Origin of the sequence: Nakamurella sp. UYEF19, assembly GCF_040546275.1 — a bacterium.
In the GTDB taxonomy this organism is placed as follows: Bacteria; Actinomycetota; Actinomycetes; order Mycobacteriales; family Nakamurellaceae; genus Nakamurella.
The window spans coordinates 56,527-167,791 of record NZ_JBEPNO010000013.1 but is presented as its reverse complement, the minus strand read 5'-3'; the positions used below and the strand labels follow the sequence as shown (position 1 = coordinate 167,791).

The window sequence follows — 111,265 nt, the reverse complement described above, 5'->3', positions numbered from 1 at the left end:
CAGGCTGCACCGGTATGACGGCGCGCGGTACTACCGGTGCGGGCTGCGTCATACCGGTGCACGCGAGAGGTCGGCCAGGTCATACCGGTGGACGCGAGGGGTCGGCCAGGTCATACCGGTGGACGCGAGGGGTCGGCCAGGTCATACCGGTGCACGCGAGAGGTCGGCCAGGTCATACCGGTGGACGCGAGAGGTCGGCCAGGTCATACCGGTGGACGCGAGAGGTCAGCCAGGTCATACCGGTGGACGCGAGGGGTCAGCCAGGTCATACCGGTGGACGCGAGGGTCGACCAGGTCACACCGGCGGCCTCGCCCGGTCAGCTCGTCACACCGGTGGCGGCGTGAGACCGACGGCCACGCCCGGTCAGCCGCATCGTGCCACCAGCAGCGGAACCAGAAGGGGCGACCACACCAGGGCGCGCGGCGCAGGACTCAGTTGGTGCTGTACGGCGCGCGGGGCAGTTCGACCGCGGGTCGCATCGAGAACTGCTTGACCATGGCGACTTCACGGCGGAGGAACTCGAGTTCGAGGGTCAGGCGGGCGTCGGTGTCCTCGGCTGCGAGCAGGGCCTGCTTGTCGACGAGGTCCAGGATCATCCCGTCGGCGACGAAGAACGCCAGGTCTGACGGGTTGGCCGGCAGTTCGTCGCTCTCGTCGTCACTGCGAATCCCGCCCGCGTTGCGCAGATCGGACAGATACCGGGTGAACAGGCGTCCCACCTTCCCGGCCAGCGCGGGCGACAGGTCGGTCGACGGGTTCTTGAGCAGTTGCGCGGTACCGGTGAGCAGGTCGGACGAGGTGTCGACATCGCTGAGCCGGAAACGGCTCTCGCCGATCGCCAGGACGTCGTACCGACCGTCCTGATAGGCCTCGACCCGCTGCAGCACAGCGGTGCAACCGACGTCGTACAGGTCGGAGAATCCGTCGTCCCACGCTTCGCGTCCGGCCTTGATCGCGACGACCCCGAAACGTCGCCGCCCTTCGGACTGGTCGAGCAGTTCCGAGATCATCCGGCGGTAGCGGTGCTCGAAGATGTGCAGGGGTAGCAATCCACCCGGGTACAGCACCATCCCGAGCGGGAAGAGGCTCAGCGACAAAGGTTCCACTAGACCCAAGCTACTCGGGCATTCGGCGGTAGGTGTTTTGCCCGGGTCGCAGCAGCGGAGCCCGTCAGTCCACCGGAACGGGCCGAGGAGCGATCCGCGAACAGGGTCCGGCCGGCCGCTCGGAACGGCACGGAGGCAGGATGTCCCGGTGACCGACTCCAGAGAAATCCGTCCGCTGATCGACGCCGACGAACTCGCCCTGGCCGTCGGTTCGGCGGACCCGCCGATCGTGCTGGACATCCGCTGGGCCGCTGGCAAGGTGCAACGGGACGCGTATCTGGCTGGGCACATCCCCGGCGCGGTCTTCCTCGATCTCGATCGGGACCTGGCCGCACCACCCGGAGCCGGCGGGCGTCATCCGTTACCCGAACCGATTGCGCTGCAAACAGTATGGCGCCGGGTCGGAATTACCGGTGAGTCCGCCGTCGTGGTCTACGACAGCAAGGATTCCTCGGTCGCCGCACGCGCCTGGTGGCTCCTGCGCTGGTCCGGCCTGACCGATGTGCGAGTGCTCGACGGCGGTTTCGCGGGTTGGTCGCAGGATCCCGACCGGGCGATCGCACAGGGCGAGCGGCCCGATCCCGTGCCCGGCTCCGTCACGGTCACCCCGGGTGGCATGCCGGTCGTCGACGCCGATGGTGCCGCCGCGTTGGCGACCGGGACGGGCGTTCTCCTGGACGCCAGGGCCGCAGCCAGATATCGCGGCGAGATCGAGCCGCTGGACCCGATCGCCGGGCACATCCCGGGTGCAGCCAATCTTCCGCTCACCGATCTCCTCCACGACGACGGCACCTTCCTGGCGGCCGCCAGGATCAGCGACCGGATCGACGCCGCCGTCGGCTCGGACGGGACAGGTGACGTGGCCGCGTCCTGCGGATCCGGCGTCACCGCCTGCCATCTGATCCTTGCCGGGGCGCTCGTCGGCCGAAAGATCGCGCTGTACCCCGGTTCCTACTCCGGATGGCTCGCTCTCGGACGTCCCGTGGCGGTCGGCGCCGAACCGGGCGGCCACCGACACCTGACCTTCTGACGGGCGCGCAGGCCGGGCGGCTACTGTTGGTCCATGGCATCGCCGCTGGTCATCTGGGATCCGGCCATGCTCGGATACGACCTGGGCGGTGCCCACCCGCTGCATCCGCTGCGGTGGCAGCTGACCTGGGAGTTGTCCGAGCGGCTGGGAGTGCTCGAGGGAATCGACAGGTTCGCGCCCGGCGCTGCCGACGAGGATCTGCTCGGCACCGTCCACAGTCCTGCGTACATCGCTGCCGTGAAGGCGTCATCGGGGCCGCGCAACGGGTCTCGCCCCCCGCAGGCCTCCCGGCACGGTCTCGGTACGGACGACAATCCGATCTTCGAGCACATGCACGAAACGGCCTCCCTGATCGCCGGCGGTTCGGTCACGGCCGCCCGGGCGATCGCTCGTGGCGAGGTGGACCGGGCGGTCAACATCGCCGGCGGGCTGCATCACGCGATGGCGGACCATGCCTCCGGCTTCTGCGTCTACAACGACGCCGCGCTGGCCATCCGTGCGTTGCTCGACACCGGCGTCGGCAAGGTCGCGTACGTCGATGTGGACGTGCATCACGGTGATGGTGTGCAGGCTGCGTTCTACGACGACCCCCGGGTGCTCACCGTATCCATCCACGAGTCGCCACTGTCGCTGTGGCCGGGAACCGGGTGGCCGGCGGAGATGGGACGGGGCGCGGCGGCGGGCACCTCGGTGAACATCCCGATCCCGGCCGGTACCGGGGACGCGCTGTGGCTGAGGGCTTTTCATGCTGTCGTGCCAGGTGTGGTCAAGGCCTTCCGGCCGGATGTGCTCGTCACCCAGCACGGAGCCGACTCTCACGCCGACGATCCGTTGGCCGACCTCAACCTGTCCGTCGACGGGCAGCTCGCCTCCTATCGGGCGCTGCGGGAGCTGGCCGAGACGGCGGCCGGTGGTCGCTGGCTCGCGCTCGGTGGTGGCGGCTACTCCGTGGTCCGCGTGGTTCCCAGGGCGTGGACCCACCTGCTGGCCACGGTGGCCGACCGGGACATCGATCCGACGACGCCGCTGCCGCAGGGCTGGCTCGACCTGGCCGCGGCCGCCCGGCCCGGAATGGCCCTGCCCGGCAACATGTCCGACCACCGCCCGACGGCGTTCGAACCCTGGGAGACCGATGGCGGCACGGCCGTCGACCGGAACATCGCCGAGGTGCGCGGGTTGATCTACCCGCTCTACGGCCTCGACCCGTTCGATCCGCGTGACTGAGTCCCGCAGCTTGCCCGGGCCGGCCGACACCGAGACCGCCAACGCCAAGCCCGGCCATACCGGGCCCGGTCACGCCCAGCCCGCGACCGAGAACCCGGGGTACCCGCGGCACTGGGAGGCGGACGTCCTGCTGGCCGACGGCGGTGCCGTACACGTCCGGCCCTCGGCGGCCACCGACGGGCCGGCCATCGTGGCCATGCATACGCGGATGAGCGAGCGGACCCGTTACCTCCGGTATTTCCAGGCCGTCAACGAGCTGTCGCCTTCGCAGCTGGCCGTGTTCACCGCTGTGGACCACGTGAGCGCGGTCGGCCTGGTCGCGGAGTTGGGCGGCAGCATCATCGCGGCCGGCTCCTACCACCGTGACAAACGGAATCCGGACACCGCCGAGGTCGCGTTCGTGGTCGAGGATGCCCACCAGCGAAGGGGTCTCGGCTCGATCCTGCTGGAGCACCTCGCCGCAGCGGCACAGGAGCGCGGCGTCAAACGGTTCACCGCCGAGGTGCTGGGCGAGAATCAGTCGATGCTGCGTGTCTTCATCGATGCCGGCTATGCCGTGACGCGCGAGTTCTCCTCCGGTGTCGTCGATCTCGGGTTCGACATCATGCCGACCGATTCCTCGCTGGCGGTCATCACCTCTCGCGAGCAGCGAGCCGAGTCCCGTTCTATCGCCAGGTTTCTCGCGCCGCGATCGGTGGCCGTCATCGGGGCGTCGAACGAGACACGCAAACTCGGGCATGCGGTCCTGGTCAACCTGCTGCGCGCCGGGTTCACCGGGCCGGTCTATCCGGTCAATCCGGAAACCCTTTCGGTGCAGGGGGTTCGCGCATATCGATCGGTCCTGGAGATCCCCGATCCGGTGGACATCGCGGTGGTCACCGTTCCGGCCGCCTCCGTCGCCGAGGTGCTGGAGTCCTGCCGAGCCAAGGGTGTGCACGGACTCGTCGTGGTCACCGGCGGGTTCGCCGACGCGGATCCGCTGGGGGACAGCGGCGACGGGGCCGACGCGCAGCGCCGGATGGTCGCGATGGCCAGGGCCAACGGCATGCGGGTGCTGGGCCCGAACTGTCTCGGGGTGGTGAACACCGATCCGGCCATCCGGCTGAACGCCACCCTGGCCCCGGTGGTGCCACCTCCCGGCCGGGTCGGATTCTTCTGCCAGTCGGGTGCCCTTGGCATCGCGATCCTGGCCGACGCCGCCTCGCGCGGGCTCGGTCTGTCCTCGTTCGTCTCGGCCGGCAACCGCGCTGACGTCTCCGGCAACGACCTCCTGCAGTTCTGGCACGGCGATGACCGCACCGAGGTGGTCCTGCTGTACCTGGAGTCGTTCGGCAACCCGCGCAAGTTCGCGCGACTGGCCAGGACGCTCGCCCGCGCAAAACCGGTGATCGCCGTCAAATCCGGCCGTCACGCACTGGTGAGCCCTGGCTTGGCGGCCAGTTCGGCGGCGGTGTCCGACACGGCGGTCGCGACCTTGTTCGCGCAGTCGGGCGTGATCCGGACCGACACCCTCGGCGAGGCCTTCGACGCTGCGCAACTGCTGGCGCACCAGCCGATCCCGAGCGGTCCCCGGGTGGCAATCCTCGGCAATTCCACCGCTCTGGGCGTGCTTGCGCTCGACGCCTGCGTCGAGGCCGGCCTGACCGTCGTCGACGAGGTGCCGGTCGACTTCGGGGTCAGCGTCAGCCCGGAGGAACTCGGGAGCGCGGTGAAGATCGCCGTCGAACGCATCGACGTGGATGCGGTGGTGGTGGTCTACGTGCCACCCGTCGCCATCCCCGGGCAGGCCCACGCCGAGGCGTTGCGGACGGCCGCCGCCGGGTCACGAGTGCCGGTGGTCAGCACGTTCCTGGCCGTCGACGGTCTGTCCGACTCGCTCACCGTGCGGGCCGCGGACGGCGGGGCGGCCCGAGGATCGGTGCCGTCCTACCGCACTCCGGAACGCGCGGTTGCTGCGCTGGCCCACGCGGTGCGCTACGGCGCGTGGCTCGCCCGTCCACTCGGCAGCGTGCCGGTACTGGCGGGGGTCGATACCGCTGCAGCCCGCGAGCTGGTGGTGAATCTGCGACGCGACAACCCCGCCGACCGAGCCATGACGGACCCCGAGCTGGTCGAGCTGCTGGGTTGCTACGGCATCTCCATCGCCCTGTTCGACACCGCGGACAACCTCCCGGATGTCCTCGCCGCAGCGGACCGCATCGGATACCCGGTGGTGCTCAAGGCATTCGAGCAATCGGTCCGGCACCGGTTCGACCAAGTCGGTGTACGGCTGTCGCTGGGGGATGCGGAGCGCGTCCGCGGAGCGTACGAGGAGCTGGCGGCCTCGGGGATGACGCACGTCTACGTGCAGGCCATGGCCCCCCGCGACCGCGGCACGGTCCCGACCGTGCTGTCGATCACTTCGGACACGTCCTTCGGAGCACTGGTGTCGTTCGGCATCGGGGGCGTGGCCACCGAACTCCTCGACGACCTCGCCTACCAGGCCGTTCCACTGACCGACATCGATGCCGCCGATCTGATCAGTGGGCCCAAGGCCGCGCCGATGCTCACCGGATACCGGGGTGCGGAGGTGGTGGACCGGGGGGCGATGCTCGATCTGGCCCTGCGTCTGTCGGCCCTGGCCGATGACATCCCGGAGATCGGCGAACTGGTGTTGCAACCGGTCCTGGCCGGTCCCGCCGGCATCTGCGTCACCGGGGCGACCGGCCGGATCGGTCCGCCGGGCAGCCGACCTGACGTGCGTCGCCGATTGCGCTGAACAGCAACACTTCCCCGCACCGATCGCAGCACCTGCCACCCGGCACTCTGGGAACCCGCGCACTCTGGGAACCCGCGCACGTCGGGTAACCCCTGCACGGAGACTGCCGGACAGCGAGAGACCGGGCTCGCCTGGCGAGCCCGGTCTCTCCCGGTAGAACCTTTTCCGATGTACTGGCCCCAAAACGTCCACATCTCGACCCCGGCGCCCGGGTCGAAAACGTCAGCTGGCGTAGGCCCGCAGCGCATCCGACCGTTCGCCGACACGGAGCTTGGCCATCGAGTCGCGCTCGATCTGCCGAACCCTTTCCCGCGAGATCCCGAACACCCGGCCGATCTCGTCGAGCGTGTGGGGACGACCGTCGTCAAGTCCGTAGCGCAGTCGGACCACGGACTGCTCCCGCTCGTCGAGCGTGCGCAGCACCTTGTTGATGTCCTCGTGCATGAAACCGGCGACCACCTGAGCCTCGGCGGAAGTCGACTCCGAGTCCTCGATGAAGTCTCCGAGCGGTGCTTCCTCGTCGCTGCCCACCGGCATGTCCAGGCTGACCGGATCACGGGCGTGGTCGAGCAGATCGGCGATCTTCTCCTCGGGAATCCCGGACTCCTCCGCCAGTTCGGCCATCGTCGCGTCACGGCCGAGCTGCTGGTGCAGTTCACGCTTCAGCCGCGACAGCTTGTTGACCTGCTCGACGAGATGCACGGGCAGCCGGATGGTGCGGCCCTGGTCGGCCATCCCACGAGAGATGGCCTGACGGATCCACCACGTCGCGTAGGTGGAGAACTTGAAACCCTTCGTGTAATCGAACTTCTCGACCGCGCGAATGAGTCCGAGGTTGCCTTCCTGGATCAGGTCGAGCAGCGGCATGCCCCGCCCGGTGTATCGCTTTGCCAGGGAAACAACCAGCCGGAGATTGGCGACGAGCAAATGGTTGCGGGCCGAGGCGCCACCGCGGATGACGGCGCGGAGGTCCGCTTTGCGCTGGGCCGAAAGGCGGGTGGCGGTCTCCAGCTTGTGGGCAGCGAAGACGCCGGCCTCTATGCGCTTGGCCAGTTCCACCTCCTGCTCAGCCGTGAGGAGCGCGGTGCGCCCGATGCCGTTGAGGTACACGCGGACCAGATCGGCCGAGGGTCCCTGCGCGTCGAGATCTTCCGATTCACGCGACGTGGCAGCACTTCTCGGTGCCGAAACAGATGCAGCAACGGAACCGGCGGCCTTGGAGGCCGTCTGCGCCGAAACGCTTGCAGGCTTCAGCTCCACGACTGTCGTCGCCTCGGTTGGTTCGATGGCCATCTCGGATACCGGTGCGTCGATGACATCCGCGTGTACCGTAGGGGAGTCGGTCATGTTAATGCTCCCTTCATGACAGTTGTCGGGTCAAACCGCCCCGTGGGGCGCCGACATCAGTTCAAACGCCGTTGCGTTCCGTTTCGTTCCCAGTTCGTCACCGCAGACCTGACGGACGGCTTCTTCGGGCTGTGAATCCGTGTCGGCCGAACCGCTTCGACCCTGGAATACCCGTTCGTCGGGGTTCTGAACGTGCCCCGCGGCTCGGGGTGGTCCTGCGGTGTTGTCCTGAAGCCAACACCGGACGCCTCCGGTGGAGCCTGTGCCGGTGATGAGAACGGCATGAGAATGACCGCCGGCCGGTGAGACCGTCCTCTCAGAGGTCGACGACGACGGTGAATGGCCCGCCATTCACGCTGGCCAGAGCCATTTCTGCGCCGAAAACCCCGGTCGGGACGCGAGCCCCCAAACTACGCAATTCGGCGACGACGGCCTCGATCGACGGCTCGGCGACCGGTCGCGGGGCCGCCTCGATCCAGGTCGGCCGTCGTCCCTTCGCAGTATCGCCGTACAAAGTGAATTGGCTCACAATCAGAAGCGGAGCCCCGGTGCCCTGGCAGGACTGCTCCCCGCGGAGGATCCGGAGGCTGTGCAGCTTGTGGGCCATCTTGACGGCGACGTCGGCTGTGTCGGTGTGCGTCACCCCGACGAGGACCAGCAGACCCGGCTCCTCGATCGACCCGACAACCTCGCCGTCGACGGTCACCGATGCAGAAATCACCCGACTCGCGACCGCTCTCATGTTGAATCCTGGCCGATGGTGGAGGCGCTCACGCGTTGACCGGGTGCAGGAGTCCACGGGTGACGGCCACCCGGATGGTGGGCAGCACTGCCTCTGCAAGGGCAGCGAGATCGAGGCCGTGGGCGGTCGCCATCAGGTCGAGCAGCATCGCCAACGGCAGGTCCCCGGTACACCCCGCCAACAGCGCCTGACCCCACTCGTCCAGCTGGATGGTGGCGCCGGGTCCACCGGGTCGACGCAGCAACCGCAGCACCGTGCTCCATCCCTCGTGGCCTGCCAGCGAGCGTTGCTCGAGGATCACCGACGGCGCCAGCGCCAGCCGGGCCCCCAGCAGCTCGAGGTCCGAGGTCGACCGGAGCCAGTTCCGGCGGGACAAGAAGGCCGCCGCCTCGTCACCGGTGACCTCCTCGCCGGCGCCGGTGATCTCGTCGAGCACGACGTCCGGGTCGTCGGACCCGCTGTGCCGCAGAGTGATCATCCCCATGCCGATTCCGGCGACCTTCTCGGTCGCGAAGTAGTCGAGCCACGCCGACGCCGTCTCCGCTGCCTGACCGCCCGTCTCGCCCGCGTCCTTCAGCCACAGCGCGACGTACTCCGCCGGGTCTGCCATCTCCCGTTGCACCACCCAGGCGTCGCACCCGGTCGCGGCCACCCAACCACCGACCCGCTCCCGCCAATCGGCGTCCTCCCGGACGATCCAGTTGGCGAGCATCTGCGCGGTGCCGCCCGGCGTCAGGTGGTCGGGCATCCCGCGCACCATGGCCTCGCACATCCGGTCGCCGGCCATCCCCGAATCGCGGTAGACGTACTGCTGCACCCCGGTTCCGATGACGAACGGGGGATTGCTGATGATCAGGTCGAACCGTTGCCCGGCCACCGGTTGGAACAGGGAGCCGGGCCGCAGGTCCCAGCGCTGCCCGTTGAGCCGTGCGGTCGCTCCGGCCAACGCGAGGGCACGGGGGTTGGTGTCGGTGGCGACAACCGATCCCGAGTGCGAGAAGGCATGCAGTGCCTGGATTCCGCAGCCGGTCCCAAGATCCATCACCCGCTCGGCCCGCTCTCGGATGACAGCGTTCGCGAGGGTGATCGAGGCCTGGCCGATACCCAGCACGTGATCGTGACGCACCGGTCCCGGGCGGGTGTCCGAATCCAGGTCGGACACCACCAGGTACTCGTCGTCCTCGTCCGCGTGCGGCCGGATGTCGAGGCCGGCCCGGATGCCGTCGCCGTCACGCTCCAGAGCGCCGGCCGACACCGCCGCGTCGATGCCGAGCATCGGGAACGCCCGACCGACGGCCTTCTCGTCCTCGGTGGTGCCCAGCAGGAACAGCCGCACCAGGGTCGACAGCGCGGATCCGTCACGGGTGGCCCGGAACGCCGGCCACCGCTCGTCGCGGCCGAGCGCCCGGTGCGCGCTGGTGCCCAACAGCTCGGGCACACCGGTCGCACTGAAGCCGGCCGACCGCAGGTCGTCGCCGAGTCGGTCGACGAGCTCAGGATCCGTCAGCGGAAGTCGGGCAGCGGTCGGCTCTTTCGTCACAACGCCACAGGGTAGAGGGAAGGGGGACCGATCAGGCCACATGCACGGTCGGGCGCAACTCCCGGTCGGGTTCGGCCCGGCGCAGTACCTCCCGGGTGGTCGGGGCCACCTCGCCCTCCCCGGTGAACAGGAACCGGAACAGGTTCGCCACCGGGTTGCCCTCCGTCCATTCGAAATAGACGTTCGGCAGCACCCCGGTCAGGTCCCTGACGTGCAGCAGGAACGCGGCGATCGAGTTCGGCACCACCGGGCTCGTCATCAGGAGCACCTGGAATCCGTCCCGCTCGATGCCCCGGACGAGCAGATCGCTCTTGAACTCCGAGGCGTCGGAGACGGTGACCTCGAGGAAGATCACCGGTTCGCCGGCCGGGATGTAGTTGCTGGCCCGCTCCTCCCGCTCCTTGGCCAGCAGCGTGTGTTCCTCGTTCTCGTCCGGCTCGTGCGCGACGATGTGGATGGCGCCGTGGGACACCGCTGTCAGGTACCGGGTGGCCGCCTCGTCCAGCACGACCTGGTCCGTTCGGAGCTCGAACGCCCGACCCACCCGCGACCACAGCGAGACGACCAGGATGCCGAGGATGAACAGGCCGGCGATCCGCACACCGTCCGGCCGTTCGATGATGTTGAGCACCGTGGTGTAGACGAAGACCAGCGCGATGATGCCGAAGCCGATGGTCGACGGGGTCTTGCGCCGACGGTGGGCCGAGATCGTCACGGCGATGGCCGCCGACGTCATCAGCACGAGAACGCCGGTGGCGTAGGCGCCGCTCTGCTTGTCGACGTCGGCGTCGAAGACCCAGGTGACCAGGAAGGCGATCAGCGCGAACACCACGACCAGCGGCCGCACGGCCCGCGTCCACTCCGGCGCCATGCCGTAACGCGGCAGGTAGCGCGGCACCAGGTTGAGCAGGCCGGCCATCGCCGAGGCGCCGGCAAACCACAGGATGAGGATCGTGCTGACGTCGTAGAGCGATCCGAAGCCGTTCCCGAGGTACTCGTGGGCCAGGTAGGCCAGCGCCCGACCATTGGCCTGTCCGCCGGGTTGGAACTCCTTCTGCGGGATCAGCACCGTGGTGATGAAGCTCGTCAGCAGCAGGAAGACGCTCATGATGACGGCGGCGGTGGTCAGCAACCGGCGGGTGTTGCGGATCCGTCCGGCCGGATTGCTCTCGGTGTCGGACTTGTCGCCCTGCACCTGCGGCATGACGGCGACGCCGGTCTCGAAACCGGACAGGCCGAGCGCCAGCTTCGGGAAGACCAGGAGCGCCACGCCCACCATCGCCAGTGGGCTGCTGTGCGCCGTGGTGAGCGCGGAGCCCCAGTCCCCGATCAGCTCGCTCGACGTGAACAGGTGCGCCAAACCGACGACGGCGACGACGAGGTTGAGCGTCAGGTAGATGCCGACCAGGATGACGGCGATTCCGATCGCCTCGGCGAATCCGCGGAGGAACACCCCGCCCAGCAACGCAAGGAGCAGCAGGGTGATCAGCAGCTTGTGATCGCCCCAGCCGCTCGGTGCGTAGGGATTGCTCACCACGTGCTCGGTGGCGTCGGCGGCGGACAGCGTCATGGTGATGAGGAAGTCGGTGGCCGCGAACCCGAGCAGCACGAGCACGAAGAGCTTGCCGGCCCACCGGGGGAGAAGGCGCTCCAGCATGGCGATCGAACCCTCACCGCGAAAGCTCTCCTTGGCGACCCGGCGGTACACCGGGAGCGCCCCGAAGAGGGTCAGCAGGACGAGGACAAGGGTGGCGATGGGCGAGAGCACCCCGGCTGCCAGGGCCGCGATACCGGGTTGGTAGCCGAGGGTGGAGAAGTAGTCGACGCCCGTCAGGCACATCACCCGCCACCACGAGTTCTGATGGGTGGTACCGGCCTCCGTGCGGTGCGGTCCGGGGTGACCGGCCGCACGTTCGCTGAGCCCGGAGAAGAACCACGGGCGGAAGCCGGACCGGGGCGCAGGGCCGTCCTCCGGGCGGGGTGCCTTCTCTTGTCTGCTCTTCTCACCAGCGGCCATGCCGGGATGGTCGCACAGACTCATGACGGCCAAGGCCCGGAACGCGACAAGCCTGGGTGAAACCCTCGATGCGCTCGCCCGTTGCGACCCTGCGACACGGTCGCCTCTGTGGAACGCTGTCGAGATGACCGCCGAACGTCTGTACCTGACCGGCCGGACCGAGGCCGACGCGCTGTTGGCCCGCGACCCGAACGCGCTGCTGCTCGGCATGGTACTGGACCAGCAGATCCCGATGGAGAAGGCCTTCAGCGGTCCCGCGGTGCTGGCCGAGCGGATGGGCGGTCTCGACGTCCGCGCCATCGCCGATGCCGAGGCGGACACGTTCAAGGAGATCTGCTCGCGGCCGCCGGCCGTGCACCGCTTTCCCGGGTCGATGGCCGGCCGGGTGCAGAGCGTCTGCCAGGTGTTGGTCGACGAGTACCAGGGCGACGCCGCCAACATCTGGGCCTCCGTCGACACTGGCGCGGAACTGCTGCGCCGGATTGCCGCGCTCCCGGGCTTCGGCGCCCAGAAGGCAGGCATCTTCGTCGCGCTGCTCGGCAAGCAGTACGGCGTCACTCCGCCGGGCTGGCGGGAGGCCGCCGGGGCCTGGGGAGAGAAGAACAGTCGCCGCTCGGTGGCCGATGTGGTGGACCAGGAATCTCTCGGCGCGGTGCGGGCGACGAAGAAGGCAGCCAAGGCCGCAGCGAAGGCGGCCTCCTCGAACTCCGCAACCTGACCCCCCGTCCTGCATAGCTTGTCGGCCACGGATGGTCGAGGCGTTCGGAGTACCGTGAATTTCAGGTGAAGACACCAGCCCCGGCAGTCCGGGGTTGCCGGGACCACGTCGGAGAGCGATCCGGGCATCTGCAAGCACAGTGAGTCATTGTGAGAAATCGGAGCCAAGAACATGGCCAAATCCCCCCTGATGGACGGATCTCCGTCGCGGCGGGCGGAACCTGCGGTCATCACCCAGGCGGAGCCGTCCTACGACGAGCAGCTGGCCGCCCGGCGCAAGCGCTACCTGCTGACGATGAGCATGCGGTTCCCGCTGCTCATCCTCGCGACGGTGTTCTACCACCACCTCTGGCTCTCGATCCCGCTCCTGCTGATCTCGATCCCGCTGCCCTGGATGGCCGTCCTGCTGGCCAATGACCGTCCCGCCCGCCAGCGCGCCAAGAAGGTCGTGCCCGGTGTCATCAACTACGAACGTGCGCTGCCGCCGGGCCGCCGGGAGATCGTCGACAGCGAATAGCCGGGTCATCGGAAGATCTGGCCCCTGAAGATGTCTCGTTCCTCACGCGGGCATACGGTGTCGTGATGATCGACAGCGACGTCATCTCCAGGGCCAGCCGGTTGTTCCGGGCGACCAACTCGCTTCATTCCTGCGTCTACTTCTCACCTGAAGGCGATGAGGAGTACGTCGCGGTCGGGCTGCGGCCCGGGCGCATGGGCTACTTCGCCTCGCGGAGTGCGCCGATGGGCGAGGTGGGCCCCGAGGTGGTCGCTGCCACCTTCTACAACTTCAATCCCGAACTGGTCGCGAGGCACATCCCGCGCGCTTGGACTCTCGCGAGCCCAGCACAGATCCTGCAGGCCCGGTGGCGGGTGGCGGACCGCACGCTCCGCCGTCTGCTGGGGGACGAGGTCATCGAATCCGCCGAACTGGCGGCCGCCGCCGACGTGGCGCGACAGCTGGCCGCGGCGTGCACCTTCGAGGGCCGGCCGCTGGCCGCCGGACATGCCGGACTCGACTGGCCGACGGAGACCCACCTGGTCTTCTGGCACGCGATCACGTTGCTGCGCGAGCACCGCGGCGACGGCCACATCATCGCGTTGGTGCAGGCCGAGCTCTCCGGGATCGAGGCCTTGGTCACACATACCGCCACCGGCCGCGGTTTCCTGACGTCGGCGGCGAAGGCCCTTCGCTTGTGGTCGGACGAACAATGGGCGGAAGCGCAGGCGCGCCTGCGTGCGCGCGGTCTGCTGGACTCCGACGGCACGCTGACCGCCGCCGGTCTGAGACTCCGCGACGACATCGAGGCCGACACGGACCGACTCAGTGCGCAGCCGCTCCGCGCCGTCGACACCGAGCGGATCGACGGCCTCATCGCCTACGGCAAGACCCTGACCAGGCTCGCGGCCGGGGCGGGAGCCTTTCCCGCACAGGTCTTCGCACGTTGACGACGGACGTGGGTCCGGACCTCGGACGGGGCGGTACTCCTGGAAGTCGAGCAGCGAAAGCCGGCGCCAAGAGCGTCGAGACGCTGTCGCAGGTCGTCATCCGGTTCGCCGGCGATTCCGGCGACGGCATGCAGCTGACCGGTGACCGGTTCACCGTGGAGACGGCGGCCTTCGGCAACGGGTTGTCGACGCTGCCGGACTTCCCGGCCGAGATCCGGGCCCCTGCAGGCACTCTGCCGGGAGTCTCCGCCTTCCAGCTGCAGTTCGCCGACCACGCGGTGATGACGCCGGGCGACGCTCCGACCGTGCTGGTGGCGATGAACCCGGCCGCGCTCAAGGTCAACCTCGCCGATCTGCCCCGTGACGGCATGGTGATCCTGGACACCGACGAGTTCACCACGCGGAACCTGACCAAGGTCGGCTATGCCGCAGACCCGCGCCAGGACGGCACCCTCGACGGTTACCAGGTCCACGCCCTGGCTCTCACCTCGATGACGGTGGAGGCGGTGAAGGAGGTCGGGCTGCACCGCAAGGAGGCCGAGCGGGCCAAGAACATGTTCGCCCTCGGACTGTTGTCCTGGCTCTACCACCGGCCGTTGGAGGGAACCAGGCGGTTTCTGGAGGCGAAGTTCGCCCATCTGCCGGAGGTGTTGCGCGCCAACCTCATCGCGCTCGAGGCCGGCTGGTCCTACGGTGAGACCACCGAGGGTTTTGCTGTGCACTACGAGATCGCGCCCGCCCCGTTGCCCGCCGGTACCTACCGGACGATCCGCGGGAACCAGGCGCTGGCCTACGGTCTCGTCGCCGCCTCGCAGCGCTCCGGGCTCCCGCTGTTCCTCGGGACGTACCCGATCACGCCGGCCTCGGACATCCTGCACGAACTGTCGGCGCTGAAGAACTTCGGCGTCCGCACCTTCCAGGCCGAGGACGAGATCGCCGGTGTGTCAGCGGCCATCGGCGCGTCCTACGGCGGCGCGCTCGGTGTCACCAGTACCTCCGGGCCCGGTGTCGCGCTCAAGAGCGAGGCCGTTGGATTGGCTGTGGCGCTCGAGTTGCCGCTGGTGATCGTGGACGTCCAGCGCGGGGGACCGTCCACCGGGCTGCCCACCAAGACCGAGCAGGCCGACCTCATGCAGGTGATGTTCGGCCGCAACGGCGAAGCGCCGGTACCGGTCGTCGCGGCGTGTTCACCGTCGGACTGCTTCGACGCGGCGCTGGAGGCGGTGCGCATCGCCACCACCTACCGCACGCCGGTCTTCCTGCTCTCCGACGGGTACCTCGCCAACGGCAGCGAGCCGTGGCTCATCCCGGCGGTCACCGACCTACCCGACCTGACCGTGTCGTTCACCACGAAGCCCAACCACGGTGACGACTTCTGGCCCTACCAGAGGGATCCCGCGACCTTGGCCCGGCCGTGGGCGGTCCCGGGGACGAAAGGACTCGAGCACCGCATCGGCGGCATCGAGAAGGCCGACGGGACCGGCGCCATCAGCTACGACCCGGCGAATCACGACCACATGGTCAGGACCAGGGCGGCGAAGGTCGCCGGCATCGCGGCGAGTGTCGACCCGCTGGTCGTCGACGACCCGACCGGCGACGCCGAGATCCTGCTGCTGGGCTGGGGTTCCACCTTTGGGCCCATTGCCGGGGCAGTGGCTGCGCTGCGCTCGAAGGGGATCCGGGTGGCCCGCACCCACGTGCGGCACCTGAATCCGTTGCCCCGCAACATCGAAGACGTGCTGCGCGGCTACCGCCGGGTGGTGGTGCCGGAGATGAACCTCGGTCAACTGGCCCTGTTGCTCCGGGGGTTGTTCCTGGTCGACGTGATCAGCGTGAACCAGGTGCGCGGATTGCCGTTCCGGATCAAGGAGCTGGTCGGGGCCGTCGAATCCGTGCTGGACGGCACCTTCTCGCCCGCTCCGATCGGTACGGCCGGAGCCTTCGGCCGATCGACCATGATGGTGGGTGCGGAGACATCGACCGTGGGTGCGGAGACATCGACCGTGGGCGCGGAGACATCGACCGTGGGCGCGGAGACATCGACCGTGGGGACGGGGGAAACGAGATGACGGTCATCCCGACCGGGCCGATGGTCCCGCTGTCCTTGAGCGCGGTGCCGAGGGCGGAATCGAAGCAGACTGCGAAAGAATTCAAGTCCGACCAGGAGGTGCGCTGGTGCCCCGGCTGCGGGGACTACGCGATTCTGGCTGCGGTGCAGGGCTTCCTACCCGAACTCGGGTTGGCGCGGGAGAATATCGTCTTCATCTCCGGCATCGGCTGCGCCGCCCGGTTCCCCTACTACCTCAATACCTTCGGGATGCATTCGATCCACGGGCGGGCGCCGGCCATCGCCACCGGGCTGGCGGCGACCAGACCGGATCTGTCCGTCTGGGTGGTGACCGGCGACGGTGACGCCCTGTCCATCGGCGGCAACCACCTCATCCATGCCTTGCGCCGCAACGTCAATCTGAAGATCCTGCTGTTCAACAACCGCATCTACGGGCTCACCAAGGGTCAGTACTCACCGACCTCGGAGGTCGGGAAGAAGACCAAGTCCTCACCGATGGGGTCGGTGGACGCGCCGTTCAACCCACTGTCGCTCGCCATCGGCGCCGAAGCGAGTTTCGTCGCCCGCACCATCGACTCCGACCGCAAGCACCTCACCTCCGTCCTGCGGGCCGCCGCTGCACACCACGGGACCGCGTTGGTCGAGATCTACCAGAACTGCAACATCTTCAACGACGGCGCCTTCGACCCGCTGAAGGACTCGGCCACCCGGGACGACGTCACCATCCGGCTGGAGCACGGCCGGCCCATCACCTTCGGCGCTGACGGCGAGAAGGCCGTGATCGCCGACAGCACCGGGCGTCTCGCGGTGATCGACACCAACTCGCTGCCGCCGGGGGTCGAGCCGCTGGTGCACGACGCACACGCCGCGGACCCGACCCTGGCGTTCGCGCTGACCCGGCTCTCGCACCCGGAGACGTTGGCCGACACCCCGATCGGCGTCTTCCGGGACGTCGACCGGCCGACCTACGAGGACGGCATGTCGGCACAGATCGAAACGGCCATCACCAGGCAGGGCCATGGGGATCTCGCCGGCCTGCTGGCCGGGCGCGACACCTGGACGGTCGCACCGGCCAACCCGAAGATCACCGCAACCGAAGGGAACTGAAGATGCCTGAAGCCGTCATCGTCGCCGCCACCCGCTCTCCGATCGGCCGAGCGTTCAAAGGATCGTTGAAGGGCATGCGCCCGGACGACATGGCCGTGCAGATCGTCAGGGCCGCGCTCGACCAGGTTCCCGAGCTCGACCCGAACACCATCGACGACCTGCTTCTTGGCTGCGGATCACCCGGCGGTGAACAGGGTTTCAACATGGCCAGGGTGGTTGCCGTTGCGCTCGGACTGGACACCGTGCCCGGCGCGACCATCACCCGGTACTGCTCGTCCAGCGTGCAGACCACCCGGATGGCAATGCACGCCATCCGGGCGGGCGAGGGCCACGTGTTCGTCTCGGCCGGCGTCGAGGCCGTCAGCCGGGCCGTGTACGGCACCGCGGACAGCCCGCCGTACGACCCGATGGCTGACCCGAAGGCGCGAAACCCGTGGACCAACAAGACCTATGCCGATGCGCAGGGCCGTTCGGCGGCACGGTCGGCGGGCGGAGCCGACACCTGGCACGACCCGCGTGAGGACGGCGACGTGCCGGACATCTACATCGCCATGGGTCAGACGGCGGAGAACGTCGCCGGCCTGCGGTCCGTCAGCCGGGTCGAGCAGGACGAGTTCGCCTGCCGCTCGCAGAATCTCGCCGAAGCGGCTGGTGCGGAAGGGTTCTGGAAGCGGGAGATCACCCCGCTGACGCTTCCCGACGGCTCGGTGGTGGAGACCGACGACTGCCCGCGCGCCGGTACGACCCTCGAGGCGCTGTCCGGCCTGAAGCCGGTCTTCCGGCCGGATGGCACCATCACCGCCGGAAACGCGTGCCCGCTGAACGACGGCGCGGCCGCCCTGGTGATCATGAGCGACACCCGTGCCGCGGAACTGGGGATCACTCCGCTGGCCCGCGTGATCGCCACCGGTGTGTCCGGTCTGTCACCGGAGATCATGGGTCTCGGCCCGGTACAGGCCAGCAGGAAGGCGCTCGCCCTCGCCGGCATGACGATCGACGACATCGACCTGGTCGAGATCAACGAAGCCTTCGCCGCCCAGGTGATCCCGAGCTACCAGGAGCTCGGGATCGACCTCGACCGGCTGAACGTCAACGGCGGCAGCATCGCCGTCGGCCATCCGTTCGGCATGACGGGAGCGCGGATCACCAACACCCTGCTCAACGGTCTGCGGTCACGCGACAAGTCGATCGGGCTGGAGACCATGTGCGTGGGCGGCGGCCAGGGCATGGCGGTCATCTTCGAGCGTCTGAACTAGCAACCGGCGCTGCGCCGGGGCCTCTATTCGCGCGGACGCGCACCCACGTGGGCGGCGGCCGCGGTGCCGGCCGCAACACCGGCCTGGAGTGCCGTCAGCGGGTCGGCCCCGGCGAGCCAGGCTCCCAGCAGACCGGCGTTGAACGCATCGCCGGCGCCGGTGGAGTCGGTCTCGTGGATCTGCGGGGCGGGTGCGCTGACCCGGGCGTCCGCCGAGTACCAGGAGGCGCCGTGACGGCCGTGGGTGACGACGACCGCGTCGGCGACGCCGAGCACGGCCTCCACCCCGCCCAGCGCGCCGAGCTCGGAGTCGTTGGGCAGCAACAGGTCCACGCCGTCCACCCAGGACAGGAAGGTCTCGGCGCCGACGGACGGGATGTGGTTCGCCGCCTGCGGATCCACCGAGGTGGTCCACCCGGCCGCCCGCGCCAGGGCCAGGGCGGCCAGCCCGGCGGGTCGGGAACCGTTGTCCAGCAACACATATCCGGACAGGTGCAGGTGCGCGCGTCCGGCGACCTCGGGTAGCATCACGTCCTCCGGTGCGAAGGCGGCGTTCGCGCCGCGGTCGGCCAGCATGGTGCGGTCACCGTCGGGTGCCACCAGTACCACGACGCAGCAGGTCGGCAGGTGGGGGTCGACCGCGAACCGGCAGTCGACCCCGGCCGCCGTCAGTTCGGTGGCGGCGGTTCGGCCCGCCTCGTCCGCTCCGACCCTGGCGATCAGCGAGACGTCAACGTCCTGACGGGCCAACCAGGCGGCGGTGTTGCCGCCCGCGCCGCCCGGCGCCACGGCCACCGCGGCCCGGGTGTCCTGGCCGAAGACGACGGCCCCGGCGAGCTTGGCGACCACGTCGAGCCCGACATCACCGACCACCGTCACATGCGGGCGGGCAGCCGTGATACGCGCATCGGCCGAGCCGGCGTAGGGACGGGACGTCATGACGCGGAGGCTGCCTGTGCGAGGGTCAGGGAGAGAGCCACCGCGACCTGACCGGCCAGGGCCGCGTTGCCCAGGACCAGGTCGACGTTGACCCGCAGGCTCGCACCGTGCGTGGAACTGTGGAAGAACTCGAGCAGCCTCGGCGTGACGTCCTTGCCGGTCACGTGGTTCGCCTCCAGCAGGGCGAGCCCGGCGGCCAGCGTGCGGTCGTGCAGGTCGATGTCGAGCTGCTGATCGACCGGGATGGGGTTGGCCAGCACCACCCCGGCGCCGTCGGTGTGCAGCGCCCGGCGGGCGAGGACCACGTCTGCGGCCTGCTCCGGGGTCTCGACCCGCCACGGCACCCGGTAGCCCGAGTCCGACAGGTAGAAGCCGGGAAAGGCATCGGTCCGGTAGCCCAGGACCGGCACCGACAGCGTCTCGAGGTACTCCAGCGTGCCGGGGACATCGAGAATCGACTTCACTCCCGCGCACACGACGAGGACCGGGGTGGAGGCCAGCACGCCGAGGTCGGCCGAGATGTCGAAACTCTGGGCGGCTCCGCGGTGGACCCCACCGAGGCCGCCGGTGGCGAAGACGCCGATGCCGGCCCGGTGGGCGAGGGCCGAGGTGGAGGCCACGGTCGTCGCTCCGTCCCGATGCAGCGCCAGTGCGACGCCGAGGTCTCGGACCGAGAGCTTGGCGATGTCGTCGGATTCGCAGAGCCGGTCGAGGTCGGCGGGACCGAGGCCGATCCGCACCCGGCCGTCGAGCACGGCGATGGTGGCCGGCACGGCGCCCGAGGCCCTGACCTGCCCCTCGATCTGGTCGGCGATCCGCCGGTTGTCACCGCGAGGCAGGCCGTGGGCCAGGATGGTGGACTCGAGAGCGACGACGGGACCACCGCCGGCGAGCGCATCGGCTACTTCGGGCAGGATCTCGAGGTCCGCATTCACCCGACGATGGCATCATGGCAGGAGCCGCGGTGCCAAACCGGGTTCTTCGCCAGGCCGGGAAGGGTCGTGGTCGGCGGTGAGATGACCATCCGTCGGACCCACAGTTGAAGGACCAGCCATGACGTCGACCGAGGTACTCGAGAAGCCGGACGAGCTGACCACCGACAGCACCGGCAACGACATTCCCAAGATGTTCCACTACGTGCGCAAGGCAAAGATCGCCGAGAGCGCCGTGATGGGGAACATGGTGGTGGCGCTCTGCGGGGAGACCTTCCCGGTCACCAAGTCCCCCAAGCCCGGTTCGCCGGTCTGCCCGGACTGCAAGAAGATCTACGAGTCGATGCCCAAGGGCAAGGCCTGACCCACGCACCGAACTGCCGGCCCGCCCCGGATGGGGCAGGCCGGCAGCGAGGGAACCACGACGGGAGCGCGACAGCGCGCGATCAGTCGAAGCAGCCCTCGTTCAGGTTGAGGCTGATGGTGTGGATGGTGTCGTTGCGTAGCACCTGCCCGTCGCTACCGCGAGGTCCGCTCGAGGTCATCCAGTACTCGCGTGCCTGTGGGTACGGCTTGGTCGAGTCGGCCTGCGTGACGGCACTGATGACGTCGGGGTAGTCGGGACTGGTGCCGGTCCACGGGAACCGGTCGAGCACGCTGCCGACCGTTTGGCCGACCGCGATGCCGTCACCGGTCCGGATGTTGTGCTGCGGCGTGATGAAGGACAGTGCTGTGGTGCCCTTGTTGAAGGTGAAGCCGGCACCCTCGGTCGTGGCGAACCAGCAACCGCTCGGGTTGCCGCTGGCGTGCTGCACGTTGAGTTGCGGGTACACGGCCTTGGCCTGCGCCGCCGTCATGCCCATCGTGAAGGGACCGTAGCCGTTCGGGCCGAGGATGGTCGGTTCCGTGCCGCCGCCGATGAAATATCCGGCCACGTCGGCGATCTCGTCGGTGGATCCGGTCGAGTTGTTGCTCAGGCTGATCCAGCCGTATGAGTCGACCGGAACGATGACCAGGTTGGGCACGTTCTGCGCCGCCTTGAAGTTCAGGTTCGACGCGTAGGGCTTGGCGACACCCGTCGGGTAGGCGACCAGGTTGCCCGACGCCGAGGCGCCGGTGGCCGTCACGTTGACCACGACCGCGCTCACGCCGATGGCGGGTACCCCGCCACGGCCGTTCACGTGGATCCTGGTCTCGCCGCCGGCAGCGGCGCGATGGCTACCACCCTGACCGCTGCGGGTGTCCAGGATGCGTGACGGTGCGAGGGCGCGGAAGACACCGGTGGAGGGTGTGCTCCCGGCCAGGAAGTAACCCTGGACGTCGGCGATCAGGTGGGTCTGGCCGGCCGAACTGTTGATCAGCTCGATCTTTCCGCCGCTACCGACCGGAACGATGACCAGGTTCGGCACGGTCTGCCCAGCGACGAAGTTGAGGTTGGAGGCGAAAGGCCGCGAGGTCCCGGTCGGATAGGCCGTGATACTGCCCGACGCGGTCGGGGCGGTCACGGTGACGTTCAGGACGACCGCGCTGACACCGGAGGTCGGGACACCGCCGCGGCCGGTCGCCTGGACGCCGATGGTGCCCTGGGCGGCCACCTTGCCGGAGACGCCGATGTTGTTGCGGGTGTCCAGGACGCGGGCCGGTGCCAGGGAGTGGAACGTGCCGGGGGCGAAGACCTGGCCGGCTCGGAAGTAGCCCTGGACATCCCCGACGAGCTGGGCCTTCCCACTGGAGGTACTGGTCATCTGGATCTTCCCGTCCGAACCGACCGGGACCGTCACCAGATTCGAGACCGTCTGTCCTGCCACGTAATTGAGGTTCGACGCGAAGGGGCGGCCGTGGTGCGACGGGTAGACGGTGATGTACCCGCCGGCAGTGGGTGCGGTGACCGTGACGTTGATGACGACGGCGGCCACTCCGCTTCCCGGGACTCCGCCGTGCCCGGTGACCTGTAGGTCCACGGTCTGATTGGCCCCGACCTGACCATGGCCACCGAGGCCGGTGCGGGTGTCGAGGATGCGGCCGGGGGTGAGGGCGGCATAGGTCCCGCCGATCACCGGTGAGTACGTGGCCGGCGTCGATGCCGCTGTGACATCAGACGCTGTGACATCAGACGCTGTGACATCAGACGCTGCGACATGAGGGGCAGCGACATGAGGGGCTGACAGTACGGCCGACGCCTGGGCCGGGGTGGCAGCCAGGCTCGTCAGGCCGATCGCGCAGAGAACCGAACCGACAGCGGCGAGATACTTCCGCCGGGCCGGGAAATGCCGAGCATTCGTCATGTTTGATCCTTTCGGGAATACGTCGGCTGGCTTGCGGACCCGTACTGGTTATTGATTCGGCTCCGGAAGGACAGGCGCGCCAATGATCCGTCGGGCCGGCGAGGGAAATTTCGACGAATGGCGCCATTCATCGCCGGAGATCTACATCGCCGGAGTCATCTCGTGGAGGTCGAGCGGGGGTTCGCGCGGCAATCATGGCAGGAGCGGCCGTGTCGACGCCGGGTTTTGGGAGAATCTAGTTGCCTGCGCGAATCACCACGCGGCGAAGTCACCCGGATGGCCCAGTTCAGGCCTGGGGATCGACTGCCGCAGCAGCGTGCCTCTCAGGGTCGTATCGCTGCCAGCGCCGAATTTCTCGTTTCGTGCGGCGTGGCGGGTAGTACTCCAGCAGCGCATTGTTGAACTGCGCTCCGATGATGATCGCCATGGCCACGAAGTAGTAGAAGAGCAGGAAGGTGATCGGCACCGCAAGGGCGCCGTAGGTGAGTCCGTGCGTGTAGACGTAGGCCAGGTACAAACGGAGCCCGAAGCTGGCCACCAGGAATACCAGCGCAGCCAGCAGCGCGCCCGGTATCCCGCGTTTCCAGGCATGTCGATGTTTTGGGGCCAATTTGTACAACGTGGTCAGCAGCAGCACCAATCCGATGACCAGTCCGGGGTAGTAGGCGATCCCCACGATGGTTCGCACCTGCTCGCGCCAGTTCTCCGGGAACAACTGCGGTAGCGCGTCGGGACCGATGGCCAGCAGGGGCAGCAGGAACACCCCGGCGATCAGCGCGGCGAGGTACAGCCCGAGCGCGAAGAACCGTTCGGCCACGGGGTGGCGGACCTCGTGCTGGCCATAGGCGATGGTGATCGACTCGATGAAGGCGCTCATCGCCGAGGACCCGGCCCAGAGGCTGATCAGGAAGCCGACGGAGACGACGTCGGCCTGGCCGTTGTTCAGGATGGTGTCCACCGTCTTGCCGACCAGGTTCTGCGCCACCTCCTCGTTGAAGAGGCCCCGGAGGAACAGATCGATCTGCTCGCGCACCTTGATGATGGTGTCCGGTCCGAACCAGTTGGCCACGAAGCCCACCGACCCGAGCAGGGCGAGCAGCAGCGGCGCAGTCGACAGCGCCGACCAGAAGGCGGCCTGCGAGCTCATCCCGAAGAGCGAATCGGCCCAGGCCTTCGACAAGGTGCGGCCGGCGACCTTGCGCCAGCGATGCCGCACCCGGACGACGGTGCCCGGATCGACCGGGGTGACGCTCTCGCGAACCAATGGCCCGGTGGCGTGCCGATGCCAGGGAACGGTCAGGTTGTCGGCCGGCGAGGGGGCCTGGTGACCGGGATCGGGTTGCGCGAAGTGGATGGCCACGGTGGCGCTCGTCGACGAGCCGTTGACAGGCGCGCCGTTGGCGGGTTGATCGAACTGCTCGCGCTGATCGAACTGCTCACGGCGATCCTGCGCCGGACCGGCGACCTGGCCGGAGACGGCGTGCAAGGACTGCGCGGGCGGCCGGCGAGGGAGTTGTCTCCGCTCGTCCTCAGAGTGGCTGGCACTTCTCACCCCCCGAGCATGCCTGTTCGCCGCCCGGTTGCGGGAAAGGACATCCCAGAACGCGACGAAGTTGTGACACTTCTTGCGCCGTCGGCGTGCGGTGGCGGCGATTGTCGGGGGGCGCCGGTAGCCTCGACCGGACCGGTGTTCGACCCCGGCGCGGTGTTCGGATCGGTTCGAGAGCGACGGGTGGGGGAGCAGGTCATGGCCTTCGTCCCGATCGGCGTGGATCCCTCGCGTCTGCGTGCCTGGCAGCAGGAGGCGTTGGCCTCCTACGAGGCGGCCGGCACCAGGGATTTCCTGGTCACCGCCACCCCGGGCGCCGGCAAGACCACGTTCGCCCTCGCCGTCGCCGGTCGGCTGCTGATCAGCCGGGTGGTCGACCGCATCATCGTGGTGGCGCCGACCGACCATCTCCGGACGCAGTGGGCCGACGCCGCCGCGGCGGTCGGCCTGACCCTCGACCCGACGATGACGAACGCGCAGGGTCCGGTGCCGGACGGGGCGCACGGATACGTCACGACGTACGCGCAGGTGGCCGGCCGGCCGATCATCCACGCCGCCAGATCCGGCCGGAAGCGCTCGCTGGTGATCCTCGACGAGATTCACCACGCCGGTGACGGTCTCAGCTGGGGCGAGGCGATCGCCGAGGCCTTCGCCGACGTGCACCGGCGGCTGTCGCTGACGGGTACCCCGTTCCGGACCCGCGCCGACGAGCGCATCCCGTTCGTCGGATACGAGATGGACGGCGACCTGCTGCGCTCGATCGCCAATTACACCTACGGGTACCGGCAGGCGCTGGCCGACACCGTGGTCCGCCCGGTGGTGTTCGCCGCCTACACCGGTGTCTCCCGCTGGCGGAACAACGCCGGTGAGGTGGTCGCCGCCTCGCTGACCGACGCCGGTACCAAGTCGGTCGAGGCCGCGGCCTGGAAGACGGCCCTCGACCCGTCGGGTGGCTGGGTGCCGCACGTCATCGCCGCGATGGACGAGCGGATCACCCACCTGCGTGCCACCGGGATGCCCGACGCCGCCGGCCTGGTCCTGGCCAGCGACCAGGACGACGCCAGGGCGTACGCCGGGGTGGTCAAACGGCTGACCGGCGAGCAGCCGATGCTGATTTTGTCCGACGACCCCAAGGCCTCGAAGAAGATCGAGGAGTTCCGTACCTCCACGCGCCGGATCGCGGTCTGCGTGCGGATGATCTCCGAGGGCGTCGACGTCCCGCGGGCCGCCTGCCTGGCCTGGATGACGAGCTACCGGACGCCGCTGTTCTTCGCGCAGGCCGTCGGCCGCGTGGTTCGTGCGCGCGGCATCAACGAATCCGCCACCGTCTTCCTACCGGCCGTCCGGCCGCTCCTGACGTTGGCTGCCGAGATGGAGATCGACCGCAACTACGTGATGGCGCCGCCGCCCAAGGGCACAGATGACGACGAAATGGCCCTCGACATGCCTGCGCCGGAGCCGGCCGAGCGCGAGGTGTCCGAGTTCGAGATGCTCGACTCGCAGGCTGAATTCGCGCACGTGTTGCACTCCGGTCGTGCGGTGACCGCAGCGCCGCTCGTCGGCGGCCCCGTCAGCGAGGACGACGAGGCCTACCTCGGCCTCCCCGGACTGCTCACCGCCGAGCAGACCGCCGCGGTGCTCGCCCGCCGCGACTCGGACCTGCGACGCCGGGTCGACACCGCCGCGCGCAACCACCAGCTCGGCGGGCCGGACCTGTTCGGCATCGAGGGCGCCGTCGTCGTCCCGAACGCCGACGGGCTCTCGGACGGGCACGCCGGCTGGCGTGCCGCGGCGGAGCTCCGCCGCGAGGTCAACCAGCTGGTCGGCCGGGTAGCCGCCCGCACCGGGTCACCGCACGCGCAGGTGCACTCGCAGATCCGCCGCGCCGTCCCCGGCCCGCCGTCGGCCGCTGCGGCCGCCGAGGTGCTCGAGCGACGCCGTGACCACCTGTTGGGCATGCTCTGAGGTTGGACGACTTCCGACCCGCGGGGCCCGAGCAGGTAGGAAATTCGGCCTGCTCTGCGTCGTGTCAGGCCGGCGGGACGTTCCGCTCGATCTCGTCCAGCCAGACCGTGGCGTTCCCGTCGGACGGCGCCCGCCAGTCGCCGCGGGGACTCAGTGATCCACCGGCAGACACCTTGGGGCCGTTGGGCATCGCCGATCGCTTGAACTGCGCGAACCCGAAGAAGCGGCCGACGAAGACGACCAGCCACCGGCGGATCTCCGTCAGGTCGTAGGCCCGTCGCCGGTCCTCCGGGAACCCGACCGGCCAGTCGCCGGCCGCCACATCGGACCAGGCGTGACGGGCCAGGAAGGCGATCTTGGACGGTCGGAAGCCGAACCGCAGCACGTAGAACAGGGTAAAATCCTGGAGCTCGTATGGCCCGATCGAGGCCTCCGTACTCTGCGGTCGCGCGCCCTCCTTCACCGGGATCAGCTCCGGCGAGATCTCGGTGGACAGGATCGAGCGCAGGATCACCCCGACCTCCGGAGTGAAGTCACCGTTCCCGCCGACCCAGCGGATCAGGTGCTGGATCAGCGTCTTCGGGACGCCGGAATTGACGTTGTAGTGAGACATCTGGTCGCCGACGCCGTAGGTGCTCCACCCGAGCGCCAGCTCCGAGAGGTCCCCGGTACCGAGCACGATCCCGCCGCGGGAGTTGGCCAGCCGGAACAGGTAGTCGGTCCGCAGGCCGGCCTGCACGTTCTCGAAGGTGACGTCGTAGACCTCCTCGCCGCGGGCGAACGGATGCCCGAGGTCGGACAGCAGTTGCCTTGCCGCGGGCCGGATGTCGATCTCGGCAGCGGTGATCTCGAGCGAGTTCATCAGGGCGTGCGCGTTCGACTTCGTGCCGTCGCTGGTGGCGAAGCCCGGCATGGTGAACCCGAGCACGTTGGTGCGCGGCAACCCCATCAGGTCCATCGCGCGAGCGGCGACGATCAGCGCGTGGGTCGAGTCGAGCCCGCCGGAAACACCGATCACCACCTTGCTGGTCCTGGTCGCCCGCAGGCGCTGGATCAGCCCGTCGACCTGGATGTTGTAGGCCTCGTAGCAGTCCTGGGCCAGCCGGTCGGGGTCGGCCGGGACGAACGGGAACCGCTCGACCTCCCGAAGCAGTCCGAGATCGCCGTCCGGCGGTGCCAGGGTGAACGGGATGTCCTGGTGGACAACACCATTCGCGTTCGCGCGTCGGTTGTCCTCGAACGTGCCCATCCGGGCCCGCTCCTGCCGCAGGAGGTCGAGGTCGACGTCCGCGACGGTGATCACGGCGCCGCCCGCGAACCGCTTGCCGGAGGCGAGAAGGGCACCGTTCTCGAAGATGCTGGTCTGCCCGTCCCAGCTCAGGTCGGTGGTCGACTCACCCTGGCCGGCGGCGGCGTAGAGGTAGGCGGACAGGCACCGGATCGACTGCGAGCGGCACAGCAGGCTGCGGGTGTCGGCGCGACCGATGGTGATGGGGCTGCCGGACGGGTTCAGCAGCACGCTGGCGCCGGCCAGCGCGAGCCCGCTGGACGGCGGTACCGGGACGAACATGTCCTCGCAGATCTCGACGCCGATGCTCAGGCCTGGCACATCCGTTGCGGTGAAGAGGTTCTCGATTCCGAACGGGGCTGTGTGCCCGCCGACGGTGATCTGCTGACCCGTCACTCCGTCGCCCGAGGCGAACTGTCGCCGTTCGTAGAACTCCCGATAGTTCGGCAGGTGGATCTTCGGTACCACGCCGAGCAGGACGCCTCGGTGGATGACCAGCGCGACGTTGAACAACCGCGCCCGGTGGCGGACCGGTGCGCCGACCACCAGCACCGGCAGCAGGTCGACCGAGGCCTCCACCACCGTCGCCACCGCCTCGGACACGGCGTCCACCAGCACGTCCTGCCCGAGCAGGTCGTCGATGGCATAGCCGGACAGCGCCAGTTCGGGGAACAGGGCGACCGCGACCCCCTGTGCGTCGCAGTCCCGTGCGATGTCGAGGACGGTGGCGGCGTTCACCGCAGGGTCGGCGATCCGGGACGGCATGGTGCAGGCGGCGACCCGGGCGAAACCGTGGCGGTACAGCGAATCGAACGCCGACGGGTGCGAACCGGGCTGCTCGACGGGGACGATTTCAGGGCTCGACGACACACATCGACCCTACGCAATGCCACAGGGTCGGTGCTGGTGGCGGGGTGTCGGCCTGACAGCCATGGCAAGGGCCGGACCTGCTGGGCCGGACCTACCGCCGGACCTTCAGCCGGTGGCGATGGCTTTGGCCGCGCCGACGATGCCGACCGGACCGGCGACGAGGAAGAGGTACCAACCGGGCCCCGCCGCGGAGAACAGGTCGCCGATCGACTGGTTGAAGGTGTGGTGGCCCCGAACGAGCCACCACCCGGCGCCGCCGAGGGACACCAGCGACAACACCAGCGTGACCGTTCCGAGCGGGCGGTGGTCGATCGGGGTCAGCATGGCCAGCGCCAGCAGGATGAGCGCAGCACCGGCCATCGCGGTGCCGACCACGGAGAAGGCGGTGACGGTGTCCCGCACGGACAGGGAGCCGGCGGCGCGGGCGGCCTGGTAGCGCTCCCAGCCGGTGATGCCGCCGTTCGCGTCCTGCAGGCCAACACCGGTGACCGTGGAACTCCACGAGAGGAAGATCTGTGCCAGCCCGGCGGCGCCGGCGAGGAACGTCAGGAATGCGGCGAAGGCGTCTGCCCGCGGCGGACGGGGTCCGACATCGCTCGTGATCGGCCACGACACCCCACGAGCAACCGGGGCAGGAGCAACGCGGCGACCGCCGGCATGTTCGGGTGGGGCGGACATCGTCGGAACACCTCTCGGGCCGGGCGGTGAGAACTACCCGGCACGGACCGGGCCCGTCCATCATTCCGCATCCGCACTGCCCGCGTCGAAACCTGCCTGGTCTCGGTCTGGGTGGCGGGCAGACCCGTGTACCGGGTCTTGAGCACGCAAACACGTCCATCCGGGCCATTGGTGGGTCACACCGGGAACCAGATCGGATGCAACGGGGGATTGGAGGGAGTGGTACGGCCGGAGAAAAAGCAGCAGGAGCAGACCGCCGTGGCGGTCCGCCCCTGAGCGGAGGACTACTGGTGCCCGCCGGCCCGAGCCGGACGGAACGCCGGAGTGTTCAGTTCTCGGCGCGGTAGAGGCTCGCGGCCAACTCTTCGAGGCGCGCGGAGTGCTCGCGTGCGTGGTGGGCGCAGAACAGCAGCTCGCCGCCCTTGGGAAGTACCGCTCTTACCGCCGCTGCGGCTCCACACCGGTCGCAACGGTCTGCTGCGGTGAGTGCTGCGGGAATGGCCAGGGTTCCGGTCATGTCGTCCTCCCATCTACGGCCACCGAGGAACGGTGGCTTACGTGTACCTCTATTCCGACGTCCTGGGACATCGGTCTGTTCCCACCGGAGCGAATGTGTGACAGCACATTCACCCGGTGGTGATCTGAGGTTCGAGGCCGCGACCGTTTCGGACCGGTGTACTACTCGAACATTGACTAGGACCAGTTCATGGTGCCATTGGATACGTCGAAAATGCCCGGACTTCGCCCGTGGCGAACGCCACGCGTCGATTTGAGACTGTTTTGTGACCGCAGCCACCACCAGTCGCCCGTTCTGCGGTCCGGGGTGAACGCTTCCTGTCCCGGCCGTCCTGCGCAGGCCGCCGCCGTCGTCGGAAAGCTGTGCGGCGTCCGAGCAGTCAGCGGCGAGTCGGTCAACCCCGATGCTGGGCGGCAGCCTGATCGGCGGCGATTCGCCGTACCGTGACGTAGATGACCGCCTGGGTCCGGCGTTGCAGACCCAGCTTGGCCAGGACGACCGTCACGGTGTTCTTGACGGTCTTCTCCGCGATCCCGAGTCGCCCCCCGATCTCACGATTGGTGAGGCCCAGCCCGATGAGGCGCAGGACCTGATCTTCCCTGGGCGTGAGATGCCGAGGGTTGAGGCCGGACTGCGCACCGGCGACGCTGGCTGACATGGCTCCATCATATTCGACAACTCGTAGAAGTTCTACGGGAAGTAGAATCCTCAGCGAGCGCATGGGAAGGTACAGACGTGGTTGGCCGTGGTGAGTTGGAACGTGCAGTTGTCGACGTCCTGTGGGACGCGGTCGAGCCGATGACGGCGCGAGCGGTCACCGATGCGCTGACCGGTCGTGAGCTGGCCGTGACCACGGTGCTGACCGTGTTGTCCCGTCTGGAGGGCAAGGGCATCGTGCGCCGCGCCAGGGATGGCCGGGCCCATACCTACGAGGCCGTCGCCGGTCGCGAGGAGCACACCGCCGAGTTGATGCGGCAGGTGTTGGACACCGCAGGCGATCGTGATGACGCCCTGGCCCGGTTCGTCGGAGCCGTCTCACCGGAGGACATCGAGGCCCTCCGCCGGGCCCTCGACGGTCGCTGACCGCGAGAGATCCCTCACAGCCGTAGATTGGTCCACGTGCCGGTCGCAACCGTCCTGGCGGTGGGTCTGGCAGTGACCTCGGTCCTGCTGGCCGCGCCGCTCAGTGCCCTGCTCGCCAGGGCCTCGTGGACCAGACGTGCTCCTCGCGCGGCGCTGGTGCTCTGGCAGGCCGTCTGCCTGTCCGCCGGCGTCTGTCTCGTGGGAGCAGGCTTCGTCATCGCCCTCGAACCTCTCGGCAACAACATCGCCACCGCCCTGTTTCGGTGGCTGCAGCGACTGTTCGACGGACAGGCCCTGGTGGGGATGACGGGCCACGGCATCATCAGCGGCACGCTCGCCACCTCCGCGGCCCTGATCCTGTTCGGCGTGCTCATCCGCAGCGTCATCCTGACCGTGCGACGGCGCCGGGCCCATCGGCTGTTGCTCGACCTGCTGACCGGCGGACGCAGCCCCGTCGTGACCTCCGACCGCTGCGGCGTCGGAAGCGATCGGGAAGTCGGCGATCTGCTGGCCGATGTTCGCATCCTCGACCACTCGATGGCGGTGGCCTACACGCTGCCCGGGTGGCATTCGCGGGTGGTGCTGTCGGCCGGGATGCTCGATCTGCTCGACCGGGCGGAACTGGTCGCCGTGATCGACCACGAGAAGGCGCACGTCCGCAGCCGACACGACCTGCTGGTCCTGCCCTTCCAGGCCTGGGGCACCGCACTGGGCTGGCTGCCGGGGGTGCGTGCGGCGGCCGAGTCGGTCGCCGAGCTGACCGAGATGCTGGCCGACGACTGGGCCGTCCGTCGATCGTCCCCGGCGACGCTGGCCAGAGCGCTGGCCACGGTGGCGCTGGCCGGGGTTCCCGGCGCGTCCGGAGAGATCGGTCCGCATCGATCTCCCGTTGCTCCGCTCGCCCAGGTGACCCCGGCGGTCGCAGGTCGCTCGGTGGCCGCCAGGGTCGAACGGTTGCTTCGACCCTGCCCCCTCCCGATGTACTCGCTGGTCTGCGTGCACGTCGTTGCGGGTCTACTCCTCGTCGTCCCGGTGGGACTGCTCCTGATCGGGTGGAGATGACGCGCTGTCGTTCTGCTGTGGCCGCTGTCGTCGTGGAGTCCGTTTCGGAGCCACGCCCACCCACCAGGACCATCCACGACACCTCCGGCGAGCCTTCGGCCCGCGTCGCTGTCGTTCTGACGTGGTAGGAAATCAGGGTGAGCACATCATCGATGGACACCTCTGATCCGCAGCCTGCCGACCATTCGTCCGGGAGGCGCGACCAGGCCGGAACCCCGACTGCGACTCCCTTCCACAACCTGGACGAGTTCGTCGCACTGCCGCGGATGTCCGGTTTGAAGCTCTCGCCCGACGGCTCGCAACTGGTGGTCGGCGTGAGTACACCGGACCCGAAGTCGCACCGATATCAGAGCGCGCTCTGGCGCGTCGACCCGCGGGGGGAGCAGCCGGCGGTTCGACTGACCCGTGGCGCGACGGGTGAGTCGAGTGCGGTCTTCACGCACACCGGAGATCTGCTGTTCACCTCGAAGCGGACCGACCCGGATGACGTCGAGGCCACCGACCGGGCACCGCTCTGGCTGCTGCCGTCCGGGCTGGGAGAGGCACGGGTGGTGGCCTCCCGGATCGGCGGCTTCTCCGGTGTGATGGCGGCGGCGAAGTCGCCGGTCGTCGTCGTGCCGGCGCCCGTCCTGCCGGGCGCCACCGACCTGTCGAACGACGACGAGCTCCGCAAAGCCCGCAAGGACGCCGGGATCTCGGCGATCCTGCACGACGGCTATCCGGTGCGTTTCTGGGACCACGACCTCGGTCCTGACCGTCCGCACCTGCTGGCTGGTGACCTCTCGGGGGCGTCAGGATCGACTGCCGTTGGGCGCCTGGAGCTGCGCGACCTGACGCCTGCGCCCGACGGGGCACTGCGGGAGCAGGGTGCGGATCTGAGCCAGGACGGCACTCTGGTGGTCACCGGATGGCACCGACCCGTCGGTTCGGGTGATCAGCGCAGCGTCATCTGCCTGATCGACGTGGCGTCGGGCGATCGACGCGTGCTGCGGGACGACCCGGACGCCGATCTGTTCTCTCCGCTGCTCTCGCCGGACGGCACCAGGGTCGCGTACATCAGGGAGCGGCTCTCGACGCCGGAGCTGGCGCCGCAGGTGACCGTGGAAGTGGTGGACGTGCAGGGTGGGACGGTGTCGAGGCCGTCGGCCGACTGGGATCGCTGGCCCTCCGACATGGCGTGGACCGCCGACGGCACCGGACTGCTGGTGGCCGCGGACCAGGACGGCCGGTCGCCGGTCTTCGTCCTCGATCTGGCCGGTGGTGTCCGTCAGCTGACCGATGACGATGCCTCGTACACCGAGTTGGCGCCGTCACCCGACGGTGCATCGCTGTACGCGCTGCGGACCAGCTACGCGACCCCTGCCCACCCCGTGCGGATCAGTCTGATCGGTGCGGCCGCCGGAACCGTCGTCGAGCTCCCGGCTCCCGCTCGGCACCCGGAGCTGCCGGGAACCCTGGTGGACATCAGGGCCAGCGCGTCGGACGGTGTGGCGGTGCGCGGCTGGCTGGCACTGCCGCACGGCGCCGACGCCGATCACCCCGCGCCGTTGCTGCTGTGGATCCACGGCGGTCCGCTGGGTTCGTGGAACAGCTGGTCGTGGCGGTGGACTCCGTGGATGATGGTCGCCGCCGGCTATGCGGTCCTGCTGCCGGACCCCGCGCTGTCCACGGGCTACGGGCAGGACTTCATCCAGCGCGGGTGGGGCGCCTGGGGCGGTGCACCGTTCACCGATCTGATGGCCGTCACCGACGAGGTCGAGGCCCGGGACGACATCGACGCCAGCCGTACCGCAGCGATGGGCGGCTCCTTCGGCGGCTACATGGCCAACTGGGTGGCCGGCCACACCGATCGTTTCAAGGCCGTCGTCACGCATGCGAGCCTGTGGTCACTCGACGAGTTCGGACCGACCACCGACGGCGCGAACTACTGGGGGCGGGAGATGTCGCCGTCGATGACGGCCGGCAACTCGCCGCACCTGTTCATCTCTTCCATCAATACGCCGATGCTGGTGATCCACGGCGACAAGGACTATCGGGTACCGATCGGTCAGGGCATCCGCCTCTGGTACGACCTGCTGTCCAAGTCCGGGTTGCCGGCCGATGCCGACGGCCGCAGTCCACATCGGTTCCTGTACTTCCCGTCGGAGAATCACTGGGTGCTGACGCCCGGGCACGCGAAGGTCTGGTACGAGGTCGTTCTCGGCTTCCTGGCCGAGCATGTGCTGGACGCGGCCGCCGCGCCGGTGCCGTCCCTGCTCGGTGGCCCGCCGGCCCCCGACGCAGGCGTCTCCGGTGGCTGAACCCGATCAGCTGCACGAGGTCTGGATCGAGTTGAGCAGCGGGACGAGGGTGATCGTCGGGCACGATCTGCCCGATCGCGCGGCGGCGAGCGCGATCGCCAACCGGTGGATCGCGATTGCCCGCGAAGAGGATGGGCTGCACGAGACCACGCCGGGCAGCGGCGTGGTGGTCCGTGCCACGGCGATCGTGGCGATCAAGGCGCAGGTCCAGCCCACCAAGAACTGGGTCCGCGGTCCACGAGACGGCAGCTGGCTCTGAGCGCGCCTCGCCGCCCCGCCCGCATCGTGCCCTTGCTCGAGGTGCGGGAGGTCAGCAAGTCTTTCGGTGACAGTCCGGTGCTGGTCAACGTCAGCTTCACCGTCGAGCCGGGTGAGGTGGTGGCGCTGACCGGGTCCAACGGATCCGGGAAGTCGACCCTCTTGCGGTGTGTGGTGGGCTGGGACGAGCCGGATGCCGGGGTGGTGCTGTTCCGGGGCGCGCCCTATCAGGACAGCCTCCCGGCGGTCCGCGGGGCGGTCGCCCTCGGGCTCGGGGCGGGTGACGAGTTCACCGACCTCACCGTGCGCGAGCACCTGGAGTTCATGGCCCGCGCGCACGGGGCCGACCACCCGGACGGCATCGTCGACGAGGTGCTCGAAGAATTGGGGCTCACCGAGCAGCGCGACCGTTTCCCGTTCACCTTGTCCCAGGGGCAACGTCGTCGGATGGGTCTGGCGTCCTGCTTCGTGCGTCCGCGCCGACTGCTGATCTTGGACGAGCCCGAGCAGAACCTGGACGTCCAGGGCCGGGAGTGGTTGGCGCGCAGGATTTCCGCTGAACAGCGGGCAGGGGTGGCCGTGCTGATGGCTTGCCACGACGCCGATCTCGTCGCTGAGGTCGCCGACTCGGAGGTGGCGCTGTCGGTCGAGTTGATGGACGTCGAGGCCGACGACGCAGGGGGTGAGGATCCCGAAAACCCAGGTGGAGAAGGCGATCTCGGCGGTCGGGTGGGTCAGTGACGAGGGCAGCCCCCGTTCCGACGTCGACGGATCCCGCCGGCTTCGCCCGCTACCTGCGGGTGGCCGCTTCTCTCGGACGCCGCCGGACCGGTACCGGTATGCGGTACGAGATCGTCGTCGCGATCCTGTGGTTCGGGCCGGCCATCGTGATCGGCACCTGGAACGATTTGAACACCTCGGTCTCGAGCAACCCGCCGCTGGACTGGCCGGCCGCGGGGCTGCTGTTGATCGCCGGGGCAGCCCTGATCGGTCTGGCCTGCATCACTATCGGGCCGGTCACCGCTTCGCGTGAGTGGCGGGCGTGGGTGTTGTCCACCCCGCTCGACCGCGGCGTGCTGCTGCGACGGCGTGCGGTCGGCCTGGTCGCGTTGCTGGTGGTTCCGGGCGTGATCCTCGGGGCGGTGCTGGCGGATGCGGCCGGCGTTCGGCACGGTCCGGCACTTGCGGCAGTGTTGCTCGGCATCGCCGCCGCGATCTCGGCCGGGGGAGTGGCCATGTGGCAGCAGCGGATCCGTCATGCCGCTGCTCCTCGTGGCCGCGGCTGGCTCTGGTGCGTCGTCGTGATGGCGGCTGCGGCCATCGTGGTGAACCTGCGTCATGCCGACCCCCTGACGGCCGGCACCCTGTGGACCGCGGCCGGGACCGGGGTGGTGATCATGCTGGGACTGACCTCGCTCGGGCTGTCCGGTGTGGGCCTGATCCCGCTGGCCTCGTTGGCGGCCGGGTCCGGGTCGGTCTCGTCGTTGGCGCTGGCCGTCCAGGATCAGTCGCTGGCTCCGCTGGCGGCCGTGCTGGCGATCCGGCCGGGGCATCGACCCAGCGGTGCGGTGAGCCGTTCGCTGACCGGGACCGGTCGCCGGGTCGTCCTGGCGATGGACCGACGTCGGCTGCTGCGCGACCGCCCGGCGCTCGTTCGCTGGTTCGCCACTGCGCTGCTCCCGTACGGCTCATGGGCACTGCTCTCCGGGGTCGGGTGGGGCCCGGCCGCCCTGGTGGTCGTCACATTCGTCTCCGCCGTGACCGCGATCAGTGCGCTCTGCGGGACGGTCCGTCAGTTCGCCTCCACACCGTCGCTGGCCGATCGGTACGGGCTCGATCGCGCCGAGGCCAGGTCCGCGGCGATGGTCATCCCTCAGATCGGCGCCGTCGTATGGGGCGTGCTCACCGCGCCGATCCTGCTCCTGCACACTCCGCAGTTCATGGCGGTCCTGGTCCCGGTGACGGCGTTCGCCGCGGTGGCGTTCCGCGCCCGCCAGGCGCCGTTCCAGCCGGGATTCGTTGTTGGTCAACAGTATTCGCGTGACGCTGCCCGCCTGTTCGCCCGCGGTCCGGCGCTCCTGATCGGCGGCGCCGTCGTCCTGGCCCTGATCGCCGCCGGCCTGCGCCAGCGCAACCTCTAGCCGGCTCCGGCCGCCCTGCTGCGCCGTCTTGGCCGCCCCGCTGCGCCGTCCCGACCGCCCTGCCGCGCCGTCTTGGCAAGGTTTGCAGGGTCTCGGCATGGCCCGCAGACGTTGCCAGGACCCCGCGGACCTTGCCGGGACGCGCTGGCGGCGGGCCTCGGCGGCGGGCCTCGGCGGCGGGCGGTGTCGACCGGGTGACGCAGAAGCGGCCCGTCTCCGAAAAAGAAGGGGACGGGCCGCAGCTGAACAGGTAGGGCTTATTCGAGGTAGTCGCGCAGGACCTGCGAGCGCGAGGGGTGACGCAGCTTGGACATGGTCTTGGACTCGATCTGACGGATCCGCTCACGCGTGACCCCGTAGACCTGGCCGATCTCGTCCAGGGTGCGCGGCTGGCCGTCGGTCAGGCCGAAGCGCAGCCGGACGACGCCGGCTTCGCGCTCGGACAGCGTCTGCAGCACGGCCTGGAGCTGGTCCTGCAGCAGGGTGAACGAGACGGCATCCACGGCGACGACAGCCTCGGAGTCCTCGATGAAGTCGCCGAGCTGGGAATCACCCTCGTCACCGATGGTCTGGTCGAGCGAAATCGGCTCTCGGGCGTACTGCTGGATCTCCAACACCTTGTCCGGGGTGATGTCCATTTCCTTGGCGAGCTCTTCGGGGGTGGGCTCGCGGCCCAGGTCCTGGAGAAGCTCACGTTGGATGCGGCCGAGCTTGTTGATGACCTCGACCATGTGCACCGGGATGCGGATGGTCCGGGCCTGGTCGGCCATGGCCCTGGTGATGGCCTGGCGGATCCACCACGTGGCATAGGTGGAGAACTTGTAACCCTTGGTGTAGTCGAACTTCTCGACTGCACGGATCAGACCGAGGTTGCCTTCCTGGATGAGGTCGAGGAACGCCATGCCGCGACCGGTGTAGCGCTTGGCCAGCGAGACCACGAGTCGGAGGTTGGCCTCGAGCAGGTGGTTCTTGGCCCGCTCGCCGTCCCGCTTGATCCAGTTGAGGTCTCGGCGCATCTGCGTGGTGACCTTCTCGCCGGCTTCGGCGGTCTGCCGGACACGCTCGACCGAGTAGAGCCCGGCTTCGATGCGCTTGGCCAGATCGACCTCTTCCTCGGCATTGAGGAGGGCCACCTTGCCGATCTGCTTCAGATAGGCGCGGACCGAGTCGGCGGAAGCCGTCAGCTCGGCATCCTTGCGGGCCTGCTTGAGGGCCTCTGACTCTTCTTCGTCGTCCCAGGTGAACTCGTCGGACTCGGCCTTCGACGTAGCTGGGGTGGCCGCCTTGGCCTTCGCCTCGTTCTCGTCGGTCGTCTCGTCCTCTTCGGCGTCGGGCTCGATGGCCCCGACCTCGATGATCTCGGACTCGACCTCGACGACCTCCACCTCGACGAGCTCGGCGGCGTCGACCTCGAGGTCGGCAAGTTCTGCGGGAGCCTCGACCGCGTCACCGGCGACGACAGCCGGAGCCGCCTTCACCGGGCGGGGCTTCTTGGCCGGAGCCCGCTTGGTCGGGGCGTGCGCAGCAGGCGCATGGGCTACCGCGGTGTGCGCGGCGGGCGCATGGGCGGTCGCTGCGTGCGTTGCCGCAGCATGGGCGGCCGGGGCATGCACCGCATGGGCGGCGGTGTGACCGTGGGCTGTCGAACTGTGGTGGGCCACATCGGCCGCCGGGGCGGCGGTGACCGGAGCCTCGGCGAGAACAGGGCTGGAGGGGGAGGGGACTGATCCGTTCAGACCAGCCGGGACACTGTGCTCGGCATGATCGGTTCCGGTTGTCCCGGTGGTGATCTGCGAAGAGGAAGCTGTTGCGCCTGCCACTGATGCCCTTTCACGAAAGATAGCCGTCGGGTCCACGAGCAGCACCCGTCGACTGCGGGCCTACGGGAGAAGGACCGGGTCAGAACGGCTGCCCGGATGACGACAGTGTCAGTGTAACGGCGATCTGGGTTCCGGCACGACTTATGAACCGATCTACACAGGTCCGGGGGGTCGTGACAGGCAGGATCCGCTCAGGTGAGCGTCGCCTCGTGGGCAGCGAGCGCGGCCCCGACGATGCCGGCGTTGTTGATGAGCTGGGCGACTGCGAGGGGGGTCCGGCACTTGAGCAGTGGCACCCACTTGTCCGGCTTCTTGGAGATTCCGCCGCCGAGGATGAACAGTTCCGGCCACATCAGATTCTCCAGCGCCTGGAGGTATTTCGAGGCGCGCTTGGACCAGTGCTCCCAGCTCAGCCCCTCGCGCTCTTTCGCCGAAGCGGCGGCCCGCGTCTCCGCGTCGTGGCCGTCCAACTCGAGGTGGCCGAGTTCGGAGTTCGGGATCAGCTGGCCGTTGTGGATGATGGCGATCCCGATACCGGTGCCGAAGGTGACCATGATGACGACCCCGTTGTGCCCGCGCCCGGCTCCGTAGCGGGCCTCCGCGAGTCCGGCGGCGTCCGCGTCGTTGAGCGCGGTGACCGGACCGGGCAGCTTGGCCGCCATGGTCTCGACCAAGTTCGTGCCTTTCCAGCTGGCATCGACATTGGCCGCCGTCTGCACGACGCCGCCGAGGACGACGCCCGGGAAGTCGACGCCGAACGGCCCCTTGTAGTCGAAGTTACCCGCCACCTCGGCAACGGTGTCGGCCACGGCGGCCGGTGTGGCCGGCTGCGGGGTGTCCTTGCGGAACCGGTCTCCGATCAGCTCACCGGTGGACAGGTCGACGACGCCGCCCTTGATGCCGGTTCCGCCGATGTCGATGCCGAAGGCCTTGCCGGTCCGCTCGATGACCACGTTGAAGTCTCCCTGTGCTGGTGTTTCCGATTCGACGAGCTGCACTCGACCCACTGCACACGATGCCTTTCGAGGCAGTCTCGTGGAGGTCGTCAGGGATCCTACTGATGCCCGAAATCGTGTCGGTGCGGGACCGACCGGGTTCAGCAGGCCGCCGAGGACGGCAACGGCGGAATGACGGCCGCCGGTCGTGCGGCAGCTGTCTGTCCCTCGATCACCGCAGGGGGGATGGCCGCATCGTGGATGGTCTTGAGCTGGGCGGCGACCGGCTTGGCGAGCGGGGTGTAGACATACCGCGCGCCGAGGGCGAGATCGACCGAATCCGAGATCCTGTCGTCCAGCACCAGCTGCGCGCACGGCGCGACCAGCAGCAGGGTGCGCGCAGCCGCGGTACCGGCCTGCCCGTAGCGGATCTCGGCGGTGCAGGCCAGATCGAAGGCCGGGTACAGCGGATCGTTGGCGCCGCCGAGGATGGAGGCGAATCCGTTGGTGCGCAGGTCGTTCGTGACGGTCTTCGCCTGACCCCGGGTAGGGCTCGCGTTGAACACCTGCAGCGTGATGATCGCAGGGTCGGCCGGGCGGACACCGGTCAGCGAACCGATGTTGGCGAAGCTGCCCAACGACGTGACGATCGGGGTGGTGGGGGTCGTCGCGCTCGCCGAGGCACTGGCTGCGGTTCCACTGGTCCGGGCCGTCCCACTCGTCGCAGTCGCGCCGGTTCGTGCCGTGCCGGTCGAACCGCTGGCCCCCGGCCTCGATGCCGTCCCGCCACCGGACGCAGCCGACGATCGCGAGGTGCTGCTGGTGAGCACCGGAGCCGGACCCGGCTGGTTGCAACTGGTGGACGCCGCCGGCACCGGCTTCAGCACCTGGAACCAGGCGACGCCGGTGCCCAGGAGCAGCACGACGATGACCACCAGAATCGGTGCCCGTCGACGACGGTGGTACCGATCTGCTGGGGAGTCGGGGCTCACCGGGTTCGTCCTCCTGGGCGGTTGTGTGGGTAGTCGCCGGTCGGCGTGGTCGACCGAGGACAGGGTAAGCGGTCGCGGTGTCAGTTCACCGTCAGGCGATCGGCACCCGCGTGCCGGAACCTGCGGTCGGCCACTGTCATCGGAGGTCGGATTCGCGGTTGCGGCCGCCGTCAGTTACCATCCCCCCGCCCGACGACATCGACGTGGTGTCGCGGGTCGCCGAAGCAACTGTGACGAACACGTCATGCGCAGTGGATCAGGGCAACCCGATCCCGGGCACAAAATCGTGCACCCCGGCGTTATCGGCAGGGCAATGCGGAGCTCAGCGAGGCCTGTCACGGGTCGCGCGCCCTAGCCGGGGCCGAGCTCCTCCAGTGTGGGAAATCCGAGCTTCGATCTACATGAGCATCGACAGCACCCAGTGAGAACGAATGAGGTCACGACATGGCAACTGATTATGACGCCCCACGCCGCAACGAGTCCGACGAGACCAGCGAGGACTCGCTCGAGGAGCTGAAGGCGCGGCGCAACGAGGCACAGTCGGCCGTCGTCGACATCGACGAGAGCGACACCGCCGAATCCTTCGAGCTGCCAGGCGCCGACCTGTCCGGCGAGGAACTGGTCGTCAAGGTCATCCCGAAGCAGGCCGACGAGTTCACCTGCTCGGTGTGTTTCCTGGTCCAGCACCGCAGCCGGTTGTCCTCCGACACCGCCGGCAAGCTCGTCTGCGTCGATTGCGCGTGACAGCGCAGTGCTCGACAAGGCTGTGTCCGACGAAGCGGTAGCGACATGACGTCTGATGGCCCGGCCACCTCCGAGACGTTGCCCGGACCGGAATTCCGCTCCGGGGTCTCGCGAATCGCCCGGCAGGTGCGCGAATTCCACCGGATCTACGGCCTTCCGTTGCGCAACTTGCCGACCGTGGATGTCGGGCCGGCATCCACCGTCATTCGTCTCTCCCTCATCGAGGAAGAGGTCGGGGAGTTGCGGGAGGCGGCGGAGGCCGGCGATCTGGTCGGCATCGCCGACGCTCTCGCCGACATCGTCTACGTCGCCTACGGCACTGCGCATGTGTACGGGATCGACCTGGACGCCGTGCTCGACGAGGTGCACTCGTCGAACATGACCAAGCTCGGCGCCGACGGCCGTCCGGTGCGCAGGGCCGACGGGAAGGTCCTGAAGGGACCCGACTACCGGCCGCCTGACGTGAAGTCCGTCCTGGCTGCTCAGCAGAGCAGTACCCTGGCGTCATGAGCACCAAGATCGGGCGCTGGATGAAAAAGCTGACCACCGACGACGAGACGGTCGACGCGATGGACCTCAGCTCCGAGGTCGATGCTTCCGGCTGCCAGCATGCCGCAGCCTGCTGGCAGGGGCAGCGCGTCACCATCATCGGGCGGCTCCGCTCCGTCGACCTGCACCCGACCGACGCCCTGGCCACACTCCACGCCGAGCTGTACGACGGCACGGACACCGTCTCCCTGATCTGGCTCGGCCGCCGTTCGATTCCTGGCGTCGAGACCGGCCGAACCGTGAAGGCCAAGGGCCGGCTGGCGCTGCGCGATGGCCACAAGGTCATCTACAACCCCGACTACGAACTGATGCCGGCGCACGCGTGAGTTCTTCCGATACTCCGCCCGACCTGGCCGAAGCCGCTGTGGCCGACGATGCCGGATCGGAGCGCGATCGCAACGATCCGGCGACCGACCACGCCACCGGGACCACGCTCGACCTTCCGGTGAACGGTTCCGAGGTCGCCATGCCCGCCGAGCAGACTCCGCCTCGCCCGACCATCTGGGAGCAGATGGGCGGGCCGATGGGGATGCTGGACTCCGGCCTGCCCGTCGTCGTCTTCGTCCTTGTCAACGCGATCACCCACCACCTCGGAGTGGCGATTGCATCGGCACTGGGTGCCGGCGTCGTCATCGCTGCACTCAGGTTGATCCGCAAGAAACCCGTCACGCAGGCCGTCGCCGGTCTGTTCGGTGTCGGCATCGCCGCGTTCATCGCCTACCGGACGGGCTCGGCCAAGGGCTACTTCCTGTTCGGGATCTGGTCGTTCGTGCTCTACGGCAGTGCGCTGCTGATCTCGATCCTGGTGCGTTGGCCGCTCATCGGGGTGCTGTGGGAGAGCGTCAACGGTCGCGGGCGGACCTGGCGTGCGAACCGGAGACTGGTGCGCCGCTACGACTACGCGACCGCAGTGTGGGTCGTGGTGTTCGCCGCGAGGTACGTGGTGCAGAACCAGCTCTACGCCGCCAACGAGGTCGGCTGGCTCGCCACCGCCCGGCTGGTCATGGGTTACCCGGTCTACCTACTGGCGATCCTCGCCACGGTGCTGATCGTCGGGTCCGCGAACGGCATGGCACTTCCGTCCATCAGGGGCCGGTTCGGCTCCAAGAAGAATCCCTCCGCCGAGGTCGCCGAATAGCAGGGTGGGGCCTGGGCGCGCTAGCGCAGCGCGTCCCGCACTGCGTCCTCGACTTCGGTGGACGCGACGAAGAGGAGCTCGTCGCCGGCCTCGAGGGGCTCGTCGGGCTGGGGAACGATGACCCGCCCACCGCGCAGGATGGTAACCAACGCGGAATCGCGCGGCAGCCGAAGATCGCGCACCGGGCGTCCGGACAGGCTGGTGCCGGGCGGCAGGGTGACCTCGACCAGGTTCGCCTGGCCCTGGCGGAGCGTGAACAGACGCACGAGGTCGCCGACGGTCACGGCTTCCTCGACCAGCGCGGCCAGGATGCGCGGCGTCGACACCGCGACGTCAACTCCCCAGGCGTCGGTGAACAGCCACTCGTTCCGAGGATCGTTCACGCGGCCGACCACCCGGCCGACGGCGAACTCCGTCTTGGCGAGCAGCGAGACCACCAGGTTGACCTTGTCGTCACCGGTGCAGGCGATCACCACGTCACAGGTGTGCAGTCCGGCCTCCTCGAGCGAGGCGACCTCGCAGGCGTCGGCCTGCACCCACTCGGCCGCCTCGATCCGCTGCGGCTTGATGGCCTCCGGATTACGGTCGATGAGCATCACCTGATGCCCGTTCTCGACCAGCTCCCCCGCGATCGACCGTCCGACCGAACCTGCTCCAGCAATGGCGACGCGCATCAGTTGCCTTCCGACGGTACTGCGGCGGCCAACTCGGCGATCTCGGTCGTCTGGTGCGAAAGTGCTGCGGCGTACACCATGTCGCCTTCCTGGACCACGGTGTCGGGCGTCGGGAGGACGCCGTTCCCGAAGCGGACCACGAAGGCCGCCCTGACCCCGAGGGCATGCTCGAGCGAACTGAGGGTCCGCCCGATCCAGGCGCGGTGATAAGGCACGTTGACGATCGTCACGGTGCCGGACGGGTCACGCCACTCGCTGATCAGACCATCCGGGATGACGGCCCGCATCAGCCGGTCGGTGGTCCACGGCACGGTGGCGACGGTCGGGATGCCGAGGCGCTCGTAGACCTGGGCGCGCTTCGGGTCGTAGATGCGGGCGACCACCGTCGCCACGCCGAACTGCTCCCTGGCCACCCGCGCCGCGATGATGTTGGAGTTGTCCCCGGAGGACACCGCGGCGAACGCCTGCGCCTCGCGGATCCTGGCCTCCAGCAGGGTTTCCCGGTCGAACCCGACGCCGCGGATCTGCTCGCCGTGGAAATCCGGGCCCAGCCGGCGGAACGACGCCGGATCCTGGTCGATGACGGCGACCGAGTGGCCGGCCTTGGACAGCGCGCGCGCGAGGCCGGACCCGACCCGGCCGCAGCCCATGATCACGATGTGCACTTGGCTCGTGCCCCTTTTCCTCGGCGGATGCCTGGCGTGAAACCTACCGTGCGCAGAGCCCCGTAGGCTCCGGTGCGTGTCCAAGCTGACCGCCGCTGCCAAGCGCCTGCTCGTGGGTCGGCCCTTCCGCAGCGACAAACTGGCCCATACTCTGCTGCCCAAACGCATCGCGCTGCCGGTCTTCGCCTCGGATGCCCTGTCGAGCGTGGCCTACGCGCCCCAGGAAATCTTCCGGACGCTCTCGATCGCCGCCCTCGCCGGGTATGCCTACGCGCCGTGGATCGCGATCCTGGTGGCCGTCGTCATGCTGGTCGTGGTGGCCAGCTACCGCCAGAACGTGCACGCCTACCCCAGCGGCGGCGGTGACTACGAGGTCGCCACCAAGAACCTCGGCCCGACGTTCGGGCTGGTGGTGGCCAGTGCGCTGCTGGTCGACTACATCCTGACGGTAGCCGTCTCCACCGCTGCCGGGGTCGCCAACATCGGCTCCGCAGTCGGGGTGGTCGGACGCCATCCGGTGGAGTGGGCGGTCGGCATCATCATCGTCATCACAGCGCTGAACCTCCGTGGCATCCGCGAGTCCGGCAGCGCCTTCGCCATCCCGGTGTACGCGTTCATGGTCTCGATCATCGTGATGATCCTGACCGGTCTGACCAGGTGGGCGTTCGGCTCGGAGATGGCCTCCGAGAGCGCGAAGTTCACCTTCGAGCTCACCGGGTCGGCGAGCATCACCGGGATCGGGTTCGTGTTCCTGCTGGCCAAGGCGTTCTCCTCCGGATCAGCCGCGTTGACCGGCGTCGAGGCGATCTCGAACGGTGTGCCTGCCTTCAAGAAGCCCAAGTCCAAGAATGCGGCGACCACCTTGGCCCTGATGGGCGGGCTCGCGGTGGTGATGATGCTGGGGCTGGTCGTGCTGGCCAGGGTCACCCACGTCAACATGGCGGACACCGAGGCCGGGGTGGTGCTCAAGGGCGCGCCCGCGGGGTACCAGGAGAAGACTCTGGTGGCCCAGATCGCCAAGGCGGTCTTCTCCGGTTTCCCGATCGGTTTCTACCTGGTGTCCTTCACCACCGGCATGATCCTGGTGCTGGCCTGCAACACCGCCTTCAACGGTTTCCCGGTGCTGGGCTCGATCCTGGCGCAGGACAAGTTCCTGCCCAAGCAGCTGCACACCCGCGGCGACCGGCTGGCGTTCTCCAACGGCATCGTCTTCCTGGCCGTCGTCGCCCTCGTCCTGGTCATCGCTTTCAAGGCCAACGTCAACGCCCTGATCCAGCTCTACATCGTCGGGGTCTTCGTCTCGTTCACGCTGTCCCAGGCCGGCATGATCCGGCACTGGAACCGGCTGCTGCTGACCGAGAAGGACCCGCAGACCAGGCGGCGGATGCGCCGCAGCCAGATGATCAACGGCACCGGTTTCACGTTCACCGCCGTCGTGCTGGTCATCGTGCTGATCACCAAGTTCCTGGCCGGGGCCTGGATCGCCATCCTGGCCATGGTGATCATCTTCGCGACGATGAAGGCCATCAACCGGCACTACAACCGGGTCGGCGTCGAACTGGCCGGTGACGACGACGACATGGTGCTGCCCAGCCGCGTGCACGCGATCGTGCTGGTCTCCAAGCTCCACCTGCCGACCATGCGCGCGCTGTCCTACGCCAGGGCCACCCGGCCCGACACCATCGAGGCCGTCACCGTCAACGTCGATCCGGTCGACACCGCCACGCTGGCCCGGGAATGGGAGGCACGCGCCATCCCGGTGACGCTCAAGGTCATCGACTCGCCGTTCCGCGAGATCACCAAGCCGACGCTCGACTACGTCCGGCGCGCCCGCAAGGATTCCCCGCGGGACGTGGTCGCGGTATTCATTCCCGAGTACGTGGTCGGGCACTGGTGGGAGCAGATCCTGCACAACCAGTCGGCGCTGCGGCTCAAGGGCAGGCTGCTGTTCACCCCCGGCGTGATGGTCACCTCCGTGCCGTGGCAGCTGTCGTCCTCCGAGGCCCTCGACCAGCGCATCAGGGCCAGGGCCGAGCGCGATTTCCCGCTGCGTGCCCGGATGCCCGGCGCGCCTCAACCCGAGGACACCGCCATGGGACAGAAGCCGCCCGCCCGCCCGCCGGCGCCTGCTCGTCAGGTGCGTCGTGGTTCGGATGACGAGTGAGCGGGCCCGGGACGGTACCGGTGCCCGAGATGGGGGCGGAGATGGGGACGGAGACGGACGAGCAGGCGCCGACGGCTGACGACCTGCGCCCCGGTGACCTGGTCGAGGTGGAGGTCGGCGCCGTCGCGCACGGTGGGCACTGCGTGGCCCGCTACCAGGGTCGGGTGGTGTTCGTCCGGCTCGCGCTGCCGGGTGAGTCGGTCAGGGTGCGCATCACCGAGGTGCGCAAGGGTTCCTTCTGCCGCGGCGACGTGGTCTCGGTGTTGCGCGCCGACCCGGAACGGATCGAGGCACCGTGTGTGCACTTCCGGCCCGGCGGTTGCGGCGGGTGCGACTTCCAGCACGCCACCGGCACGAGGCAACGCCAGCTCAAGGCCGACGTGGTCGCCGAGCAGCTGCACCGGCTGGCCGGGCTCGACGTGGCGGTGGTCGTCGAGGAGCTGCCCGGTGGGGGCTTCGGCTGGCGGACCAGGGTCCGCTGGGCGCTCGATCCACAGGGCCGGATCGGCCCGCGTGCGGTCCGGTCGCACCGGGTCGAAGGCGTCAATCCGTCCGAACCCTGCCTGATCGCCGCCCCGGGTCTCAACGAGCTGGCCGCGACCGCCGATGTCCCGGCAGGGGTGCGCCGACCGTCCTCGTCGGGCACACCCGTCCGGCGCCAGCAGCGTCAACTACGCGGCAGAGCCGCGCGACCCGAGCTGCCGGAGGTCGTTCTGACGGCCGCCGGAGACGGGTCGCTGTTGGCGATCTGGCCGGACCAGCCGGGCCACCAGGAAGTACCGACCGTGACGGAACAGGCGGTGGGACAGAGCTTCTCGGTGGCCGGTGACGGCTTCTGGCAGGTACACCCGGCGGCGGCCGACACGTTGGCGTTCGCGGTGGACGAGGCGTTGGCCGGGGTCGAGCTCGATGGTGGTTCGAGCTGGGACCTCTACGGCGGTGTCGGCCTCTTCGCCGAGGTACTGGCCGAAGTGGTCGGTCCTTCCGGCACCGTGGTGACGGTCGAGGGGGACCGGACGGCGTCCGGCCTGGCCGTCGGCAATCTCGCGCACCGGCAGCAGGTCTCCGTGGTGCTCGGCTCCGTGGAGAAGGTGATCGACGATCTTCCCGAGACCGTCGACGCGATCGTGCTTGACCCGCCGCGAGCGGGGGCCGGCCCGGAGCTCTGCCGTCAGATGGCGGCCAGGGCCCCGTCCGTCATCGTCTACGTGGCCTGTGACCCGGCGGCCCTTGGCCGTGACACCGCGGCGCTGATGGGGGCCGGCTACCGGCTGGACTCGCTGCGCTCGTTCGACTGCTTCCCGCAGACGCACCACATCGAGTGCGTGGCGCGGTTCCTGCCGGCCTGAGGGTCAGCCGTCGGCAACCCGAGAGGCACCGCCACCCAAACGAAGGCCCCCGCCACCCACCCGAGGGCCCCGCCACCCACCCGAGGAGCGCTGCAGGTCGAGATGGATCAGCCGGACCGGGCGCTGAGCCGGCCGTGGGCGGTCCGCTGGAAGCTGATGAGGTCACCCGGGGTGTTGGTGATGATCCCGTCCACGCCGAGTTCGGTGAGGAACGTCCAGTCGTCGGGCTCGTCGGCGGTCCACGCCATCACCGCGATGCCGGCGTCGTGCAGTTGCCCGACCAGCTCCGGCCGGTCGCGCAGCAGGGTGTGCCGGGGGTTGTAGGCGATGGCGCCGAGCTCGGCGCAGGCCGCGATGGGGTCGTCGTGCAGTTCCTCGACCAGCAGGCCGACCGGACGTCCCGGCTCGATCGCCTGGACGTGCCGCAGCGATTCGGTGTGGAACGACTCGTAGAACACCCGGTCGTCCCAGCCCGAGGCCTTCACCACCGCCATCTCGGCCAGGACCTGGTCCCGGGTGTGGTCGTTCTTGATCTCCAGCAGCAGCGCCCGGCCGGGTCCCAGCGTCTGGACCACATCCGCGAGGAGAGGCACGGGGGTCCGGCTGTAGGCCCTGGTGCTCCCGGTGGTGAACCAGGATCCGGCGTCGAGGGCCAGGACGTCGAGCGACGACAGATGACGGATCGGGCCGCTCCCGTTCGTCGTCCGGGACAGCTCCTCGTCGTGCAGCACGACGGGCACGTTGTCCCGTGTCGGCTGGACGTCGGCCTCGATCCAGCCGCACCCGGAGGCCCACGCGGCCTCGAAGGCCGGCATGGTGTTCTCCGGCGCGTGACGGCTCGCGCCGCGGTGGGCGATCACCCACGGACCGGACCGTGGACGGAGCAGATCTTCGAGGAGAACACCAGGCACGGCGTGTGAGACTACAGGGACGAAACGGACCGTCGATGTCGGGCGCGCAGACTCGCGTCGCCTTGTCGAGGGGGAGCAACCGACTGCGGAGCGATCCGTCCACAGTTTCGGGCCACTGGCGGTAACGTCGAAGGTCGGACAGGAGCGCAGTCGTGCTGCTGTTCGACGACGTGGTCACGCCGAACGGGCCGCGATGAGGACGATCTGGGAGGACCTGTGCCACAGCGGGGCACCAACGCGCAGGGTTCTGACGCCCAGGGTTCAGGCGGACGTCGCCGGTCGTCGCGCATCAGCCGGCTCACGTCGCCGGCAGATCTGCGGGCGCTGTCGTTCGAGCAACTGGACGAACTCGCCGTCGAGATCCGGGATTTCCTGGTGCAGAAGACGTCCCGCCGCGGTGGGCACCTTGGCCCGAACCTCGGCGTGGTCGAACTCACCATGGCCCTGCACCGCGTCTTCGACTCGCCGGCCGATCCGATCATCTTCGACACCGGTCATCAGGCCTACGTGCACAAGATCGTCACCGGCCGCTCCGCCGACTTCGACACGCTGCGCACCAGGAACGGCCTGTCGGGTTATCCGAGTCGGGCCGAGTCGGTGCACGACTGGGTGGAGAACTCGCATGCCTCCACCTCTTTGTCCTACGCGGACGGGTTGGCGAAGGCCTTCGCCCTCCGCGGTGAGAACAATCGCACGGTGGTGGCCGTCATCGGCGACGGTGCCCTGACCGGCGGCATGGCCTGGGAAGCACTCAACAACATCGCCGGGGCCCGCGACCGGCCACTCGTGGTGGTGCTCAACGACAACGGCCGCTCCTATGCCCCGACGACGGGCGGAATGGCCCAGCGGATGGCTGCGCTCCGGCTGCGCCCCGGTTACGAGCGGATGCTGGACCAGGTCAAGAACAGGTTGCCGCAGGCGCCCGTCATCGGTCGGCCGCTCTACTCGGCCCTGCACGCCACGAAGTCCGCGGTCAAGGACTGGTTCGTGCCGCAGATGATGTTCCAGGACCTCGGTCTCAAGTACCTCGGACCGATCGACGGGCACGACATCGCCGCCCTGGAAGAGGCTTTGCGCAACGCCAAGGGCTTCCGGGGCCCGGTGCTGGTGCACTGCCTGACGCAGAAGGGCCAGGGCTACGCGCCCGCCGAGAACGACGACGCCGAGCAGATGCACTCCCCGCCGGCGTTCGATCCCGACACCGGGCTGCCGATCGCCGCTCCCACCAGGACGTGGACCAGTGTGTTCAGCCGCAAGCTGGTCGAGATCGGTGCCGAGCGCGACGATGTCGTGGCCATCACCGCCGCGATGAGTGGGCCGACCGGTCTGGGCGCCTTTGCCGACGCCTACCCGGAGCGGGTCTACGACGTCGGGATCGCCGAGCAGCACGCGTTGACCTCGGCCGCCGGGCTCGCGATGGGCGGCATGCATCCGGTGGTCGCCCTCTACGCCACGTTCCTCAACCGCGCCTTCGACCAGCTCCTGATGGACTGTGCGCTGCACGGGCTCGGCGTCACTGTCGTGCTCGACCGGGCCGGCCTGACAGGCGAGGACGGCCCGAGTCATCATGGGATGTGGGACATGTCGCTGGCCGGACTGGTCCCCGGACTCAGCCTGGCGGCGCCCCGCGACGCAGCCACCCTGGCTGACGAACTCGCCGAGGCGGTGGCCGTCCAGGACGGGCCCACTGTGGTGCGATACCCGAAAGGTGCTGTGCCGGAACCTGTTTCGGCGCTCCGCCGGGTCGGTGCGGACCGCGGCAGGCTGGTCGAGGCCACCGGAGGGATCGGGGCGGTCGACATCCTCACCGAGCCGCCGGCAGCGCAGGATCGCGACGTGCTGCTGGTCGCAGTAGGTGCCTTCGGTGCGATGGCGGTCCAGGCCGCGTCGCGGCTGGCAGACCAGGGAATCGGGGTGACCGTGGTCGACCCTCGCTGGGCCCTCCCGGTGTCGCCTGCGCTGACCGTGCTCGCGAAGGACCATCGGCTGGTGGTGACCATCGAGGACGGTGGTCGTTCCGGCGGCATCGGCGCCACGATCGCCGACGTGCTGGCCCCGGCCGGGATCGCCGTGACGGTGCTGGCCCTGCCCCAGGAGTTCATGCAGGCGGCCTCCCGTGGTGACCTGCTCACCGACCTGGGCCTGAACGCCAAGGACGTCGCCCGCGGCATCACCGAGCTGATCGCCGGCCGGTCCGGCGCGGCGTCGAACGGCAGTGCCGGAAACGGGAGTGCGTCGAACGGCAATGCGTCGACCGTCGGTGCCGCGAACGGCGGTGCCGGAAACGGGAGTGCGTCGAACGGCAATGCGTCGACCGTCGGTGCCGCGAACGGCGGTGCCGGAAACGGGAGTGCGTCGAACGGCAGCCAGGTGAACGGCAACGGCGGCGCCCCTGGTGCGTCCAACGGGGTGCGGAACGGAAAGTCGGTCACCGCTGCAATCCAGGACAAGTCGATCCAGGATGGGCCGGTCAAGGACAGAAGAAGCACCGGAGAGGCGTGAGATGCGGGTACTGGTAGTCGAGGACGAACAGCGGTTGGCCGACGCCATCGCCAGAGGCCTACGCGCCGAGGGCATGGCCGTCGACGTCGCCTACGACGGCACCGAGGGACACGAGAAGTCTTCCTACACCAGATACGACGTGGTTGTCCTCGATCGGGATCTGCCCGGCATGCACGGCGACGACCTGCTGGCCGAACTGGTGTCCTCCGGCGACATCACCCGGGTTCTGATGCTCACCGCGTCCTCAGGTCTGGACGCAAGGGTCGAGGGATTGTCGGCCGGTGCGGACGACTATCTGGCCAAGCCCTTTGCATTCCCGGAACTGGTGGCCAGGGTGCGGGCACTGGGCCGTCGGGCTACGCCGGCCGCCCCGCCGGTGCTCCGCGCCGGTGATGTCGAACTCGACCCGGCGAAGCGGCTGGTCTCCCGGGCCGGCGCCGTCGTCGAGCTGACCCGCAAGGAGTTCGGTGTCCTCGAGGTGTTGATGTCCGCATCAGGCACCGTGGTGTCCAGCGAGGAACTCCTGGAGCGCGTCTGGGACGAGAACGCCGACCCGTTCACCACCACCGTGCGGGTCACCGTCATGACCTTGCGTCGCAAGCTGGGTGACCCCGGGATGATCGACACCGTGGTGGGCGCCGGTTACCGGGTCTCCGCCGATGTCGCCGCTGACCCGATCCGGTGACCCGACCGGTCTGCGGGCCGACCTCCCAGCCGGGTCGCGAGGCGACCTCCCCGTCGGTCGATCGGCGGAGGTGACCGCTCCAAGAACAGGGCCGCCGATCCGCCGGGCCGCCGCCCGCAACGGTCTCCGCCTGCGGTTGACCACGCTGGCCACGGCTCTGCTGGCACTGGTCGGTGCGCTCCTCCTGGCGCTGGCCTACCTGCTCGTCGGGCGGGTCGTCGCCGCGCTGCCGCACTACCCGGCCGGCACTCTGGTGCGGGTGAACGGTGTCATCGTCGACGCAGCGGTCGAGTCCGATCGGGTGGTCGAGCAGGGCCGGGAGACGGTGCTGGTGGTCGGGCTGATCGCCTTTCCGCTGCTGGTGATCACCGGTGGACTGCTGTCGTGGGTGTTGATCGGGCGCACGCTGCGTCCGCTCTCGACCCTGACGAGTGCCGCCCGGGCGCTGTCCGAGTCATCGCTGGATCAGCGGATCGCTCTCACCGGGCCACGGGACGAGGTCGCCGAACTCGCCGACACCTTCGACGACATGCTGGCCCGGCTGCAGGCCGCCTTCGAGGCCGAACGACGATTCGTCGCCAACGCGTCCCACGAGCTGCGGACGCCGCTGTCGGTGATCCGCACCGAGGTCGACGTCACCCTGGCCGACCCTGCCGCCGGCATCGAGGACCTCCGCCGGATGGGGGAGGTCGCCCGCGAGGCGACCGACCGCGCCGACCGGCTGCTCAACTCGCTGCTCTTCCTGGCCCGCACGCAGGCCAGTGGACTCTCGGTGGTCCAGGACGTCGACCTGGCAGCGCTCGTCGAGCCGGCACTGCTGGCCGTCGACTCGGAGTTGACCGCCCGCGAGCTGACGGCGCAGGTGGAGCTGTCGTCCGCGGTGGTGTCCGGCGATCCGGCCCTCTTGGAACGGGTGGTCGGCAATCTGGTGGAGAATGCGGTGCGACACAATATTTTTGGTGGTTCGGTCCGGATCGAGACCGGGGCTCTGCACGGGTCCGGGTACGTCGAGGTCTCGTCGGGAGGCACCGTCATCGCCCCCGGCACCGTCGCGCAGCTCTTCGAGCCGTTCCGGCAGGGCGAGCGGGCCAGGACCGGGCACCGCGGCAGCGGCTTGGGGCTGTCCATCGTCAGCGCCGTCGTCTCGGCACACCGCGGAACCGTGGCCGCAGCCCCGGTCGACGGCGGCGGGCTCCGCGTCCGGGTGGAGATTCCGGCCTGAACGGCCCACCGGTAAAACGGACATAAAGGCCAATCGGGTGAAGTGTCTGCGTTGTGCTGTAGTCGTGTCGCTGCCTGCGGTCTCATGGCGACAACGTCGACGAGGACCGGATTCTCCGGGTAGCCCGTGGATCGGCGCGTGTCCCGGAACGAGGACCCCATGCGCCGTCATCTGGAATTGCTTCTCGCCCTGAGCCTGGTCTGCGCGGCGACGCCGATGCTGTCGCCGTCGGCGAATGCTGCTGTGCCGGACAAGGTCTCGGCTCCCACCGTATCGGCTCCCAGCGCACCGGCCCGCGCGGCGGCACTTCCGTCGTCGGCGGTGGGTTGGGGCGGCGGGTCGCAGGGTCAGCTCGGCAACGGCAATCTCGCCAGCAGCAATGCGCCGGTGCTGGTGGTCGGTCCGGTGGCACCGCTGGACACCACGGCGATCTCGTCGGGGATCGATCATGCCTGCTCCGTCTCCAGGGGCCGCGCCTACTGCTGGGGCCGCAACGATCGCGGCCAACTCGGGAACGGCGGCACCGTGCAGAGCGACGCGGCCGTGGCCGTCGACACCAGTGGTGTGCTGGCCGGCCGCACCGTGACGGCGATCAGCGCGGGCGGATTCCACACCTGTGCCATCGCCGACGGCCTCGTCTTCTGCTGGGGTTACGGCTTCGCCGGTGAGCTGGGCAACGGACTCTCCGGTTTGCCGTCTGCAAGTTCCACGGTTCCGATCCAGGTGCCGGGCTTCGGATCAGCGGCCACCGAGATCAGCACAGGCCACTATCGATCCTGCGCGATCGCCGGCGGCGCGACGTTCTGCTGGGGCAGCAACGACTACGGTCAGCTCGGCCAGCCGGGCAACGTCTCGCTGCGCTCGCTCCCGGTGCTGGTCGCCGGATTCCCCGGCGGGACCCAGTCCGGCATCGCCGGTGGTGACCTGTTCTCCTGCCTGCTCGTGTCCGGCCGCCCCTACTGCTGGGGGGCCGGGTCGGACGGACAGCGCGGCGACGGCACACGGGTGTCGATCCAGCCGCTGCCGACGGCGGTCCCGGTCAAAGGGGCCATCGGGAACCTGCCGGTGACGGCCATCTCGGCCGGGCAGGTCCACGCCTGCGCAATCGCCGGCGGAAAGCCGTTCTGCTGGGGTGACAACGCTTCCGGCGAGTTGGGCACCGGTGTCCTGAGCGCCGCCGTGACCACTCCGGTCGCGGTGATCGTCTCCGGAGTACTGAGCGGGAAGGTCAGCACGGCGGTCGCGGCCGGTGGTGGGCACAGCTGTGTGGTCGCCGCCGGCGCGCCGTACTGCTGGGGCGGTGCGACGAACGGTCAGATCGGTGACGGTGACTCCAGTGGCGCGTCCAATCGGCCGAGCCCGCTCGCAGCCCGGACCGGCGACGTGCTGGCCGGCCGGAAGGTGAGTGCGATCAGCGCGGGATGGGGCACCACCATGGCCATCGCGGGCCCACGGGAGCCCGGCAGCTTCGTGACGGTCGGGCCGGTCCGCCTGCTGGACACCAGGTCCGCGCTGGGGATCAACAGCACCTCGCCCGTTCCGACCACGGGCCGCATCAGCGTCCAGGTCGCCGGTCGCGGTGGGGTACCCGCGGTCGGGGTGAAGGCCGTCACGCTGACCCTCACCGTGACGGCACCGACCTCGGCGGGATACATCACCGTCTACGCGGGCAGCCTCCGACCGACGTCCTCGAACATCAACTTCGCGCGGGGCCGGACGATCGCCAACTCGGTGGTGGTTCCGGTCGGCCTCGACGGAACGATCAAGCTGTACAACGGGTCTCCCGGGACCGTCCATCTGCTGGTCGATGTCGCCGGCTACTGGTTCGCCGGCCTGCCGCAGTCTCCGGGATCCTTCGGAGCCCTCACCCCGAAACGGATCCTGGACACCCGGACCGCGCAGGCGGTGGCCGCCGGGACCACGCGCCTGCTGGTCACCGGTGGCGTCGGCGGCGTGCCGGCCGTGTCGCTGACACCGGTGGTACTCAACCTGACGGTGGTGGCGCCGCAGACCGGTGGCTATCTCACGGTCTACTGCGACGGCAGCGTCCGGCCACTTGCGTCCAACCTCAACTTCAAGGCACGCCAGACCATCGCCAACCTGGTGGTCACGCCCGCGTGCAATGGCGGCCGGGTGGTGCTGTTCAACGGTTCGGGTGGCTCGCTCCACCTGCTCGCCGACGTCCTCGGATACTTCAGCCCCGGGATCGCCACCGCCAGAGGAGCTTTCGGTGCGGTGACACCGGTGCGGATGCTGGACACCAGACGCGGCCAACCGGTGGGCCCGGGTCTAGCGATCAGCCTGCCCCTCGCCGGGCGTGGGCAGGTTCCGCAGACCGGGGTGTCCGCCATCCTGCTGACCCTCACGGTCACCGCACCCACCGCCGCCGGATTCGTGACGGTGTACCCCTTTGGTGTGGCCAGGCCCGTGGTCTCCCAACTGAACTTCACCGTCGGCGGAACCATCGCGAACCTGGTCACCGCGCCGGTCACCGCCAACGGAAAGGTGCTGCTGTTCAACGGTTCCGCCGGTTCGACCCAGTTCATCGTGGATGTGGTCGGGTACTACCTGGTCAACTGATCGGACGGGCTGACAGCAGGTACCGCCTTCGGTGCCGCCGGACGGGCCGCGGGCCGGGTCGGCTCCAGTCGAACGATCTCGTCGCCCAGATCGGCATCCTGCTCGCGATGGGTGACCAGGACCGTGCACCGCTGCGGGTCCGGTTTCATCAACAGTGCGGTGATCGCATCTGCCGTCGGGGCGTCCAGGTGGGCGGTGGGTTCGTCGGCCAGCACGATCGGCCGGTTGGCGAGAAACGCCCTGGCCAGCGCGATCCGCTGGCGCTGCCCGCCCGAGACCGCCCGGCCGTGTTCCCCGACCGGGGTGGCGAGACCCAGGGGCAGACTCCGCAGCCAGTCCCCGGCGCCGGCGGATTCGAGGGTGCCGGCGATCTGCGCGTCCTGCGCCGTCGGCCTCGCCAGTCGGATGTTCTCGGCCAGGGTGGAGTCGAAGAGGTACGGCTGCTGGTCGCACCAGGCGAAGAGGGTGCGCGCGTCGGCGGCGTCGAGCTGGCCGAGATCGACGCCGTCCACGGTGATCCGGCCGGAGCTGATCGGCAGGAATCCGAGCAGCACCGCCAGCAGGGTGGACTTGCCGGACCCGGATGGCCCGAGGATGACCACGCGTTTCCCCGGCGCCAGGGTCAGGTCGAGGTGGGTGAAAGCGTCGTGATCGGCCCCCGGCCATCGCGCCGAGACGTCGTGCAGGGCAATCGTCGGCCCGAAGGTGCGGTGTCGCAACGGCTTCGGGTGGATCGGTGCGGTGGTGACCGGGGGAGTGGCCAGCACGTCGGCCAGCCGCCGGGCGGCTGCCGCGGATCTCTGCAGGGTCGCGGCGGCGACCCCCACCGACTGGACGGTGTCGGTCAGGGCCAGTGGCGTGAGTACCACGACGGCGAGCAGAACGGCGGCCAGGTGCCCACTCCGGACGGCCGGAACCCCGAACAGCAGCGCGGATACGACCGCCGCACCCATGGCGAGAACTGCAGTGGCGGAGGCGATTCCGGCCGTCCGGGCGGAGCGGGCGGACGTCGCCCGCAGATGGGTTTCCAGCTTGTCGATCTGCGCCAGCCTTGCGCCGAGCAGGCCACCGGCGGTGACGTCGGTCATCTCGTCGAGCAGGTCGCCGATCAGCTGGCCCCGCCGACCGCGGAGATCGACGATCGTGGTCTCCTGACGGGCGCTGTGCCGGGCGGACCGGAGCGGCGCGAGCACGCACGCCAGGAGCAGGGCCATGGCGAGCGCGAGACCGGCGGCCGGCAGGATCGCTGCGGTCAGGGCGACCGCACCGCCGCCCACCACCACGGACACGGCCAACGGCAGCAGACCCCGCAGGTACCCGTCGCCGACGTCGTCGACATCGGTGCCGACCCGGGTCAGCAGGTCTCCGCGGCGCCAGATCTGCAGGCCGCCGGGTGCGATCAGCGCGAGGTGCGCGATGAGGCGTTCGCGCAAGCCGGCGAGCAGTCGGAACGCCGCATCGTGCGAGGTCAGGCGTTCGGCGTAGCGGAGAACGCCGCGGCCGAGTCCGAAGGTCCGCACGGCGACGATGGCGACCATCAGATACAACACGGGCGGATGTTGTGCGGCACGCGCGATCAGCCAGGCCGAGGTGGCCATCAGAGCGACACCGCACGCGGATGCGAGGCTGCCGAGCAGCACAGCCGTCAGCAGCCTGCCCCGGACGCCGACCGCTAGGCGCAACAGCCAGATCACCGACCCGGCAGCGGGTTTCGTCCCGCCCCCGAAGTGGTCGGGACGTCCGGGACCGGTGTGGTCGCTCATCAGGTGACCGCTTCGGCGTGGCGCGGCTGCAGATCGACGACCAGATCGGCGATCGCCAGCGGAGCGCTCCGATGGCTGACCAGCACCACGGTCCGTCCGGTCAGGGCGCGACCGAGGCCGGCCAGCACCCGCAGCTCGGTGGTGGTGTCGAGAGCTGAGGTCGGCTCGTCCAGGAGCACCAGTTCCGCGGTGCGCGCCTTGAGGACGGCACGGGCCAGGCATAGGCGTTGCCGCTGCCCTTCGCTCAGACCGCCACCGTCCTGTCCGAGCTCGGTGTTCAGACCGTCGGGGAGAGCGTCGACGACATCGTCTGCGGCACAGGCGATCAGGGCCCGGTACATTTCGTCGTCATCGGCGTCCGGAGCCTCGAGATTGTCGCGGATGGTGCCGGACCGCAGCACCGGCCGTTGCCCGGACCACGCCAGTTTGTCGCGCCATGAGGACATCTGGGCGTCGACGAGGTCCACCGCGGACGATCCGGTGATGACGGTGACCGTTCCGGCCGTCGGCCGGGTCACTCCGGCGAGAACAGCGAGCAGGGTGGTCTTCCCGACCCCGCTGGGGCCGGTGACCACGGTGATCCGGCCGGCCGGGACGGTCAACGTCAGGGGGCCGACGGTTCCCCGTTCACCGGGTTCGCCGATGGTGACGTCGACGAGTTGGAGGGAGAGCGGACCTGCCAGGGTGCGCGCCCCCGACATCGGCAGCGGGGTGTCCAGCAGGTCCAGTACCTTCCCGGTGGCCGCGACCCCGTCTGCGGCAGCGTGGAACTGGGTGCCGAGGGCGCGCAGCGGAAGGTAGGCCTCGGGAGCCAGGATCAGGACGGTCAGTCCGATCTGCAGCGTGAGATGTCCGGAAACCAGCCGCAGGCCGATGGAGACGGCGACGAGGGCAACAGACAGGGAGGCCAGCAGCTCCAGCACCATCGACGAGAGAAAGGCGACCTTCAGCGTGCCCATGGTCGCCCGTCGGTAGTTCCCGGTGATCCGCCGCACCGCCGCCGCCTGGACGCTGGCCCGTCCGAAGACCTTCAGCGTCGGAAGCCCGGCCACGACGTCGAGGAAATGACCGGCCAGCCGGGTCAGGGCGGTCAGCTTCGCCGTCGTCCGCCGCTGGGTGTACCAACCGATCAACGCCATGAAGACCGGGATGAGTGGGAGCGTCAGCGCCACGATGACGCCGCTCGTGAGGTCGGTGACCGCAAGATAGACGACAAGGGCGATGGGCACCATGGTGGCGAGGACCAGTTGCGGCAGGTAGCGGGCGAGGTAGTCGTGCAACGAGTCCAGCCCGCTGCCGATCAGGACGGCCAACTCACCGCCGTGGGCACCGGATCGCCAGCGCGGTCCGAGCTCGGCGGCATGGACGAGTGCGTCGCGGCGCAGACCGATGACCACCGCTGCGGCGCTGCGGCGGGCCAGTTCCTCCGTCGCCCAGGCCAGGCCGGCGCGCGCGAGGACGACCAGCGTCACGGCCAGGACACCGGAGGCGACCTTCGACAGCGAGCTGCCGCCCACGATGACGTCGCCCAGGATGCCGGCCAGCAGCACCGCCTGGGCGACGACTGCCGTTGCCGTGGCCAGGCCGAGCAGCACCGAGACGGCCAGCAGTCCACGGACCCCGGCAGCCCGTCGGATCAGCCGCGGGTCAAGGGGTTTCACCGCAGACCGGTGAGCGCTGGATCGGCGGTCGGCAGGGGGATGTTCGCCGTCGAGATCCGCTTCCGGAACACCCAGTAGCTCCACGCCTGGTAAGCCACCACGAACGGCACCAGGCACAACGCCACCCAGCTCATCACGGTCAGCGTGTAGTGGCTGGAGGCCGCGTTCGTCAGGTTGAGCGAATACCCCGGATCCAGGTTCGACGGCATCACGTCCGGGTGCAGCGAGACGAACCATCCGGCGACCAGAGCCAGGATCGAACCGGCGGTCCCGACGAAGGCCCAGCCGTCACGGCCGGCCCTGGTGGCCAGCCACCCACCGGCAAGTGACAACACGGCGACGGCCGCGACGGCCGCAGCGGTCAGATTGCCTCGGATCGATAGTTGCCAGATGGCGTCGGCCACCAGCAGCAGCACTGCAGCGGCGCCGACCTTCAGGGCCAGAGCCTTGGCCCGGTCGCGCACCTCGCCGCGGGTCTTCAAGGCGAGGAAGACGGCGCCGTGGGTCACGCAGATCACCAGCAGCGTGATGCCGGTCAGCAGCGCAAAGGGATTGAGGAGATTGAAGAATCCCCCGACGTACTCGTGGTTCGCGTCCAGTGGGACACCCTCCACCATGTTGCCGAAAGCCACTCCCAGCAGCAGCGGCGTGACGATCGAGCAGGTCTGGATGGCCCAGTCCCAGTTCCGTCGCCAGAGGTCGGTCGTGCCCTTGACGCGGTATTCGAACGCGACCCCACGGACGATCAGGCAGACCAGGATCAGCAGCAGCGGCAGGTAGAAGCCGGAGAAGAGGGTGGCGTACCACTGCGGGAAGGCGGCGAAGGTCGCGCCGCCGGCGGTCAGCAGCCACACCTCGTTGCCGTCCCACACCGGCCCGATGGTGTTGATGAGGACGCGGCGCCCCCGTTCGTCCTTGCCGACGACCCGGAGGAGGGCACCGACACCGAAGTCGAAACCGTCGAGCACGAAGAAGCCGATCCAGAGCACCGCGATCAAGACGAACCAGATCTCGTTGAGCCACATGATGTTCGATTCCTCTTCCGGTTCAGTACGCGAACGTCAGCGGTCGGTCGACGTCGTCGTCCGCCTGCACGTCGGCTGGAGCGCCATCGGTGGCCACCGGAGTCGTAGGATCATCGGGTCCACCGCCGAACGGTTGGTGCGCAATGGATTGCAGGGCCTCGACGATGCTGGGCGGCCCGGCCTTCGTGAACTTCACGAACAGGCGCCCCTCGATCACCGCCAGAATCCCGTAGAGGAGCGTGAAGACGATCAGCGACGTGAGAACGAGTCCGGCCGGGACGGTGGGGGAGACCGAGTCCGCCGTCTTGTAGAGACCGACCACAGTCCAGGGCTGGCGGCCCATCTCGGTGAAGATCCACCCCGTGGCGTTGCCGACGAACGGGCCGACGACGGCGATCGTGGCCAGCCGCCACACCCACCGCCCGGTCGGCAACCGGCCACGCCGGGTCAGCCACAGGCCGACGATCGACACCAGCAGCAACACGAAGCCGGCGCCCATCATCAGCCGGAACATCCAGTACGTCAGAGGGATGTCGGGACGGTAGTCGCCGGGACCGTAGGCGGCCTGCTCCCGCGCCTGGATGGTGTTGATCCCCTCGACCTTGCCGTCGACGGATCCGGTGGCCATGAAGGAGAGCACACCGGGAACCCTGATGGCCCAGACCTCGTGCCCCCCGTCCAGGGATCCGATGCTGATCAGCGAGAAGGAAGCCGGCTGGGCGTCGTCGTAGAGTGCCTCTGCTGCAGCCATCTTCATCGGCTGGACCTCGGTCATCACCTTGCCCTGGAGATCGCCGGAGACCAGGACGGCCACGGACCCGATCAGCATGCCGACGAGCCCGAGGCGGAGGCAGGTCCGGAACATCTCGACGTCACGCCGGTGCATCAGGAACCAGGCCGAAATCCCGGTGATCAGCACCGCTCCGGTCAGCACGCAGGCCAGGACGACGTGGGCGAAGGTGATCAGCTGGAGTTTCTGGAAGAGCACCGCACCGATGTCGGTCAGCCGCGGCCGTCCGGTGGTCGGGTCCATCACGATCCCGACCGGATGCTGCATGAAGGAGTTCGCGGCCAGGATGAAATAGGCCGACGCAATCGTACCGAAGGCCACCAACCACATGCAGGTCAGGTGCAGTCGCGGGGAGAGCTTGTCCCAGCCGAAGAGCCACAGCCCGAGGAAGGTCGATTCGATGAAGAACGCCAGCAATGCTTCCATCGCGAGCGGGGCACCGAAGACGTCACCGACGAAACGTGAGTAGCTGGACCAGTTCATCCCGAACTGGAATTCCTGCACGATTCCGGTGACCACCCCGATGGCGAAGTTGATCAGGAAGAGTTTGGAGAAGAACTTCACCGCCTGGAGATAACGGGGACTGCGGGTGCGCACCCAGGCAGTCTCGAGAACGGCGAGGAACAGGGCCAATCCGATCGACACCGGGACGAACAGGTAGTGATACACGGTGGTGATGCCGAACTGCCACCGGGCCAACGCCAGTGAGTCCATGACGACTGGTCCTCCTCGATCGGTGAAGATCCGACCGCGGCGCGGATCGGCTACTACAGATTCGGCCAACAGGGCCGGGGCGAACAGGGCACAAGGTCCCGGCACGGTGCGACCACCGTCATTGACCTTCGTGTGCGGAAATGGCCGACAGAATGCTCAGCGCCGGGTGGGGATCGCCAGTTGTGCTGCTATTCCGTCGGCCCAGCGGCGGATCTGCGGGAAGTCCCGGTAGTCGCCGGCTTTCGGGCCGGTGGCCATCTTCCTGGCCATGAAGCCCTGGGCCGTCCCGGGTTCGATGCGTCCACCGAAGGTGGTCGGTGGGGCGGCTCCGGCGGCGGAGGCCAGTCGGTGCACCTTGCCGGGCGTCCCGACACCGCTGCCATCGGCAACCTTCTCGAGAGGTCCGGTCTGGAAGAGCCAGAGAGGCATCTTCCCGCCCGACTTGACCTGACCCTTCAGCAGGTTGATCGCCGCGGGCCGCCAGCGGAAGGAGTACAGGGCGCTGCCGATCACCGCGGCGTCATAGCCGGACAGGTCCTGCAGTTCCTCGGCGTCGTGAACGGTGACGTCGAATTCGGATAGTCGGAGTTCCTCGGCAATCGTCTCGGCGACTTCACGGGTCGAGCCGGATTTGCTCGCATAGGCGACGAGGATCTTCCTCGTGGTCACAGTTGGAACACCACCCTGGCCGCGATGCGGCCGGACACCACGTCGGCGATGGATTCGTTGACCTGGTCGAGTTTCCGGTCGGCGATGATGACCTTCGTCCGTCCGGCGGCATGCAGCGCGAACACATCGGCGAGGTCGTTGCGATTGCCGACGATGGAACCGATGACGGACTTGCCGCCGATCACCGCATCGAAGATCGGAATGGTGAGCACGCCGTCGTCAGCCGGGAGGGCGACGCAGACGAGCCGGCCGCCGCGCCGGAGCGACCGGAAGGCCTGGTCGAACGAGGCCGGTGACGCGGCCAGGGCGATGGCGACGTCGGCCCCACCGAGGGCCTGGATGGCAGCGACCGGATCCGCGGTCCGGGCGTTGACCACGTGGTCGGCGCCGAGTTCGGTGGCCATCGCGAGCTTGTCGTCCTGGATGTCGACCGCGATGACGAAGCCGCCGGCGATCCGCGCATACTGCACGGCCAGATGACCGAGTCCGCCGATCCCGAAGACGGCCACCGTTTCGGCCGGGGCCACCTTCGCCACCTTGACCGCCTTGTAGGTGGTGACGCCGGCACACGTCAGCGGCGCAGCATCCCGGGAGGAGACTCCGTCGGGCACCGGGCAGGCGAAAGCTGCTGCAACCACCACGTAGTCGGCGAAGGTACCGTCGACCGAGTAGCCGGAGTTCTGCTGCTGCTCGCACAGCGTCTCCCACCCGTCGATGCAGTATCGGCAGTGTCCGCAGGCGGATCCGAGCCACGCGATGGCCACCCGGTCGCCGATGGCGGGCGCGATGACTCCGGCGCCCAGTTTCTCGACGCGCCCGATTCCCTCGTGGCCTGGGATGAACGGCGGCGTCGGCTTGGCCGGCCAGTCGCCGTTGGCGGCATGGATGTCGGTGTGGCACAGCCCGCTGAACTCGATCCGGACCAGGACCTGACCGGGTCCCGGTTCCGGGATCGGCAATTCCTGGATCTCGAGGGGGGCGTGGAACTCCTTGACGACAGCGGCTTGCATGGTGGTCTCCTCGATGGGTGGAAGCGTGATGCACAGCGGTTGGGCTGTGGGTCGGGTGCAGCACGAGGGTTGCGCACCCGTTGACCGCGGCGGTAGGGCACAAAGACCCAGCGATCAGATGACGTCCGGAAAGTCCGCCCGGCAGAGGACTTTCGTCCATGGCGGAGCGGCTGCCGCCGGGTGGAAGCTGGATCCCACGGGGCGCTCCGTCCCCGCAGTTCGTGCTCCAGGTTCTCTGAAGTGGAACTCCACGTTTCCCGATATGGAAGGGGTGAGCGTCATCATCACTCCCTTCGGTCTCTCCGCCGAGCAGACCGATCTGGTACTGACGGCCGGCTGCCGGGCGCCGTCCCTGCACAACAGCCAGCCGTGGGCCTTCGTGCTCGCGCCGGATCGGATCGAGCTGCACCTCGATCCGGACCGCGCCCTGACTGCCACGGACCCTGACGGTCGAGAAGCTCGGATCGCCTGCGGTGCCGTTCTCTTCAACCTGAAGCTGGCCCTGGCCCGCTATGGGATCGCCGGTCGCGTCACCCTCGATCCCGACCAGGGTCGCGGGCCGCTGGCGGTCATCGATCACGCCGGTGACGGCATGCTGAGCCCGGAGCGGGCCGAGTTGGAACGTGCGATCACCCACCGGCGGACCAACCGTCAGCCGTTCTTCGACCTGGCCGTTTCGGTGGGCTACCAGCGAACCCTGATCCGGGCCGCCGAGATCGAGCGGACCCACCTGCAGATCATCAGCGATGGAACCCAGCTCTCGCAGTTGCATCGGTGGGCGGCCGCCGCCCATCGTCATCAGCTCGCAGACCCGGCATGGTCCGCGGAGTGGGCGGCCTGGACCGGCCGCAACGATTCCGTGGACGGGGTCCCGATCTGGGCCACCGGCCCGGCCCGGTATTCGCCGGCCTCCTGGAACTTCCGGGACTTCGGCCGACCGCAGAGCGCCCCGGGCAGCCCGGCGCACGAGGACCCGCTGATCGCCGTCCTGTCCACGTACACCGACCAACCGCAGGCTCAGATCCAGGCCGGTCAGGCGATGCAACGTGTGCTGTTGACCGCCACGAACATCGGGCTGGCCGCCTCCTTCGTCTCTCAGCTCATCGAGGTGGAGCCGGTCCGCAGGGACCTTGCAGACCTGATCGGCGGCCACATCCACCCACAGGTGGTCCTTCGCCTGGGGTTCGGTGGTCCGGTCGCCAGCACCCCCCGGCGCTCCGCCCAGGACTGTCTGGTCCCGTCCGTAGCGAACCACGCTCCGGCGATCGTCACCGAAGGAGCGTCATGAAGGCCCGAGAAGTCATGTCCCACCCCGTGATCACCATCCGTGCCGACGCCGGCCTCGGCCTCGCGGCCGACATGCTCACCCGGCACGGGTTCACCGGACTGCCGGTGACCGATGACGACGACCACCTGGTCGGCATCGTCACGGAGGCCGACCTGCTCCGCGAGCGTCTCGACTCCACGTCGAATCCGAATTCGCCTGCTGATGAACACTTCTCGTGGCGTCGGCACCGCAAGGTGGTGGGTGATGTGATGACAACGTCGGTGGAGTCGCTGACGCCGGGTGCGGACACGTCGGAACTCGCCCGGCTGATGCTCGAGGAACGAATCAGATGTGTGCCGATCGTCGACGGCCGTCAGATCCTCGGGATCGTCACGCGGCGGGATCTGCTGCGGGCCGGGGTCATCCGAAGTGATGCGGACATCGCCACCGACATCTCCCGCGAACTGGCTGCCTTCTCCGATGCCGATCGCTGGAGTGTGTCCGTCGAGTCGGGTCGGGCCGAGATCCAGGATCACATCGACAGTGCCAACGACCGCCAGATCGCGGTCCGGTTGGCGATGGCACTCCCCGGCGTGAAGGGCGCCCACGCCCACTACCTGACGTCCGACCCGTTCTGAGTTGTGGTCAGGTCTGGTTGCGGAGCGCGCCGAGCACGGCGGCGCCCAGGTAGTCGGTGATCCGGTGGGTGGTCCAGCCATGGGTACGGGCGAGGTCGATGACGGTGCGCTCGTCGAACAGGGTGATCCAGATCAGCACCGCGGCCGCGGTGTCCTGGGCCGGCGCCTCGCCGGCGGCCACCAGATCGTCGACGGCGACCGACAGGGCACCCACCAGGGCGGTGATGCTCGGGTCGCCGCGGTCGGCCCGCTGCAGAACGCCCTCGGGCGAACGCAGGAACCGGGCCGCCGCTGATTCCCGGGTCGATCGACCCACCCACAACGCGCAGATGTCGTCGTAGCGGCGCCGCGCACCGCTCGCTGCGGGGATGGCGTCGATCGCGGCGGTCAGCGCTTGGATCGACCGCACCTCGACGGCCGCGAGAGCGTCGGCGACGTCGTCGAAGTGCCGGTACGCGGTGGCCGTCCCCACCCCGGCCCGCCGGGCGAGATCGGGAAGCGTGAAGTGCCGGCCGGTCGACTCGAGCAGTTCGGCGGCCGCGTCCAGCAGACGATCCCGGGTCCGCCGGGCGTCGCTGCGCATCGGCGTCTCGGCTCCGGTGGCGGTCACCCGGTCATCATCGCCTGTCGCGCATCACTCTGCCGGTGCAGAGGTGACCTCTCTGACGAGAAGAACTTCTCAGTTACTCTTGCGCAGCCTAACAATCTGCCGCAAGATGAGAAGAACTTATCGACTTGGCAGACAGGGTGGCAGGATGATTGGCGTCGTTGCACGACCCGGATCCGTCCTGACGGCGGCTCCCTCCGCCCTCGTCCAGGCCATTGCCCGCCGGTGGACCCCGACGGCCAGGACGATGGGCGCTCTCGTGGTGGCCGCCTTCTGCCTGGTCATCGCCGGGCCGAACCTGCCGACCGCGCTGCTGCCCGCCTACCGCGAGACCTATCGGATGAGCCCGTTCGGTCTCTCCCTCCTGTTCTCCGCCTACCTGCTGCTCCTCGTGCCGGGTCTGGCGCTGTGCACTCGACCGGCGATCCGGTCAAGGGCCGGCCTGCTGCTGATCGCTGGACTGTCCGCCGCCCTGGTGGCCGATCTGCTGATGGCGACCGGCGGCACGCCGTCGATGCTGGTCGCCGGCCGGGCCCTGTCCGGCATCAGCGTCGCGATCTCGACCGGTGCGGCCGCCGCCCTCATGGTCGGGTTGGTGGGGGAACGCGGCCGTGGCTCCGTCGCAACCGGCAACATCGCCGGGGCGCTGTTCGGCACCGTCGCCGCGGTGGTGCTGGCGCAGGCCGGGATCGGTCCGGTCATCTACCTGGCGCATGCCGGGGTGACGGTCCTCGTGCTGGGTGCCGTGATCGCAGCGCTGGCCGCCCGGGCCGCGAGCCGGTCGGCCGCGAGCCGGGCCGTGGTGTCGACGTCGGGTGCGATCGGGTCCGAGGTGGACGACGCCGGTTTGCTCAACGCGTCCTCCGTTTCGTCGACGCCGCCCGCGGACGCGACGCCGACCGCCGAGCCCGGCCTGATCCGTCGGCACGTGTTGCTGGGCATGGCAGTCGGCGCCCTCGGCTGGACGGTTCCCGGCCTGGTCACCGCGCTGGTCCCGGCCTTGCTGCGCCAGTTCACCGGACCCACCGCCGTCGTCGTCGCCACCAGCCCGGCCATCCTGCTGCTCGCGTCCGCGTGGGTGCTCCAGGTTCTGGCGAAACGGCCGGTCCTGAAGTTCGCCCGGGGCTACGAGCTGACGATCGGCACCGCCATGGCCGGCCTCGGCCTGGCGTTCCTGACGATCGGCGCCCTGTCCGCCTCGCTCCCGTTGGTCTACGTCGGTTGTGCGGTCGCGGCGGGTGGTCCGGCGCTGGGCTACCGCGGCGGCATGGTCCTGCTGACCCGCGGTCTCGACCCGTCCCGTCAGGGTGCGGTGACTTCGCGGTATGCCGCCACCTCCTACGGCGTCTCCGCGGTGGTCGTTGTCGGCTGCGGTGCGATCGGCGCCGTCGGCGGCCTGGTCAGCGCGGTCGCCATCGGCGCCGGGGTCCTCGTCGTCGTCGCCATCGCCCTGCTGGCCACCATCCTGATCACCGAGGCGCGGTAGTGACAGGTCCGGTCACGGCCCGCCGCTTGCCGGATCTGCCGCGGAGGTAACCGTCCAGGCAAGGCTTGCTCCTACCTGGCAGGGCCCGCAGCCCTTGCCAGGACCACCCCGCCCTTGCCAGGACGGCGGCAACGGTCGAGTCAGCCGAAGGAGAAGCGGCCCACCGACTCGGCGACGCAGCAGGGCTTCTTGGCGCCCTCGGCGGTGATGCTGACCGTCAGCACCACCTGGATGATCCCCTCGGCGATGGGCGTCACCTCCGAGATGACGGCAGAGGCGACGACGGAGCTGCCGGTCGGCAGCGGGGACGGGAAGCGGACCTTGTTGAGGCCGTAGTTGACCGCCATCTTGACGCCCTCGAGGCGGTACAGGCCGCCCATCAGGACGGGGAGCAGCGAGAGCGTCAGGAACCCGTGCGCGATCCGGGTGCCGAAAGGTCCTGCCGCGGCACGCTCCTCGTCGAGGTGGATCCACTGGTGATCGTCGGTGGCGTCGGCGAACGCCTGGATCCGACTCTGCTCCACCAGGTAGGGCTCACCGGGCCCGAGGCTCTCGCCGACGGCCCCGAGCAGTTCTTCCGCGCTGGAGAAGGTCCTCATGCCAGGTGCCCACCGATCTTGGTGTAGCCGCGCAGCAGGTCGCGGGACAGGATGAGCCGCTGCATCTCGTCGGTGCCCTCGAAGATGCGGAACAGCCGCACCTGCCGGTACCAGCGCTCGATCGGCAGCTCGCGGGTGTAGCCCATGCCGCCGTGGATCTGCATGACCTTGTCGATGACGTTGTTGACCATGGTGGCGCCGAACAACTTCGCCATCGATGACGAGTGACGCGGATCCGCACCCTGGTCGACGGTCCATGCAGCACGAAGGACCAGCCAGCGGGCGGCCTCGATCTCCGTTTCCGAATCCGCGATCATCCAGGCGATGGCCTGGTTCTCGCCGATCGGCTTGCCGAACGTCACCCTGGTGTTCGCGTGGTCGATGGCCATCTGCAGCGCCCGCTCGGCGATGCCGATCGCGGTGGCCGGGATCAGGTAGCGACCCTTGCCGATCCACTTCATGCCGAGTTCGAAGCCCTGCCCGATCTCGCCCAGGATGTTGCGCGACGGCACCCTGACATTGTCGAAGACCAGCGCGGCCGGTCCGCCCTCGCCCATGGTGATGATCGGTTCCGCCTTCCAGCCCATGTCGCGGTCGACCAGGAAGGCGGTCGTTCCGCCGCCGCGGACGCCCTTCTCCTTGTCGCTGACTGCGACCACGATGGCGAAGTCGGCCTCGTTGCCGCCGGTGATGTAGACCTTCTCGCCGTTGAGCACCCAGTCGTCGCCGTCCTTCACGGCCGACAGCTTGATGTTCGCCGCATCCGAACCGGCACCCGGCTCGGTGATCGCGAAACATGACCGGCGCTCGCCGGAAATGGTTGGCTCCAGGTATTCCTTGCGCTGTTCGGGATTGCAGAAGTAGAGGATGTTGTCCGCCTCGCCGCCGAATCGGAACGGCACGAAGGTGCGCCCGAGTTCGGAGGCGATCAGCGACTGCATGACGGCCGGCAGGCTCATCCCACCGTCCTCCTCCGGGGTGGACAGACCCCAGAAGCCGAAGGCTTTCGCCTTGTGCTGCAACTCGACCACCTCGCTGTGCTCCAGCCCGGGTTGGTGGGCGCGCTCGCGACGCAATACCTCGGCCTCCAACGGCATCACCTCTTTCCGGATGAAGTCGCGGGCGGTGTCGCGAATGGCACGTTCTTCGTCGGACAGCGAGAAATCCATGGTTCTGTTCCTTGTCTGTGAAATCGGTTCTAGCGAACGCCACCGTTGATGTACAGCGTCTGTCCGGAGATGAAGGAGGCCTCTTCGCTGGCCAGGAAGGCGATGGCGTTGGCGACGTCCTCCGGCTTTCCGACGCGGCCGATCGGGGTCTGCTCGCTGGCCATCTTCTGGTACTCCTCGGGCCGGAACCCGACCCGTTCCGCGGTGGCGTCGGTCATCGCGGTGGCGATGTAGCCGGGGGCGACCGCATTGACGTTGATGTTGTAGCGACCCAGTTCCTGGCAGAGGGTGGCGGTGATGCCCTGCACGCCGGCCTTGGCCGCCGCGTAGTTGACCTGGCCGCGGTTGCCGCGGGCCGACTGGCTCGACAGCGAGACGATCTTGCCGTACTTCGCCTTCACCATCGGGACGGCAGCGGCCTGGCAGACCAGGAAGATGCTGGTCAGGTTGGTCGAGATCACCGCATCCCAGCTGTCCCGGCCCATCTTGTAGAGCAGATCGTCGCGGGTGATGCCGGCGTTGTTGACGAGGATGTCGACCGAGCCGAACCGGTCCAGGGCGGTGGCCACCATCGCGTTCACCGACTCGCCGTCCGTGACGTCGCAGCCAATGGCCAACCCGGTGCCACCCGCAGCGGTGATGGCCTCGACCGTGCCAGCGGCGCGCTCCGCCGTCAGATCGCCCACGACGACGGTTGCACCTTGCGAGGCAAGGAGTTTCGCCGTTGCCGCACCGATTCCCTGGGCCGCCCCGGTGACGATGGCAACTCTTCCTTCGAACCTCACCGTAGAACTCCTGACTTTTCTGTCTCGGAAACGTGGTTGTTCTGGCTAACTGCCGTTCAAACTACTGGTACTTCTTGAGCTCCCGGCGGGCGAGCGAACGGCGGTGCACCTCGTCCGGTCCGTCGGCGAGCCTGATGGTCCGTGCGGCGGCCCAGAGCTGGGCCAGCGGGGTGTCCTGGCTGACCCCGGCGGCCCCGTGCGCCTGCATGGCCTTGTCGATGATCCAGCAGGTGGTTTCCGGTGCAGCGATCTTGATCGATTGGATCTCGGTGTGGGCGCCCTGGTTGCCGACGGTGTCCATCAACCACGCCGTCTTGAGCACCAGCAGCCGGAGCTGCTCGACCTTGACCCGTGAGTCGGCGATCCACTCGCCGATGACGCCCTGATCGGCCAGCGGCCGCCCGAACGCGACACGGGAGGTGACGCGCCGGCACATCAGCTCGATGGCCCGCTCGGCCATGCCGATGAGGCGCATGCAGTGGTGGATGCGTCCGGGGCCGAGCCGGGCCTGCGCGATCGCGAAACCTGAACCCTCCTCGCCGATCCGGTTGCTGACCGGCACCCGGGCGTCGACGAAGTCGATCTCCGCGTGCCCGCCGTGGTCGGCGTCGTCGTACCCCATCACGTGCATGCCCCGGCGGATCGTCACGCCGGGGGTGTCGGTGGGTACCAGCACCTGGCTCTGCTGCTGGTGGCGGGCGGCGGTGGGGTCGGTCTTGCCCATCACGATCAGGATCGCGCAGCGTGGATCCATCGCGCCGGAGATGTACCACTTGCGACCGTTGATGACGTAGTCGTCGCCGTCCCGCACGATGCTGGTCTCGATGTTGGTCGCGTCGGAGGAGGCGACGTCCGGCTCGGTCATCGCGAAACCAGAGCGAATAGTGCTCTCCAGCAACGGATCCAGCCATTTCGCCTGCTGTTCCGGAGTGCCGAACTGGGACAGCACCTCCATGTTGCCGGTGTCCGGAGCGGCGCAGTTCAGCGCGGCCGGGGCGAGAGACGGGCTGCGGCCGGTGATCTCGGCCAGCGGCGCGTACTGCAGATTGGTCAGGCCGGCACCTCGGGCACCGGGCAGGAACAGATTCCACAAACCTCGCTCGCGTGCTTTCACCTGTAGATCGGCGACGATGGGCGGTGGGCCCCAGGCGCCCGGTCTGGCCGCCTGCTGCTCCTCGAAGACGGGTTCGGCCGGATGGACGAACTCGTCCATGAAGGCCAGCAGGCGGTGCTGGAAATCCAGCGTGGTGGCGTCGAATCCGAAATCCATCATCTCTCCCGCGGTGTCGTCTGGCTCAGTGTCGTCAGGCCTTTGTCGACCAGTGGTTGGACCATGTCGGCGATGCCGTCGAAGCCGGATCCTCCCAGGGTGGCCCCGTGCTGGAAGCGGAAGAACACGCCCTCCAGCACGACGGCCAGTTTGAAGGCGGCAAATGCCTGGTACCAGTGGAGATCCGAGACGTCCCGTCCCGAGGCGTTGCGGTAGCGGTCGACGATCTCGGCCGCCGACGGATGGCCGGGAACCGAGCCGATGGTGCTGGAGGCGTCGTTCGGTCCCTCACCGGTGAGCATCGGCTGATCGGCGTAGAGCAGCAGCAGCGCCAGGTCGCTCAGCGGGTCGCCAAGGGTCGACATCTCCCAGTCCAGGACGGCGGTGATGCGCTCGGCGCCGGCGGGGCCGTCGATCAGCACGTTGTCCAGTCTGTAGTCGCCGTGCACCAACCCGCCGGTGCCCGTCTCCGGGATGTTCCCGGACAGCAGCTCGGCGAGCTCGTCGATGCCGGGCAGGTCGCGGCTGCGCAATCCCTCGAGCTGACGCCGCCAGGTGCGCAACTGCCGGGTGTTGAACCCGGCCACCTTGCCGAGGTCTCCCAGCCCGACAGTCTCCGGATCGACGGCGTGAAGCGTCACCAGGGTGTCGACCAGGTCGAACGTCAGGCGCCGCAACGTGTCCGGGCCGAGCGCCGCGATGGCCGAGCGTCGGCGGTACGCGATGCCGGGGCTCAACTCCATCAGGTAGAAGGGTGCGCCGATCACCGCCGGGTCCTGGCAGAGCAGCTCGGTGCGGGGGACCGGGACCTCGGTGGAGCCGAGCGCGGAGATGACGCGGTACTCCCGCCCCATGTCGTGCGCCGAGGCCTGGACGTGGGCCAGGGGGGGACGGCGCAGCACCAGCTCGGTGGTGCCGTCGGTGACGGCGTAGGTGAGGTTCGAGCGCCCTCCGGCGAGCAGCCGCGAGGACAGCGGTCCCGTCATCAGGCCCGGTCGGTGGTAGGCCAGGTAGCCGGCCACTTTCGACAGGTCGAGGCCTCCTTGGCCGGGACCGGCGTCTTTTGTTGCCACCGCTGCGGCGGTGTCCTTCACGGGCTCTGTCACAGGAGACCGGCCCCTTCGACGGACTGCTGCACCCGGTTCATCCCGGCCAACCAGCGATCCGGGTCGGTGGCCCGCCGGACGGCGAAGTCCGCCACCTCCGGGTGGGGCAGGATCAGGAACCTCTCGCCCTCCAACGCCAGGGCCACCGCGTCGGCGACCTGCTCGGGCTGCAGCGCGGTCTCGCCCAGCACGGCCTCGCCGAGTCCGCCGGTCGAGTCGAACAGGGGAGTGCGAACACCCTGCGGGCAGAGGCTCTGCACCACGATGCCGCGGTGGGAGTAGGTGGCGCGCAACCACTCCGAGAACGCCAGGGCCGCATGTTTGGTCACCGAGTACGGAGCCGACCCGAGCATCGTGAGGATGCCCGCTGCGGAGACAGTGGTGATCAGTCGCCCCCGGCCGCGGGACAGCCAGCCGGGCAGCAGGACGTGGGCGGCGTGCACGTGCGACATCACGTTGACCTGCCAGGCCAGCTCCCAGCCGCCGGGCGTCGCAGTCTGTTCGGTGCCGCCCACCGCTACGCCGGCGTTGGCGCAGAACAGGTCCACCTCGCCGAAGGCGGTGGTGGCTGCCTCGACCAGAGCGGAAACCTCGTCCAGGCGGGCGATGTCGGCGGGATGGGCCAGTCCGCCGATCTCGTCGGCGACCGCCTTGGCCGCGTCGGCGTCCAGGTCGTTGACCACCACGCGGGCACCGTCGGCGGCGAACCGGCGGGCCATGGCCGCCCCGATGCCCGACCCGGCCCCCGTGACCACCACGCAGGCGCCGGTGAGCACCAGGCGCCCGTCGCCGTGCTCGCCCGGGGGAGTCATGGCGCCATCACGACGATGCGGCCCGTCGAACGGCCGGCCGCCAGCGCCGCAAGACCGGCCGGTGCCTGCTCGAACGGGAGCACGGCGGAGACCTCCGGCGAGATGCGGCCTGCAGCAACCAGTTCTGACAGTGCCTGCGTTGCCTGGACGATCACCTGCGGCTTGCGCTGGTGGTAGAGCCCCCAGTAGACGCCGAGGATTCCGTAGTTCTTGACGAGCGTGTGGTTGACGCCGACCTTCGGGATGGTGCCGCTGGCGAACCCGACGACCAGGATCCGGCCCTCGAAGGCGATCACCTTCGTCGAGGCGGTGAAGGAGTCACCGCCGACCGGGTCGTAGACCACATCGGCGCCGCCGCGGCCGCAAGCGGACTTGAGCGCGGCGATCAGACCGTCGGCGTCGTAGGCGGATCGGTCGATGACCTCGTCGGCGCCGCACCGCACCGCGACCTCGATCTTGTCGGGGCTGCCGACCACGCCGATTACTCTGGCGCCCGCAGCCTTGCCCAGCTGGACCGCGGCCGAGCCGACACCACCGGCCGCCGCATGCACGAGCAGGGTCTCGCCCGGCTGCAGGTGGGCGCGCTGATGCAGTGCGACCCAACCGGTCTGGTAGGCGATGGTGAAGGCCGCCGCATGCGCGTCGTCGAGTTCTGCGGGGGCCGGGCTGACGGCCGTGTCCTTGACGAGGGCGTACTCGGCGAGGGCCCCGTGCGGCATGGAGGCGATCCCCATCACCCGGCTGCCGGTCGGGGCGTCGGCGGTGCCGGGTCCGTCGACCACGCCGCACAGTTCGACGCCGGGGGTGAACGGCAGAGCGGGCCTGTCCTGGTACTGGCCGCGCACCATCAGCGCATCAGGGAAGTTCAGGGCCACCGCGCCGACCCGCAGGCGGATCTCGCCGGCTCCGGGCTCCGGGATGTCGACCTCCCCGAGCGTCATCACTTCTTCGGCCTCGCCGAGCTGCGGTACCTGCCAGGCCTTCATCCGACCCCTCCGGTCTGGGTGACCCCACCGTCCAGCACGAACGTCTGCCCGGTGATCCAGGATGCCTCGTCGGAGGCGAGAAACGCCACCGCACCGGCGATGTCACCCGGCTCGCCGAGACGCCCCAGGGGGTACTGCGCTGCCACCTCCGCCTCGCGGCCCACGTAGAGGGCCTCGGCGAACTTGGTCTTGACCACGGCCGGGGCCACTCCGTTGACGCGGATCTTCGGTCCCAGTTCGACGGCCAGCGCGGCCGTCAGGTGGATGACGGCGGCCTTGCTGACCCCGTAGAACGAGATCCCGGGGGCCGGCCTGATCCCGGCGACCGAGGCGATGTTGATGATGGCCCCACCGCGGGTCTCCATCCCGGCGGCGTAGGTGCGCTGGATCCAGGACAGCGTGCCGAGCACGTTGACGTCCAGGATCTTCCGGCCCGCGGCGAGCGGCAGATCGATCAGCCGGCCGTAGGCCGGGTTGATCCCCGCGTTGTTGACGAGGATGTCGACCGGTCCGAACCGTTCGGCGACGCCGGCCAGCGTGGCGTCCTGGTGCTCGGGATCATCGGCCTTGCCGGTGAAGGCCATCGCGACCTCGCTGCCACCCAGCTGCTCGATCGCCTCGGCGAGCGCATCGGCGTTGCGGGCGGTGATCGCGACCTTGGCGCCGTCGGCGATCAGCCGCTCCGCGATCGACAGTCCGATTCCGCGGCTGGCGCCGGTGACGACGGCAACGCGACCGGCCAGTCTGGGCGTGCCCGAAGCGCTCGAGGGTGGTTCGTCCTGTGGCATCTGTCGCGACTCCTTTGTCGTCCGGCCCGTCATGCATCCCAGGCCGAGTTCATCACACTGCTAACTGAAGTGTGTAGCCGGGCCGCCCCGGCGCGCCGTTCAGGGCAGGGTGGAGACGCCCGGCGGGTTGAACCGCCGCCCGGTGACCTTCTCCGACACGCCCTCGCGATCGAGGTACGGGGTGATGCCACCGAGCCAGAACGGCCAGCCGGCGCCGGTCAGCAGCGCGAGATCGATGTCGGCGGCCGCGGCGACGACCTTCTCGTCGAGCATCAGCCTGGCCTCCTGTGCCAGAGCGGCGAGAGCGCGCTCCCGGACCTGCTCGCCGGTGGACGGGTTGGTGCCCTGCTGCCAGAGTGCGGCGATCTCGGGATCCAGGCCCTGCTCACCGGTGTCGGTCCAGGAAACGAGCGTCCGGTGTCCGGCCTCGACGATGCGCCGGAGGTTCTCGCTCACCTCGAAACGATCGGGGAACGTACCGTGCAGCGTCTCGGTGACGTGCAGTGCGACGGCCGGGCCGACCAGCTGCAGCAGCATGATCGGGGTCATCGGCAGACCGAGGGGGGCGAGCGCCCCGTCCGCGACGGCCGGATCCGTCCCCTCGTCGATCGCGGCGATGATCTCGCCCATGAACCGGGTCAGCAACCGGTTCACCACGAAGGCCGGTGCGTCGGCGGTGAAGATCGGGCCCTTCTTCAAGGTCTTCGCCACCGACAGTGCGGTCGCGGCGATTTCGTCGGACGTGCTCGCCGTCCGAACGATTTCCAGCAACGGCATCACCGAGATCGGGTTGAAGAAGTGGAACCCGACGACCCGCTGCGGGTGCTGCAGATCGGCGGACATGTCGGTGATCGACAGCGACGAGGTGTTCGTGGCCAGTACGGCGTCCGGAGAGACCACCTTCTCCAGGGCGGCGAAGACGTCCCTCTTGGCGCCCAGTTCCTCGAAGACCGCCTCGATCACGAAGTCGGCGTCGGAGAACGCCTGGTAATCAAGGGATCCGGTGACCAGGGCGGTCAGCCGATTGGCCTCGTCCGGCGTCATCTTGCGCTGTGCCGCGCGTTCGGCAATTTTTCTGTGCACCCCGGCGAGGCCCTTGTCCAGCCGGGCCTGGTCGACGTCGGTGAGGACCACCGGGACGTGCAGTCGCTGCGCGAACAGCATCGCGATCTGGCCGGCCATCAGGCCGGCCCCGATGACGCCGACCTTGGTCACCTTGCGCGCCAGCGCGAGATCCGGTGCGCCGGCGGGCTTCAGGGCCCGCTTCTGGGTGAGGTTGAACGAGTACAGTCCGGCACGGAACTGCTGGGAGACGATCAGGTCGGCCAGGCCCTGCGCCTCGGCGGCCAGTCCGGTCGCCAGGTCGGCGGTCCGCGAGAGTGCGATGAGTTCCAGGGCCCGGTACGGCGCGGGGGAGGCACCGTGCGTTCGCATGTCGGCGATCAATTTCCCGCGCTCGAGGGCGGAGGTCCACTGGTCGTCGAACTCCGCCGCAGCGAAATCCCTGCGGGGCACCGAGACTCGGCCGTCCAGGACGCCGGACATCCAGGCGAAGGACTGCTCGAGGTAGTCGGCGGCCTCCAGGACCACGTCCACCACCCCCAGGCCGAGAGCCTCCTTCGGGCGCATCATGTGGTTCTGGTTGAGCGCGTTCTCGATGATGACGGTGACCGCGTTCTCCGGGCCGACGATCTTCGGCAGCAGCTGGGTGCCACCCCAGCCGGGGAGGATGCCGAGGAACACCTCGGGCAGGGCCATCATTGCGGCGTTCGCGGCGAGGGTCCGGTAGTGACAGGCGAGCGAGAGCTCCACGCCGCCGCCCAGTGCCGCTCCGTTCACGAACGCGAAGGTCGGAATCGTCGAGTCACGAAGTCGCTTGAAGGTGGAATGACCGAGAACACCGGTCGCCAGGGCAGTCTCGCGGTCCACGACGGTGGCCGTCTGGGAGAGGTCGGCACCGACGGCGAAGACGAATGGCTTGCCGGTGACGGCGATCGCGGTCGGGTTCGCCGCGAAGGCAGCGTCGAGAGCGGTGTTCAGCTCGGCCATCCCGAGCGGCCCGAAGGTCGACGGCCGGGTGTGGTCCAGCCCGTTGTCCAAGGTGATCAGCGCGACCTGGCCGACCACGTCCGGGACGTCGACCAGACGCAGATGTGCGTGGGTGACGACCTCGGCCGGTGGGGCGGTCGACGGCTTCTTCGGATTGGTCATGGTGGCGTTGCTCATCTGCTGTCCCCGTCCGAACTGCCGTTGCCATTGGTGCTTTCGGTACTGCCTGTGTTGCCGTCGAAGTGCGGGTTCTCCCAGACGACGGTGCCGCCCATGCCGAGTCCGACGCACATGGTGGTCAGGCCGTAGCGGACATCGGGACGCTGCGCGAACTCCCGGGCCAGCTGGGTCATCAGGCGAACGCCGGAGGAGGCCAGCGGGTGCCCCATCGCGATGGCGCCGCCGTAGGGATTGATCCTGGGGTCGTCGTCGGCCAGCCCGAAGTGGTCGGTGAACGCCAGCACCTGCACGGCGAAGGCCTCGTTGATCTCGATGATGCCGATGTCGTCGATCGTGAGACCTGCTTTGCGGAGGGCTTTCTCGGTCGCGGGGATGGGGCCGTCGCCCATCGTCTCGGCCGGGACCCCTGCGTAGGCGAATGACACCATCCGCATGCGGACCGGAAGACCGAGTTCCTCTGCCACCTCGGCGGCCACCAGCAGCGCGCCGGTGGCTCCGTCGGTCAGGCCGGAGGCATTGCCCGCGCTGACCCGGCCGTGCGGACGGAACGGAGTACGCAGGTTCTCCAGCGCCGTCATGGTGGTGCCGGGTCTGGCCAGTTCGTCGGTGGTCGCCAGTCCCCAGCCCTGCTCCGCCGACCTGACGGCCACGGGCACGAGGTCGGGGGTGATGTTGCCGGCGGCCAGGGCTGCGGCGTACTTGTCCTGGCTCGAGATGGCGTAGGCGTCGGCGCGCTTCTTCGTCAGGTGCGGGTACTTGTCGTGGAGGTTCTCGGCGGTGTTACCCATGTTCAGGGCGGACGGATCGACCAGCCGGTCGGCGACGAATCGGGGGTTGGGGTCGGCTCCGGCGCCCATCGGGTGGTGGCCCATGTGCTCGACACCACCGGCGATGACCACGTCGTAGCCGCCGGCGACGATGCCGGACGCGACGGTCGTCACGGCCGTCATGGCCCCGGCACACATCCGGTCGATGGCGAAACCGGGGACCGAGCGGGGCAGACCGGCCAGCATGGCGGCGGTGCGACCGATGGTCAGGCCCTGGTCGCCGGTCTGGGTGGCCGCGGCGACGGCCACCTCGTCGACCCGCTCGGGCGGTAGCTCGGGATGCCGTCGCAGCAGCTCGCGGATCACCTTGACGATCATGTCGTCGGCCCGGGTCTGTGCGTACTGACCCTTCTCGCCGGCCTTGCCGAAGGGGGTGCGGACACCCTCGACGAACACGACATCGCGAAGGGTCCGTTGCCGGGGTGCGGGGGGCCGGTCGGCCGTCGTCATGGCCGTCGGGGATCCGGTGGTCGTCGATTCCTGCGTTGCCACAGCGGGCTCCTGTCGTTTTCGAAATTCCCTCGACCGGCGGGGCGTTCCGAGCAACAGCCGATCGGTGGACCGAATGCTACCGGAAAAGCTACTGGCCGGTAACTTGCGGAATCCCGGCGTCAAGGGCACCCCGGAGGTCGTCGGCCGTCAGGTCGATCTGCCACGGTCGAGCGCCACCCGCGCGGAGCCATTCCCGCAGGTCAGGTCCGTCAGGAGGAGACCACATGGTGCGCCTGACCAGGTCGGGGGAGATCAGGTTCTCCACCGGCGTCTCGACCCTGGCCGAGATCACGGCGAGAGCAGCCCGGGCCGCGGCCAGACGAGCAGCTGCCTTCGGGTCCTTCACCGCCCACTTCGCCGGCGGCGGCGGGCCGTCCCCGGGGAGGGTTGTCGGCGGGAGGTCCGCGGCGGGCAGGGCCATGGCCCGACGGATGGCGTCCCACCACGTCGCCGACTGCCGCCGCTGGATGCGTCCGGCGAACACCGGCAGGGCCACCAGCGCGTCGGCGGTCGCGGGCCTGGCCGAGGCGGCGGCGACGATCGCCGTGTCCGGCAGCACCCGGTGCGGTGCCAGATCACGTCGGCGGGCGATGTTGTCCCTGGCCAGCCACAGCTCGCGGACGATGGACAGGACGCGGGGGTCCCGCAGTTTGTGGATCCCCGAAGTGCGTCGCCAGGGGTCGACCCGAGGCGGAGTGGGTGGCGCCGCGACGATCGCGGCGAACTCCTGTCTGGCCCAGTCGAGCTTTCCCTGGGAGTCCAGCAGCTCCTCCATCGCGTCGCGGAGTTCGATCAGAACCTCTACGTCCAGGGCGGCGTAGGTCAGCCAGGCCGGTGGGAGCGGACGGTTCGACCAGTCCGCGGCGCCGTGCCCCTTGGCAAGTCCCAGCCCGAGCATCTGCTCGACCAGCGGGCCGAGGCCCACCCTGGGCAGTCCGGCCAGGCGCCCGGCCAGTTCCGTGTCGAACAGCGTGCGCGGACGCATGCCGATCTCGGCGAGGCAGGGAAGATCTTGATTGGCGGCGTGCAGGACCCACTCGGACCCGGCCAGCGGAGCGTCCAGGATGGCCAGATCGCCGAGGGCGATGGGATCGAAGAGGGCGGTCCCGACGTCGGCTCGGCGCAGTTGGACGAGGTACGCCCGCGAGCCGTAGCGGTAGCCGGAGGCCCGTTCGGCGTCGAGCGCGACCGGTCCGGAACCCTGGCCGAGTCGTCTGGCCCACTCGGCCAGCCGGGCGGGATCGACCACCGGCCGGACGTCGCCATCGCGGGGGACCAGGAGCGGCGTGATCGGGCTCGACTCGGTGCTCCCCGCAGCCGCGTCGTCTGCAGCTGCGTCTCTGGCACCCGGCAATCCTTCGGCGACCGCCACCACACCACTGGCGTCATCCGAGTCGATGTCAGCCGTTGACGGTGGCCTGGCGTTGGGTGAATCGGCCGGATCACCTGACATGTGCACGGCGACAGTCTGCCTGACGTCAGGGTGCGCCTGATGCAGGTCGGCGACGGGGCCGGTCGATCCGTCGGTCAGCGCGGCGCGTCCGGACGTCAGGAAATGACGCCGGCCCGCATGGCCAGAGCGACCATGTGAGCCCGATCGCCGGTGCCCAGCTTGCGGCCGATCCGAGCCAGGTGGCTCTTGACCGTCAGAGCGGACAGGCTGAGCTCGTCCCCGATCCACTTGTTGGACCGGCCGTCCGCCACCAGGCGGATCACCTCGATCTCCCGCGACGAGAGATCGTGGATCGAGCTGGGGATGTTGGCGGCGGCCGGGTTGGCGCGGCGACCGATCAGCACGCCGTTCACACCGGCACCGACTGCGTCGATCACCGGCCCGATGTCGGCGGTCGGTGCCAGCGCGAGGACCCGCGCCCAGCCTGCCGTGCGGAGCGTGTTGATGATCTTCCCGGCGTCGGGCCCGGTCAGCAGGCTGATGAGCGCCAGATCCCCGACGACACCACGCTCGCTGAGCTCCTCGACGCCCGCAAGGGAGGTGGTCGGGATCACCCGACCGATGCCCACCTCGATCAGACCGGCCTGCAGTGCTTCACGTGTGGCCCGGTCCGGATCAACCAGTAACACCGTGGCCGCGCGGAGCGAGTTGCTCATCGAGTCGCGGACTGGCGAACGCTGCGCGGGCAGAGCACCCACACCGACGGGCAGTTCTTCGACCCGACGCATCGAACCCTGGTCGATGCCGAGCGTTGAGATGCTCACCTGTCTGCCTCCCGAAGCGAATGGATCGGTTCTGAACTGCACGTTTGACCCTGTCGTGACCCCGAGAGGTCGGTAGGCGCCCGGTTCACCGGAACTGAATCACTTGCTGGCATGTTCTGCATGCCCTGCATCCAGTCTCTGCCCAAGTTGCTGGAATGGTCAAGCACACGATGTGCTCATCCTTGACTATCAGTAGTCAGTGTCATCGTACGTTCGGGGAAACGGGCCGGCTGATGGCCGCGACGCCTTCTGGTGGAAGTCCAGCTGCGATCGCAAGCAGATCGGTGAAAGCCGCGAGGTGAAGCCCGCTGTTCTCGTCGGTCGCCGTCCAGGAAGCGCGTAATTCCAGGTCATCGGTCCTGCCGGGGCCTGCAATGTCCCCGAATCGGGTCGACGAGGTCGAGGTCACCGTGCCTCCCAGAGCGGTGAAAGCAGCCCCGGACGACTCCAGGCAGTCGGTCAACCAGCTCCAGGCGACGTCGGGCAGCAGCGGATCGCGGGCGATTTCGTCGTCCACCTCGGCGGTGACAAAAATGACAACTCGAAGAGTGCCATCCCACGCCGTTACGCCATCAGGGTTATAGAGCAGGATCAACCTTCCCGACGCGGACTCCGGTCTGTCGCCGCCCCACAGCACGGAAGCCGACACCGCATGGCTCCAGGGGGCGAGTCGGGTGGGGGCGGGCAGCTCACCCAGTTCGATCTCCGGACGGACGCGGACGAGGTCGAACTGGTCGAGGGCGGCCTGGAATGCGGCGGGGGCAACCTGGCCGGCCGTGGTGGTCATATCCGGACACTACGACCGCGGACCGACATCGATGCTCTCCCACGCCGCCCGTCCCGGCTCGGACGAACGGAGTGGGGCCGGCGAACGAAAGCTGTCGGCATCTGCAGGGCCGCCGCATTCCGCCGCCGGCCCAGCAATCAACTTCGTCCGTTGCGGTGCTAGCCGGCGTTCGGCTCGAGTCGCAGTGCGATCGAATTGATGCACCAGCGCTCGTCCGTCGGGTTCTTGTAGCCCTCGCCGGTGAAGACGTGGCCGAGGTGTGAGTCACAGGTGGCGCAGCGCGCCTCGGTGCGGACGGTGCCGAAGCTCCGGTCCGTCACGAGTGTGACGTTGTCCGAATCCGACGGCGCGTAGAAGCTGGGCCATCCGCAGTGGGACGGGAATTTCGTGTCGGACCGGAAGAGCTCGGATCCGCAGGCCCGGCAGTAGTAGACGCCGGTCGTGGTGGTGTCGGTGTACTCCCCGGTGAACGCGCGCTCGGTGCCCGACTCACGCAGGACGCGGTACTCCGCCGGCGCCAGTTCGGCCTTCCACTGCTCTTCTGATTTGACGACTTTTGCAGGTGTGCTCATGGCTTCGACGGTACCCGCGGGCCATGTGCCGAACGAGGCTTGAACGACTCCGAACAGATGACGGAAGGCTGACGCTTCCGTGCCGGTGATCGTGCCCGCCCGCGACCCTGCCAGCTGGTGACCCCGCCGGCCCCCGCCTCACGGTGGGCACAGGGTCCCGGCGGCCGGGACCTTGCCCGTCAGGAGGTAGGCGTCAACGGCTGCGGTCACACAACTGCTCGTCGGGTAGCCGCCGTGGGTACCGGACTGCCAGGTGAGCAGCACCGCCGAGTCCATCTGCGCCACCAGCGAACGGATCTCGGCGAAGGGTGACACCGGATCGTCCACCGCGCCGACCACCAGGACCGGCGGCGCTCCCGTCGCCCGCACCCCGCGCAGGGCCAGGTCCGGGGCCGGCCAGGACGAGCACACTCCGACCAGGCCGAGCAGGAACGGGCCGAACAGGGGCGCCTTGGGCCGGGCGGCTTTCACCGCCGTCGCCAAGGATGCGCCACCGAGCCGTTGGGTGGAGTCGTTGCACTGGTAGACAAGTCGGCCCGCCTGCTGCTGCTCGATGGCGTCCGTGCCCAGTTCGGCCCTGAGCAGCGTGGCGATGGCGTCGGCGTCGCCCTTGCCGGCGGACTCGAGCGCCGCCGCCAGTGCCGACCACCCGGCAGGCCGCCCGAGCTCGCTGGTCAGGGCGAGCAGGATGCTGCCGCCGGTGATCTCCTGCCCGTCCGAGCTGGGGATCCCGATGTCGCCGAGCTTCTTGATCGTCGTGGTGATTGCACCTACCGGGTCGGCGCCGAGGGGACAGCCGCCGGTGAAGGTCTGACAGGCCTGGGCGAACGAGGTGAGGGCGCTCTGGTAGGCGGCCGCAGCGGCATTCGCCTGATCCTCCGGGGTGGAGGCGGGGTCCGCCGGCCCGTCCAGCACCGAGGCGCCGATCCGTCCGGGATAGCGGTCGGCGTAGACCGCCCCGAGGGTGGCGCCGTAGCCCTGGCCGAGGAAGTTGATGGTCCGGACGCCCAGGGCGGACCGCACGGTGTCGATGTCGTCGGCGGTCGGCACCGAGGCGTAGTCCGTCAGGTCAGGTCCGACCATGTCTCCACAATCGAAGGTCAGCGTGCGGGCCAGGCCGGCCAGGAGATCGGCGGCGACCGACGTGGTCGGGTCGGCGCCCAGGGACAGCAGGTCACCGGAGCTCCGACCGCTGACGCAATCGATCGGCACCGAGTCGCCGGTGCCGCGCAGGTCCATCACGATGACGGCGAAGTGGTCGGTGATGGCGGCCGGCAATACTCCCGCGACCGACGAGATCCGATGTGTGCCGTTCTCCCCGGGAGCGCCGAGGACCACCAGCAGTGGCGGCGCGTCCTTCGGAGTCCGTTCCGTGGTGGCCTTGGCCAGCGCGACCGAGAGGCTGCCCGACGACGTGGTCGCGTACGACTTGGGGACCTCGACCTCCGCGCACTGCAGGGTGAAGGCGGCACCGCCGGTGGGGGCGTTGCTGTCGATCCCGTCCGGGCAGGACGACCACTGCACCGGATCGGACGAGCGGCCGGCACCCCCCGGACCGGTGGGCATGGTGCTCGATGTGATCTGCGGCGTCGCGGCAGCATTTCCAGTCCTTCCGCCGCCGTCCGAGGTGGCCAGGGGAGGTCGGGTGGACGGCCCGATCGTGCACGCCGCCAACAGGGTGGCGATGCCCACCACGATCGAGGCCGACGTCAGGGTCCTGCGCCTCGCCCGCATCAGGCGGCAACCCGTGCGTAGCGGGTGAAGAGGTGGTCCTCGTCAAGATGAAGGGTGTCGAGTCGCCACCGTGCTGGGGCGGGAAGGGAGACGCCGCCGAGCAGGGTGGTCGGCCCGGCGCCCAGGGTCAGGGGCGAGGTGGTCAGGCACAGCTCGTCCAGCAGATCCGCGGCGATGAGCCGCCCGAGCAGGCTCGGTCCGCCCTCGCAGAGCACCCGGGAGAACCCGAGCCCGGACAACTCGGCCACCATCCGCGTCAGGTCGACGGAATCCACACCCGCGTCGACGACGGTGGCCGGGTAGCCGGTCATCCGTGCTGCCCCCTTCGTGGTGGTGATCAGGATCGGCGGGATCTCGCTGTCGGTGAAGATCCCGAGGTCGCGGTCGAGACCACCGCCGGTGACGACGGCGAGTGGCGGTGGGGTGCCGAGGCCCCAGCGATGTCGCCGGGCGAGGCGCTCGTCGTCCAGCCGGATGCCGCCGTATCCCTCGGCCCGGATGGTGCCCGCACCAACCAGCAGCACGTCGGCGAGATCTCGCAGGATCGCGAAGATCCGCTGGTCACCGGGGCCACCCAGGTCGGCCGACTTGCCGTCGACGGCGACGCCGCCGTCGAGAGCGGCCACCATGTTCGCCCTGATCACCGGACGGTTCCCGACGTCCGTCGGCCACGCGTACGCAGCGGCGAGCGCGTCGTCATCGGGGGAGTCGAGGTGGTCGGGGTGGCAGCGCAGCACCCACCCATCCCATCACGACCGCGCGCCGGCCGGTCGGCTGTGCGGTGAATCTCCTGCTCGGGACGGGTCTTCTCGCTCGACGGGCCCCGGACGTTCTCTACCCTGGACCCTCGTGTCCCTGGATCATCTTGTCGATGTGATGCCGGTCGTCAGCCCCGATCAACTGATCAAGGGGCTGGTGCCTCCGCCCCGATTCGAGGGACCCCGGTTCAGCACCTACCGACCCGATCCGGCGGAGCGATCGCAGTCGGAGGCGCTGGACGCCCTCCAGAAGGTGGCCGGGACCATCGCCGATCCGCCGAAGAAGGGTTGGTTCCGCAAATCCGCGGCCTCCACCACCGCCGGGGTCTACCTGGACGGCGGATTCGGCGTGGGGAAGACGCACCTGCTCGCCTCGCTCTGGCACGCGGTGCCGGGCCCGAAGGCGTACGGAACGTTCGTCGAATACACCCACCTGGTCGGTGCACTCGGGTTCGTCGAGACGGTGCGGCGGCTGTCCGCCCATCGCCTGCTGGCCGTCGACGAGTTCGAGCTGGACGACCCGGGCGACACCATGCTGATGACCAGGTTGCTGGGCCAGCTGGCCGACGCCGGCGTCTTCCTCGCTGCCACCTCGAACACGCTGCCGGACAAGCTCGGCGAGGGCCGGTTCGCGGCCGACGACTTCCGTCGGGAGATCCAGGGGTTGTCCGACCGCTTCACGACACTGCGGATCGATGGCCCGGACTTCCGACACGCCGGCCTCGCCCAGGCCCCGGATCCGATGTCGGACAACGCTCTGCAGGCAGTCGCCGGCCGGACCCCCGGCTCCACCCTCGACTCCTTCGCCGCGCTGACGGCGAAACTGGCGAAGCTACATCCCTCCACCTACGGGAAGTTGGTGGAAAATGCTGCAGCCGTTCACATCTCGGGAGTCAGGCCGCTCCCCGACCAAGGCGCTGCCCTGCGATGGGTGGTGCTGATCGACCGCCTCTACGACCGGACGATCCCGGTCCGCGCCTCCGGAGTGTCGCTGGATCAGCTGTTCACCCCGGAAATGCTCCGCGGTGGCTACCGCAAGAAGTACCTGCGGGCGACCAGCCGGATCCTCGCCCTCACCCGCGAGGGCGAGCAGAGCAGCGACCAGCGTCGGATGATCTGAGCCGCAACCCCCTGGCGTCCTGCACAGTGATCGCTATTGCGATCACTGTGCAGGACGCTAGCGGCGGCCGCGGAACTCCGAGATGACGGCGGCGAGGGTGTCGACGGCCTGGTCGAGTTCCTCGCGGGTGATCACGATCGGCGGAGCGAAACGCAGCGTGGTCTGGTGGGTTTCCTTGATCAGAATGCCGCGGCGGGCCATCTCCTCGCTGATCGCGCGACCAGCGCCGACCTCGGGCGAGAGTTGTACCCCGGCCCACAGGCCGCGGCCACGGACGTCGGCGACGCCGTGCCCGATCAGCGCGTTCAGCCTGGCGTGCAGGTGATCTCCGAGATCCTTGGCCCTGGCCTGCATCTCGCCGGTGGCCAGCAATTTGATGACGGCCCGGCCGATCGCGCAGGCCAGCGGGTTGCCGCCGAAGGTGGATCCGTGTTGTCCCGGCTGGAGCACACCCAGCACCGACTTCCTGCCCACCACGGCCGATACCGGCATGATGCCGCCGCCGAGTGCCTTGCCGAGCGTGTAGAGGTCCGCCTTGACACCTTCGTGATCCAGAGCCAGCAGTGCACCGGTACGCCCGAGCCCGGATTGGATCTCGTCAGCGATGAACAGCACGTCGTTCTCGTCGCAGAGGCGGCGGACCTCGGCGAGGTAACCGGCGGGTGGTACGAGAACCCCGGCCTCGCCCTGGATCGGCTCGAGCAGGATGGCCGCCGTGTGGGGGGTGATGGCCGCAGTCAGAGCTTCCACGTCGCCGTACTTGACGCCCACGAAACCCGGTGTGTAGGGCCCGTAGTCGGCGGTGGCGACCGGGTCGTCGGAGAACGAGATGATGGAGATGGTGCGGCCGTGGAAGTTTCCGCCGGCGGTGATGATCTGCGCCTGGTTCTCCGGAACCCCCTTCACCGTGTACGCCCACTTGCGCGCGACCTTCAGCGCAGCCTCGACCGCCTCGGCACCGGAGTTCATCGGTAGCACCATCTCAGTGCCGGTCAGTTCGGCCAGTTCCTGGCAGAAGAGGCCGAGCTGGTCGTGGTGGAAAGCGCGTGACGTCAGGGTGACTCGGTCGAGCTGTTCTTTGGCTGCGGCGACGAGAGCCGGGTGGCCGTGCCCGAAGTTGAGCGCGGAGTACCCGGCGAGCATGTCGAGGTAGCGCTTGCCCGCCACGTCGGTCACCCAGGCGCCCTCCGCCTCGGCGATGACGACCGGCAGCGGGTGGTAATTGTGGGTGCACCAGTTGTCGTCCAGATCCAGGTAGAACTGGGGGTCGTGGCTGGTGGGCGCGCTGGTCACGGTGGTCGCTCTCTTCTTCTCGGGCGGCTCGGCCACAGGACGGGCCGGGCCTGGGCACACATCTGTGCGTCGGGTGTTGCCCGGCGCTGACCTTTCGAGCCTACGGGCGCAGACCCTGTCCCGGCAGGGGTCGGATGCATGCGCCCATGTGCGAATTCATGCGTCTTTCCGGGAGACCTCGACGGAACGTTGTGGGAAAGTGACCCATGGCCCCGAAGAAGAGTCGGTCCGACTCCAAGAAGAGCAGCAAGAAGGTCGATCGCGGAGACGTCATCGAACAGGTGACCGCCCAGCAGGACAGCACGGCCAAGGTGCTGTCGCTGCCCCCGGGGCCCGTTGACCTCCGGTCGATCGCCACGGCCGGCCGGCCGGCCGGACCGCAGCAGAAGGACGAGGCGCAGCGGCTGATGATCGGAATCGGCACCGAACTGGCTGCGCTGCAGGAGAAGTTGGTCGCGGAGTCGATCCGCGGTGGGCAACGCCGCGTGCTGCTGGTGTTGCAGGGGATGGACACCTCGGGCAAGGACGGCGTCGTCAAGCACGTGTTGGGTCTGCTCAATCCGGCCGGCGTCCACCTGACCTCGTTCAAGAAACCCAACAAGGAGGAGCTGGCCCACGACTTCCTGTGGCGGATCGCGGCCCAGGTGCCGTTGGCCGGCCAGATCGGGGTCTTCAACCGGTCCCAGTACGAGGACGTGCTCGTCGTCCGGGTGCATGATCTGGTGCCGCGCGAGGAGTGGTCCAAGCGCTACGCGAAGATCAACGCCTTCGAACGTGGCCTGCTGCGCAACGGGACCGTAGTCGTCAAGTGCTTCCTGCACATTTCCAAGGACACGCAGCGGGAGCGACTCGAGGCCCGACTCGACGACCCGACCAAGTACTGGAAGTACAACCCCGCGGACCTGACGGAACGTGGCTACTGGAGCGACTACCAGGACGCGTACGCCGAGGCACTGCGACGCTGCAACACGCTGGGTGCACCGTGGTTCGTCATTCCCTCCGATCGCAAGTGGTACCGGAACTGGGCGATTGCCTCGTTGCTGCTGGAGACGCTCCGCGAACTGGACCCGCAGTATCCGCCCGCCGACTTCAACGTGGACGAGGAACGCGAACGCCTCGCGGAGTCCTGAACGCGATACGGGACACTGGGTGGGTGACAACAGTTCCTCGACCCGACCGGCAGCTCCGTCTTCAGGAGCCCGGTGTCGCGTCGCGCTGGACGATCCTGGTTCCGGTCAAGGCCACCACCCGCGGCAAGAGCCGGATCGACCTCCCACCCGAGGCCAGACAGAGGTTGGCCCTGGCGATGGCGCTGGATACGGTGTCGGTCGCCGCCCGGTGCGGCCGGGTGATGGCCCTCGTCGAGAACGAGGCGGATGCTGTTGCGCTGCAGGCAGTGCCCGGCGTCGCGGTGCATCTCACGACGGTCTCGGGGCTGAACGAGTCGATCCTGGACGGCGTCGCGGCGCTGGCGGCGCGCGGGGTCGACGGGCTCGTCGCGGTCGTCCCGGGGGATCTGCCGGGGCTGCTCGTGGCAGACCTGGCGGCCGGGCTCGTGCAGTGCGAGACGCATCGCTTCGCCGTGGTCGCCGACCACCAGGGAGTCGGCACCACCCTGCTGGCCGCCACCGTGGCAGCGGCCCTGACTCCCCGGTACGGGCCCGGGTCCTACCGCCGACACCAGGATGCCGGTGCGGTACCCGTGCTGTTGCCGACCACATCCAGCCTTCGCCGGGACGTGGACCTCGTCACAGATCTCGAGACGGCGTTGCTCGGCTCGGCCGTCGGGTCCCGGACCAGGGCCGTACTGGCTGACCTGGCGCGTCCGCCGGGCCGGGGCGGCCCTGGCGACCGGGCATCACAGCAGGTGGACGGTCTGCGGCGGGCGCACGGTGTTACCGTCGAAATGTGTACCGCAAATTCCTCCGACCCGGGTGGATCTTCGGGCACCTGATGGTCGTGGTGGCACTGCTGGTGTGCCTGCGACTGGGGCTGTGGCAGTGGCACCGGACCGAGCATGGCGGCACCGTGCAGAACCTCGGATACACGGTGCTGTGGCCCATCTTCGGTGCGGCTTTCGTCTACATGTGGTTCCGATTCCTCCAGCTGGAAATTCTCAAGGATGCCGAGGACGACGCCGAACTCACCGCGATGGCCGCCGGGGACCCGACGTCCGACGGCGCTGATCCCGCGGTGACGGCTTCCGGTCCCGGTGACCCGGCAGCCGGCACGGATTCACCACAGCCGACGTCCGCCGTTCGGCTACCAACCTTCGACCCGGCCGAGCCGGCCGAGGCCGACTTCCCATCATTCGACGTATTGTCGAAGACGACCGCGGAGGCGATCGGCGACGCCCGATCGATCGAGGCGGTTGCCGACAGCGCCTCGGAGTCCACCTCCGGAGCGGTCGCGGCGGGCACCGTCGTTCCACCGCGCAACGCATCGCGGGGGATCACCGTGGCCGTGTCGACGGTCGGCGACGATGACGAAGACGACGATCCCGAACTGGCCGCGTACAACCGTGCACTGGCCGCCTTGGCCGCAAAGGACCACCGCCGTGCCCGCTGAACCCACCTCCGCAAACCCCTCGCCGCGCGCCGCCGCGCCGGCACCCGTCATGCCCCCGAAGGTGGCGACTGCGCTTGCGCGCTACCGGATCGCCGCCTTCATCGTGGGCTATGCACTGATCGTGCTCTGCGTGACGATCGTGCTCAAGTACGTCTTCGACGTCGGCCAGGCCGTGACGATCTGGGGACCGATCCACGGCGTGCTGTACATCGCGTACGTCCTGCTGGCGTTCGATCTCGCCTACAAGGACCGGTGGTCGCTGGCCGGCACCCTCGGCGTGCTGCTCGCCGGCGTCATCCCGGGCATCTCGTTCGTGGCCGAGCGCATCGTGCATCGCAAGGTGCTGGCCCGGCAGAAGGTCTGACCGTCGGAGGGTTTTGCCTCACCGGTTCCGACTGCGAGAAGGGCGGGTGCATGGTCGAACGCATCGAGCAGCTGACCATCACCGCGGCCGTCGTCCTCTTCGACTCCGACGGTGTGCTGGTCGATTCCGATGCCAGTGTGGCCTCCGCGTGGAAGCGGTGGGCGCTGGCCTGGGGATTCGATCCCGAGCTGGTGTTCTCGATGGTCCACGGTCGCCGCGCTGCCGATACCGTTGCGCTGCTGGTGGACCCGGCGCTGCGGGTGCTGGCGCTGGAGGACATCAATCTGTTCGAGGTCCAGGACGCGGCAGCGGTGACGGCGATCCCCGGGTCGGCCGAACTCGTGGGCGGGATGGGCGGCGCCTGGGCGGTGGTCACCTCGGCGACCAGGGCGCTGGCCGGGGCGCGGCTCGGTGCCGCCGGGATCGTGGCTCCGCCCGTGCTGGTGACGGCCGACGACGTCAGGGCCGGAAAACCCTCCCCGGAGGGGTATCTCGCTGCTGCCGCCCGCCTCGACGTGCCCATCGAGCACACGGTGGTGGTCGAGGACGCGCCGAGCGGGGTGCAGGCGGCCCGCGCTGCCGGTGTCCGGGCCGTGGTGGGGGTGGGCCGCCGGGCGCTGGAGACCGACGCCGATGTGGTCATCACCGATCTGTCCCTGGTCCGCTGGACGGGCGTCGGGCTGGTCATCCCGCGCCGGGCCCTGCTCCGCGCCCACCTCTGACGGTTGGCGCGGGCCTGGCTCCGCCGCACGGTCTGCTGCCGCGCAACCCCGGGGCGCCTCGCGCGGGTAGGACGCACTCCTGCCGATCGCCGTCGGCCCGGACGAGTTGAGAGGCGGAACCGTTCGGCAGATCCAGGTCGAGACGGGCGTGCGGTGCCAGAGCTGCGGCGTCCGGGGCGAATCCGGTGGGCACCCTGCGCGAGCTGCGCCGGCAACGGCCGGATCAGGGCGAGCCTTACCGTCAGCGCCCGGCTCGCACCATGCTCAGCCGGCGGCCCGGACGATCACAGCAGCGGCGGCAGACCGTTCTGCTGCGGTCATCGTGGCGGCGACCTGCTGCAGCGAGCGGTCTAGCGACAGGAACGCCCAGCGGCCGTCCCGACTGATGAGTGTCGGTGCCCCGGTATACGGGGCGAGCGACTTCTCCAGGGCAGCGCCGTCGTCAACGGTGGCTACGCGATCCACCACGATCCCGACGAAGCCGACGGTAGCCAGGTCCTTCGTCATCCGCGAAGGAGCCTCGGCGGCAATGGCTTTCGGCCATTCGGTCTGGGGTCGGCCCTTGATCCCGCCGCCGGACCACCGGAGGGTGCTCGAGTGCAGGAACAGCTTGATCTGGTCGCTGTCGATCGCGCCATTTCGTCGGCCGCCCTCGGGGAAGGCGAGGTAGGGCGTCTGGAAGATCATCGATCCCGACGGCACCCGTGCCTGCAGGGCCTGGACGAACGCGTCATCCGAGCGGTACGACGGGTCGTCGTAGATCGGCCGGCCACGGCTGGACGTCTGGTCGAATACGCCGAGCACCAGCACCACGACGAGGACGACGGGTAGGGCGAACCGCGGGACCGCGGGAGAAGATCGCGTCGTCCGACGCCGGTCCCAGGCCGCGAATGCGCCCTGGATCGCGACACCGAGACCGGCGAGGGCGAAGAGATTGAGGACGATGGACATGCGGTTCCAGCCACGGATACCGGCCGTCAGGAAGGAGATCAGCGTGCCGAACCCACCGATGGTGCTCAGCAGGAAGGCCAGCCAGGTGAGGGCGGAGAGATAGTAGAAGGTCTCGCGACGACGAACCCGGACCGGGTCGGTCGCCTCCGGACGTCGCCTGACGGCCAGCACTACCAGCAGCAGACCGAGCAGGAGCAGGAACCCGATGGCACCCATCAGGCCCAGCGCAGGTTCCTCGCCGGACAGCGGATAGTGCGTGTCGTACAGACGCCGGACCCGGGCCAGCGCCGGGATCGGGTGGCCGTCCGCCGGCAGGATCAACGAGGTGAACTTGAGCGCAAAGGTTTCCGCGTCCTGACGTCGCCGGACGAACGCGGCGGCGTTCGAGCCGTGGAGGTATCCGTAGACGATGTCCGGCACCATCGCGCCGACGAAGACGACCCCCAGCACCACGCCCGCGACGACGGCGCCGCGGAATCGCCGCCAGTTGCGGGTGCGGATCAGGGCCAGGATGCCGGCCGGTGCGAGCAGAACCGCGGTGAACACGCCGTAGTAGGCGCCGTCGAGAGTGACCAGGGTAACGGCCAGCACCGTGCCCGCGCCCCGCCCGGTCAGCCACGACACACCGGAGCGCACAGCCTGGGGGAGCCGGCCCAGCCGTTCCGGCAGCAAACGGCGACCCCAGATCGGATCGCCCCGCAGCACCGTCAGGACCACGCCGAGCCCGAGTGGCACGGCCCAGTACTCGCCGAGGAAGAAATGCGATTCATTGCGCCAGAAGTGGTACGGCGCAACGGCATAGAGCGCGGACAGCACCACGGCGAGCGGTTGCGAGAGATCGCAGCGGCGCAGGAACCAGACGGCGGTCAACGCGGCCAGCGGGAACCCGGCGATGTAGTAGAGGTTGAAGACCACCGGCCAGCTGTGCGAGAAGAGGCCGAAGACCTTGATCATCATCGGCTGCAGCTCGTCGGAGAACGGATAGTCGTGGTAGTGCTGGCCGTACGGGACGCCGAGGGCGGGCTGCGACTCGTACCAGCCGGTGCCGAGAACGGTCTTGAAGTACGACGCCGACGCCACCGCATCGCCGCTGTAGAAGAACGGCACCGACCAGGTGGCCTGCCACAGCCTCGTCATGATCGTCACCGCCAGCGTGCTCAGCCCGGCGGCGGCCAGGTAGATCCAGACCTCGAATCCGGCCCGACCGTGGGTGCTCACGCTGCCAGTGGCAGCAGCCGGCGATTCCGTCACGAGTGCCGGGTGGTCGGGAAGATGAGCATCGTTGCTCTCACCCCGATCGCCACCAGCACGAGCCAGATCACCATCAGGTAGTAGCTCTCAGCGGTCGTGAACGGCACGGCCAGCGCCTGGTAGAGCGGAAACCCGTGGTTCCACAGCGAGTAGATCTCGGTGAGCACCACTGCAGCCAGCACGTTGTAGACGGTCGCCCAGCCGAAAGCGACCAGATAGCTCGCGGCCAACGGCCACACCGTGTACTGCACGCTGAAGCTCACCGCGAAGACCATGAAGCCGATCAACGCCCACGCCGTGGCGTGCAAGATCGTGTCCGGGCGACGCCAGACGGCGATGAGCGGGACGATCGCGCAGATCACCACGACCAGGCTTCGGCCGGGGCCGGCGAGGAACGCGACCCAGCCGGGGTCACCGATCCAGTGCCCCAGTTGCAGAATGCCCCAGCGGGACGGCCCGGTGCCCGGATACCCAATGACGTTGAGCCGCAGCGGCGCGAACTCCTTGATCAGGGCCGGACCCCACGTCGCCCCGAAAACCACCACGAAGGCGGCGACGAACCGGAGGAATTCCCGCCGCCCCTGCTTCCACGCGTAGAGCGCCAACGCCGGGATGACGACCAGCGGGATGATCTTGATCCCGACCGCCAGTGCGATCGCGGCACCGGCGCAGGCCGGCGATCGGCGGTCGACCAGCAACCACAGGCTCAGGAACGTCAGGAAGGTGAAGATCGGGTCGGTGTTGCCGTGGAATCCGGACACCAGGACCAGTACCGGGCTGACGGCGAGCAGGACGCCGGCCCAGGTGGCCTCCCGCAGGCTCCGCCGGCGGCGCAGGAGTTCGAAGAGGACGAACGCCGAACCGACATCGGCAAAGCAGGACAGCCCACGGATGGTGAACTTGAACGAGATGCCCGCGTCCTGCAGCAGATTGACGAACCACAGCAGGAACCCGACCAGCGGCGGATGGTTGTAGAACGAGTGCTTGAACGTCAGCGCGTAGATTCCGACCGGCCCGGCCTGCCGCTCGCCGTTGGCGAAATCCCCCCAGTGCAGGATGTCGTTGGTGCCAAGGGTCTTGGCGGCGATGGTCAGCTTCAGGATCAGCAGTGGGACGGCGAAGAGGAGGATCAGGACTCTGGCGCGGTTGATCGCGGCGGCCGGATCCCGATGCTCTGCTCCGGCCGGCGGCCCTTTCCAGGGCGCTCCGTCGGCAGCCGGAACCAGGGCAGGCGGAACACTCACCGCCGGACGATACCGCGGGTGGGGCACCGGAACGTGACGGCAGGCTAGGGTCAGCCGGGGCAAAATGATGTCCGTGCAATCAATGGAGGAGAACATCGTGGCGACACCCGACGGGAGCGGGACCGCATCGGAGTCAGGTCCGGGGTACTTCACCACGCGATTCACCAGGAACGACGGACGAGGGCAGGTCTGGCGTCATATCTGCGACTTCCTCCAGACGTGGATTGCCGGCGACGCCGACGTACTCGAGCTGGGCGCCGGTTGGTGCGACTTCTCCAACGCGGTCCACGCCGGCAGCGTGACGGCCATGGACATCGACCCGGTGGTGCAGGAGGCGGCCGGCCCTGCGGTGGCGGCCGTCGTCGGCGACTGCACCGATCTCTCCCGTTTTCGCGACGGCAGCTTCGACTGCGTGGTGGCATCCAACCTGCTCGAGCACCTGACCCGACCGATGGCCGACACCATGCTCGCCGAGGCGCAACGGGTGTTGCGGCCCGGCGGCCGACTCTTGTTGATCCAGCCCAACTTCCGGCTGAATCCCCGTGAGTACTTCGACGACTACACCCATGTCTCCATCTACACCGACCGTTCGCTGCGCGACTACCTGGCCGCCTCGGGCTGGAGCGTCGACCACGTGGCGGCGCGCTTCCTGCCGCTGAGCATGAAGTCCCGCGGGTCCGGGCTGACCTTCCTGGTGCCCTGGTATCTGCGATCGCCGATCAAGCCGTTCGCGGGACAGATGCTCGTGGTGGCCTCCCGAGGGGCCATGTGAGCAGGTCGGGTCACCGCGCCGGTGGTCACTGGGGGTCGGCCGGCGTCTTCGTGGTGCCGTACCTGATCCTGATGCTCTCCTGGGCGTTCTCCAATCCGCCCGGAGCCGCACCCGACGAGCCGGACCACCTGGTGAAGGCGATCGGGATGTCCAGCTTCGACATCGGTAGCAAGTACACCGGAGCGGCTGTGGGCAACGGCGGTATCGGTCAGCAACGCAACGCCTCCATCAGCCGGGTCATCACCGTGCCGGGAAACCTGGCCCCGGTCGGATACACCTGCTACGCCTTCCGCACCGACACCTCTGCGGCGTGTCTGTCGAAGACGACGACCTCCACCACGTCTCGCGACGTCGTCGATCCGCTGGGCAGCTATCCGGCCTTCCTCTACGTGCCGATGGGCTGGGTGACCGCATTGGCGTCGACCCCTACCCAGGCATTTTTGCTGGTCCGGCTCTTCTGTGCACTGGTCTGTAGCCTGCTGCTGCTCCTCGGCGCGGCGCATCTGGTTCGCGGGCTGGGCCGCCGGGCACTGCTCGGGGCCTTCGTCGGGCTGACCCCGATGGTGGTCTTCTCCTCGTCGGTGGTGACCACCAGTGGATTCGAGATCTGCGCTGCCTTCGCGGTGGCCTGCGTCGTCGTGGTAGGCCTGCGGCGCCCGGAGACCCTGGCCGAATCGGGCACCCAGCTGTTGTTGGCCGGAGCGGGGGGGACGCTCATCCTGTCCCGTCAGCTGGGGGCGGTGACCTTCGCGCTGCTGATGCTCCTGCTGCTGGTCCGCGTCGGGCCGGCGTTCTTCCTGCGGCTGCTGCGGGCGCACCGGCCGGCGCTGGTGTCGGCCGTCGGGATCCTCGCCCTGTGCGGTGTCGCCGTGCTGGTCTGGGAGCGCGCGTACGACCACCCGTCCATGGTCGGCTCGGCGCTCTCGGGTCCAGCGCTGGGATCCTTTGCGCTGAAGAGTTATTCGGTCCTGGAGAGCGGAGTTGCGCAATTCGGCTGGTTGGACACCGCGGTACCGCCCTGGGTGCTGGCTCTCTGGATCATGCTCGGCGTGCTGTTGATCGGTGCGGCCGCGTTGCTGGCTCCTCGATCCGACCGCCTGACGATGCTCGTCTGGTTCCTCCTGCTGCTGTTGATCGCCTACTTCACCTACGCCACGGTGTTCTTCACGGTCGACGCCGGTCTGCAGGGCAGGCATCTACTGGCGTTCTTCCAACTGATTCCGTTGCTGGCCGGGGTGGTGCTGGTCGAGCGTCTGGACCAACTGGACAGTGCTGTCACCGCAAGGTTTTTCACCCTGGTGGCGGTGGTGATGCCTGTTGTCCAGGTGATCTCGCTCTATGTCAACGCGCGCCGCTACGCGGTGGGTTCCGCCGGTCCGGTGTGGTTCCTGCCGGCGGCGGCATGGGAACCGCCGTTGGGCTGGTGGCCCTGGCTCCTGCTCGGGTTGATCGGCGCAGTGTGGTTGGGCCGCAACATCATCATGTTCGGTTCCATGGACGCAACGAAGTCGAAGGAGAAGGAGATGGCCGATGTGGAACGGTAGAACCGTCGCCCTGGTCCTGCCGACCTACAACGAGAAGGACAGCATCGCGGATGTGATCCGCCGGTTCGAAGCGCTGGACATCGTCGACGACATCCTGGTCATCAACAACAACGCGATCGACGGCACGTCCGTCAACGTGGCCAGTACCGGCGCCCGCGAGATCGTCGAGACCAACCAGGGTTACGGCGCGGCCATCCGGCGCGGCCTGCTCGAGGTCGACGCCGACCTCGTCTGCATCTGCGAGCCGGACGGGACGTTCAATCCCGAAGATCTGCGGAAGATGTTGCCCTACACCGTGGAATGCGGCTTCGTGATCGGGTCGCGCACCGTCTCCAACTTCATCTGGGACGGCGCCAACATGGGCTTCGCCCTGCAGTGGGGGAACTGGCTGGTCGCCAAGTTCACCGAGGTGCTCTACAACAGCAGCTATCTCAGCGATGTCGGTTGCACGTTCCGGATCCTGTCCCGCGAGTGCATCGCCGACATCGCGCCGAAATTCTCCGTCGACGGGTCCTCGTTCGGTCTGGAGATGATGCTGATAGCGCTGCTGCGGCGCATCAAGCTGGTCCAGATCCCGGTCAACTACCACCCGAGGGTCGGCCACTCCTCGGTCACCGGACATCTGGGCAAGACCGTCTCGCTCGGCTTGGAGATGATGCGCATGGTGTTCCGGATGCGCTGGCGGGCCAGGTCCTTCCGCTCGAAGTAGTCCTTGGATGCGGCACCCGCCGACATGCAGGAGCGCCCCGCCCCGGAGTTCCCGGGACGGGGCGCTGCTGTGTGGAGCTGGTGAAGCTTTCCGCTACCGATGGGTTACGGCAGTGGGTTGCTGATGAAGTAGCCGGAGACATCGGTGATGAGGTCGACCGTTCCACCGGACCCGTTGAACATCCGCACCTTCCCGTCGCTGCCCAGGGTCGCGAAATCGGCGTTGGGCCTTGCCGTCCTGGGCACGAAGTTGAGGTTGGAGGCCTCTGGTCGATCACCTTGCGGGTAGACGGTGATGTAGCCGTTGCGGACCGGGTGGTCGACGGTGACGTTCATGACGACGGCACCTACTCCGGTGGCGGGGATGCCGTTGCGGCCGAGCATCGTCGGTGCGATGGTGCCGAGCCGCGGTACAGCCCCGTTGAGGTTGATGTTGTTCCGGGTGTCCAGGATGCGGCTGGGGGTGACGGCGACGAATTCTCCGTCGAGGATCGGGATGCCGCCGAGGAAGTACCCGGAGACGTCGGCGATGAGTCGGACGGTACCGCCGGATGTATTCGTGATCAGGACGCTGCCATCGGGCGCCAGCGGGCTGATCACCAGGTTGGCCGCGGTGGTGTTCGCGAGGAAGTTCAGGCTGGACACCTCGGGCCGCGTTCCGGACGGGTACACCGTGACGAACCCGAGCGTCTTGGTCTGGTCGACCGTGACGTTCAGAGACACCGCGGAGACGTTCGTGGCCGGCACCCCGGCCACCCCGGCGACCTGCAGCTTGAGCGTCCCGCCCGCCGCCAGCGGGGTGCTGGTGGGGGTACCGATGCCGTTGTCGGTATCCAGGATGCGGCTGGGCGCGACCGGGTTGTAGGAGCCTGGCGCCACCGTCAGACCGGAGTTGAAGTAGCCCTGGACATCTGCGATGAGATTGGCAGTCCCCGCCGATCCGTTGTAGATGCGGATGTTGCCGTCCGCACCGACCGGCGTTGCCACCAGGTTCGCCACCGTCTGCGCCTTGCCGAAGTTCAGGCTCGAGGTGTTCGGGCGGGTGCCTTCCGGGTAGACCGTGACGAAGCCGGCCTGCTGGGGGTCGGTGGCCGTCACGTTCACGACGACGGTGGCGACGTTCGTCGCGGGGACGTTGCCGCGGCCAAGGACGTGCAGCGTCAAAGTGCCGAACGCCGGGATCGGCGTGGTGGTGCCGGCCGGGATGTTGTTGCGGGTGTCGAGCAGTCGGGCCGGGGTCAGCGGGTGGTAGGTGCCGGCGCCCGGGGTGGTGAGAGGGGTGCAGGTGATCGGGCCACCCAGGATGCGGGGGTAGGCCGTCCCGGAGGCCGGAGCCAGCGTGTAGCCGACCGCGAGCGTGCCATCGGGGACCGGAGCGCTGATCTGGGCGGTGAGGAAACCACCGAGTGCCGGCGTGACGGCGATCGGATCGCCGTACTGGGTGACACCGTCGACCGTGGTCACCGCGAAGTTCGAGGCGACGAGGCCGGTGGCGGTGCCCTCGTCGGCGATCACCGTGACGGTCGCTGCGTTTCCGCCGGTCAGGATGCAGGTGGCGACGGGGATGGTGCCGTAGTAGTAGCCCAGCGACGGCGTGATGACGGTATTACCGACCTTGACCGCCACCGCAACACCGCCGACGGCATGCGCCGGCGCCGTGAAGATCGCCGTGGTGCCGGCCGCGTTGACGATGATGGCCGACGCCGGGATGGCCACGCCGCCGATGGTGATGCCGGTGGCTCCGGGGAGGAAGCCGGTGCCGTTCACCGTGACGCTGTTGCCGCCGGCCGCCGGACCGTTGTTCGGCGTCAGGCTCAGCGCGCTGAGCACGTCGTAGGTGTAGGTGAGAGCAGGAGTGCTGTCCCCACCGTCGGTGGTGACGATGACGTCCACCGGTCCGACCGCGTGGGGCGGCGTGGTGAAGGTCGCGGTGGTGCCGGCGGTGTTCACCGTCACCGCCCCGGCCAGCACCGTGTTGCCGCCGATGGCAACGGTGGTGTCACCCGGGACGAAGCCGGTGCCGGTGATGGTCACCGAGGTGCCGCCGGCGGTCGGGCCGTGGATCGGCGTCAGGCTTGCGGTGGTCGGCGGGCCGTAGGTGAATCGCAGGGCCGGCAGGGTCGTGCCGTCGGGGGTGGTGACGGTGACGGCAACGGCTCCCGGATCGTGGGCCGGGGTGCGGAACGTCACCGTGGTGCCGCTGTTGCTGACGGTTCCGACCCGGTCGATACCACCGATGGTGACGGTGGTGGAGCCGGGAACGAAGCCGGTGCCGGTGATGGTGACCAGGGTGCCGCCGGCTGTCGGTCCGTTGTCCGGCGACAGGTTGAGCGCGGTCGGCGGGTCGTAGACGTAGCCGAGGGCCGGGGTGCTGGTGCCGCCGGCGGTGGTGACGGTGACCAGGACGGAACCGACCGGGTGCACCGGGGTGGTGAAGGTGGCCGAGTTGCCGTCACTGGTCACCGCGACGCTGCCGGCCGGCACGGTGTTGCCGCCGATCGAGACGGTGGTGCCGTTCTGGACGAAGCCGGTCCCGATGATGGTCACCGTGGTGCCGCCGGCCGCCGGTCCGTGGGGCGGGTTGAGCGAGGTCGCCGTCGGCGGCCCGTAGGTGTACTTCAGGGCCGGTGTGGTGGTGCCGTCGGGGGTGGTGACGGTGACAGCGACGGCGCCGGGTGCGTGGGCGGGGGCCGGGAAGGTGGCCATGGTGCCGTTGTTGCTCACCGTCGCGGTGACCGGGAGGCCGTCGATGGTGACGATCGTCTGGCCGGGCACGAAGCCGGTGCCGGTGACGATCACGTCATTGCCACCGGCGATGGGGCCGTGATCCGGCGAGAGCTTGGTGGCGGTGGGCAGGTCGTAGGTGTACGTCAGAGCGGGACCACTGGTGCCGCCGGCCGTGGTGACGGTGACCTGCACCGGCCCGACCGCGTGTTGCGGAGTGGTGAAGGTGGCGGTGGTGCCGGTCGGATCGACGGCGACACCCGTTGCCGGAATGGTGGTTCCGCCGATCGTGACGGTGGTGGCGCCCGCCACGAACCCGGCACCGGTGATGGCGACAGAGGTGCCACCCGCGGCGGGTCCGTGGGTCGGGTCGAGGGTCACTGCGACCGGCGGGCCGTAGACGAAGGTGAGCGCCGGGGTGGTGGTGCCGTCGGGCGTCGTGACGGTGACGTCGACGGGGCCCGGCGCGGCGCCAGGGGGAGTGAGGAAGGTGGCGGTGGTGCCGGCCGCGTTGACCGCGACCAGAGGTGCCGGGACGAGGACTCCGCCAATGGTGACCGTGGTGAGGAGCGGGACGAACCCGGTGCCCGTGATGGTCACGCTCGTGCCGCCGGCCACCGGTCCGCCGGCCAGGTCGAGTCCGGTCGCGGTCGGCAGGTCGTAGGTGTACGGAAGGGCCGGGAGCGTGGTGCCACCGGGGGTGGTGACGGTCACCGAGACGTCGCCGACAGCATGGCGCGGCGTGGTGAAGGTGGCCGTGGTGCCGGCCGGGTTCACCGCGACATTGGCGGCCGCGACAGTGTTCCCACCGATCAGAACGGTGGTGGCGCCTGGGACGAAGCCGGCGCCATTCACGGTGACGGAGGTGCCGCCGGCGGCCGGCCCGTGGGTCGGGCTGAGGCTGGTGGCCGAGGGCGGGTCGTAGGTGTAGGTGAGCCCGGGAGTGCTGGTGCCGCCGGCCGTGGTCGCCGTGACGTTCACTGCGCCGGCCGCGTTGGGCGGGGTGGTGAAGGACGCGGTGGTGCCGTCGGTGCTGACCATGACGTTCGCCGCGACGACCGTCTGGGCGCCGATGGAGACGGCTGTCCCGCCCTGGACGAACCCGGTGCCGGTGATGGTCACCTTCGTGCCGCCCGCTGCCGGTCCGTGGGTCGGATCGAGGCTGGTGGCGGTCGGCGGTCCGTAGGTGAACGTCAGTGCCGGGGCGGTGGTTCCGCTCGGTGTCGTGACGGTGACGCCGACCGCGCCGGGGCCGTCGACGGGGGTGGTGAAGGTGACGGTGGTGCCGTTGTTGGTGACGGTCCCCGGGCGGGAGGTGCCGTCGATGGTGACGGTGGTGTTACCCGGGACGAAGCCGGTGCCGGTGATGGCGACCGAGGTGCCGCCGGTGACCGGTCCGTTGTCCGGGGTGAGGCTGGTCGCCGTCGGCAGGTCGTAGGTGAAGGTCAGTGCCGGGGCGCTGGTGCCACCGGCCGTGACGACGGTGACCGCTGCGGGACCGACGGTGCCACCCGGGGTGGTGAAGGTGGCGGTGGTGCCGGCCGGGTTCACCTGGACGGCGGTGGTCGGGACGGTGCTTCCGCCGATGACGACGCTGGTTGCGTCGACGACGAACCCGGTGCCGGAGATGACGACGGACGTCCCGCCGGCGGCGGGTCCGTGGGTCGGGGTCAGGCTGGTGGCGGTCGGCGGGCCGTAGGTGTAGGTGAGCGCCGGGGTGGTGACGCCGTCGGGGGTGGTGACGGTGACGTCGACGGCGCCGGGGGCGTGGGACGGCGCCGTGAAGGTGGCGGTCGTGCCGTCGCTGCTGACGGTGACATTGCCGGCGGCGACCGTACTGCCGCCGATGGTGATCGTGGTGCTCCCGGCCACGAAACCGGTGCCGGTGATGGCGACGGTGTTGCCACCCGCGACCGGTCCGTGGTCGGGGTCGAGGCTGGTGGCGGTCGGCAGGTCGTAGGTGTAGCCCAGCGGCGCACTCGTTCCGCCGGCAGTCGTCACGGTGACCTGGACCGGGCCGACCGCGTGCCGCGGGGTGGCGAGGGTGGCCGTGGTACCGGCCGGATTGACCGTGACAGCTGTTGCAGGAACCAGGGTTCCGCCGATGGTGACGGTGGTGGCGCCGGGGACGAAGCCGGTGCCGGTGACGACGACCGAGGTGCCGCCGGCGGCCGGGCCGTGGGTCGGGGTGAGGCCGGCGGCCGTCGGCGGGCCGTAGGTGTAGGTCAGCGCCGGGGTGCTGGTGCCGCCCGGCGTCGTGACGGTGACGCCGACTGCGCCAGGGTTGTCGGCCGGCGTGGTGAACGACGCCGTGGTGCCGACCCCGTTGACGGTGACACCGCCGGCGGCGATGATCGTTCCGTCGATGGTGACGGTGGTGGCGCCCGGCACGAAGCCGGTGCCGGTGATGATCACCGTGTCACCGCCCGCGGTGGGGCCGTGGTCGGGGGTGAGACTGGTGGCCGTCGGTGGTCCGTAGACGAAACGCAGAGCGGGCGTGGTGGTTCCGTCCGGCGTGGTGACGGTGACGTTCACCGCGCCCGGGCTGTGGGCGGGCAGTGTGAACGTCGCGATGGTGCCGTTGCCGGTGACCGTGACACCGGTGGCCGGTACGACGTTGCCGCCGATGCTCACCGTGGTGCTGCCGGCCACGAAGCCGGTACCGGTGACGGCGACCTGGATGCCGCCGGCCGACGGGCCGTTGTTCGGGCTGAGACTTGTTGCGGTGGGCAGGTTGTAACTGTAGGTCAACGCCGGGCTACTGGTGCCGTCCGGGGTGGTGACGGTGACGTTCACCGGGCCGGGGTTGTCCGCGGGGGTGGTGAACGTGGCGGTGGTCCCGTTGTTCGTCACGGTCGCCGGAACCGTGGTGCCGTCGATGGTGACGGTGGTGTTGCCGGGGACGAAGCCGGCGCCGGTGATGGCGACCCCGGTGCCACCGGCGGCGGGTCCGTGGTCGGGCGACAGACTGGTGGCCGTCGGCGGGTCGTAGGTGTAGGTCAGGGCCGGGGTGCTGGTGCCACCCGGGGTGGAAACCGTCACCGGGACTGCGCCGACGGCATGGGCCGGGGCCGCGAAGGTGGCGGTGGTGCCGCCGGCAGCGACGGTGACATCACCGGCTGCGACGGTGTTCCCGCCGATGGAGACGGTGGTGGCGCCGGCGACGAAGCCGCTGCCGGTGACGGTGACGGAGGTCCCGCCGGTCGCCGGGCCGTGCGTGGGGCTGAGCGTCGAGGCGATCGGCGGTCCGTAGGTGAAGCCGAGTGCAGGGGTGCTGGTGCCGCCCGGGGTGGTGACCGTGACGCCGACCAGGCCCGGGTCGTGCGCCGGGGTGCGGAACGTGGCGCTGAGCCCGTCGCCTGCGACGCTGACATCGCCGACGGCCACGGTGTTCCCGCCGATCGTCACACTGGTGGCGCCGGGGACCAGACCGGTACCGGTGATGGTCACCAGGGTGCCGCCGGCGGCCGTCCCGTGATCCGGGTTGAGGCTGGCCAGGGTCGGGGCCGCGAGGTAGGTGAAGGTCAGGGCGGGGGTGCTGGTGCCATTCGTGGTGGTGACCGTCACGCTCGTGGCGCCGGCAGCGTGGGCCGGCGTCAGGAAGGTGGCGGTCGTTCCGCCGCCGCCGAGGGTGACATCACCGGCGGCGACGGTGTTCCCGCCGATGGACACGGTGGTGCCGGCGATGAAGCCGTTACCGGTGATGGTGACCGAGGTGCCCCCCGCGACCGGTCCCTGGTTGGGGCTCAGACCCGCCGCGACCGGGGTGGGCGGGGCCAGTGGTCCGTAGGTGAAGGTCAAGGGTGCCGTGGCGCCGCTGGGCGTGGACAGGGTGACGCCGACCGGTCCGGCGGCGTGCGCCGGAGTGGTGAACGAGGCAGTCGTGCCGTCGGCGTTGACGGCGACACTTGCTGGGGGCAAGGTAATTCCGCCGATCACGACGGTGCTGCCCCCGGGCACGAAGTTGGTGCCTATGATGACGACGGGTGTGCCGCCGACGATCGGACCCTGGTTGGGGGCCAGCGAGGTGGCGGTCGGGGCGCCGAGCGGACCGGCGTTCGGTCCGACGGTGGCCGAGGCCAGGGTGACCCGCGCGGTGTTCGCGCCCGGGATGACGCCGATGGACAGGGCGCTCTGGGTGAACGTGCTGGCGGCGTTGGGGGCGGTCGGTTCCACGTTTGCGGTGAGCGACAGCAGCGTGGTGAGGCCGGTGGCGAGCGGGGTGATGACGGTCGAGCCGAGGTTGCCGATCAGGGTCGTGATCGGCGCCGTGACCTGGGCGATGACCGGGTTGAGCACCGGTGCCAGTACCGCCAGGGCGACCGGGACGCCGAGCACCGTGACCGAGATGCCGTTGATGGCGTTGGTGATCGAGGTGATGAGGCCCTGGAGGGCGGTGGTGATGGCCGGCAGCAGCTGCGAGGTGAGCGCGGCGGTGATGTAGGGCAGCAGATCGGTGTTGCGCGGCAACGTGTTCAGGTTCAGTCCGGCCGTGGTGAGCACCTTCGCCACGTCGATGGTGACCACGCCGGTCTGCAGGTTGGCGGTGATCGATCCGTCCGCCGAGGTCACGGTGCCGAGGGCGGTGACCAGGGTGGCCAGGTTGGGCGGAGTGCTGATGGTAGCCAGTGCGCCGACCGCTGGGATCGCCCTGATCAGGCCGGGGAGGGCATTGACCGCCGGCTGCAGGGCGGTGAGCGTGGTGGTCAGGCCGGTGGTGATGCCGGAGACCAGCGGGCTCGTCACGGACAGCGAGAGCGACCCGATCTTGTAGGTGCCACTCTGCGCGCCGGTTGCGGTTTCGGTCGCGGTACCGGCCAGGGCGCCGACGGACAGGGTCCCGGCGGAGACGACTCCATTGAGGGCGGGCACCGTGCCGAGCAGGGACCCGAGGTTCAGGGTGGCATCGGCGGCGGGGACACCGGCGCCGGTGGCAATGGCGCCGCTGGCGTCGATGGCACCGGATGATGCGTATGAGCTGCCGGTCGCGGAGGCGGTGGCGTACTGGCCGACCGCGCCGAGCGTCAGGATCCCGTTGCTGCCCAACAGGTTGACCCCGCCGCCCAGGTTCACGTCGACGGCATTGAGCGCAGTGACGTCCAGGGGGTTGCTGCTGGTGACGGTCGCCGGCGCTCCCACGTTGGTGGCCGAGGCCGGAGCCAGGTTGGCCAGGGCCGAGAGGTTCTGGCTCAGCGCTGTCCCGGACAGGAAGCGGCCTACCGATTGCGAGACGGGAGTCGCAGCTGCCGCGTTGCCGGCGAACAACACCGACCCACCGGCCACCAGGGCTAGCGTGACGACGGCGGCCAGAGCGCGGCGCACCGATTCGCGACCGGTACGGCCCGCCGAAGTGGTGGTTGATACTCCACCCGAGTTTTTGTTCTGCGACATCGGTGCTCCCCGTGATCATCAAAAAGTCGTGTTTGTCCGCCGATGTGAGCATCGGGGAGCCGCGATGACTCACGGTACGACCTGATCCACCTCCTGGGGCAGAGACTTCGCAGCGGGCCTTTCACCCGTGGGGCGAAAAATCAGTTTGAAAGCCGTTGCACTGCAGCACAAATGACGCCGAAAGGTCGATAGTCAAGAATGCTATCGACGTGTTGATCCACTAGATCGGGGTAACAATCCACTCCTACGCTCGAGGGCGGTGACGCAAAGTAGTCGTACACCGCTAGGCGCCTGTGACACGCCAAAGCGCCCCGTCCCGGAGATGACCGGGACGGGGCGCTTCTGTATGGAACGGGTGGGTGAGCCCGCTAACGGGTTACAGCAGCGGGTTCTTGATGAAGTAGCCGGAGACGTCGGTGATGAGGTCCACCGTTCCGCCGGACCCGTTGAACATCCGGACCTTGCCGTCTGCGCCGATGGTGGCGAAGTCGGCGTTGGCCCTGGCGACCTTGGGGACGAAGTTGAGGTTGGAGGCCTCTGGTCGCGTTCCCTGCGGGTAGACGGTGATGTAGCCGTTGCGGACCGGGTGGTCGACGGTGACGTTCATGACGACGGCACCTACTCCGGTGGCGGGAATGCCGTTGCGACCCAACATGGTCGGTGCAATGGTACCCAGCCGCGGCACGGCCCCGTTGAGGTTGATGTTGTTCCGGGTGTCCAGGATGCGGCTGGGGGTGACGGCGACGAATTCTCCGTCGAGGATGGGGATGCCGCCGAGGAAGTAGCCGGAGACGTCGGCGATGAGGCGGACCCCACCACCGGAGGTGTTGGTGATCAGCACGGTGCCGTCAGCGGCGATCGGGGTGATCACCAGGTTGGCGGCGGTGGTGTTGGCCAGGAAGTTCAGGCTAGACACCTCGGGCCGCTGCGCCCCGGAGGGGTAGACGGTGATGAATCCGATGGTGTGGGTCTGGTCGACCGTGACGTTGAGGGCGACGGCCGAGACGTTGCTGGTCGGCACTCCGCCGAAGCCCCCGACCTGCAGCTTGACCGTGCCGTTGGCGGGCACCGGCGTACTGGTCGGAACCCCGATGCGGGCGTTCGTGTCCAGGATGCGGGTGGGATTGAGCCGCACGTAGGAGCCGGGAGCCACGGTGTCACCGGAGCTGAAGTAGCCCTGGACGTCCACCAGCACGTTGGTGGTGCCGCCGGTGCTGTTGTAGATGCGGATCTTTCCGTCCGCGCCCACCGGTGCCACCACGAGGTTGGCCACCGTCTGCGCCTTGCCGTAGTTCAGGCTCGACGTGTTCGGGCGGGTGCCGTCCGGGTAGACCGTGAGGAAGCCGGCCTGCGTCGGATCCGTGGCGGTCAAGTTGATCACGACGGAGGCGACATCGGTGGCGGGAACCCCGCCGCGGCCGAGGATCTGGACGGTGGCGGTGCCCAGCGGACCCACCGGGGTGGTGGTGCCGACCGGGATGTTGTAACGGGTGTCCAGCAGCCGTGCCGGGGTGGGCAGCGGGTGGTAGACGCCGGCCTTCGACTGGGGCGGGGTGATCTGCGTGCAGGGGATCGGCGCACTCAGGATCGGGGTATACGGCGTGCCGGTGGTCGCTGCCAGGGTGTAGGCGACGAACGGCGTGTTGTCCGGGACCGGTGCACTGGTCTGGACGACCAGGAAGCCACCGAGGAGCGGGGTGGTGGCGACCGGGTCCCCGTAGGAGTTGACGCCGTTGGTCGTGGTTACGGTGAACTGCGACGGGACCAGACTGGTGTCGAGGCCGGTGTCGGCCACGACCGTGATGGTCGCGGCGCCGCCGCCGGTCAGGATGCAGGTGGCGACCGGGATGATGCCGTAGTAGTAGCCGAGCGGCGGCGAACTGGTGACTCCGCCGACGGTCACCGTGACGCCGACTCCCCCGGTCGGGTGCGGCGGGGTGAGGAACGTCGCGGTGGTACCCGCGGCGTTGACCGTCACCTGGCTGGCCGGGACGGTGTTCCCGCCGATGGTGACGCTGGTGGCGCCGGGGACGAAGCCGCCACCGGTGATGGTGACGGAGGTTCCGCCGGCCGGAGTGCCGTGATCAGGATCGAGCGACAGGGTGAACAGCCCGGTCAAGCCGTTGGGGCCGACGGTGGCCGAACCGAGGTTGACCGTGGCCACGGTGGACACGCCGCCGACACCGGGTAGTAGGCCGATGGACAGGGCCCGCTCGGTGAAGGTCGGGCCGCTGGGAGCGGTCGGCTGCACGTTGGCCTTGAGCGAGAGCAGTGCGCTCAGGCCGGTGCCCAGCTGCGGGATCAGGGTGGATCCGACGGTGCCGCTGGCGGTCGTGATCGGAGCAGTGACCTGGGTGATGACGCCGTTGAGCACCGGAGTCAGGATTGCGAGCGAAACTGGAATACCCGCCACGGTGGCGGTCACGTTGCCAAGGGAGGCGGTGATCTGGGTGATCAGGCCGGTCAGCGCCGAGGTGATTGCCGGCACCAGTTGGGTGGTGAGCGCATTCAGGATCTTCGGGAGCAGCTGCGTGTTCGGTGGCAGGTTGTTGATGTCGAGACCCGCCGTGATCAGCAGCTTGTTTACGTCGACGGTGATGGCGCCGGTCTGCAGATTCACCGTGATCGACTGGTCAGCGGAGGTCACGGTGGTGAGTCCGGAGGTCAGGGTACCCAGGTTCGGCAGGCCGTTGACGGTAACAAGACCCACGAGCAGGCCGTTGAGCGTCGTCTGGATCCCGTTGACCACCGGCTGGAGGCCGGTCAGCGTGGTGTTGAGCCCTGAGGTCAGGTTGGCGATCAGCGGGCTGGAGAGGTTGAGCTTCAGCGAGGCGATCTTGTAGGTGCCGCTCTGCACACCGGCCGCTGTCTGGTTCGCGGTGCCGGAGACGGCCCCGACATTGAGGGTTCCGGCAGAGATGACGCCGGTCAGTGAACCTGCGCCGGCCAGCGCTGTGAGGTCGAGTTGGGCATCGGCGATTCCGGGGGTGCCAGCGCCGGTGGAGATGGCGCCGTTGTTGTCCAGCGCACCGGAGGCACCGTAGGAACTGCCGTCCGGGGAGGCCTTGGCGTACTGCTCAACGGCTCCGAGGGTCAGAATGCCCTGGTTGCCGAGGAGCGCGATGCCGTTGCCCAACGGAAGGTCGATGGCGTTGAGGACGGTGGCGTCCAGCGGGTGGTCGTTGACGACAGCTGGTCCGCCGGTATTGACGGCGGTCGCAGGTACGAGGGCGGCCACGTTGTCGAGGTTTGTTACCCCGATGGTGCCCGAGAGGAAACGGCCCTGGGACTGGGCCACCGGCGCCTGGACCGCCGCGGCTGTCCCGGCCAGGAATACCGACCCACTGGCGACAAGGCCGAACGTCAGGATGGCGGCCAGGGTTCGACGTCTCGTCCCTGCGCTTTTCACCCCCCCGTGCCGGCTGTGTGGAGCCTTTGTATAAATATTCTCTGTGGACTTCGTCATGGATGCTCCCCTTGATGAGAATGGTGGCCGTTAACGCGGGGTAACCACCCCAACGCTGCGGTCGTGGTCGACCATACAGACGGCGCGGCAGCTGGCAAGTGGGCACCCGTAGCGGATCCGGATCCCGAATCTCGATTTGGCGTGGGCGAGAAAAGTTGTGCTGCAACGCAATGACCAGGCCAACGGTAGATAGAGGAACATGCAATTGACCCGCCCTTCCGGTCGATCCATCACTCTGTGCCGAAGAAGCACTCCCAGGTGGGAAAAGAGTCACGGAACGTGATGGGCAGCCCTGAGTCGCCCTGACCGCGAATAGAGGATGAGGAGCGATACCCGTGTTTGGTTCCGGTAAAACACGTCCGGCAATGTTATTCGCTCGACACCAGAATCGCCGAAGCCGATCCGGTGAATGCGTCAGGTCAATTGCTTGCTGTGTGTCTCGCGGAGAGTGGTTGCTCGGGAGCAGAAGGGTGAAATGCACGCCGTACGTCCTGTGCCGGTCCCGCCGGAGGCACGGAGAGTATCTGGAAGGATGTCCCGAAAGAGGCACGGTCCGCCGAACGATCGGCCCGGTGCCAGGAGGGGCGCCCCCTGGGACTCAGCGGTGGTTCGACCCTCTGAGGACGCATCCAGCCGAGACCCCCGTGTCGGGTTCGCACCCGAACGGTTGACAGGTCGAACGGCCCTTCGAGCGCAACCACCGAGAAAACGTCCGATGGGGAACGGCTGCGGCCGTCGAAAAAGAGGCCCATCGGAACAGCTGTTCCGATGAGCACGGAACGTGAGGATGAAAAGCGAAAGTCGACCCCAGAAGTGCGTTTGGACATGGCAACAACCCGTTCAGCGGAGTCGAAGGTGCGGCTGATGGCCAACTTTCGTAGCACTCCGCCGATCTCGCCGGGCCGCAGATTGCCGAAGGGGTGAATTCACGGACATGTGCGGCAGGACCCCATCTGATCTCCCGCGCACACCGAATGGGTCGTGCACAGGCGCTGTACCGCCCGCCCCGCGCGAGGCCGGAGATCTTTGCGACCTGTGCGACGGATCCACAGATCGGCCAGTACTTCGAATGCACCGCCCCTGCGAACGGAAAAGGGAACTGCGTGAAGCTCAGAACAGTCATGAGTGCGGGAGTAGCGGCGGCGGTGGCGATCTCCATCTCCATCGTCAGCGTGCCGCTCGCGCACGCCGACCTGGTCACCCCCGGGTCGTACAACACGGTGGATGCCACCCGCATCCTGGACACCCGCAGCGGTCTGGGTGCGCCGAAGGTGCCGCTGGCCAAGCTGGCGACGCTCACCTTCAAGGTGACCACCGGGAGCGACGTGCCGGTCTCGGCCGTGGTCCTCAACGTGACGGCGGTCAATCCGACCATGTCGGGATTCCTCACCGTCTACGCCGGCGGCGCCACGCGTCCCCTGGCCTCGAACCTGAATTTCCAGGCGAAACAGAACGTGCCGAACCTGGTCATCACACCGGTGAGCTCCACCGGCACGGTGTCGATCTACAACGGTTCCGGCGGCACCGTCGACGTCCTGGCCGATATCCATGGTTACTACCTGGGCGGAGCCAGCACCGGGGTCGAGGGCACGTTCGTCTCCCTGCCCTCCAAGCGGTTCCTGGACTCCAGGATCGGTGTGGGCGCAGCCAAGAAGAAGGCCGGCCCGCAGTCGGTCACCAAGTTCAAGGTCGCGGGACTGAACGGTGTCCCGACAACCGCTTCCGCCGTGGTCGTCAACGTGACTGCCGTGCACGGCAGTGGTTCCGGCTTCGTGACCGCCTACCCGGGATCGCCCGTTCCGCTGGCGTCCACACTCAACTACCTGCCGAACCAGGATCGGGCAAACCTGGCCCTGATGGAGATCGGCACCGACGGCACGATCTCGCTGTTCAACGGATCGAACACGCCGGTTGATCTCCTCGCGGACGTCACCGGTTACTTCGTCGGCGGCACCCCCGCCACCGACGGCACGTTCATCCCCAGCACCCCGTTCCGTGTCTTCGACAGCCGGGGCACCGGTGGCCGTCCCGCCGGAGCGCTGACCATCAGCAAGATCCCGATCTTCCCGGCGAACGACCCGACCTTCAGCGTCTTCAAGGCAGTGGTCGTCAACGTCACCGCCGTCCAGCCGCAGGCTTCGGGCTTCCTGACGACCTGGGAGGGAAACACCCAGCTCCCGTCGGTGTCCAGCTCCAACTTCCAGCCGAAGCAGGACGTAGCCGGATCGATCATCCTCCCGGTCAACACCGACGGGACCATCTCGATCTACAACGGCTCCTACGGCAACGTCGACTACGTCGTCGACGTCACGGGGTTCTTCTTCACCCTGCCGACCGCCAACGTCGTTGCCGGCCGAAGTGCGGCCAAGATGGCGGCACCCGCTGCCCGGATTGCCGCGGCTCTGAACAAGTTGCAGCAGATCAGCATGCACCCTGCGGCGAAAGCCGTCTCGGTCTCCACCACCCGCTAGCTCAGTTGTGGGGCCGGCACCACCGCCGGCCCCTCAGTTCTCACCCGGAGGAACCATGAACAGCTCCAACCGCAGGACCTTCATCAAGGCAGCAGGGGCCGGCGCAGCGGCCGTCGGTGCCGTTGCGCTCGTCCCGTCTGCCACCGGATCGCTGGCCGAGGGCAAGGCCGTGACGGCCGCAGTGCCGTCAGCGGTGCTGCCGGCCGCAGCCAAGGGCGCGATGGTCGCCTACATCCACGACGTGTCCACCGGTGAGGTGTCGGTGATGGTCGAGGGTCACGAGGTCACGGTGACCGATCACCAGCTGGTCGCCAAGATCGCGCACGCCCTGCACTCCAGCAACAAGGCCTGACGAACACCTTCCCCTGCTTGCCCTGGCTTGCCCTGATACGAAAGGCTTCGAATGTCTTCACACCGCGAGGCGCCGGAAATCTCCAAGGATCCGACGGCCGACAACACCGATGTCTATGCTTTCGTCGATCCGGCCGACCCCACCAAGGTCAACCTGATCGCAAACTTCAACCCGTTCGAGATCCCCTACGGTGGACCAAACTTCAGTGAATTCGCCGACGACGTCGTGTACACCATCAACATCAGCAACACCGGCAATGGTCTGCCGGACATCAGCTACCAGTTCAAGTTCAAGACCGTCATCCGCAATCCCGCAACGTTCCTCTACAACACCGGCCCGATCACCAGCATCACCAGTACCGCCTGGAACCGCCCGCAGACTTTCTCCGTCACCAAGGTCGTCCGGGCG

88 protein-coding genes and 1 pseudogene (1 of these 89 cut by a window edge) are annotated in these 111,265 nt (G+C 68.8%); 42 read left to right on the top strand and 47 right to left on the bottom strand.

Annotated elements, in window-relative coordinates; translation table 11 throughout:
• Window positions 1-432: 432 nt before the first annotated feature.
• Entirely contained in the window at window positions 433-1,098 is a 666-nt protein-coding gene (locus ABIB25_RS18050) for an LON peptidase substrate-binding domain-containing protein (protein ID WP_354529864.1), read from the bottom strand.
• 157 nt (window positions 1,099-1,255) lie between these two features.
• Here ABIB25_RS18050 and ABIB25_RS18045 point away from each other — a divergent pair, with 157 nt between their 5' ends.
• Genes ABIB25_RS18045 through ABIB25_RS18035 form a run of 3 tightly spaced genes read left to right on the top strand, consistent with a single transcriptional unit; the run spans window position 1,256 to window position 6,119 of the window.
• The gene (locus ABIB25_RS18045; RefSeq protein WP_354529863.1) at window positions 1,256-2,137 is read left to right on the top strand and encodes a sulfurtransferase; all 882 of its coding nucleotides are present in this window, start codon (window positions 1,256-1,258) and stop codon (window positions 2,135-2,137) included.
• Window positions 2,138-2,170: 33 nt separating this feature from the next.
• On the top strand, window positions 2,171-3,361 hold the full coding sequence (locus ABIB25_RS18040; RefSeq protein WP_354529862.1) for an acetoin utilization protein AcuC: 1,191 nt from the start codon (window positions 2,171-2,173) through the stop codon (window positions 3,359-3,361).
• Window positions 3,354-6,119, top strand: coding sequence for a bifunctional acetate--CoA ligase family protein/GNAT family N-acetyltransferase (locus ABIB25_RS18035; RefSeq protein ID WP_354529861.1), 2,766 nt, complete (start codon window positions 3,354-3,356; stop codon window positions 6,117-6,119). The genes ABIB25_RS18040 and ABIB25_RS18035 overlap by 8 nt, the downstream gene beginning before the upstream one ends.
• A gap of 222 nt (window positions 6,120-6,341) precedes the next feature.
• Here the strand turns inward: ABIB25_RS18035 and ABIB25_RS18030 are convergent, their stop codons facing one another.
• The 4 genes from ABIB25_RS18030 to ABIB25_RS18015 all read right to left on the bottom strand — a co-directional run bounded on the left by ABIB25_RS18030 (window position 6,342) and on the right by ABIB25_RS18015 (window position 11,765).
• Window positions 6,342-7,466: a sigma-70 family RNA polymerase sigma factor gene (locus ABIB25_RS18030; RefSeq protein ID WP_354529860.1), complete on the bottom strand. Its 1,125-nt coding sequence runs from the start codon at window positions 7,464-7,466 to the stop codon at window positions 6,342-6,344.
• A gap of 316 nt (window positions 7,467-7,782) precedes the next feature.
• Window positions 7,783-8,208, bottom strand: a complete 426-nt coding sequence (gene dtd, locus ABIB25_RS18025; RefSeq protein WP_354529859.1) for a D-aminoacyl-tRNA deacylase — start codon at window positions 8,206-8,208, stop codon at window positions 7,783-7,785.
• Window positions 8,209-8,236: 28 nt separating this feature from the next.
• On the bottom strand, window positions 8,237-9,748 hold the full coding sequence (locus tag ABIB25_RS18020; protein WP_354529858.1) for a DUF7782 domain-containing protein: 1,512 nt from the start codon (window positions 9,746-9,748) through the stop codon (window positions 8,237-8,239).
• Between the two features lie 31 nt (window positions 9,749-9,779).
• Entirely contained in the window at window positions 9,780-11,765 is a 1,986-nt protein-coding gene (locus tag ABIB25_RS18015; protein WP_354529857.1) for an APC family permease, read from the bottom strand.
• Window positions 11,766-11,889: 124 nt separating this feature from the next.
• On the opposite strand from ABIB25_RS18015, the gene ABIB25_RS18010 reads away from it, so the two are divergent.
• From ABIB25_RS18010 to ABIB25_RS17985, 6 genes are all read left to right on the top strand, one after another.
• Window positions 11,890-12,483 (top strand): HhH-GPD-type base excision DNA repair protein, encoded by a 594-nt coding sequence (locus tag ABIB25_RS18010; protein WP_354529856.1) that lies wholly within the window; start codon window positions 11,890-11,892, stop codon window positions 12,481-12,483.
• 171 nt (window positions 12,484-12,654) lie between these two features.
• Window positions 12,655-12,999 carry a DUF3099 domain-containing protein gene (locus ABIB25_RS18005; protein WP_354529855.1) on the top strand — a complete coding sequence of 115 codons (345 nt, stop codon included), beginning with the start codon at window positions 12,655-12,657 and terminating at the stop codon, window positions 12,997-12,999.
• 65 nt (window positions 13,000-13,064) lie between these two features.
• Window positions 13,065-13,928: an SCO6745 family protein gene (locus ABIB25_RS18000; protein WP_354529854.1), complete on the top strand. Its 864-nt coding sequence runs from the start codon at window positions 13,065-13,067 to the stop codon at window positions 13,926-13,928.
• The gene (locus ABIB25_RS17995) at window positions 13,925-15,997 is read left to right on the top strand and encodes a 2-oxoacid:acceptor oxidoreductase subunit alpha (protein ID WP_502919844.1); all 2,073 of its coding nucleotides are present in this window, start codon (window positions 13,925-13,927) and stop codon (window positions 15,995-15,997) included. Before ABIB25_RS18000 ends, ABIB25_RS17995 begins: the two co-directional genes overlap by 4 nt.
• On the top strand, window positions 15,994-17,103 hold the full coding sequence (locus ABIB25_RS17990; protein ID WP_354529853.1) for a 2-oxoacid:ferredoxin oxidoreductase subunit beta: 1,110 nt from the start codon (window positions 15,994-15,996) through the stop codon (window positions 17,101-17,103). Before ABIB25_RS17995 ends, ABIB25_RS17990 begins: the two co-directional genes overlap by 4 nt.
• A 2-nt stretch (window positions 17,104-17,105) precedes the next feature.
• Window positions 17,106-18,359 carry an acetyl-CoA C-acetyltransferase gene (locus ABIB25_RS17985; protein WP_354529851.1) on the top strand — a complete coding sequence of 418 codons (1,254 nt, stop codon included), beginning with the start codon at window positions 17,106-17,108 and terminating at the stop codon, window positions 18,357-18,359.
• Between the two features lie 23 nt (window positions 18,360-18,382).
• Here ABIB25_RS17985 and ABIB25_RS17980 read toward each other — a convergent pair whose 3' ends face one another.
• On the bottom strand, window positions 18,383-19,297 hold the full coding sequence (locus ABIB25_RS17980; RefSeq protein WP_354529850.1) for a carbohydrate kinase family protein: 915 nt from the start codon (window positions 19,295-19,297) through the stop codon (window positions 18,383-18,385).
• A complete protein-coding gene (locus ABIB25_RS17975) occupies window positions 19,294-20,232 on the bottom strand; it encodes a pseudouridine-5'-phosphate glycosidase (RefSeq protein WP_354529849.1) in 939 nt (312 codons plus the stop codon). The genes ABIB25_RS17980 and ABIB25_RS17975 overlap by 4 nt, the downstream gene beginning before the upstream one ends.
• A gap of 118 nt (window positions 20,233-20,350) precedes the next feature.
• On the opposite strand from ABIB25_RS17975, the gene ABIB25_RS17970 reads away from it, so the two are divergent.
• The gene (locus ABIB25_RS17970; RefSeq protein ID WP_354529848.1) at window positions 20,351-20,593 is read left to right on the top strand and encodes a DUF3039 domain-containing protein; all 243 of its coding nucleotides are present in this window, start codon (window positions 20,351-20,353) and stop codon (window positions 20,591-20,593) included.
• Between the two features lie 82 nt (window positions 20,594-20,675).
• On the opposite strand, the gene ABIB25_RS29240 is transcribed toward ABIB25_RS17970, so the two are convergent.
• Together ABIB25_RS29240 and ABIB25_RS17960 are read right to left on the bottom strand one after the other, a co-directional pair.
• Window positions 20,676-22,514 (bottom strand): hypothetical protein, encoded by a 1,839-nt coding sequence (locus ABIB25_RS29240; RefSeq protein ID WP_502919843.1) that lies wholly within the window; start codon window positions 22,512-22,514, stop codon window positions 20,676-20,678.
• 286 nt (window positions 22,515-22,800) lie between these two features.
• Window positions 22,801-24,066, bottom strand: a complete 1,266-nt coding sequence (locus ABIB25_RS17960) for a YihY/virulence factor BrkB family protein (protein ID WP_354529847.1) — start codon at window positions 24,064-24,066, stop codon at window positions 22,801-22,803.
• Window positions 24,067-24,261: 195 nt separating this feature from the next.
• Between ABIB25_RS17960 and ABIB25_RS17955 the strand changes: the two genes are divergently transcribed.
• Entirely contained in the window at window positions 24,262-26,028 is a 1,767-nt protein-coding gene (locus ABIB25_RS17955; RefSeq protein ID WP_354529846.1) for a DEAD/DEAH box helicase, read from the top strand.
• 64 nt (window positions 26,029-26,092) lie between these two features.
• Here ABIB25_RS17955 and ABIB25_RS17950 read toward each other — a convergent pair whose 3' ends face one another.
• The 4 genes from ABIB25_RS17950 to ABIB25_RS17935 form a co-directional block, all read right to left on the bottom strand.
• On the bottom strand, window positions 26,093-28,186 hold the full coding sequence (locus tag ABIB25_RS17950) for an NAD(+) synthase (protein ID WP_354529845.1): 2,094 nt from the start codon (window positions 28,184-28,186) through the stop codon (window positions 26,093-26,095).
• Between the two features lie 105 nt (window positions 28,187-28,291).
• Window positions 28,292-28,864, bottom strand: a complete 573-nt coding sequence (locus tag ABIB25_RS17945; protein WP_354529844.1) for a hypothetical protein — start codon at window positions 28,862-28,864, stop codon at window positions 28,292-28,294.
• Between the two features lie 328 nt (window positions 28,865-29,192).
• Window positions 29,193-29,381 (bottom strand): DUF7455 domain-containing protein, encoded by a 189-nt coding sequence (locus ABIB25_RS17940; protein WP_354529843.1) that lies wholly within the window; start codon window positions 29,379-29,381, stop codon window positions 29,193-29,195.
• A 394-nt stretch (window positions 29,382-29,775) separates the two neighbouring features.
• Entirely contained in the window at window positions 29,776-30,039 is a 264-nt protein-coding gene (locus tag ABIB25_RS17935; RefSeq protein WP_502919842.1) for a helix-turn-helix domain-containing protein, read from the bottom strand.
• Window positions 30,040-30,116: 77 nt separating this feature from the next.
• Here ABIB25_RS17935 and ABIB25_RS17930 point away from each other — a divergent pair, with 77 nt between their 5' ends.
• From ABIB25_RS17930 to ABIB25_RS17905, 6 genes are all read left to right on the top strand, one after another.
• The gene (locus ABIB25_RS17930) at window positions 30,117-30,464 is read left to right on the top strand and encodes a BlaI/MecI/CopY family transcriptional regulator (protein WP_354529842.1); all 348 of its coding nucleotides are present in this window, start codon (window positions 30,117-30,119) and stop codon (window positions 30,462-30,464) included.
• A 36-nt stretch (window positions 30,465-30,500) separates the two neighbouring features.
• Window positions 30,501-31,526 (top strand): M56 family metallopeptidase, encoded by a 1,026-nt coding sequence (locus ABIB25_RS17925; RefSeq protein ID WP_354529841.1) that lies wholly within the window; start codon window positions 30,501-30,503, stop codon window positions 31,524-31,526.
• Window positions 31,527-31,792: 266 nt separating this feature from the next.
• A complete protein-coding gene (locus ABIB25_RS17920; protein ID WP_354529875.1) occupies window positions 31,793-33,826 on the top strand; it encodes a S9 family peptidase in 2,034 nt (677 codons plus the stop codon).
• Window positions 33,819-34,085 (top strand): hypothetical protein, encoded by a 267-nt coding sequence (locus tag ABIB25_RS17915; RefSeq protein WP_354529840.1) that lies wholly within the window; start codon window positions 33,819-33,821, stop codon window positions 34,083-34,085. The genes ABIB25_RS17920 and ABIB25_RS17915 overlap by 8 nt, the downstream gene beginning before the upstream one ends.
• Before the next feature lie 26 nt (window positions 34,086-34,111).
• Window positions 34,112-34,825: an ABC transporter ATP-binding protein gene (locus ABIB25_RS17910; protein ID WP_354529839.1), complete on the top strand. Its 714-nt coding sequence runs from the start codon at window positions 34,112-34,114 to the stop codon at window positions 34,823-34,825.
• Entirely contained in the window at window positions 34,822-36,225 is a 1,404-nt protein-coding gene (locus ABIB25_RS17905; RefSeq protein WP_354529838.1) for a DUF6297 family protein, read from the top strand. The genes ABIB25_RS17910 and ABIB25_RS17905 overlap by 4 nt, the downstream gene beginning before the upstream one ends.
• A 257-nt stretch (window positions 36,226-36,482) precedes the next feature.
• Here the strand turns inward: ABIB25_RS17905 and ABIB25_RS17900 are convergent, their stop codons facing one another.
• The 3 genes from ABIB25_RS17900 to ABIB25_RS17890 all read right to left on the bottom strand — a co-directional run bounded on the left by ABIB25_RS17900 (window position 36,483) and on the right by ABIB25_RS17890 (window position 39,972).
• The gene (locus ABIB25_RS17900) at window positions 36,483-37,886 is read right to left on the bottom strand and encodes an RNA polymerase sigma factor (RefSeq protein WP_502919846.1); all 1,404 of its coding nucleotides are present in this window, start codon (window positions 37,884-37,886) and stop codon (window positions 36,483-36,485) included.
• A gap of 350 nt (window positions 37,887-38,236) precedes the next feature.
• Complete coding sequence (gene ppgK, locus ABIB25_RS17895; protein ID WP_354529874.1) at window positions 38,237-38,998, bottom strand: polyphosphate--glucose phosphotransferase; 762 nt, start codon at window positions 38,996-38,998, stop codon at window positions 38,237-38,239.
• A gap of 143 nt (window positions 38,999-39,141) precedes the next feature.
• The gene (locus ABIB25_RS17890) at window positions 39,142-39,972 is read right to left on the bottom strand and encodes a LytR C-terminal domain-containing protein (protein ID WP_354529836.1); all 831 of its coding nucleotides are present in this window, start codon (window positions 39,970-39,972) and stop codon (window positions 39,142-39,144) included.
• Window positions 39,973-40,416: 444 nt separating this feature from the next.
• Between ABIB25_RS17890 and ABIB25_RS17885 the strand changes: the two genes are divergently transcribed.
• From ABIB25_RS17885 to ABIB25_RS17870, 4 genes are read left to right on the top strand one after another with little or no spacing between them, the layout of a single operon-like run.
• A complete protein-coding gene (locus ABIB25_RS17885) occupies window positions 40,417-40,716 on the top strand; it encodes a DUF4193 domain-containing protein (protein ID WP_354529835.1) in 300 nt (99 codons plus the stop codon).
• Window positions 40,717-40,761: 45 nt separating this feature from the next.
• On the top strand, window positions 40,762-41,226 hold the full coding sequence (locus ABIB25_RS17880; protein ID WP_354529834.1) for a pyrophosphohydrolase domain-containing protein: 465 nt from the start codon (window positions 40,762-40,764) through the stop codon (window positions 41,224-41,226).
• Complete coding sequence (locus tag ABIB25_RS17875; RefSeq protein ID WP_354529833.1) at window positions 41,223-41,591, top strand: OB-fold nucleic acid binding domain-containing protein; 369 nt, start codon at window positions 41,223-41,225, stop codon at window positions 41,589-41,591. Before ABIB25_RS17880 ends, ABIB25_RS17875 begins: the two co-directional genes overlap by 4 nt.
• Window positions 41,588-42,403 carry a DUF3159 domain-containing protein gene (locus tag ABIB25_RS17870; protein WP_354529831.1) on the top strand — a complete coding sequence of 272 codons (816 nt, stop codon included), beginning with the start codon at window positions 41,588-41,590 and terminating at the stop codon, window positions 42,401-42,403. The genes ABIB25_RS17875 and ABIB25_RS17870 overlap by 4 nt, the downstream gene beginning before the upstream one ends.
• 20 nt (window positions 42,404-42,423) lie before the next feature.
• On the opposite strand, the gene ABIB25_RS17865 is transcribed toward ABIB25_RS17870, so the two are convergent.
• Together ABIB25_RS17865 and ABIB25_RS17860 are read right to left on the bottom strand one after the other, a co-directional pair.
• Window positions 42,424-43,077, bottom strand: a complete 654-nt coding sequence (locus ABIB25_RS17865; protein ID WP_354529830.1) for a potassium channel family protein — start codon at window positions 43,075-43,077, stop codon at window positions 42,424-42,426.
• Window positions 43,077-43,742 (bottom strand): potassium channel family protein, encoded by a 666-nt coding sequence (locus ABIB25_RS17860; protein ID WP_354529829.1) that lies wholly within the window; start codon window positions 43,740-43,742, stop codon window positions 43,077-43,079. Before ABIB25_RS17860 ends, ABIB25_RS17865 begins: the two co-directional genes overlap by 1 nt.
• Before the next feature lie 76 nt (window positions 43,743-43,818).
• Between ABIB25_RS17860 and ABIB25_RS17855 the strand changes: the two genes are divergently transcribed.
• Together ABIB25_RS17855 and ABIB25_RS17850 are read left to right on the top strand one after the other, a co-directional pair.
• Window positions 43,819-45,906 (top strand): APC family permease, encoded by a 2,088-nt coding sequence (locus ABIB25_RS17855; protein WP_354529828.1) that lies wholly within the window; start codon window positions 43,819-43,821, stop codon window positions 45,904-45,906.
• On the top strand, window positions 45,903-47,255 hold the full coding sequence (locus tag ABIB25_RS17850) for a class I SAM-dependent RNA methyltransferase (RefSeq protein ID WP_502919841.1): 1,353 nt from the start codon (window positions 45,903-45,905) through the stop codon (window positions 47,253-47,255). The genes ABIB25_RS17855 and ABIB25_RS17850 overlap by 4 nt, the downstream gene beginning before the upstream one ends.
• 107 nt (window positions 47,256-47,362) lie before the next feature.
• Here the strand turns inward: ABIB25_RS17850 and ABIB25_RS17845 are convergent, their stop codons facing one another.
• Window positions 47,363-48,166 (bottom strand): glycerophosphodiester phosphodiesterase, encoded by an 804-nt coding sequence (locus tag ABIB25_RS17845; protein ID WP_354529827.1) that lies wholly within the window; start codon window positions 48,164-48,166, stop codon window positions 47,363-47,365.
• Between the two features lie 288 nt (window positions 48,167-48,454).
• On the opposite strand from ABIB25_RS17845, the pseudogene dxs reads away from it, so the two are divergent.
• The 4 genes and pseudogenes from dxs to ABIB25_RS17825 form a co-directional block, all read left to right on the top strand.
• Window positions 48,455-50,410 (top strand): annotated as a pseudogene (gene dxs / locus ABIB25_RS17840) (1-deoxy-D-xylulose-5-phosphate synthase); the annotation flags it as partial.
• 259 nt (window positions 50,411-50,669) lie between these two features.
• Window positions 50,670-51,353, top strand: a complete 684-nt coding sequence (locus ABIB25_RS17835; RefSeq protein WP_354529826.1) for a response regulator transcription factor — start codon at window positions 50,670-50,672, stop codon at window positions 51,351-51,353.
• Entirely contained in the window at window positions 51,328-52,575 is a 1,248-nt protein-coding gene (locus tag ABIB25_RS17830; RefSeq protein ID WP_354529825.1) for a sensor histidine kinase, read from the top strand. Before ABIB25_RS17835 ends, ABIB25_RS17830 begins: the two co-directional genes overlap by 26 nt.
• 138 nt (window positions 52,576-52,713) lie before the next feature.
• Window positions 52,714-55,155, top strand: coding sequence for an RCC1 domain-containing protein (locus ABIB25_RS17825; RefSeq protein WP_354529824.1), 2,442 nt, complete (start codon window positions 52,714-52,716; stop codon window positions 55,153-55,155).
• Here ABIB25_RS17825 and cydC read toward each other — a convergent pair.
• From cydC to ABIB25_RS17795, 6 genes are all read right to left on the bottom strand, one after another.
• Window positions 55,140-56,918: a thiol reductant ABC exporter subunit CydC gene (cydC, locus tag ABIB25_RS17820; protein WP_354529823.1), complete on the bottom strand. Its 1,779-nt coding sequence runs from the start codon at window positions 56,916-56,918 to the stop codon at window positions 55,140-55,142. The genes ABIB25_RS17825 and cydC overlap by 16 nt on opposite strands.
• Window positions 56,918-58,579, bottom strand: a complete 1,662-nt coding sequence (gene cydD, locus ABIB25_RS17815; RefSeq protein ID WP_354529822.1) for a thiol reductant ABC exporter subunit CydD — start codon at window positions 58,577-58,579, stop codon at window positions 56,918-56,920. The genes cydC and cydD overlap by 1 nt, the downstream gene beginning before the upstream one ends.
• On the bottom strand, window positions 58,576-59,604 hold the full coding sequence (gene cydB, locus ABIB25_RS17810) for a cytochrome d ubiquinol oxidase subunit II (RefSeq protein WP_354529821.1): 1,029 nt from the start codon (window positions 59,602-59,604) through the stop codon (window positions 58,576-58,578). The genes cydD and cydB overlap by 4 nt, the downstream gene beginning before the upstream one ends.
• Before the next feature lie 22 nt (window positions 59,605-59,626).
• Window positions 59,627-61,108, bottom strand: coding sequence for a cytochrome ubiquinol oxidase subunit I (locus ABIB25_RS17805; RefSeq protein ID WP_354529820.1), 1,482 nt, complete (start codon window positions 61,106-61,108; stop codon window positions 59,627-59,629).
• 156 nt (window positions 61,109-61,264) lie between these two features.
• On the bottom strand, window positions 61,265-61,777 hold the full coding sequence (locus tag ABIB25_RS17800) for a flavodoxin domain-containing protein (RefSeq protein ID WP_354529819.1): 513 nt from the start codon (window positions 61,775-61,777) through the stop codon (window positions 61,265-61,267).
• Window positions 61,774-62,787, bottom strand: coding sequence for a zinc-dependent alcohol dehydrogenase (locus tag ABIB25_RS17795; protein ID WP_354529818.1), 1,014 nt, complete (start codon window positions 62,785-62,787; stop codon window positions 61,774-61,776). The genes ABIB25_RS17800 and ABIB25_RS17795 overlap by 4 nt, the downstream gene beginning before the upstream one ends.
• Window positions 62,788-63,058: 271 nt before the next feature.
• On the opposite strand from ABIB25_RS17795, the gene ABIB25_RS17790 reads away from it, so the two are divergent.
• Window positions 63,059-64,075: an Acg family FMN-binding oxidoreductase gene (locus ABIB25_RS17790; RefSeq protein ID WP_354529817.1), complete on the top strand. Its 1,017-nt coding sequence runs from the start codon at window positions 63,059-63,061 to the stop codon at window positions 64,073-64,075.
• Window positions 64,072-64,692 (top strand): CBS domain-containing protein, encoded by a 621-nt coding sequence (locus tag ABIB25_RS17785; protein ID WP_354529816.1) that lies wholly within the window; start codon window positions 64,072-64,074, stop codon window positions 64,690-64,692. The genes ABIB25_RS17790 and ABIB25_RS17785 overlap by 4 nt, the downstream gene beginning before the upstream one ends.
• Window positions 64,693-64,699: 7 nt before the next feature.
• Here ABIB25_RS17785 and ABIB25_RS17780 read toward each other — a convergent pair whose 3' ends face one another.
• Complete coding sequence (locus tag ABIB25_RS17780) at window positions 64,700-65,302, bottom strand: TetR/AcrR family transcriptional regulator (protein WP_354529815.1); 603 nt, start codon at window positions 65,300-65,302, stop codon at window positions 64,700-64,702.
• Window positions 65,303-65,447: 145 nt separating this feature from the next.
• Here ABIB25_RS17780 and ABIB25_RS17775 point away from each other — a divergent pair, with 145 nt between their 5' ends.
• On the top strand, window positions 65,448-66,785 hold the full coding sequence (locus ABIB25_RS17775; RefSeq protein ID WP_354529814.1) for an MFS transporter: 1,338 nt from the start codon (window positions 65,448-65,450) through the stop codon (window positions 66,783-66,785).
• Between the two features lie 140 nt (window positions 66,786-66,925).
• On the opposite strand, the gene ABIB25_RS17770 is transcribed toward ABIB25_RS17775, so the two are convergent.
• From ABIB25_RS17770 to ABIB25_RS17695, 16 genes are all read right to left on the bottom strand, one after another.
• The gene (locus tag ABIB25_RS17770; protein ID WP_354529813.1) at window positions 66,926-67,384 is read right to left on the bottom strand and encodes a MaoC family dehydratase; all 459 of its coding nucleotides are present in this window, start codon (window positions 67,382-67,384) and stop codon (window positions 66,926-66,928) included.
• Window positions 67,381-68,553 carry an acyl-CoA dehydrogenase family protein gene (locus ABIB25_RS17765; RefSeq protein ID WP_354529812.1) on the bottom strand — a complete coding sequence of 391 codons (1,173 nt, stop codon included), beginning with the start codon at window positions 68,551-68,553 and terminating at the stop codon, window positions 67,381-67,383. Before ABIB25_RS17765 ends, ABIB25_RS17770 begins: the two co-directional genes overlap by 4 nt.
• Window positions 68,554-68,582: 29 nt before the next feature.
• Window positions 68,583-69,338 carry a 3-oxoacyl-ACP reductase FabG gene (gene fabG / locus ABIB25_RS17760; protein WP_354529811.1) on the bottom strand — a complete coding sequence of 252 codons (756 nt, stop codon included), beginning with the start codon at window positions 69,336-69,338 and terminating at the stop codon, window positions 68,583-68,585.
• Window positions 69,339-69,399: 61 nt separating this feature from the next.
• Window positions 69,400-70,608 carry an acyl-CoA dehydrogenase family protein gene (locus tag ABIB25_RS17755; RefSeq protein WP_354529810.1) on the bottom strand — a complete coding sequence of 403 codons (1,209 nt, stop codon included), beginning with the start codon at window positions 70,606-70,608 and terminating at the stop codon, window positions 69,400-69,402.
• Window positions 70,608-71,714 (bottom strand): phosphotransferase family protein, encoded by a 1,107-nt coding sequence (locus tag ABIB25_RS17750; RefSeq protein WP_354529809.1) that lies wholly within the window; start codon window positions 71,712-71,714, stop codon window positions 70,608-70,610. The genes ABIB25_RS17755 and ABIB25_RS17750 overlap by 1 nt, the downstream gene beginning before the upstream one ends.
• Window positions 71,711-72,526, bottom strand: a complete 816-nt coding sequence (locus ABIB25_RS17745) for an SDR family oxidoreductase (protein WP_354529808.1) — start codon at window positions 72,524-72,526, stop codon at window positions 71,711-71,713. The genes ABIB25_RS17750 and ABIB25_RS17745 overlap by 4 nt, the downstream gene beginning before the upstream one ends.
• Window positions 72,523-73,512, bottom strand: a complete 990-nt coding sequence (locus ABIB25_RS17740; RefSeq protein ID WP_354529807.1) for an NADPH:quinone oxidoreductase family protein — start codon at window positions 73,510-73,512, stop codon at window positions 72,523-72,525. The genes ABIB25_RS17745 and ABIB25_RS17740 overlap by 4 nt, the downstream gene beginning before the upstream one ends.
• Window positions 73,509-74,300, bottom strand: a complete 792-nt coding sequence (locus ABIB25_RS17735) for an SDR family oxidoreductase (RefSeq protein WP_354529806.1) — start codon at window positions 74,298-74,300, stop codon at window positions 73,509-73,511. The genes ABIB25_RS17740 and ABIB25_RS17735 overlap by 4 nt, the downstream gene beginning before the upstream one ends.
• A 99-nt stretch (window positions 74,301-74,399) precedes the next feature.
• On the bottom strand, window positions 74,400-76,526 hold the full coding sequence (locus tag ABIB25_RS17730; protein WP_502919840.1) for a 3-hydroxyacyl-CoA dehydrogenase NAD-binding domain-containing protein: 2,127 nt from the start codon (window positions 76,524-76,526) through the stop codon (window positions 74,400-74,402).
• Entirely contained in the window at window positions 76,523-77,806 is a 1,284-nt protein-coding gene (locus tag ABIB25_RS17725) for a thiolase family protein (RefSeq protein WP_354529871.1), read from the bottom strand. The genes ABIB25_RS17730 and ABIB25_RS17725 overlap by 4 nt, the downstream gene beginning before the upstream one ends.
• Before the next feature lie 130 nt (window positions 77,807-77,936).
• Window positions 77,937-79,301 (bottom strand): HRDC domain-containing protein, encoded by a 1,365-nt coding sequence (locus ABIB25_RS17720; RefSeq protein WP_502919845.1) that lies wholly within the window; start codon window positions 79,299-79,301, stop codon window positions 77,937-77,939.
• A gap of 95 nt (window positions 79,302-79,396) precedes the next feature.
• Entirely contained in the window at window positions 79,397-80,065 is a 669-nt protein-coding gene (locus ABIB25_RS17715; protein ID WP_354529804.1) for a helix-turn-helix transcriptional regulator, read from the bottom strand.
• Between the two features lie 202 nt (window positions 80,066-80,267).
• Entirely contained in the window at window positions 80,268-80,852 is a 585-nt protein-coding gene (locus ABIB25_RS17710) for a DUF3000 domain-containing protein (protein ID WP_354529803.1), read from the bottom strand.
• A 158-nt stretch (window positions 80,853-81,010) separates the two neighbouring features.
• Window positions 81,011-81,424, bottom strand: a complete 414-nt coding sequence (gene msrB, locus ABIB25_RS17705; protein ID WP_354529802.1) for a peptide-methionine (R)-S-oxide reductase MsrB — start codon at window positions 81,422-81,424, stop codon at window positions 81,011-81,013.
• 138 nt (window positions 81,425-81,562) lie between these two features.
• Window positions 81,563-83,158: an alpha/beta hydrolase gene (locus tag ABIB25_RS17700; protein ID WP_354529801.1), complete on the bottom strand. Its 1,596-nt coding sequence runs from the start codon at window positions 83,156-83,158 to the stop codon at window positions 81,563-81,565.
• Window positions 83,158-83,895 (bottom strand): pyrimidine reductase family protein, encoded by a 738-nt coding sequence (locus tag ABIB25_RS17695; RefSeq protein ID WP_354529800.1) that lies wholly within the window; start codon window positions 83,893-83,895, stop codon window positions 83,158-83,160. Before ABIB25_RS17695 ends, ABIB25_RS17700 begins: the two co-directional genes overlap by 1 nt.
• Before the next feature lie 112 nt (window positions 83,896-84,007).
• On the opposite strand from ABIB25_RS17695, the gene zapE reads away from it, so the two are divergent.
• Window positions 84,008-85,036, top strand: coding sequence for a cell division protein ZapE (zapE, locus tag ABIB25_RS17690; RefSeq protein ID WP_502919839.1), 1,029 nt, complete (start codon window positions 84,008-84,010; stop codon window positions 85,034-85,036).
• 57 nt (window positions 85,037-85,093) lie between these two features.
• Here zapE and rocD read toward each other — a convergent pair whose 3' ends face one another.
• On the bottom strand, window positions 85,094-86,329 hold the full coding sequence (rocD, locus tag ABIB25_RS17685; protein ID WP_354529798.1) for an ornithine--oxo-acid transaminase: 1,236 nt from the start codon (window positions 86,327-86,329) through the stop codon (window positions 85,094-85,096).
• Between the two features lie 206 nt (window positions 86,330-86,535).
• Here rocD and ABIB25_RS17680 point away from each other — a divergent pair, with 206 nt between their 5' ends.
• From ABIB25_RS17680 to ABIB25_RS17660, 5 genes are read left to right on the top strand one after another with little or no spacing between them, the layout of a single operon-like run.
• A complete protein-coding gene (locus ABIB25_RS17680; protein WP_354529797.1) occupies window positions 86,536-87,459 on the top strand; it encodes a PPK2 family polyphosphate kinase in 924 nt (307 codons plus the stop codon).
• A gap of 23 nt (window positions 87,460-87,482) precedes the next feature.
• A complete protein-coding gene (gene cofC, locus ABIB25_RS17675; RefSeq protein WP_354529796.1) occupies window positions 87,483-88,283 on the top strand; it encodes a 2-phospho-L-lactate guanylyltransferase in 801 nt (266 codons plus the stop codon).
• The gene (locus tag ABIB25_RS17670; RefSeq protein ID WP_354529795.1) at window positions 88,238-88,897 is read left to right on the top strand and encodes a hypothetical protein; all 660 of its coding nucleotides are present in this window, start codon (window positions 88,238-88,240) and stop codon (window positions 88,895-88,897) included. The genes cofC and ABIB25_RS17670 overlap by 46 nt, the downstream gene beginning before the upstream one ends.
• Window positions 88,887-89,261 (top strand): DUF3817 domain-containing protein, encoded by a 375-nt coding sequence (locus ABIB25_RS17665; RefSeq protein WP_354529794.1) that lies wholly within the window; start codon window positions 88,887-88,889, stop codon window positions 89,259-89,261. Before ABIB25_RS17670 ends, ABIB25_RS17665 begins: the two co-directional genes overlap by 11 nt.
• A 50-nt stretch (window positions 89,262-89,311) precedes the next feature.
• Window positions 89,312-89,983, top strand: a complete 672-nt coding sequence (locus tag ABIB25_RS17660) for an HAD-IA family hydrolase (RefSeq protein WP_354529793.1) — start codon at window positions 89,312-89,314, stop codon at window positions 89,981-89,983.
• 264 nt (window positions 89,984-90,247) lie between these two features.
• On the opposite strand, the gene ABIB25_RS17655 is transcribed toward ABIB25_RS17660, so the two are convergent.
• Together ABIB25_RS17655 and ABIB25_RS17650 are read right to left on the bottom strand one after the other, a co-directional pair.
• On the bottom strand, window positions 90,248-92,152 hold the full coding sequence (locus tag ABIB25_RS17655; RefSeq protein ID WP_354529792.1) for a hypothetical protein: 1,905 nt from the start codon (window positions 92,150-92,152) through the stop codon (window positions 90,248-90,250).
• Window positions 92,153-92,181: 29 nt separating this feature from the next.
• Complete coding sequence (locus tag ABIB25_RS17650) at window positions 92,182-93,429, bottom strand: glycosyltransferase 87 family protein (RefSeq protein ID WP_354529791.1); 1,248 nt, start codon at window positions 93,427-93,429, stop codon at window positions 92,182-92,184.
• Between the two features lie 82 nt (window positions 93,430-93,511).
• On the opposite strand from ABIB25_RS17650, the gene ABIB25_RS17645 reads away from it, so the two are divergent.
• Genes ABIB25_RS17645 through ABIB25_RS17635 form a run of 3 tightly spaced genes read left to right on the top strand, consistent with a single transcriptional unit; the run spans window position 93,512 to window position 96,454 of the window.
• Window positions 93,512-94,201: a methyltransferase domain-containing protein gene (locus ABIB25_RS17645; RefSeq protein WP_354529869.1), complete on the top strand. Its 690-nt coding sequence runs from the start codon at window positions 93,512-93,514 to the stop codon at window positions 94,199-94,201.
• Entirely contained in the window at window positions 94,198-95,745 is a 1,548-nt protein-coding gene (locus tag ABIB25_RS17640) for a DUF2142 domain-containing protein (protein WP_354529790.1), read from the top strand. Before ABIB25_RS17645 ends, ABIB25_RS17640 begins: the two co-directional genes overlap by 4 nt.
• On the top strand, window positions 95,732-96,454 hold the full coding sequence (locus ABIB25_RS17635) for a glycosyltransferase family 2 protein (protein ID WP_354529789.1): 723 nt from the start codon (window positions 95,732-95,734) through the stop codon (window positions 96,452-96,454). Before ABIB25_RS17640 ends, ABIB25_RS17635 begins: the two co-directional genes overlap by 14 nt.
• 104 nt (window positions 96,455-96,558) lie before the next feature.
• Here ABIB25_RS17635 and ABIB25_RS17630 read toward each other — a convergent pair whose 3' ends face one another.
• Window positions 96,559-104,568 (bottom strand): IPT/TIG domain-containing protein, encoded by an 8,010-nt coding sequence (locus tag ABIB25_RS17630; protein ID WP_354529787.1) that lies wholly within the window; start codon window positions 104,566-104,568, stop codon window positions 96,559-96,561.
• A gap of 376 nt (window positions 104,569-104,944) precedes the next feature.
• On the bottom strand, window positions 104,945-108,034 hold the full coding sequence (locus tag ABIB25_RS17625) for a choice-of-anchor G family protein (protein WP_354529786.1): 3,090 nt from the start codon (window positions 108,032-108,034) through the stop codon (window positions 104,945-104,947).
• A 1,103-nt stretch (window positions 108,035-109,137) separates the two neighbouring features.
• Between ABIB25_RS17625 and ABIB25_RS17620 the strand changes: the two genes are divergently transcribed.
• The 3 genes in view from ABIB25_RS17620 to ABIB25_RS17610 are tightly spaced (at most 55 nt apart) and all read left to right on the top strand, a layout consistent with a single transcriptional unit that may run on beyond the window.
• Window positions 109,138-110,505 carry a hypothetical protein gene (locus ABIB25_RS17620; protein ID WP_354529785.1) on the top strand — a complete coding sequence of 456 codons (1,368 nt, stop codon included), beginning with the start codon at window positions 109,138-109,140 and terminating at the stop codon, window positions 110,503-110,505.
• A 55-nt stretch (window positions 110,506-110,560) separates the two neighbouring features.
• Window positions 110,561-110,857: a twin-arginine translocation signal domain-containing protein gene (locus tag ABIB25_RS17615; protein WP_354529784.1), complete on the top strand. Its 297-nt coding sequence runs from the start codon at window positions 110,561-110,563 to the stop codon at window positions 110,855-110,857.
• 51 nt (window positions 110,858-110,908) lie between these two features.
• Window positions 110,909-111,265, top strand: the start of a protein-coding gene (locus ABIB25_RS17610; RefSeq protein ID WP_354529783.1) for a DUF4331 domain-containing protein. 1,077 nt of this gene lie beyond the right edge of the window; the window shows 357 of its 1,434 coding nt (coding positions 1-357); its start codon is at window positions 110,909-110,911; its stop codon lies off the right edge, out of view.

What these genes read in the sequence shown, in the direction of transcription:
- ABIB25_RS18040 (WP_354529862.1), top strand. Translation starts at nt 2,171, where the DNA reads ATGGCATCGCCGCTGGTCATCTGGGATCCGGCCATGCTCGGATACGAC.
- ABIB25_RS18030 (WP_354529860.1), bottom strand. Translation starts at nt 7,466, where the DNA reads ATGACCGACTCCCCTACGGTACACGCGGATGTCATCGACGCACCGGTA.
- dtd (WP_354529859.1), bottom strand. Translation starts at nt 8,208, where the DNA reads ATGAGAGCGGTCGCGAGTCGGGTGATTTCTGCATCGGTGACCGTCGAC.
- ABIB25_RS18015 (WP_354529857.1), bottom strand. Translation starts at nt 11,765, where the DNA reads ATGGCCGCTGGTGAGAAGAGCAGACAAGAGAAGGCACCCCGCCCGGAG.
- ABIB25_RS18010 (WP_354529856.1), top strand. Translation starts at nt 11,890, where the DNA reads ATGACCGCCGAACGTCTGTACCTGACCGGCCGGACCGAGGCCGACGCG.
- ABIB25_RS18005 (WP_354529855.1), top strand. Translation starts at nt 12,655, where the DNA reads ATGGCCAAATCCCCCCTGATGGACGGATCTCCGTCGCGGCGGGCGGAA.
- ABIB25_RS18000 (WP_354529854.1), top strand. Translation starts at nt 13,065, where the DNA reads ATGATCGACAGCGACGTCATCTCCAGGGCCAGCCGGTTGTTCCGGGCG.
- ABIB25_RS17990 (WP_354529853.1), top strand. Translation starts at nt 15,994, where the DNA reads ATGACGGTCATCCCGACCGGGCCGATGGTCCCGCTGTCCTTGAGCGCG.
- ABIB25_RS17985 (WP_354529851.1), top strand. Translation starts at nt 17,106, where the DNA reads ATGCCTGAAGCCGTCATCGTCGCCGCCACCCGCTCTCCGATCGGCCGA.
- ABIB25_RS17980 (WP_354529850.1), bottom strand. Translation starts at nt 19,297, where the DNA reads ATGACGTCCCGTCCCTACGCCGGCTCGGCCGATGCGCGTATCACGGCT.
- ABIB25_RS17970 (WP_354529848.1), top strand. Translation starts at nt 20,351, where the DNA reads ATGACGTCGACCGAGGTACTCGAGAAGCCGGACGAGCTGACCACCGAC.
- ABIB25_RS29240 (WP_502919843.1), bottom strand. Translation starts at nt 22,514, where the DNA reads ATGACGAATGCTCGGCATTTCCCGGCCCGGCGGAAGTATCTCGCCGCT.
- ABIB25_RS17955 (WP_354529846.1), top strand. Translation starts at nt 24,262, where the DNA reads ATGGCCTTCGTCCCGATCGGCGTGGATCCCTCGCGTCTGCGTGCCTGG.
- ABIB25_RS17945 (WP_354529844.1), bottom strand. Translation starts at nt 28,864, where the DNA reads ATGTCCGCCCCACCCGAACATGCCGGCGGTCGCCGCGTTGCTCCTGCC.
- ABIB25_RS17940 (WP_354529843.1), bottom strand. Translation starts at nt 29,381, where the DNA reads ATGACCGGAACCCTGGCCATTCCCGCAGCACTCACCGCAGCAGACCGT.
- ABIB25_RS17935 (WP_502919842.1), bottom strand. Translation starts at nt 30,039, where the DNA reads ATGTCAGCCAGCGTCGCCGGTGCGCAGTCCGGCCTCAACCCTCGGCAT.
- ABIB25_RS17920 (WP_354529875.1), top strand. Translation starts at nt 31,793, where the DNA reads ATGTCCGGTTTGAAGCTCTCGCCCGACGGCTCGCAACTGGTGGTCGGC.
- ABIB25_RS17885 (WP_354529835.1), top strand. Translation starts at nt 40,417, where the DNA reads ATGGCAACTGATTATGACGCCCCACGCCGCAACGAGTCCGACGAGACC.
- ABIB25_RS17880 (WP_354529834.1), top strand. Translation starts at nt 40,762, where the DNA reads ATGACGTCTGATGGCCCGGCCACCTCCGAGACGTTGCCCGGACCGGAA.
- ABIB25_RS17875 (WP_354529833.1), top strand. Translation starts at nt 41,223, where the DNA reads ATGAGCACCAAGATCGGGCGCTGGATGAAAAAGCTGACCACCGACGAC.
- ABIB25_RS17865 (WP_354529830.1), bottom strand. Translation starts at nt 43,077, where the DNA reads ATGCGCGTCGCCATTGCTGGAGCAGGTTCGGTCGGACGGTCGATCGCG.
- ABIB25_RS17835 (WP_354529826.1), top strand. Translation starts at nt 50,670, where the DNA reads ATGCGGGTACTGGTAGTCGAGGACGAACAGCGGTTGGCCGACGCCATC.
- ABIB25_RS17830 (WP_354529825.1), top strand. Translation starts at nt 51,328, where the DNA reads ATGTCGCCGCTGACCCGATCCGGTGACCCGACCGGTCTGCGGGCCGAC.
- cydC (WP_354529823.1), bottom strand. Translation starts at nt 56,918, where the DNA reads ATGAGCGACCACACCGGTCCCGGACGTCCCGACCACTTCGGGGGCGGG.
- cydB (WP_354529821.1), bottom strand. Translation starts at nt 59,604, where the DNA reads ATGTGGCTCAACGAGATCTGGTTCGTCTTGATCGCGGTGCTCTGGATC.
- ABIB25_RS17805 (WP_354529820.1), bottom strand. Translation starts at nt 61,108, where the DNA reads ATGGACTCACTGGCGTTGGCCCGGTGGCAGTTCGGCATCACCACCGTG.
- ABIB25_RS17795 (WP_354529818.1), bottom strand. Translation starts at nt 62,787, where the DNA reads ATGCAAGCCGCTGTCGTCAAGGAGTTCCACGCCCCCCTCGAGATCCAG.
- ABIB25_RS17785 (WP_354529816.1), top strand. Translation starts at nt 64,072, where the DNA reads ATGAAGGCCCGAGAAGTCATGTCCCACCCCGTGATCACCATCCGTGCC.
- ABIB25_RS17775 (WP_354529814.1), top strand. Translation starts at nt 65,448, where the DNA reads ATGATTGGCGTCGTTGCACGACCCGGATCCGTCCTGACGGCGGCTCCC.
- ABIB25_RS17770 (WP_354529813.1), bottom strand. Translation starts at nt 67,384, where the DNA reads ATGAGGACCTTCTCCAGCGCGGAAGAACTGCTCGGGGCCGTCGGCGAG.
- ABIB25_RS17765 (WP_354529812.1), bottom strand. Translation starts at nt 68,553, where the DNA reads ATGGATTTCTCGCTGTCCGACGAAGAACGTGCCATTCGCGACACCGCC.
- ABIB25_RS17755 (WP_354529810.1), bottom strand. Translation starts at nt 70,608, where the DNA reads ATGGATTTCGGATTCGACGCCACCACGCTGGATTTCCAGCACCGCCTG.
- ABIB25_RS17745 (WP_354529808.1), bottom strand. Translation starts at nt 72,526, where the DNA reads ATGACTCCCCCGGGCGAGCACGGCGACGGGCGCCTGGTGCTCACCGGC.
- ABIB25_RS17740 (WP_354529807.1), bottom strand. Translation starts at nt 73,512, where the DNA reads ATGAAGGCCTGGCAGGTACCGCAGCTCGGCGAGGCCGAAGAAGTGATG.
- ABIB25_RS17735 (WP_354529806.1), bottom strand. Translation starts at nt 74,300, where the DNA reads ATGCCACAGGACGAACCACCCTCGAGCGCTTCGGGCACGCCCAGACTG.
- ABIB25_RS17730 (WP_502919840.1), bottom strand. Translation starts at nt 76,526, where the DNA reads ATGAGCAACGCCACCATGACCAATCCGAAGAAGCCGTCGACCGCCCCA.
- ABIB25_RS17725 (WP_354529871.1), bottom strand. Translation starts at nt 77,806, where the DNA reads ATGACGACGGCCGACCGGCCCCCCGCACCCCGGCAACGGACCCTTCGC.
- ABIB25_RS17720 (WP_502919845.1), bottom strand. Translation starts at nt 79,301, where the DNA reads ATGTCAGGTGATCCGGCCGATTCACCCAACGCCAGGCCACCGTCAACG.
- ABIB25_RS17710 (WP_354529803.1), bottom strand. Translation starts at nt 80,852, where the DNA reads ATGACCACCACGGCCGGCCAGGTTGCCCCCGCCGCATTCCAGGCCGCC.
- msrB (WP_354529802.1), bottom strand. Translation starts at nt 81,424, where the DNA reads ATGAGCACACCTGCAAAAGTCGTCAAATCAGAAGAGCAGTGGAAGGCC.
- ABIB25_RS17700 (WP_354529801.1), bottom strand. Translation starts at nt 83,158, where the DNA reads ATGCGGGCGAGGCGCAGGACCCTGACGTCGGCCTCGATCGTGGTGGGC.
- ABIB25_RS17680 (WP_354529797.1), top strand. Translation starts at nt 86,536, where the DNA reads ATGGCCCCGAAGAAGAGTCGGTCCGACTCCAAGAAGAGCAGCAAGAAG.
- ABIB25_RS17660 (WP_354529793.1), top strand. Translation starts at nt 89,312, where the DNA reads ATGGTCGAACGCATCGAGCAGCTGACCATCACCGCGGCCGTCGTCCTC.
- ABIB25_RS17645 (WP_354529869.1), top strand. Translation starts at nt 93,512, where the DNA reads ATGGAGGAGAACATCGTGGCGACACCCGACGGGAGCGGGACCGCATCG.
- ABIB25_RS17635 (WP_354529789.1), top strand. Translation starts at nt 95,732, where the DNA reads ATGTGGAACGGTAGAACCGTCGCCCTGGTCCTGCCGACCTACAACGAG.
- ABIB25_RS17630 (WP_354529787.1), bottom strand. Translation starts at nt 104,568, where the DNA reads ATGTCGCAGAACAAAAACTCGGGTGGAGTATCAACCACCACTTCGGCG.
- ABIB25_RS17625 (WP_354529786.1), bottom strand. Translation starts at nt 108,034, where the DNA reads ATGACGAAGTCCACAGAGAATATTTATACAAAGGCTCCACACAGCCGG.
- ABIB25_RS17615 (WP_354529784.1), top strand. Translation starts at nt 110,561, where the DNA reads ATGAACAGCTCCAACCGCAGGACCTTCATCAAGGCAGCAGGGGCCGGC.